Below are 105844 nucleotides of genomic sequence, written 5' to 3'. Positions count from 1 at the left end.
TACGGTTTCATTTTATTTTGAAATATAGGCGAAAAAGAAACGAATTATATGAGACATTAGGAATGTAAATTGGTATACTACCATAAAGTAGTTGACATTAAAACTAGAAACAAAATCGTTTGAAAAAGTTTCATAAAAGCAAAAAGCGCAAATACTGATATTTGCGCTTTTGAATTAGTATTACAGGCTTTTTTGATTATTGATTCCCTAGAATAATAGGTAATCCACCACCTTCTCCACCACCTACTACGATGACTTTAGAATTAGGAGATTCTGCTAGTTTCAATGTGGCCTCTATTCCTTTTTCTTGAAGAATTTTATCAGTTAAAGAGGCACTTAGAATCTTGTTAGCGACAGCTTTACCTTCTGCATCAATTTTTTGTCTCTGTGCTTCTTTAGTAGCTCTCGCTAAACGAAATTCATATTCCAGAGCTTCTTGCTCTTGTTCTAATTTACGTTCAATAGCCGACTTAATTTTAGTTGGTAAAGTCACATCTTCTACGAGTACTCTATTTACTTGAATATACTGTGTAGATAACTCCTTTTGAACCTCTTCTAAAATTTCATTTTGAATCACATCTCTTTTACTTGAATACAGCTGTTCTGGAGTATATCGTCCCACTACACTACGTGCAGCGGCACTAATGGCTGGACCAAGAATATTTGCCTCATAATCACGACCTTTTTCTTGGTGTAAAAATGGTAGTTTATCATATTCTGGCTGGTACCACACGGTTCCATCTACCGTTACTTCTAGTCCATTTACAGACAGTACACGCATCTTATCAGATACTGATAGCTGTCTAATGGGATAAATAATCATATCGTTCCAAGGAGCGATGATATGAAAACCTTCTCCATAAGTACTTTCTGTATCTACACCATTATTAAGAGTTTTAAATAAAACTCCTGCTTGTCCAGCTCCTATCACTACAGAGCTTTTAAGTATTACTATAATTAAAAGGACTACTGCTATAATTGCTACGAGTCCAGCTTTGGGTAATCTTTCCATGTCTTTTTATTATTTTAATTTAAAGTTCGAATTTACAACAGTAGCGTTCAAAATTTGAGAAACATTAGTTAAAAGTAAACTTATATCAGTCCAGAATATTTCCTTAAGAACCACTCTAAACCTAAAAGAAACAGTATCAGTGCCAATAAGTATTCCCAATCTATAAGACTAGCATAGCTCACGCTCGCTCTTTCTATAGGTTTTAACAATGGGTTTTCAAGTAATTGACCTACTACTTGCTCTACTTCACCTTGATAATAAACACCTTCTTTTCCTACCAGTTGCTGCATGCCTTTATCTTGTGCGCTTATAAATTGTTGCTCTACATCAAATTCTAAAATACTCAAAGAACCATTTTTAACCAGTTGATCGTTTTCTACTTTTACCGTAAAACTATAATCTCCTGCATCCAGACCGCCTAGATCCACGCTATAACTATTAGTATTTAAAATAAAAGGACGCACTACACGCTGTTTATTTCCTTTATGAATTAAGGTGATATTAATAATTCCATTATCTTCAAACTGGTAATTTTTATCTAAATACTGCGCATTCATTATGATTTTACGATTCTGATAATAGAATGTATCATAATCTAGTTCCAGTCGATTGCGTTTTTTATGAGACGCAAGAAACTGTACCTGACTACCTACTAGATCATCCCAGTTTCTAAAATCTTTACTAGTTAAAAAGCTCTGCGCACGCCATCTCCAGAAACCTTCGGCGAGGAGTACGGCATGTCTAGAATCATATTGTTCATAGGTAAACCATAATGGTTGTTCTGTATCTACATCACCTATTAATTTAGACATGATCACATCACTAGAAACGTTCATTGTAACAGCACCAAAGGGAACCTGAACTGGTGGGTAGTCGTCATAATTATACTCATCCAGATTAAAAGTGGTGTATGAGTCATTCAGTATAGGCTGTACTTCATCATAATCTTCATCATCTTCTATTTGGTAAGCTTGTATTTGACTATTTAGGAACCTATAATCTGTACTAGGACCAGTTATAGTCCAGGTATTCTTGTTGAGGAGTTTTGATTGGTTAAACGCTTTCGCGAAAGCGTACCCAGGACTGTAAAAAACAACTAAATTATACTCATTAAGATCAGGATTATCACTCGTGCTTTTAATATCTACATCACGCTGCTGGTTAGAAGTTATCGCTTTCTTAAGTGCGGCTAGGTCAGGATGCATAACATCACTCAAAATCAAGACTTTAGTCTGTTGATCAATGACCTCTATTGCAAAATTGCGATAGTTATTTGATGTGTTTTTTTCATCCTCTAATGGGCTTATAACTGCTCTCATGGATTGTGTTCCTACCTTATTACTAGTAAGGTTTACGGTAACGACTTGGGATGGATTTTCTTTTGAAAAACGCAAGTTTTCTTGATGCAAGGTTTTATTACCGCTCAAGATCTTAAACGTGCGTACTATATTTTCGCTACCTCTGTAGCTCGTAAAAATTTCTACTGGAAATTCATTATTCAAATAAGAATAACGATTCACATTAAGCTGAGTAATTTTTAAGTCAGGATACTGGGTCGTGTCACCATATATGATAGGATAAAAAGCCGTTTTTGCATCTATTTGTGCATATGGGTAGCTATTCCCACTGGTCTGATTACCATCTGTGAGCAGTACTATGGCTTTATTGCGATCTTTAAATAGTTTTTGAGGTGAAGCGATTCCTTGATAAATATCAGTATCACTACCATTATGATGAATACTATCCAGCGGTTTGAACTCGCTCGTTAAACTATAAGATTGAATTTCAAAATTGCTCTTTAATCCTGGATGATTTACAAAGGACTTATAATCAATTTTTAAATCATCTTGAGCATTTAAATAACTTATAGATGATGTATTATCTACCTCAAGGATAAGGAGCGGCTTTATAGTTTGATAGGTAGTTTTCTCAAATTTAAGATCAAGAAAGAGTATTAAAATAGTAAAAACCGTGAGAAACCTTAAAAAGGCAAACCACGGTTTTCTTTTACTATTTTTTTTATTATTAAAGATGTAACCATACTGGAATAAGGCTAAGAACACCGCTACGGTAGCGGCTAGAATGATCCACAATACAGTCATAAATTTGTTTAAGCTTTACCTAGGTAAGCATTCCTCCATCCACATTAAGTGTCTGGCCAGTTACATAAGTTGATAAGTCGCTTCCTAAAAATACACAGGCATTTGCGACATCTTCAGGAGTTCCACCGCGTTTCAATGGAATTCCATCGCGCCATCCTTGAACCACTTCTTCATTGAGCTTACCAGTCATCTCTGTTTCTATAAATCCTGGAGCTATGGAATTACATCTTATATTCCTAGACCCTAGTTCAAGTGCTACAGATTTAGAAAAACCTATGATTCCAGCTTTACTCGCTGCATAGTTAGTCTGACCAGCATTTCCTTTAACACCTACTACACTACTCATATTAATAATACTACCGGAGCGCTGTTTCAACATGGTACGTTGAACGGCTTTGGTCATGTTAAAAACCGACTTCAAGTTTACCTCTATTACTTGATCAAAATCTTCCTCGCTTATGCGCATTAAAAGGTTATCCTTAGTAATACCGGCATTATTAATTAAAATATCTACCGTTCCAAAATCTTTTACTACTTCTGCAACAAGATCTTGAGATTCTTGAAAACTAGCTGCATTAGACTTATAGGCTTTGGCTTGAATACCTAGCGCAGTTAAATCTTTTTCTAATTCTAAAGCTGGTGCTTCAGAACTGCTATAAGTAAAAGCTACATTTGCGCCATGCTGAGCATATACTTGTGCTATTCCTTTACCTATTCCTCGACTAGCTCCAGTAATTAGAGCCGTTTTACCTTCAAGTAATTTCATGTTTATATTTTATTTTTAAATTCTGGTAAGAGCTTACCTTCTCTTTCAAACCAGTTCTGTAATCCTAAGTATTTTGTGCGAGATCCTTTTTTTGCATAAGAATCTATAGGGCTGTTATTCTTTTTCATATAGAATACTGCTCCTACTATTTTCTTGCGCACATTATCAAATGCTGTATGTTCTAATTTGAATTTAACAATGGCATAATTGGCTAGATCATCATAAGAAAGAGGTTTTTGCTTTGCCTTTAATTGTCTAATGATAAAATCTCCCCATTTAGACTTGCGACCTCTATTACTTTTAGATTTTTTAACCTTAGCCTTAGTGGATTTAAAACCAACGGTTGATTGATTTTTAACTAGCGATTTTTTAGAACTTAAAATAGAAGTTGCAGCACCATCTTGCGGTGCTACAACTTCTATCTCAACATCTTTAAGTTCATAGAGCACTTTTTTTAAAGCAGCTAAATGCTGCAATGTTTTTTCATACTCAGATGTGTAATGAGATTTTATTTGCTGTAGTACTTCATCACTCAGTTTTATATTTCCCATAACGATGTTATATAAGTTCTTTAAATATCAGTAGCTAATTATCCTATAACTTCTGCTACTTTTTTACCTATTTCTGCTGGAGAATCCACAACGTGAATTCCACAATCTCTCATGATTGCTTTTTTAGCCTGTGCAGTATCTTCAGATCCACCTACGATCGCACCTGCGTGCCCCATAGTACGTCCTGCTGGAGCAGTTTCACCAGCGATAAAACCTATGACCGGTTTTTTATTTCCAGTAGATTTAATCCACTGAGCGGCATCTGCTTCTAGCTGTCCACCTATCTCTCCTATCATTACGATCGCTTCAGTCTCAGGATCATTCATAAACAGTTCAACAGCTTCTTTAGTGGTAGTTCCTATGATAGGATCTCCACCTATTCCTATAGCGGTAGAAATACCATAACCTTGTTTCACCACTTGATCAGAGGCTTCATAGGTAAGCGTTCCTGATTTAGAAACGATTCCTACTTTACCTTTTTTGAATACAAAACCTGGCATGATTCCCACTTTTGCTTCACCTGGTGTAATAACACCTGGACAGTTAGGTCCCACAAGACGGCAGTTTTTATTTTTAATATAATCTGCGGCTTTTACCATATCTGCAACTGGAATACCTTCTGTAATTGTGATAATTACTTCTATTCCTGCATCTGCAGCTTCCATAATAGCATCGGCAGCAAATGCTGGTGGCACAAAAATAATGGTTACGTTTGCACCTACTTTTTCTACAGCCTCAGAAACTGTGTTAAAAACAGGTTTATCTAGATGAGTCTGTCCTCCTTTACCTGGAGTTACTCCACCTACTACATTTGTACCATATTCAATCATCTGGCTAGCGTGGAATGTTCCCTCACTACCTGTGAAACCTTGTACTATAATATTAGAATCTTTGTTTACTAAAACGCTCATTTATATATATTTAAGTTGAGTTTTTACAATTTATCCTTCACTTGGGTGACTGGTTTGATGCACCTCTATAATTTTATTTTCTGAAACCTTAAAGATAGAAATAAAATATCCTACAGGAACTTCTTCTCGAGGATTTTCTACCGTTCTTACAAACACTGTGAAACGAGCAGCTACTTCATCTTTATCGCTTATCATGTGAGTAATCTCACTACGCATACTCTCATAAGCAACAGATATGGCTTGAGTAAATCGTTCATAATCTTCATAGTTAAATTCTCTATAGCCTGAACTCGCATGCCAGTGCATTTTAAAATCTTTATGAAAATGTGAGCTAAAATCTTCTGGGTCTACAAACACATCTGAATCTAGAAAATTTCTTACTACTTTTTTTGCCGCTGCTGACATTTATTTATTTTTTATAAAGTTAGGTAACATTCTTATAGCTGCAAGCTCTCTAAACTTTTCTTTAGCATTTGAAGCCGGTGAACCGAAGAGTACATCTCCTGGTTTTACATCTTTTGAGACACCACTTTGTGCCATAATTTCACATCCTTTACCTAGTCGTACATCACTACGTATTCCTACCTGTCCCCATATTTTCACTTCGTCTTCTATAACGACACAGCCAGAAATTCCTGTTTGACTAGCAATAAGAACATGTTTTCCTAAAGTGGTATCATGTCCTATATGGACTTGATTATCGAGTTTACTTCCATGACCTATAGTTGTATCACCACTCACGCCACGATCTATGGTACATAAACTACCTATCTCTACATGATCTTCAATAACAACGCGACCATTACTTAATAACTTATCGTAACCTTCAGGTCTACGTTTGTAATAAAAAGCATCGGCTCCTAGAACGGTTCCAGAATGTATAATGACGTTATCACCTAAAATGCACCTATCATTAATGGACACATTACTATGGATCACACAATTTGATCCTACCACAACATCATTCCCTAAAAATACATTAGGTTGCACAACGGTTCCTTCACCTACTTGTGGTGGTGTTGTATTCGCTTCCGCGAAAGCGTGAAAAGGAGCAAAATGCTGGGTTAATTTATTAAAGTCCCTAAAAGGATCATCTGATATGAGTAGTGCTTTCCCTGCCGGTGCTTCTACTTTTTTATTAATAAGTACAACGGTAGCATCACTATGTAATGCTTTATCATAATACTTAGGATGATCTACAAACACTATATCTCCAGGTGTTACCACATGGATTTCATTCATACCGGTCACTGGAAACAGATCATCGCCTACATACTCACAATTAATGAGCGCAGCAATATCTTTTAAACGATGTGTTTGAGAGAATTTCATTTACTCTTTCATGCGCTCGTGATAAGCACCTTTTTCTGTATCGATTCGTATTTTATCGCCTTCATTAATAAATAAAGGCACATTAACCTGTGCGCCTGTTTCTACAGTTGCAGGTTTAGTCGCGTTAGTAGCTGTATTTCCTTTAAGTCCTGGCTCTGTGGCAGTAACTTCTAGTACTACATATTGTGGCATGTCTACAGATAATGGTGAGTCGTCCTCAGTATTGATCTGTATTTTAACAATTTCACCTTCTTTTAAAAGTCCTGGAGCATCAAGAACAGTTTCTTGCAAAAGGATTTGCTCGTAGGTCTCTGTATTCATAAAATGATAACCTTCTGGATCTTGATAAAGGAACTGGAATGATTGTGTTTCTACACGTATATCCTCGATCTTATGTCCTGCAGAGAAGGTATTATCTATCACCTTACCGTTTGTGACACTTTTTAGTTTAGTTCTTACAAATGCTGGACCTTTACCAGGTTTAACGTGTAAGAATTCAACAATTTTATAAATGTCATGATTGTATCTTATACACAATCCTTTTCTAATGTCGCTTGTACTTGCCATAATATTTTAGTTACTACCGACGTATCCTCTCATGATACCTCGTTTTGAGTTTTTTATAAATTCTATAATTTCATCCCTTTCATTAGTCGCACTCATTTCTGCTTCAATAATTTGAACGGCTTGAGATACGTTATAATTTTTTTGATAAAGTATTCTGTAAATATCTTGAATTTCTCTTATTTTCTCTAATTCAAAACCTCTTCTTCTTAATCCTACAGAATTGATCCCTACATAGCTTAACGGTTCACGTCCTGCTTTTACAAAAGGTGGAACATCTTTTCTAACCAGTGATCCTCCTGTTACAAAGGAGTGACTACCTATTTGACAAAACTGTTGTACCGCAGCCATTCCTGCTAGTACTACATGATCACCTACTGTAATGTGACCTGCAAGTGTGCTGTTATTTGAAAAAATACAATTATCACCTACTATACAGTCATGTGCGATATGGCAGTAAGCCATGATCCAACAGTTCTTACCTATAACAGTTTTCATGCGATCAGAGGTACCTCTATTAATAGTTACACATTCCCTAATAGTTGTGTTATCACCTATTACGGTAGTTGTATCCTCATCTTCAAATTTTTTATCTTGTGGAATTGCACTTATTACTGCACCGGGAAAGATACTCACGTTCTTCCCTATGCGTGCACCTTCCATAATCGTGACATTAGAACCTATCCAGGTTCCTTCACCTATGATTACATCATTATGGATGGTTGTAAACGGTTCTATAACGACATTCTTAGCGATTTTTGCTCCTGGATGTACGTATGCTAGTGGTTGATTCATTATTTAACTTTTGAGATTTGAGCCATTAACTCAGCTTCGGCGCAAAGTACACCATTTGCATAAGCATAAGCCTGCATGTGACAAATTCCTCTTCTTATAGGACTTATTAAATCACATTTAAAAATAAGCGTATCTCCTGGAGAGACTTTGCGTTTAAATTTAACATTGTCCATTTTCATGAAAAATGTAAGATAGTTTTCTGGATCTGGAACAGTACTTAATACTAGAATACCACCAGTTTGCGCCATTGCTTCTACTATGAGAACGCCAGGCATTACTGGTGCGCCCGGAAAGTGACCATTAAAGAACTCCTCATTCATAGTCACGTTTTTTAACCCTATAACATGACTGGATGATAGTTCAAAAATTTTATCAACGAGTAAAAATGGAGGTCTATGAGGTAATACTTCCATGATCTTAACCGTATCCATTAATGGCTCTTGATTAATATCTATTTTAGGAACATTGTTACGTGCTTCTAGTTTAATGAGCTTAGAGAGCTTTTTTGCAAACTGAGTGTTTACAAAGTGACCTGGCTTGTTTGCTATTATTTTACCTCTTATTCTAGTTCCTACTAGTGCAAGGTCACCTATGACGTCTAGCAATTTATGTCTAGCAGCTTCGTTAGGGTAATGCAAGTTTAGGTTATCTAGAATACCATTAGGTTTAACAGATACTAAATCTTTATTAAAGGCTTTTTTAAGGTTTTCCATTGTTTTAGGAGATAGTTCTTTATCTACATAAACAATAGCGTTATTTAAATCGCCTCCTTTAATTAATCCATGTTCAAGTAACATTTCAATCTCGTGTAAAAAACTGAATGTCCTACAGTTCGAGATTTCATCTTTAAAGTCAGCTAGATTTTCTAAAGTAGCATTTTGAGTTCCTAATACCTTAGTGCCAAAATCAACCATCGTCGTTACTTGATAAGAGTCTGCAGGCATAAGAATAATTTCACTACCCGTTTCTTCATCACGATATGAGATGACATCTTTAACGACATACTCTTTACGATCTACGTCTAAAGTTTTAATTCCCGCTTTCTCTAAGGCTTCTATAAAATATTTTGAGGAACCATCCATAATAGGTGGTTCACTACTGTCCATTTCTATTAAACAGTTATCTATCTCTAGACCTACAAGAGCAGCAAGTACGTGTTCACAGGTATTAATATGAACACCGTTTTTATCAAGGGTAGTTCCACGTTGGGTATCAGTTACGTAATTAGCATCTGCCTCGATGATGGGCTGTCCTTCTAAATCCACGCGCTGGAATTTATAGCCATGGTTTGCTGGTGCTGGCTTAAATACGATGGTCACCTCATTACCTGTATGAAGCCCTACGCCTGATAGTGAACTGTCTTGAGCAATAGTGGTTTGCTTAAAATCTGTAATTGTCATTTATAGTTTCTTTTTTTCTAAGTCAGCAACTCTGCTGTTTAATTTTTTTAAATTTTTAAAATACACATAAGAACGACTCCAGTCTGCATAATTAAATGCTGGCGAGCCTTGAATGGTCTCGCCATTTTTTATATCCCTAGCTACACCACTTTGCGCTTGAATACCTACATTATCACCTATAGTAATATGTCCTGCCACACCTACTTGTCCACCTATTCTACAATTCTTTCCTATTTTGGCAGATCCTGCTATTCCTGTTTGAGCTGCTATAACGGTATTTTCACCTACCTCAGCATTATGCCCTATTTGAATCTGGTTATCTAATTTAGCACCTTTTTTAATAATGGTTGCTCCTAAAGTTGCTCTATCTATAGTAGTTAAGGCTCCTATATCTACATGATCTTCTATAATAACAATTCCTGTTTGTGGTATTTTACTATAGCTGCCATCAGCATTAGGTGCAAAACCAAACCCGTCTGCTCCTACTATGGCTCCTGCGTGTATGGTTACATTATTTCCTATGATAGAATCTGACATTATTTTTGCACCTGAGTGTATCACACAATTATCACCTATGGTAACATTATCTGCAATGTGAACTTGGGAAAAAATCTTTACGTTCTCACCTATTTTCACATTTTGTGAAATATATCCAAATGCAGCTAGATAGAAACCATTTCCTATTATAGCTGAATCGTGGATAAAACTAGGTTGTTCTATTCCATTCTTATTAAGTTTTACCATCTGGTAATACTCAAGTAGTTTAGTAAATGCACTATAAGAGTCTTCTACTTTAATTAATGTAGTGGTAACCTCTTGCTCTGGAATAAAGTCAGCATTTACGATAACCGCACTTGCTTTAGTAGAATAGACATAAGGAGTGTACTTCACATTAGATAAGAAACTAACACTTCCTGTCTCGCCTTCTTCAATTTTAGATAATTTAGATACTTCAATAGTAGAGTCTCCTTCAATGGTTCCTTCTAAAATATCAGCAATTTGTTGGATCGTAAATTTCATTCTCGCAAAAATAGTAATTTTAGTTAATCCTGAATCTTTGGATAGCAATAGTAATATTTTGTCACCTTTTTGGTCAGTGCCTTAAAACTTGCTTCCTCGCCAGCCTTTATGAGTTCTACAAGTTTACCATTTTTTAATAATATTTTTATAGGTTTCGCTTTCGCGTAAGCGAGATTATGAACAGCTCCAGAGAACACAAAATATTGCGCTTCATGATCAGATAAACTCCTCGCTTTTATTAATTGATGCTTTTTTTTCTGAAGTTTTTTATCACTGATAGGCTCTTTTGAAAATTTGATTTTAAGTAATTGCCTATTTAAAATCATATTACATAGTTCCTGTAACACAAAGTCCTCATGCTGTGATCCTAATTTAAGCGTGGTGATTAAGTCAGTGTCATCTAACCTAGCAAATCTGTTTAAGTTTTCTTGAGTAAAATGAGCTAAAGTAATACCATGTGTTAAAAAATATTTTAAGTCTGATGGTAAATCCACTTCTATCCCTTTACCTATAAGCTCCTTAATGCGTACAAAAACAGATTGTAGTAAATGCTCAGCACCTATACCTGTTTTGTGCAAATAGACTTGCCAATACATGAGCCTGCGGCTGCTTAGAAAATGCTCTACAGAGTAAATCCCTTTTTCCTCGATAACGAGTTCATCATTTTTAACATTAAGCATAGCGATTAATCGCTGGCTATTAATGTTCCCTTCTGCAACACCTGTATAAAAACTATCTCGTTTCAAGTAATCTAATCGATCCATATCCAGCTGGCTTGAGATCAATTGCATCATAAAAGGTCGGTGATATGCTCCTTTGAAAATTTGAATTGCAAGCGTTAAACTACCGTTAAACTCCTTATTCAAAGATTCCATAAAAAGGATAGAAATATCCTCGTGACTTACATTATTAATGATACTATGCTCCATAGCATGAGAAAAAGGTCCATGACCTATATCATGTAATAGAATAGCTTTATAAAGAGCATCTTCTTCTTCATAAGAGATGTCAACATTCTTAGAACGAAGTACTTGTACTGCTTTTTGCATTAAATGCAAACAACCTAGTGCGTGGTGAAATCTGGTATGATGTGCTCCAGGATATACTAGATAACTCAAGCCCATTTGTGTAACACGCCGCAACCTCTGAAAGTATGGATGTTCTATAATTGTAAATAAGTCCTCATTAGGAATGGTAATAAAACCATAAATGGGATCGTTTAATATTTTATGTTTGTTCTGTAGATTCAAAAGGAACAATTTAATTACAAAGATACTGATATGACCGACATAAAAATCCTTTGGGTAGATGATGAAGTAGATTTATTAAAACCTCACATTATTTTTCTGGAGAATAAAGGATATAAAGTGGACACAAGAATAAGTGGTACTGAGGCACTTGAAGCGATTGAAGAGGTTCATTATGATATCGTTTTTCTGGATGAGAACATGCCTGGCCTTACAGGACTCGAAACTCTTAATGAAATTAAGGAAAAACAGGCACAACTACCTGTAATAATGATTACTAAGAGCGAGGAAGAGTACATTATGGAAGAAGCAATAGGCTCTAAGATTGCTGATTACCTTATTAAACCCGTTAACCCTAATCAAATTCTTTTATCACTTAAAAAAAACTTAGACCACTCCAGATTAATTTCTAATAAAACAACCTCTGACTACCAGCGAGAGTTTAGAAAAATTTCTATGGACCTTTCTATGGTCAACTCTTATGAAGAATGGGTTCAATTATATCAAAAACTCATTTACTGGGAACTAGAGCTAGAAAACATAGACGATAGTGGAATGCTAGAAATTCTAACTACTCAAAAAAATGAGGCTAATAATCAATTCTGTAAATTCATAGATCGCAACTATCCAGAGTGGTTTAAGAATCCAGATGATGCGCCTATCATGTCTCATAATCTTTTTAAAATGCGCATAGCTCCTCATTTAAAAAAAGATCAACCGGTGCTTCTAGTAGTTGTAGATAATTTGCGCTACGATCAATTTAAAGTATTTGAAAACATAATTAATCTTCACTTTAAAAAGGAAGTTGAAGAAACCTACTGTTCCATCTTACCTACCGCTACTCAGTATGCACGTAATTCATTATTCTCAGGATTAATGCCTGATGATATGGAAAAAAGACATCCTGATTTGTGGCTTAATGATACTGATGAAGGTGGAAAAAATATGCATGAAGACGCTTTCCTAACCGCTCAACTTAAAAGACTAGGATTAGGACTTACCCATCAATATCATAAAATAACTAGCGAACAACAAGGTAGAAAACTGGCAGAGAATTTTAAATCCCAAAAAGATAACGACTTAACTGTCGTAGTCTACAATTTTGTAGATATGTTATCACATTCTAAAACTGAAATGAAGGTTATTAAGGATCTAGCAAGTAATGATAAGTCTTATCGATCGCTAACTTTAAGCTGGTTTAAAAACTCACCTTTACTAGAAATGATTCATCGTGCGCAGGACTTAGGTATGAAATTAATTCTAACTACTGATCATGGGACTATTAATGTCACTAATCCTAGTAAGGTAATAGGCGATCGCGATACTAGTCTTAATTTAAGATATAAAACAGGTAGAAGTTTATCTTATGAAGATAAAGACGTTCTAGCTGCAAAAGATCCTAGCACCATCAAGCTGCCCAAAATAAATATGAGCAGCAGCTTTATTTTTGCTAAAGGAGACTTATTCTTTGCATATCCTAACAATTATAATCATTATGTAAGTTATTATAGAAACACTTATCAACATGGTGGAGTTTCACTAGAAGAAATGTTAATTCCTTTTGCTGTTTTTAATCCTAGATAAATGAATATTACCTATCATATAGATGACATAGAGAAAGTAGCAAAACAAATTCTAGCCTATACTCAGTCAAATATTTTTATACTTGATGCTCCTATGGGAGCTGGTAAAACGACTTTAATTACCGCTATCTGCAAAGAGTTAGGTGTTCAAGAATCTATTTCCTCTCCTACCTTTTCAATCGTTAATGAATATAAAGCTAATCATAAAACTGTATTACACTTTGATTTATACAGAATAGAACAAGAGGAAGAATTATTTAACATAGGGATAGAAGATTACTTGAGCCGTAATGCCATATTTTTTATAGAATGGCCTGACCTAGTAATGCCATATCTAGAAAATTTTACCAGATTAAAAATTAGTATTATCGATCACTCTACAAGAACTATAGAATTGATCTAAAAGCTACTAACCCTTTAAAACCTAACATCTAGCATAGTGTACATTTTAAAAAATTCTCTAAAGAATACAATTGCTAAGAATAGGCAATTTTAAAATAGGGCTAGGAATAAGAAAACTAATGATCATTACTTAAAATAAAATGTTTAATTTTAGAGTAATTAATGTTTTTTCATGAGCCAGCAACTATCTCCTTTTACTAAAGAACAATTACTACCACAGGAAGAGCGTTTAGAAATTCAACGTTCAAAACAGGAGTTACTTATAGGGATTCCTAAGGAAAATCAACAGCAAGAAAAACGTATCGTTCTTACACCTGATGCTGTTGCTGCAATTACAGCACATGGTCACCGCATAATCATGGAAAAAGGTGCTGGTAATGGCTCTAACTTTACAGATTCTCAATATAATGATGCCGGTGCAGAGTTAACAGCCGATAAAAACAAAGTATACTCCTGTCCTACCATTTTAAAAATTGCGCCACCATCTAAAGAAGAAATTGAACTTCTCAAACCACAAACGGTTTTAATATCTGCTCTACAAATAAAAACACGTGATAAAGAATATTTTGAAAAACTTACCGCCAAAAAAATCACAGCTCTAGCCTATGAGTTTATACAAGATGATTCTAGAAACTATCCTGTAGTAAGCGCACTAAGTGAAATCTCTGGAGTTGCTTCAGTGTTAATTGCGAGTGAGTTATTAAGCAGTGGTGCTAATAGAACAGGTCAGTTATTTGGGAATATAACAGGTGTTCCTCCAGTAGATGTAGTAATTATGGGTGCTGGTGTGGTAGGTGAATTTGCTGCCAGAACCGCACTAGGATTAGGGGCAAACGTTAAAGTATTTGATAACTCTATAACTAAATTACGTAACCTTCAAGATAAAGTAGGACAGCAAGTGTACACCTCTACCCTACAACCTAAATATTTATTAAAAGCTCTAAGAAGATGTGACGTTGTAGTAGGAGCTCTAGCAGGTAATAATCGCACACCAGTTGTGGTTACTCAAACCATGGTGGAGAATATGAAACAAGGATCTGTAGTTATGGATGTAAGTATAGACATGGGCGGCTGTTTTGAAACAAGTGAAGTAACTACTCACGATAAACCTACTTTTGTTAAATATGGTGTCACTCACTATTGCGTTCCTAATATTCCATCACGATATTCAAAAACGGCATCCATATCATTAAGTAATATTTTTACACCTTACTTACTTAATATAGCCGATGATGGCGGCATAGAACATGCTATACGTATGGATAAAGGGTTAAAATGTGGTATCTACATGTATCATGGTATTATTACAAATAAATCTGTAGGATCATGGTATGACTTACCTAGTAGCGATGTAAATTTGCTCATCTTTTAAAGGTCTCACATGAAGTTTATTCAACGATTAAGTTTTTATCTAGGCGGTGTTTCTATAGGACTTATATTTCTAGTATTTTTCTTAACAGGTAAGCGCACGCAATGTACCTGGTTTCCAGAATCTAGAGTTCTTGCAGATATAGGAAAAAAATCTATTAGACTATCTCCTGAAATACGTGAAAATCTAGAATCTAAAGAAATAGACACCTTAAGTATTCAACTTATATTAAAATATGGTGATGTAAACTTTTCTAAATCACTTACAGACTCAAACCCATGTAGGTTTTACCATATTTCAGGACGTGAGGAATTAGCAAATACGACCCTTTGGGTAAAGAATTGTGAGCGCTATGCCGTGGTAGAAAAAGTTATCTATAATGATAACGATTAAAATTTCCTACGTTTCAATTCTTGTTTAATAAGTAGCAGTTCTCTACCCATTTGACCTGCGACAGAGGTGTTTTCCTGTGCTCTACGTATCAAGTATGGCATCACATCTTTTATAGGTCCGAAGGGTAATATCTTAAACGTATTATAATTCAACTCCGCTAAGTTGAAAGTTAGATTATCACTCATACCATAAAGTTGCCCGAACCATACATCTTTATGATTTGTAGCAATTCCCTTTTCACTGAGTATCTCCATTGCTAGTAATGTGCTATACTCGTTATGAGTACCTACACATAATTTAATTACATCTAGACGATCAAGTATAAACCGCATAACACTGTTAAACATATCATCAGTTGCCGTTTTAGAATTACAAATAGGAGAAGGATAACCATATTTTACAGCTCGATCACGTTCTTTTTCCATATACGCACCACGCACAATTTTTGCACCTACTATAAAACCATTTTCTCGAGCATCTTTATAGAGTTCTTGAATATAATCTAAGCGATCATTTCTATAACATTGTATGGTATTATAAATAACGGCCTTTTCCTTATTAAACTGAGCCATCATATCTCTTACTAGCTCATCTGCGGCATCCTGCATCCAGGTTTCTTCTCCATCAAATAGTAGCGCCACATCATAATCATAAGCCGTTTGCGATAATAACACTACACGATCCTTTATGCGCTGCCATTCCTCTTGCTCAGCAATAGAAAGCTCTTGCTTTTCTGTAACCTTTTGCCAGATGTAAAATCTTCCTATACCAGTAGGTTTTACCACTTCAAATGGTAAAGCATCTATAGTGTTAGCGTGTTTAATGAGCTTTATTTTCTTACTTACCACCGCGTTAAAATCAGCCTCATCTTCTTTACCTTCTACAGAGTAATCCAGTATGCTGCTCACACCTTTATCATACATTTTTTGAACCACTGGCTGGCACTCTTCTGACGTTGTACCACCACAAAAATGTTCAAAAACAGTATTTTTAATAATTCCCTTTACGGGCAGTCCCCATGTTAAGGACTTCATCATCACCTTAGAACCGAAGTTCACAAAAAAAGGATAGCCCATCATCTTAAAAAGAAAATGTGCTTTACGCAACTCACGATTGCTTTTAAGTGAAAAAGCGACCTCAGTATTATTAAAAGGATTTTCCATATTCATGTTACAAATATAGTAGCAAAGCTATTATTAATAGCGGTATAGATTGTACTTTTAACGCTTTCGCGAAAGCTTACTACACATGGAACCTATTACTATAAACAACTTTACTATTTACTTTGAAAATCAAGGATTTAAAACCCTGAATAAATGGATCAAGGAACACCAGCCAGGAACCATATTTATTCTAGTCGATGATAAGACGATGGAAAACTGCTATCCTTACTTGATGCCTAAAATAGAAACAACCGCAAGAATTGAAGTCATAGAAATAGATCATGGTGAAGAATTTAAAAATATAGACACCTGTGGTGGTGTTTGGAGTGCGATGGTAGAACTGGGCTGTGATCGTAATAGCTTAATGATTAATTTAGGTGGTGGCGTGATTACAGATTTGGGTGGTTTTATAGCATCTACTATTAAAAGAGGCATTCCTTTTATGCACATCCCTACCAGTTTACTAGGTATGGTAGACGCTGCAATAGGTGGAAAAAACGGAGTAGATCTAGGGAACCTCAAAAACCAGATAGGTGTTATAAATGGGCCGGTAATGACCATTATAGATCCAGAATTTTTAAAAACTTTACCACAGCAGCACCTAGTAAATGGTAGCATAGAAATGTTTAAACACGGATTAATAAGTGATCGTGTTTACTGGAACGACATGAAGGCATCACATAATTTTCATTCAGACCATTTTAACTCTTTAATTTATCAAAGCGCCCTTATTAAAAGTGATATAGTCACTATGGATCCATTTGAAAAAGGTGCTCGCAAGGCTTTAAACTATGGACACACTGCTGGTCATGCCATAGAGTCCTATTTAATGGAACATCCAGATCGAGCTGCTGTACTACATGGAGAAGCTATTGCTGCAGGAATAGTTGTAGAGTCCTATTTAAGTGTTCAGTATGCTGATCTTGCTCTAGATTCTTATAAAGAGATTAAAGAATGGTACAATACACTACAATTAAATCTTTCCTTTACAGATAAAGAAGTACTAGAAATGATCGAGTTAATGAAATATGATAAGAAAAACACTAACGGTGCTATAAAATTTGTCCTGCTTGAAACCATAGGCTCATTTGTTACTAATCAAGAAGTTAGTAATGAAATGATTATGGAAGCTTTTCAAGAATTAATAAATTAAAGCATAGTTTATCTCAAGGTATTTGCTACATTAAGTTTTTTATATACTTTAGTTTTACCCTAAATGAGGTTTATGAAAAATGTAATTGTAGATTATAAAAAGCTAACACCTGATGTGTTATCCATGCTCGTAGAGCGCTATCCAGATGGTTATGGTGATGATGATATCATCTCGTTTAGAAATCATAAAAATGAACTTATTGAAGCTGTAGAGGTAACCACTGAAGACACAAAGTATCTAGTAAAGATATCTAAACGTCTTTCCATGCAAATGGAAGCCTTTGATGAAGATGATTATGATGCAGGAGAAATGAATGATCCAGATGCACTTCCAGAGATGGATCCTAATCTACCACAAGACATGGATGATTCTAAAAACAAAGATTAATTATAGCAATTAATACTAAAGCACTACAAATAAAAAGTCCTTGAACTTTAGCTAGTGTACTTGTACTATAAACACATTACAGACTAAAACGCTCTAGAGATTTTTCTAGAGCGTTAATTTTTTGTTCCATTTTATTAAAAAATATGGAGCGTTCTTTTAAAGAGCAATCTTTTATAGATGTGGCTTGCCTTATTTGATACTTGAAAAAATCATCCATTCGGTTTAAAATATTACTACCACTAAATCTTATATAACCTAGCAAAGTCATGGTTACAAAACCAGCAATAGCCTTTCCATTTTTTTTAACGATAGCGTTATTACTCATTAATAAGAGCTCGTGGTAATAAATATTATATGAGGTTGTAAGCAAATCTGCAGCGGTTTTTTTAAGAAGACTCCTTAAATCCTCACATAAAATAACAGCCATATCTTGATCTATATAACCAGCCTCATGATAAAAATGAATTTGCTGTAAACTACTAGAGATAGTCGTATCATTCCAGATCTCCACCCTATTATACTGTTCAAAAAGTGCCTTATTCTTTTTAATTTGTTCTTTCATGGACAGCGGCAAGTGAAAATCTGAAAAACGTTTTCCTTCCATAGAATCATCCAGTAATTGCATCCAGACATAAATCTTAAAACGAGCTAAATGCGTATCATTAAAATGATGAAAAACAGGAATATCCTTAGCGCTATAAATCCACTCTACTCCTTTCTTGCCAGCAGCTTTAAGGTTATTTTCCATTTCCTTAAAATAGAACTCAAGTGATTCCATAGAATGAATCTTCTTAGTGGCAGTACCTAGCGCCGTTAGGTCTTGATGCGCAGTCATAATATGATCTAGAGAAAACTCACCTAATCTAGCAAGCTTCATGGCTTCATGTATTTCTAGTTTAGCTTTTCCTTGAATCCTACGATAAGCGGCATCGTAACTCAGATCTAGAACATCTGCAAAGTACTGGATGAAGGAGTTCGTGTGAGAAACGCTTTCGCGAAAGCGTGCAATAATTAATTCTTGTACTTCCATATAGTTTGTGATTTTCACAAAATAAAGATACTACTTTATTAAAATACACAGATACATATGTGATAATCATTATAATTTTGGATAAAAGATCACACTATGAAAAAGAAGAAGTTTAAAAACACCGAAATGGAGACTTACATAAAGGGAACCTTGAAACAATTAAAATATTTAAGATCCCGATGGTTGAATCATAGACAAGTGAAAAAGATAAAAAACTGGCTCTAAAAATTTAATACCAAATTGAATTTATAAAGTCTTAATAAATTGGTCATTTTTGCAACATGCATAGACATTTTCTTATTTATAAACCTTACCGCATGTTAAGTCAGTTTATGACTAATGATAGACACCAAAAAAACAAAAGATTTCTAGGTGAGCTTTATGATTTTCCAGAAAATGCAATGGCAGTAGGTAGATTAGATGAACTATCAGAAGGTCTATTATTAATTACAACAGACGGTACGTTGAGTCACCACATTAACAAATCTGGTAAAGTAGATAAAGAATATGCGGCACTAGTGGATGGAATCATGACCAGTCAAGTGGTTCATAAACTACAAGATGGTATAAGAATAAGTATTAATGGCTCTTATTACCAGACTAAGCCTTGTAAAGTGAAGTTGCTAGAGCATCAACCCGACTTGCCAGAAACTACTCAAAGGATAAGAGATGACCGTCACGGCCCGACTTCTTGGGTAAGCGTTACTTTAAACGAAGGTAAGTTTAGACAAGTACGCAAAATGACCAGCGCTGTAGGTTTTCCTACTTTGCGACTGGCTCGTATCAGAATAGGTCCATACTCTATAGCGACTATGCAAAATAAAACGGTAATTGAGATCATGGATCAAGACATTAGAGCGCTACTCCTTAATGACAATAAGGAGTGACTTCACGCCTGCATTAATCATACATATTTTTTGTTCCATAACGGCTCCTTCATCATCTCTTATAACTATTCCAGAAGTATTAGGTGCAGAGTATCCCTGATTTAAAGCCTCAATCTCTATTTTATTAAAACCTTGTTGCAGAGCAAGTGGAAATCCTTGCGCAGCATTTAAAAGGGTCATGTCTGTAATTAGTATCTCATCATTAAGCCATATACGCACACGATCTCCATCTTCTAATCTAGGATCCCATAAAGTCATTTTTAAAATATCCTTTCCTGTCCTGTACTCGCCTAGGTAGGTGTCATTTACAAAATCGATTGCAGGAGTGTCACTTTTAAACTTTTGCCCTTGAAAACGTATTCCTGGATCAAGTAAATCTGTTTTTTGAGTGAGATCTATGGTAGGTTTTTCACTAGGTCTTACATACTTTTTAGTCTCGTTAGTTCTAGGGAATAATACAGAACCTTTTATATTATTACCAGATGACACTGGTTCTAAAGTACGATTACTGCTTCTAGGGATATCCTGAGCAGTAGCAATACCATATAATAATGATAAAGTAAGAGTTAATAAAATCTTGTTCATAGTTTAAAACTAGCAAAAGTCTTGCCTAAATCAATGGTTTTTAGACTTAATTAAGACTTTATTCATAAAAAAAGGTTTAATTATGCTTATGCGAAAGCGTAATTAAACCAGTTTTAACAGACCAACAAATTTAAGCCAGTCGCTCGATCTTTGCCCCTATTTTTTTTAATCGTGTGTCTATATTTTGGTAACCACGATCGATCTGTTCTATATTGTGTATTGTGCTAGTTCCTTTGGCACTTAAAGCAGCGATTAATAATGAGATCCCAGCACGTATGTCTGGAGAAGTCATGGTAGTAGCTTTTAAAATAGACTGGAAATCGTGACCTATGACACTTGCTCTATGAGGATCACAAAGTATAATTTTTGCTCCCATATCGATAAGTTTATCTACAAAGAAAAGGCGGCTTTCAAACATTTTTTGATGAATAAGCACACTACCTCTAGCTTGAGTAGCTACTACTAGAATAATACTTAATAAATCAGGAGTGAATCCAGGCCATGGCGCATCGGCAATGGTGAGTATGGAACCGTCTATATAGTTTTGAATCTCGTACCCATCTTTATGGGCAGGAATGAAAATATCATCTCCTTTACGTTCTATGGAAATTCCTAATTTTCTAAAAGTATCTGGTATAACTCCTAGCTCATCATAAGCTACATTTTTAATAGTCACCTCACTTTTAGTCATGGCAGCAAGACCTATCCAGCTACCTATCTCAATCATATCTGGTAAGATGGTATGAGTTGTTCCACCTAATTTTTTTACTCCATTAATGGTTAACATATTAGAACCTATTCCTTTAATGTCAGCTCCCATGCGCACGAGCATTTTACATAATTGCTGTAAATAAGGTTCACAGGCGGCATTATAAATGGTGGTTTCTCCAGTAGCCATGACCGCAGCCATAACTATGTTTGCCGTTCCAGTAACAGATGCCTCATCCAGTAACATGTAAGTTCCATGGAGTTCATCTGCTTCAACACCATAGAAATACTCTTCTTTGTTATATCTAAAATTTGCTCCTAGTTTAATAAATCCTTCAAAGTGTGTATCTAATCTTCTACGACCTATTTTATCTCCACCAGGACGTGGGATATAACCTTTACCAAACCGGGCTAATAATGGTCCTACTAACATAATAGATCCTCTTAAACCACGACCTTGTACTTTATAATCTTCGGATTGAAGAAAATCAAGATCTACTTGGTCTGCCTGAAAAGTATAGGACTCTGGACCATTTTTTGTGACCTTTACACCTAGATTGTTTAATAAAGCTATAAGTTTATTAACGTCTATAATGTCTGGAACGTTATTAATGGTAACAGGTTCCTCTGTTAATAATACGGCACACAATATTTGTAATGCCTCATTCTTAGCTCCTTGTGGTTGAATTTCACCTTTTAATTGATGTCCACCTTCTATAATAAATGTTCCCATTTCTAAATAATAATTACAACTCTAAAAGTAAGAGTTAAGAACGCAGCCATTATAATATTATCTAAATATCTATTCATAATTAATTAACAAAAACTGTTAACTAAAAAAAGCAGCCTGAAAGACTGCTTTTTTTCTTAGTAAAGTAATCACTACCTAGAGCGTTTATGGTTGCGATTATTAGATTTATAATGGCGCTTATTATTATTATTACGTCTAGGGTTTGTACTATGATCTCGACGACCTATTGTTCTATGGATTAATGATTTTGAATCTAGTAAGTCCTCATCTTTTGCAGCGAGATTAATCTCTCCACCACTCATCTCAAACAGGTGCTTAAAAATCACATTATCATCTACTGAATCTTTGTTCCAATTGAGGAAGGATTTTTTCATGTGATTTGCTATGATAAAAGTAAGAGCTTCTCGTTTCTCGCCTTTTTCCCAGCTCAATGCCACATTAATCATATTTTGAATATTATTTCCATAAAAACGGTATTTAGGTCGTTTTTGTGGGTAAGGCATGCGTTCTGGCGCTGCTGCAAGTAGTTCCTTATCTGGCATAGGATAAGGAGAATCTACATCTAGGTCAAAATCTGCAATGATAAACAACTGATCCCATAGCTTGTGCTGGAAATCTGCCACATCACGTAAGTGTGGATTAAGGTTTCCCATAACTCCTACTATAGCAGTGGCCATGCGATTACGTTCTTCTTTAGTTTTGAGTTCTTTACAGTGCTCTACTAATTTTTGAATATGCCTTCCATATTCAGGAATGTTGAGATGATTACGCTCTGTGTTATATTCTAATGATGGTACCAATATGATTTTTTAATTACTTGTGAAGAGCTGCAAATTAAACAATTTACAGCAAACAATCTATTTTAAATTTTACTTGTATAAGTGTTATTTCTTTGCACCTATTTTTTCCTTATAATAATCGAGAGTTTATCGACGCTTTAATGTGACATCTCGTTAAAAGAGCAGTATTTATACTAACTCACTGACATCTTTTTTCATATAGAATCATTAATTTTAGTAAGCCCATCTAGGTAACGTTTATAGCGAGATCACTCCTTCTATAGTACCTACCTCTTTATACTTTTCAATAACGGCATCTGGTGATTTCATAATTACCGTTATAGAAACACTAGTATATGTACCTTTACTTGATTCCTTAGTAACAATAACAGCACCTAAACCATTAAATATAGTCTCTATTTGTGCTATTTTTTGTGGCTGTGATGGTACTATAAATTTATATAAATACTTACTAGGCCACGTACTAGTTTCCTCCAGCTGTGATTTAAGCTTTTTATAAAAGTCCTGAGATTTTTTTGGATCCATAAAATAAAAGAATACAAATATAAGTCATGAATTAAGCTTGAACTACATTTGATTTTAGTTATTTTGTAACTGTTATGAAAGGTATAAAAAGAATTTTATTAATAGGTGGACCTGGATCAGGTAAAACTACCCTTATCAAATATATAGAATCACAAGGATTACTAGTTCATCATGAAATCTCAAGAGAGGTTATTAAAGAGGCTCAAGAAAAAGGAATCGATCAACTATTCCTTACAGACCCTATGGCGTTTAGCAATAATTTACTTGCTGGAAGAATAGCACAGTTTAAAAATGCCATTAACGGCTTGAATTTTTATGATCGTGGTATTCCAGATGTACCGGCATATCACTTATTTACGGGTGACCCTATCCCTGCTGAATATATCACTGCTTGCCAGGAACATGAATATGATATGGTATTTTATTTACCACCATGGAAGGAAATATATGAATCTGATAATGAACGGTATGAAACTTTTGAGCAGGCTGTTCAAATAAGTGATATTCTTATTAACTACTATCGTAAATTTAATTACAACCCTATTGAAATACCAGTAGGCGCCATAGAAGAGCGATTTACTTTTTTAAATAATCAAATAAAAGATTGAATCCAGGAGCAAAACATATATTACAAAACACCTTTGGCTATAACGCGTTTAGACCGCAGCAAGAAGCCATTATAGATGCTGTTATAGAAGGTAATGATGTTCTTGCTCTATTACCTACAGGTGGTGGTAAATCCTTGTGTTATCAAATTCCAGGTTTAGTACGAGAAGGAATTTGCGTTGTTGTTTCTCCACTAGTTGCGCTTATAAAAGATCAAGTAAACACTTTAAAATCTAAAGGAATAAAAGCAACAGGCATCACTGGTGGTATCACTTATCAAGAACTCGATGATATACTGGATAATTGTATTTATGGTCAGTATCAATTCTTATACCTAAGTCCAGAACGACTACAACAAAGTCTTGTTCAAGAACGTATCGCTAGAATGAAGGTGTCCTTAATAGCTGTAGATGAGGCACACTGTGTGAGCCAGTGGGGACATGATTTCAGACCGGCATACAGAGATATTAAAGTACTACGCAAAATTCATAAAGCTACACCTATAATTGCAGTTACTGCTACTGCAACACTTGATGTTCAAAAAGATATGATAGAAAATCTGGAGCTGGTAAATCATCAAGTTTTTAAAAACAGTTATTTGAGACCTAATATAAGCTATTACATCACAGATACAGAAGATAAAAACAGCAGTTATACAGAGTTCTATAAAAAACATACAGGCAGTTCAATCACGTATGTAAGAAGTCGTAAGAATGCTGTTAACTATTCAAGGTTACTAACGGTAAATGGTATTTCCTCTAACTTTTACCATGGAGGCTTACCTCACAAGACTAAAGTAAAAGCCGCTCAATCATGGATGGAAAATGATACTCAGGTGATGGTAGCTACAAACGCATTTGGTATGGGAATAGATAAACCTGATGTGCGCACAGTTACTCATTTACAACTGCCCGACAGTATAGAGAGTTATTATCAAGAAACAGGCCGTGCTGGTAGAGATGGTAAAGAAAGTATTGCTCAGTTTTTCTATAACATAAACGATATTATACATGCTCAAAATCAGTTTATTAAATCTCTTGCCACTACTGAGCAAGTTAAATATGTGTACCGTAAATTGAATAATTATTTACGCATAGCAATGGGTGAAGGAGAAAACACAAGCCATCAGTTGAGTTTTGCCAGTTTTGCCAGCACCTACTCTATTAATGGTGTTCTTTGTTATAATGTGCTACTCACGCTAGACCGATTTAGTATCATAAGCTTATCGCAAAATTACCACAGGAAATCAAGTATACGCTTTCGCGAAAGCGGAAAAAAAATTCTCGAGTTCATACACAATCGTCCTGCTATGAACTCCATCATACAATCTATACTGCGCACCTATGGCAGTAGTACATACCAAAACTTAGAGATTAATAGTTCTATCATCGCTTTGCGCAGTAATACCACAGAAAACGAAGTACTGGAGACTCTTAAATTCCTTGAAGAAAAGGAACTTATAGACGCACAGATCGTTAATGCTGATACTCAAATTACTTTTCTCGAACCGCGTGATGATGATCGAACAATCAACCGTTTTGCTAAAACATTAAAACAACAAAATCAAGTAAAAAAAGAGAAGCTCAAGTTGATATGCGATCTTATCTCTCAAAAAGAAGAGTGTATTAACGTGCTGATTTTAAAATACTTTGGAGAGGAATCTAATCCTTGCGGGAAATGTACACATTGCAATAAAACAACAAAGAGAGGAAACTTAAGTTTAATAATAAAAAATGCACTACAGGATTCAGACTTAAGCGTTAAGGAAATTGCATCTTTACATCCTGAAAAGGAACAATCACAAGTCATTAATACTCTTAAAGATTTACTAGACCGTGGACTAGTGAGATTAATGCCTAATCAAAAATATACATGGAATGAATAGAATATTAAAAATCATATTCTTTGGCACACCTGAGTTTGCAACAGGTGTATTAGAAAAATTACATCATTCTCAACATGAGGTAGTAGCTGTAGTTACAGCAGTTGATAAACCAGCTGGACGTGGTAGAAAAATTAATGAAAGTCACGTAAAGAAATATGCGCTAGCACAAAATATTCCTGTTTTACAACCACCTAATTTAAAAGCTCCAGAGTTTCTTGAAGAATTAAAAAGCTATGGAGCAGACTTACAGGTAATCGTGGCATTCAGAATGTTACCTAAAGTAGTATGGAACATGCCTGAACTAGGAACGTTTAATTTACATGCAAGCTTACTGCCAGAATATAGAGGTGCAGCTCCTATTAATTGGGCTATTATTAATAGAGAAACACAAACAGGAGTAACTACTTTTTTTATAGATGATAAAATTGACACAGGCGCAATTATAGACCAACTGAATTGTCCTATAGACAAGGATGAAAACGTGGGTAGTTTATATGGTAAGCTCATGTTACTAGGTAGCGAGTTATCATTAAAAACGGTAAATGACATTGCCGCAGGGATAATAAGTACAAAAAAACAACCCCATAGCTCTACATTAAAAGAAGCTCCTAAACTAAATAGTTCTAATACGACCATTAAGTGGAACAATAAAGTAGAACATATAGACGCACTAGTAAGAGGCTTATATCCTTATCCCGTGGCAAAAGCGGTACTGATTCAAGAGCAACCTGAAACTATTAAAATCTATAAAACTGCCATAGAGATAAAAAAACACACTATGCAACCTGGTTCCATTATTATAGAAGATGATACTATAAAAGTAGCCGGCCTTAACGGTTTTATACAAATTATAGAATTACAGTTACCCAATAAAAAACGTATGGAGGCAAAAAGTCTTTTGAACGGTTTTAAATTCCATGACAACGCCAGATTTGACAAAGGATAAGGCAAAAATGAATCGAAACAGATCAAGTTATTAACAATCCTGTATTGTTATAAACAAATTTCTTCATTTATGGCTCTAATCCTTGCGTGGTAGCATATTCCTTATAAATTTGTTCAACGTTTTAGTTTAACCAACATTAATTTAATTTCAATTATGAACAAAACAGATTTAATCGAAGGAATGGCAGAGCATGCTGGTATTTCAAAAGCAGCAGCAAAAAAAGCGCTAGAATCTTTCTTAGGTAACGTAGAAGGTAGTCTTAAAAAAGGAGATAGAATTTCTCTTGTAGGATTTGGATCTTTCTCAGTATCTAAAAGAGCTGCTCGTGAAGGTAGAAACCCACAGACTGGTAAAACTATCAAAATCGCTGCTAAAAATGTAGTGAAATTTAAAGCAGGTAGTGATTTACAAAAAGCTGTAAACTAATTACTGTATTTAAGTAAAGTATTGAACCCGATTCTTTAAAGAATCGGGTTTTTTATTACTCCTATTTTAGGAATACTAATATTTTGTAGGTTTATTTCAACAAATTCAGTAATTAATAAATTAAATTTTATAAGTTTAATGAGTTAATTAAATACATGAAATCTCTTGATATACATAAAGGAGACTTATTAATCTCAGAACCTAATATTATAGGAGATCAATCGTTCTCTAGATCTGTTGTATTACTCACAGAATATAATGAAGATGGTGTTGTAGGGTTTATTTTAAACAAACCTTTAGAATACACACTTAAAGACCTCATTCCAGAAATAGAACTAGAAATACCTATTTATCAAGGTGGTCCTGTAGATATGGATAACCTTTACTTCCTGCACTCCATTCCTGATTTAATTCCAGACTCTCATTTAATTGTAAATGATATTTATTGGGGCGGTGATTTTTATACAGTTCATGAATTGATACAAAAGGAAATCATCACTGGTAAAGGCATAAAATTCTTTTTAGGGTATTCTGGATGGCACAAAAATCAGCTAAGTCAGGAAATTAAAGAAAATTCATGGGTAATTAAGAAGAGCCCAAGTCCTGAATTTGTGTTAACTGAAAAAATTAAAGACTTGTGGAAAAATGAAATGATAAAACTAGGCGGAAATTATAAACTATGGTCTAACGCTCCCGAAAACCCATCTGATAATTAGTTGAAAAATTTATCATTAAATATTTCTAGTAATTCAGTAGCTAGTTCTTTTGTAAATTCCTTTTTTCTATATTTAGAAATACTTTGAATTCCTTTAATTACGTTAGTGGTAAAGATTTCATCAGCACGCTGTAATTCAAAAGGAGTAACGGTCTCTTCTACAATTTCATAATTAAGCATACGTTTTAATTGCTGGATAACTTGTTCCCTCATGATACCATTAAGACACCCATCAAGTACAGGTGGCGTTTTTACTTTATCTCCAGTTCTTATAAAAAGGTTGCCAGAAATACCTTCGGCTATCATTTTATTTTCATTTATCAAAAACATTTCTTGGTAGCCATTATCTAGCGCAAACCTACCGGCAAGAACATTAACGATTTTATTATTAGACTTAATAATACTTAATAAACCAGATAAAACATAATGATCTTTGAATAATTCTGCTTCTCTTATGTTTTCATTTATGAAATGGTCCTCCACCTTAGTAGCCTGAATACTATAATGAACATTATTATCTAATGGTGAATAAAAACCACCAGAACTGCGCCATACCGTAAATCTTATTCTAGCATGGTGGTGATCTAAATTATTTTGAGCGAGTAAATCTATCATAGATTGCTCTATGAACTCAGGAGTAAAAGAATCAGGAATATTCATTCTTAAAATGCGCATTCCTGCCATGAGTCTGAAGTAATGCGCTTCAAATAGCAGCGGTTTTCCATTAAAACATCTCAATGTTTCAAAAATACCATCTCCATAAAAAGTTCCTCTGTTATCATAAGCGATAACAGCATGATCACTTTTTTTTAAAACTCCATCAATATTTACCATAAAAAAAGCCCTGTTTAGTTCAGGGCTCAAAATTAGGTATAGAAATTAGGTTTAACTAGAACCTAGTACTTTTTTTAACTCACTAATTTGGTTTTCCCAAAACATTTTTTGATCCTCTACTTCATCATCATCATCACCAAAATCTGTAATGATTAAAGAAACATCTTTAGTAATTTCATCTACCTGGATATTCATTTCAAAAAACTTTTTAGTGTCCTCATCATAATCCCATTGAAAACGCGCACGCTCGCCACTAACTCGCTTCACTATTTTTGCTTTTTCTTCTGAACCATCCCAGATAAATCTAAAGTATTCACCTCTACTATTTACGTTTTCTGCAAACCACTCAGACATTCCAGAAGGAGTTGCTATGTATTGATACAGTAAAGCTGGTGATACGTGAATAGGAAACTCCAGGTTAAATTTAATAGGTTCTTGCATGGTAAATTAACTTTGATGGCAATATAGTAGATTAATTGTTAAAAGGAAAAATGAAAAAGATAAAAATATTAAGAGAAATTCATTTGGTTTAAATCTAGAAATAAGTATATATTTGCAGCCGCTTAAGTATATGTGCTTAAAAACGGCGTGGTAGCTCAGCTGGTTAGAGCGCAGCATTCATAATGCTGAGGTCGGCGGATCGTGCCCGCCCCACGCTACTAAAAGTCTCTTAGTTTTCTAGGAGACTTTTTTATTTTCTAGTAGTTCCTCGCTCCACGAGTGATGTTTTTAAAGTGTGTACTCGTGTTACCTGAACTTCATCTTTATTTTTTAAAAGATTCAGTATTCTAGTAAATGTTTTTTTACCTAGATCACGTGAGTGCTGATCTACTATAGTTAATTGAGGGAAAGAGTATTTTGCAAGAGTACTATTAGAATATGATATAATTTGTAGCTCTTTAGGAACTTGAATCCCTAACTCATGTGCTTTGTTTAAAGTCATAATTCCAGCACGCTGATCTAATGCTATGACAGATTGTATGGTTTTCTTTTTTAAAACCTCTTCTATATTCTTTGAGAAATCAGCATCTTCCTCTTGAGAAACAATAGTTGATTGTAATTCTTCAAACTTTTTTATGCGCTCATTTATCCCTTGCGCTCTTAATTTACCTACACTTAATTTATCTATGGTAGTTGCTATACATATATGTCGATCGCCTCTATATTTTAAAAAATCTACAAGTCGAGCACCTGAAGCGGCATCATCTACTATAATTTTATCACAATCTACAGATTCTATAACTCTGTCAAACATTACTAGCTTTAAGCCAGAATTTAAAATATCATTATAATGATCTGATTCTCCTAGTTCTTGAGTCTCCATAGCAGCGGCGATAATAAAACCATCTACCGCACCATTTGAAAACATTTCCATGTATTCCCTTTCTTTTTTATAGGACTCATTTGAAATACAAATCACAATTTTATAATTGTGTAAAGAAGCCTCTTCTTCTATCCCCATTAAAACCTGGCCAAAGAAGTCATTTACAATCTCTGGTAACACTACAGCTATAGTTCTAGTTTCTCTATTTCTAAGAGACGCAGCGGCAATATTAGGCCTATAACCCATTAACTTTGCCAGCTCCTTCACTCTAGTTTTAGTGTCTTCACTTATTTCAGAACTATCCTTAAGTGCTTTGGAAACGGTAGAAGTAGACAGTTGAAGTTTTTCGGCGAGTTGTTTTAAAGTAGGCTTTGGATTCATCTTTTATCTTTCTATGAGGTAAATATAGCTTTTAGTTAAGGATTATTAAATATTTCGCTTGCACAAAAACCTGTCAAACTATAACATTCACTAGACGTATTAAAATAATTCTAAAAAAAATATACAATGATGTATCGCACTAATATGCAAATTCATAAAACTTCTAAAAGAAGTGAACGTCCAAAAATATTAAAAATGGAAATCAGTGAAATTGCTACTCTATAAATAGAATCTACTTATTTTAATCGTGTAATTACTTCTTCTGGTTTAAGCAGTTCTTGTTCACCACTCACCATATTTTTAAGTAAAATAGACCCGAGTTTCATTTCATCCTCACCTATTAAAATAACATAAGGTATTTCATTTCGGTCTGCATATTTCATTTGCTTTTGAGTCTTTACCTGTTCTGGGTAGAGTTCAGATTTTATTCCGCTTTCGCGAAAGCGAAATACCAAATCCATCGCATATTCACTCTCTTTATCACCAAAATTAACAAACAGCACATCTACTCCTGCTCTTACAGAATCTGGAAACAAACCTAATTCTTCAATGACAAGATAAATGCGATCAAGTCCAAAACTGATTCCTACTCCACTTACAGCTTTTAAACCAAACATGCTGGTCAGGTCATCATAACGACCACCGCCACCTATACTTCCCATCTTTACTCCTGCTGGTGCTGCAACCTCAAAAATACATCCTGTGTAATAATTTAAGCCACGAGCAAGTGTGATATCTAAGTCTAATAAAGCGCTCTTTAAGCCTAGTTTCTTGATAGCATTATTAATAAAGGTTAACTCCTGGATTCCCTTCTGCCCTATTTCAGAATCAGAAAGTAAGTCTTTCATAACCTCTAGTTTTTCAGTAAAGTCGCCTTGAAGACTAAAAACAGGATTGAGTTTTTCTATAGCAATAGGACTGATTCCTTTTAGGATCATTTCTTCCTTTACCTTATCGACTCCTATTTTATCCAGTTTATCAAGTGCTACCGTAAAGTCTATAAGCTGATCTTGTGCTCCTATCATTTGAGCTATACCAGCAAGAATCTTTCTATTATTAATTTTTATAGTACAATTTTCTAATTTTAAATCTGTAAAAACAGCATCATATAACTTTACCAGCTCTACTTCTTGTAATAGGGAATCACTTCCCACCACATCTGCATCGCACTGATAGAATTCTTGAAAACGTCCATGCTGCGGTCGGTCTGCTCTCCATACCGGCTGAATCTGATAACGCTTAAAAGGGAAAGTAATATCATTCTGGTGTTGTACTACATAACGAGCAAATGGTACTGTTAAGTCATAACGCAAGGCTCTTTTACTGATTTGAGGAGATACTTTAGACTCATTTTTAGCACCTAAGTCTGTCTCATTTACTTTTTTTAAGTACTGACCATTATTCAATATCTTAAAAATTAATCGGTCGCCTTCTTCTCCATATTTTCCTAATAAGGTATCGCTGTTTTCAAAGCTAGGTGTTTCTATAGGCATGAAACCATAGTGCTCAAAATGATGCTTGATAGTATTCATTATAAACTGACGTCGCTGTACTTCAACAGGACTGAAATCTCTAGTTCCTTTAGGTATAGAAGGTTTTTGTGCCATAACTTTGTTTATTACTGCAAATATAATGACATCATTAAGGCTATGCTTCATAATTAAAAATTAAAGTAACTGGAAAAACTTACTAGAACTTGTAACATTGTAATCTATTTTTAGTCTTATACTACATGGCAGGTTTACTAAGTCAAAACATTAATATCGCTCAACAGAGCATTAAAGGTCAGTTCTTAAGAACCGCTCTCACCGTAGTGATTATCGCAATAGGAATCACTGCTCTAGTAGGTATTTTAAGTTCTGTAAAAGCACTTGAAGGCACCATAGGTGGTGGGCTTTCTGGAATAGGCGCAAATACCTTTAACATACAGCGTTATGCTTTTACCATGAAACGCCGTGGTGGTGGCGAGCGTAATAAAGTTAATCCTGTAATAAGTTATCGCGAGGTGAAGGAGTTTGAAGAGCAATGGGATTTTCCTTTCACGCAAGTAGGTGTTTCATTTCAAGCTACGTCACAGGCAGAAGTTAAAAGTGAAGATCGCAAGACTAAACCTAAGGTTATCATAGCAGGTGTAAATGCAAATTATACAGAAAATGCAGGTTTAAACATAGGTGAAGGTAGAGGTTTTTCTAGTTTTGATATTAAGAATAATGCTCGTGTATGTATCATAGGTAGTGATATGGAAGATGAGTTATTTCAAGGCCTCAACCCTATAGGTCAAACGTTAAGCATAAGAGGCAGTAAATTTACGGTGATAGGTTTACTAGAAGAAAAAGGCTCAACCTTTGGTAATAACATAGATTTAAGAGTTCTTATCCCTATAGATGTTGCACGCAGTATTTACACAAGTCCTTATATCAATTATGATTTAAGCGTTAAGGTAAAAGATGAACAGTTTATGGACGGTGCAAAAGATCGAGCAACCGTATTATTTAGAAACATAAGAGGTCTAAGTCCTGTAGAAAGTGATAATTTTGGTCTTATTCAAAGTGATCAACTTTTAGGCACCGCAAATGAAATTAAAGGAATACTATATATAGCAGCTTTTATAATAAGTGGTATCACCATTTTTGGTAGCTCCATAGCACTTATGAATATCATGCTTGTTTCTGTTACAGAACGTACTCGCGAAATAGGCGTGCGAAAAGCACTAGGCGCAAAACGTTCCACCATATCATGGCAATTCTTTATAGAAACAGTACTCATCAGTCAGTATGGTAGTATTCTAGGTATTCTTTTAGGTCTTTTAATAGGCTATATAGTGTCAAATGTTCTTGAAGTAGAATTTAGCATGCCGTGGATGCCCGTTATTCTAGCCACCATCATTTCCATCATCATCGCCATATTCTCTGGTGTTATTCCCGCAATTAAGGCTGCAAAATTAGATCCTATCGAGGCACTGCGCTATGAGTAACATAGCCCTTTGTTATGAATAATATGGTTGTAAAAATCAATCATGTTTACTGGAATGCCGGTATCGCAATCAGTACAAATCACCATTAATCTTACACAGTTTATCCTAGCGTTACTAGGAGATCCGTATTATTAAATAGTTAGTTATATCACGATTTCGCGAAAGCTGAACAATGAAAAAAGAGTTTCGTGCAGTAATACCAAATTGACTTTAAGTCTTAATAAATAGTTTCTTTTCTACTTACCTTTCACTTAAAATTATTTCCTTGGCTACAGCTATGCAAAGAATAATTCAAATTATTTTAACGACATTATAAACCCAAATGGGTATAACAAGTAAAAATGAAATAAATTTCACATCTATAGCTCGTACAAAACATGGAGTTATTGCCTCAAATTATTATTTGATTCAACTCATTATACTGGCAGATTAGCAATAAAAAAAAGCTCCAACAAAATGAAGGAGCTTTACATAAAAATTAATATGAGCTATTTTAAAAACCGTTTTTCTCTTTTCCTAGCTCCATTAAGTCTTCAAAATAATTATACAGATTACCTTTTGTGATCACAGCACCTTGTTCTATAAGCTTAAATTTATCGCCGTTAGGGTCATCACTATATTTCTTAGTAGCTGTAAATAATTTTACAGTATCATCCATTAAATTCTTTTGTAACCAGGCATAACCTTCCTTAGTGGTTATATCGATTAGCTCATCACCTATCATTACCGATATAAGGTTCATTTGTTCCTCTTCGAGGTGAAAAAGGTTCATGGTTTGTGGAGAAATGTGCTCTAGATATGCTGCTTGAGTTAACACACCTTCCCATACTAAATCAGAGAAAACATCGAGTTCCTGCTCAGCAACTTCTGGCTTGCTAGCTTTTATATCTTCCCACTCTGCGGCAGTAATAGTTTGAGTAGCTAGAAAGTTGATGAATTCTGGATGTAATTCTTCTAGTTGTTCTTTTGTTAATCTTCTATACTTCATAATCTAATGTAAAAAAGCCGTTCCAGTAAAGGAACGGCTTAGTTAGTATTCTTATTTGAATTGCTTAGTTCTTTGCAGCAACTACGTCAAAGTTAAGTGCAGTTGTCACCTCTCTGTGGAAACGTAACGTTGCCTCATACTGACCTAAACGCTTAATGTTACCACCAGCAACAGAAATAAATTTCTTTTCTAGTTCAACACCTTGCTTAGCAAGAGCATCTGCAACATCTTGAGTAGTTATAGACCCAAAAAGTTTATCACCATCACCAGTTTTGGCAGCGATTTTAACTTCTAGACCATTTAACTTATCAGCTTGCTCTTGAGCAAGTTTAATGTTATTTGCCTCTTTGTGAGCACGTTGCTTAATCGTTTCTGCTAGATCTTTCTTAGCACCTGGAGTAGCCATTATAGCAGCACCATTAGGAATTAAGAAATTACGACCATATCCAGGCTTAACAGTTACTATGTCATCAGTAAAACCTAAGTGTTCTACGTCTTTCTTTAATATAAGTTCCATATCGTTAGTCTGGTTTTATTTTAATAAATCACCTACGTAAGGCATGATAGCGATGTGACGTCCTCTTTTTACAGCGACAGCCACTTTACGTTGATACTTTAATGATGTTCCTGTAAGACGACGTGGTAACAATTTACCTTGCTCGTTTACAAAGCCCATTAAAAAATCAGGATCTTTATAGTCTATATATTTAATACCACTACGTTTAAAACGGCAGTACTTTTTTCTTTGTTGAGTTTCAATTTTTAAAGGAGATAAGTAACGGATGTCACCATCTTTTTTTCCTTTAGCTTGTTGTTGTAAAGATGCCATGTGTTACGCTTTAGCTTTGTTAGACAATTTTTTTCTTCTCTTCTCTGCCCACTCGATAGCATATTTATCAAGCTTTACAGTAAGGTAACGCATTACACGTTCATCACGACGGAATTCTACTTCAAAGTCGTTAATTACCTCACCAGGAACTTCAAATTGAAAAAGGGTATAAAAACCACTTTTTTTGTTTTCGATTGTGTAGGCTAGTTTTTTCAAGCCCCAATCTTCTTTGGCTACCATTTTTGCACCACGGCCAGTAAGGAAATCTTCAAACTTCTTTACTGCTTCCTTTACCTGATCATCAGATAAAACGGGATTCAAAATGAAAACAGTTTCGTATTGATTCATAATATATTGTTTAAAACGTTTGCAAAAATAGTCCTTTTCTTTAGTTCCTGCAATACTTATATAGGCACTAAAAAAAATATTTACATAAATTAACCTTTAGTAATCATTCGACTAAAAACAATAAAATATCGTTTAAACAACAGATTTATTTGCATTACAACAGATAATAATCTAACATTGTCACGTAAAAATAACTCTTAAACGATGAATAAGACTGTTTTAAATTGCTACGTTGTAGATGACTCAAGTATTCAACGACTTGCTATTGTTAAGATGATCGAGAATCATCCTAACTTGAATCTATTAGGTGAGTTCAGCAATGCAATAGAAACTAAAGCAGCAATTAAGGATCAAGAAGTAGATTTAATCTTTCTAGATGTAGAAATGCCCATATTGACTGGTTTTGACCTTTTAGATGATATTTCAGCAGATCCAGGAGTTATATTTGTTGCTGCCCAAACTACATACGCTTTTAAAGCATTTGAGTACGGAGCAATTGATTACCTCCAAAAACCTATTAATAAGGAGCGCTTTTTGACTGCAATTAAACGTGCTTTACAGGCTCACAAACTACGTACAGAATTAACTGAAGATCGTGGTGAGTTCATTTTTGTAAAGAGTAATCTCAAAAAACGTAAAGTTTACTTAAAAGAATTAAAATATATTCAAGCCCTAGGTGATTATGTAAAACTTATCACTGAAGAAGATAGTTTTGTCGTACTTTCTACTATGAAGAGTTTTGAGCAAGAACTACCTAAGTCAGACTTTTTACGTATTCACAAATCTTATATCGTCAACTTACACAAAATAGAAAAATTCAATTCCAAAACTGTGGAGCTAAATTCAGAAGTACTTCCATTAAGTAGAAATAGAAAAACAGACTTAGTAGAGGCATTATCGCAATCCTAAATGCTAACACATAATATATATAGAAAAGCCACTAGAAATAGCGGCTTTTTTTATTCCATTGATAATCAACACCTTTAAATCCTTATACAAACCTTTTCACACTTTGGCACGCTGGTTGTTACTAATATTATGAGAATGACAATGAAGTCATCTCATTAAATTTAGTAATTATGAAAAAGCTACCTACCCTACTTTTAGTTTTCCTGATGGGAATCGGGATGAGCTATGCAAACGTTACTGAAGAGGACCGTTTTAGAGGAAACAATAATAATTTCATCTTCACAGAGGGCGGAATCGAGTTTGCGATCTTTCCAGACGGACAGTTTGACTTTAACTTTTTAAACGCTGGACCACAATTTAGTGCAGGATTCCATAATTCTAATGTAAATGTATCCTTTAATACAGGATTTAATTATGACCCTTTTGTTCAGTATGATTCTTATGGTGCTGTAATTCAAATAGAAAACACTCCTATATTTTATGACGGTTATGGTCGTATTATACAAGCTGGAAATATTTTCATAAACTACCGTAATGGATATGTAAACAGAATAGGAAACTTAAATGTTTTCTACAATAGACCTGGAGTAATATTCAGAACCACTGGATTTATTAATAGCTTTAATAGATATTATGTTTACCAGCCATGGCATAGATTCTATGGAGTTCCATTAGCAAACCACTGCATAGTATGGAACAATCCATATAGATTGAATTACAATCCATTCCGTTTTGGGTGGGATTACCACAGAGTTCACTGGAACAGACCTAACTATTATAATGGTAGATTCTTAAGAGCAAATGTGAGACGTAATTTCTATAGACCATCAGATCGAGTAAACTACCGCAGTTTTGAAAGAGGTCGTAGAGATAGCAATGGACGCGCTATCGCAACTAGAGCAGCAAGAAGAGACCGTAATGCCATCGCAACAGGTCATAGAACGTTATCTAGAAATGATAGTCGTGTAACGACTAGTAGACGTAGTGATAATAATGTAAATTCTCGTTCAACAAGGAGAAATACGGTCGCTACTCAAAGAACAACAAGAGCTCCTCGTGCGGTGAGTAACACTAGAACTTCTAGAAATAGAAATAACAGCGCTACGACATCTAGTAGTAACAGAAATATTACTCCAGCGATTTCAAACCGCGCAAACACGAGAAGGACTGCACCAGCAGTAAGTAATTCTAGAACAAGTAGAAGGTCAACTGCTACTACAGCACCTTCTAGAAGCCGTAGTAATAGTAGAGCCATAAGTACGAGCTCTAAGAGTCGTAATACTTCTGTAAGTATTAAGCGCTCCAAATCTTCAAGAAGTGCAAAAAGAAGGTAATTTAGATTACATTGAAATAGCCCTAAAAAGCCGATTCTTAACTGAGTCGGCTTTTTTATGGGAGATACTTTTTAAGCAAAGTGTTGATCTCTTTTGAGAGCCTTAGATTTCTTACCACATATAAATAAGTAAGCGAGAGAATCAAGCTTTTAAGCGCTATGTTAACTACTGGATGCCAGTTAAAATCCCAAAAATAAAACACCACTATAAAAATCAGAATTAAACCTACCGACAGTGTCGTTTGTGAAGTCCATGGATGGATTTTTAATTTATGATACACATAGTACGCTTTCGCGAAAGCGTACATCACATAAGCCACACAAGTAGAAATAGCCGCGCCCATTAAACCATATATAGGAATGAGCCACATATTAAGAAGGATCGCTACAACAGCGAGCAATAATCCTAACCAGAGTGTTACCCGATACAAGTCAGAATTATATAAAATAGCATTATTACTACCCAGAAGACTTTCTGAATATTTTACAACAGCTATGAGTATAACCACTGGAACACCTACTCGATATTCTGGACGCATGAGTTCATAAAACTCATTTACATTACAAACGATGATCAAGACTAAAAAACCAGCTATAATACTTAAATTGAGTGAGCTGCGTTTATACAGTCGCTCTACCTCTACCATTTCACCTCTATTAAAATGCCCTGCTGTTAAGGGATGCATGATTTGAGCCATTCCGCGTGCAGGAACAGCTATAACTGTGGCTATAAAAACACCTACATTATACCATGCTATATTATCTATGATCATAAGATCGTTAATCATAAATTTATCAAGATCTAGCAATGCTGTGCCTACTGATCCGGCAAGGATCATTAAAAAAGAATAATGAAGTAGGTCACCACTTGCCTTTATTTTTCCCAGTTGCCATCGCGGTGTATAAGTTTTAAGTGCTACTATTTTCATGATAAAAACACGCAGTGCATAAATAATAACTAGACTGTGTATAAACTGAACAGGTGTTATCACTTCTATCATGACCAGGAGCAACATAACTGTAGAACTTGCTCTGTAGAATACCTCTTTTAAAAAGTTTCCTCCTACGGTTTTCATGTGAACCTTAGTCCATGCATAAAAAATCTCAAAATAAGCTTGAAAAACAGCGATGATTGCTATGTGCCACACAAAGTCTCTCGTAATCTCATTCGTATTTGCTATGTACAATCTAATGGGGTCATAAAAAGCATAAATGATTAAAAAAGCCGGAATAATAATGATAAGTGGCCACAATAACATTTGTGTTAAAAAGGCATCACGTTCATTTTTATCATCATACTTAGAGTAAAACTTAACCAGCGTGTTATTAATCCCAAAACTCATTAAAGGAAAGAATAAAAACGCTGCCGAAAGCACATAGCCCATTAACCCAAAATAGTCATCGCCCAGGAAAGTAGGCCCTAGTAAAACCGTATTAACTGCACCAAATATGAAACCCAGTACAGTAACACCTATATTCCATCCCGATTGTTTGATCACTATTCCCATGTGTAGGCAATGGTTTTAGCAAGTGTTCCTGTTAATAATTCTCTCTTATAACTTGAGATACTCGGGTGACTGTTCCCTTCATTATTGCTATTTTTAAAAAGCTCATATTTTTCAAGAATGTGTTTTTTAAGAGCTATTTTTTCTTGATAATTAAAATAGTGACCAGAATGAGTATGCTTGATGAATTGCTCGATATCTGCCTGAGAAGGTCCTATGGCTATAATAGGTCTGCGGCTGGCGAGATATTCAAAAATCTTTCCTGGTATAATGGCCTGTGTATCTTTACTATCTACCTCTATGAGTAATAAGCATTGCGCCTTAAACATGAGCTCAACAGCTTGTTGATGATCTACATAACCTAGCAATTCTGACTTATTTTCTAATCCAGATTTTTTTATAGAGGCAATGACTTCATCACTTATGCTACCGGCCAGTTGTAATTTAAAATCTGTATTAAAATCTTCCCTTTCCTTACAAAGCTCAGATAGACATTCCCATAAAATAACCGGATCACGATCTGATAATAAGGTTCCTACATGAGCCAGTGTAAAAACACTATCTGGTTGACGGGTAGTTTGTGCCGCTTCAATATCATACCCATTTGTAATAACCTGAAGAGGTGTTGTAGTCTTGCTAGCAAACTCCTTTCCTGTATGTGGACTAGTAACGATTATTAAATCTGCATGATCTAAAACCTCTTGTTCTAAACGCTCGTGCTTTTTTTGAGCACTAGCTCCTATTTTCAAATGTTTATGATAACCTATAGTAGTCCACGGGTCTCTAAAATCTGCAAGCCACTTAAAACCCTTGTATTTTTTCTTTAATTCTAAGCCTATTAAATGAATAGAATGCGGTGGTCCTGTGGTTATTACAGTAGGATTTTTATGCTCTAGCAAATAGGGATGTATAGCTTTTAAAACTCGAGACTTCCATCCTACTCGTGCATCAGGAACAAATAAGTTACCGCGCATCCATATCATGGCGCGTTGTAACATACCTGCATTTTTAGGCAGTATTCCTTTTTGAAGATTTTTAGTTCGCTTTCGCGAAAGCGCACTAGACCATCTACTAGGTTCATTTATAGGCACCTTAATGATAGAAACATCTTCAGGAACTTGTTCTAGGAGTGATTCATCAATTACAGGATAATCTGGGTTTTCTGGAACTACAACGGTCACCTCAAAGCCGTGCTGCGGTAAATAAGTAGCAAATTTTAACCATCGTTGCACACCAGGTCCACCTGCTGGCGGCCAGTAATAAGCAATGATAAGAACTGGCTTCTTCATTTAAGACTTATTCTTAAACCTGTAAAACGCTCCACCTATAATGATTAAAAATAAAAGGATATTACTTCCTAGCATTATAGAACTACCTGTTTTTACTACTTGAGGTTCAAAACTCATGACTATTTCATGAGAACCTGCTGGAACCTTAATTCCTCTTAACGCATAGTTTACTCTAGCTATAGGAGTTTCCTGCCCATCAACAGTAGCTTTCCATCCATGCGGATAATACATTTCAGAGAAAACTGCTAGACCTTCTTGAATGTTATTACTTTTATAAACCAGTCTTTGAGTGTCATAATCTACTAGTTGAATGCTTGAAGTGGAATCTGCATGGGTAGTTTTGAGCTGGAGAAGATCTTTTTGATTCTTCTGGATAATGGCGCGTTGTGTTCCGTTAAGTTCAGCTAGACTCATTATCTCTTCATTATCATTTTCTACCACCTTAAGTTCGTTTACAAACCAGCCATTTCCTAAGGTCATAGGATTTTTTTGAGCTACATAACCGGTTTCTTCAACATCTATAATGTATCTCACATTAAACATGCTCAAGATTTCTATATTTTCTCTATTCACAGGAGCTATTCCGTTTTCATCATAAAGATAAAATTCTGATATCTCTTGAATACGTCTAGGCTTTGCACCATGATAACCACCTATAGATTTATGGAAGTAAGGCGCACGACCTGAATTAAATGGATTCACTAATTTATCATAAACTCTGTAATGATCGCCATTCTTAGCATCTTGCATAGCGATTTCATCTGCTTGAGTCTTAGTGTGTGCGTTATCATACTCACTGGCTTTTACATAATCATCGCTGTTTACATAGTTCAGGTTGAAACTTACTAAGTCAAATAAGATAACCACTCCAGCGACTAGTAAAACCAGGTTCTCTGAAACCTTCTTTTTGAGTAATAAAAATAATGCTGCCGAAATAATCCCAACTATTAACAGTGCTCTAAAAACATCTGCTCGCATGACTTCAAAACGATCATCTCTTAAAGCGTCCACAAAACCTACTCCTAATTGTTCACTTTCTAAGTAATACCGATCCATAGGACTGGCAAAATCAAATAATTGACCACCAAATGCTACCAGTATAACTAGCAAACCACCCAAAGTAATACCGGCATATTTGAGTGCTTTGGCTTTTGTTTCCTGTGTATTCTTTTCGTTAAAAAACTGCCATAACCCTATAACAGCAAGAATAGGAACACATAGCTCTATTAGTACCTGAATAGATGTCACTGCACGGAATTTATTGTACAACGGTACCACATCTATAAAGAAACTTGTGAGCCAGTCTGCATTTTTACCGTAGGACAGTAATAAAGCTAAAATAATAACAGCACTAGTCCACCAGCGCAGCCTTCCTTTTATTAAAAATAATGCAAGAATCGCCAGAAACACAACTCCTATTCCTAGGTATGGTGGTGCTTCTACAATAATTTGATCACCCCAATAAAGCGGTACACTTTCATTAATAAATCCTAAAACTTCTCTTTTAGGCAAACCTTGATCCGTAAGGAATTGTACAGCATTTGAATCTTCGTCAGGTCTGGCAGCACTTCCACCACCGGCAAATCTAGGAACTAACAAATTTAAACTTTCACTTAATCCATAAGAATACTGCGTGATGTAGTCATAGTCGAGACCTGTTTGAGGAACTATTTTTTCGCCTTGAGCGTTAATAGTTAGAGAAGATTTACCACGGGTACTTTCTTGAGAGTACTCACTAGTTGCTAGTAAATTACCGGCATTAGTTCCTAGTGCCAGTAATACTGCAGCGGTCATAATACCTATAGATTTAAAGTAGTGCGGTAAAACTTTTTTACGAGCAGCATCTACCAGATAAGCGACGCCTAAAATAATCACAGCCAGCAATAAATAATAAGTCATTTGAGGATGGTTAGCCTGCAGCTCTAGTGCCATGGCAACCGCTGTAACTATAAAACCTAGTAAATATCGTTTTTGAAACACTAATAATATGCCACTAAGTACAAGAGGAAAGTAAGCTATGGCATGAGCTTTGGCATTGTGCCCTACTCCTAGAATGATAATCAAATAGGTAGAAAACCCAAAAGCCAGTGCTCCTAGTAAACCTATTTTCCAGTTGACACGCATCACCAGCATGAGCATGTAAAAGGAAAAGAAATAAAGGAAAAGATAGTCTGCAGGACGTGGCAGGAATCTCAGCACTCTATCAAGTCCATCTATAAAATCATAAGGATAGCGCGCACCGAGTTGATATGTGGGCATACCTCCAAAAACAGAATCTGTCCAGTAGAGTTCTTCTCCTGTGGCAGCGCGGTGTTCTATTAACTGTCTCGCATTACCTTTATACTGAACAATATCATTTTGGTATAGTTTTTTACCGCTTAATACTGGATTAAAGTAAGCTAATGCAGCAATAATAAATACTGCAATAACTGCGAGATGCGGAAGGATTTTCTTAAAATTAAAAGTCATGAATTAAAGGCAATCTATTAAGGTTGAAAATTAATCAATTTCCTCAAAGTCCACGTACTCACCTACTACTTTCTTTTCGGTAGGTTTGTTAACTTTTTTATGGTTAGAAGTTCTATTAGTTTGAGAGTTTTTAATATCTGACATATTCATACCGCTGCGTTTTTCAAAACTACGAGCCATGCGCTGCATCGCCTTTTTTCCTAACCATGCCAAAATACTCTTTCCATAATACTTAAATATTAAACGTAAGGTTACATAAACCACGAGAACTATAAGTAAAGCTTGTAAAAATTTCAATAGATTATAATTTTAGGTAAAATTAAAAACTCATTTAATCATTACTCTTTAATATATCTTAAATTTGAAGCCTTATAGAATATCATTTTATGAAGGCTTGGACTCAAAAAATATTATTTGCTATAGTGTGTTTCATCAGCATGTCTACCGCTGCTCAGTATACAGAAACCGTTAATACTAACAATCCTGGGCTATCTCAAGGTGCCTTTGCTGTAGGGAAAGGTGTTGCTCAAGTTGAGGGAAATTTATTTTATCGCACAGAAGAGCATCATTTACAGCGCTATGAACGCGACTATACAGGATTAAGTATGCAACTGCGCTATGGAGCATTTATGGAACGTTTAGAATTCTCATACATAGGGACATTTGCTAGTGTGAAACAATCAGATAATCGTGGTTTCGGTAATGTGGACAGTAAATTTTCAAATTTTTCACGTAGTACGATCGGTGCTAAATATTTAGTATTTGATCCTTTGAAATTTTGGGGTGAGAAAAAGGTAAATCTGTTAAGCTGGAAAGCAAATAGAAGATTGAACTGGAAAGATTTAGTTCCTGCGGTTTCCATTTATGCTGGAGCAAACATAGATTTATCTGAGACTAATTCTCTCACGCCTCCTAATGACCCTTCATTTTCTCCTCGATTTGAATTAATCACGCAAAACAACTGGGGACAATGGGTTTTTGTGACTAACTTTATTGTAGACCGTATTTCTACAGATTACCCTTCTTATGAATGGATTCTTACCATGACACATAGTATTAATAGAAAATGGGCTGTTTTTGGCGAGTATCAAGGATTCAAATCAGACTTTTATAGTGATGATTTAGGTCGTGGTGGTATTGCATACTTAATTAGTAAAGACTGGCAGGTTGATGCTAGTGCTACTATAAACTTTAAAGATACACCTAGTGTTTTTCAAGCAAATGTAGGGATGTCTTACCGTTTTGATTTTCATAAAGATGATGAAGCCATCAGTCAGAAAAAAAACCTAAAAGGTACTGGCGATGATAAAGGAAAGAAAAACAAGAAAAAGAAAAAAATAGATTTCTAAGAATCTCCTATGATTGAAATCAAGCAAATAAGTTCTAAGGCTGATGTGAAGAAGTTTGTAGCCTTCCAGCAAGAACTATATAAAGATAATAAATACTACGTGCCACCCATCATAAAAGATGAGATGGCAAATTTTGATCCTGAGAAGAATCAAGTATTTAAAAATGCAGACTGCTGGATGTTTCTAGCTTATCGAGATAAAAAAATAGTAGGACGTATTGCTGCTATTATTAATTATATCGAGGTTAATGAACAAAAGAAACCTAAAATGCGTTTCGGATGGCTAGACATGATTGATGACATAGAGGTCACTAAAGCACTTCTTAAAGAAGTTCACCAAATAGGAAAAGACAAGAACCTAGAATATGTGGAAGGTCCTGTAGGGTTTTCAAACATGGATAAGGCAGGCTTACTCATAAAAGGTTTTGAAGAATTAAGTACCATGATTACATGGTATAACGCTCCATATTATAAACAACATTTAGAGCAATTAGGCTATGAAAAAGCCGCAGAATGGGTAGAATTCAAATTTGAACCACCTAATCCTATTCCTGAAAAGATCAACAAATTTGCAGATATAATAGGAAAAAGATACAAGCTTAAAACTCTCAAGTTCAAGTCTACCAAAGAAATACTGCCTTACGTAGATGATATGTTTGATCTTCTAAATAAGACATATAGCAACTTAGTAACCTTTGTTCCTATCCAGCAATACCAGATTGATCTTTACAAAGAAAAATATCTTCCTTTTATAAATCCAGATTTTTTAGAACTCGTGGTTGATGAGCATGAAAAACTAATAGGTTTTGCCATAACCATGCCTTCATTTTCTCGTGCCTTACAAAAAGCAAAAGGTAAATTATGGCCGCTTGGTTTTATGCATTTATTAAAAGCCAAAAAGAAAAACGATAGAGCAGCTTTCTACCTTATAGGAATAGATCCAGAATATCAGGGAAAAGGAGTTACCGCAATGATGTTTAGAAACGTCACGCAAAACTTTATGAATTACGGCGTTACACTGTGTGAAACTAATCCAGAACTTGAAGATAACTTAGCCGTTCAGGCCTCTTGGAAAAACTATGACCCTATACTTCACAAAAGAAGACGTACTTACAGAAAAGATATAAAATCTTAGTATGGTTGTAATTTAAACAAGCTCACCTAGACCTAAGCTTAAAACATTTTATGAAACTTACACTTCAACTTGCTGCAATATATAATTTGATTTGGGGCGCTTGGGTGGTGTTATTCCCTAATCATTTCTTTGAATTAGTAGGTATGGAACCCTTAAATCACCCTATGGTATGGCAAGGCATGGGAATGGTTATAGGCGTTTATGGTCTCGGTTATTGGTGGGCAAGTAATGATCCCATGCGCCACTGGCCTATCGTCGCAGTCGGCTTTTTGGGTAAGATTTTTGGACCATTAGGATTTATTTTTAATTATTTACAAGACGTTGTTCCATTGGAATTCATCTATACCTTAATCACAAACGACTTCATTTGGTGGATACCGTTTTTTTTAATTCTCAAGAAGGTTCATACAGATCATAATTGGAAACTCACATGAAACGCAACCTGCTACGCTACTCTTTTGTAGTTTTTTATACCGTTGCCGGCATCATGCACTTCATCCAGCCAGATGTTTATCTGGAAGTGATTCCTGACTGGATGTGTTATAAATCATTAATCAATTACACAGCAGGATTTGTAGAACTATTAGTAGCGGTAATGGCGTGTTTTAAACTCTCGCAACAGTTAACTAGTTATATAACCATAGCTATGCTACTAGCCTTTACCATTTCACATATCTATTTTATACAAATGGGCAGTTGTGCTGGAGATTTTTGTATCCCTGAATGGATAGCTTGGATACGATTAATAGTTATTCATCCATTATTAATTTGGTGGGCATGGAAAATTAGAAAAGCATAACAGATAGACCTTACTCCAACCTAGAAAATCAATTATATGAAAATAGAAATATTTAGACTCGCTATAGACTTTGGTCTTATGGTATTAATATGGATGGTACAATTGTTAATTTATCCAGGTTTTAAGTACTTTGGAAAAGATGGGTTGAGTAGATGGCACAAAATCTATACGAGAAACATTACATTTATCGTAGCACCGTTAATGTTTCTACAAATAGGGTTAGTAATTTATTTCTGGTTGTATTATCACTTAATGTTTGCGCCTAATCTTGTTTATGCTATTTTGGTAGCACTTACATGGATATCAACAGTATTTATATTTATTCCCATGCATGCCGCCATAGATAAAAACCCAACTGAACAAAATCTTCACAAACTGACACAATACAACTGGTTACGTGTCATATTATGGACCGCAATAGTAATTCTAGATTTTTTCTTAATTTTTTAACAAGACTTAAATGGTCCTCTTATTCAGGTTTTGTTCATTAGTTTAAAAATAAAATTAAAGATAAGGATTCAAATAAAGGCCTATTAACGTTATGGTTGTAAAGAATACGCTTTCGCGAAAGCGTAAAACCAAAACCATATCTGTAACAAAAAGCATCATCTTACGACTCATAAATAGTAGCACATCTCGCACTATTACTGGTCTGAATAAGTGTCATAAACAACTGTTTTGGTATGATTTTTGCTAATATAACAAAGCCTGACAAAAGCTGTCAGGTACTATAAACTTTTTAATCTTTATACATTAAATGAGACAACTCAAAATCACCAAGCAGGTTACCAACCGTGAGTCTAAATCGCTGGATAAGTACCTACAGGACATCTCTAAAATTGATCTAATCACGGCAGAGGAAGAAGTGGAACTGGCACAGCGTATTAAAAAGGGTGATCAGAGAGCTCTAGAGAAACTGACTACTGCAAACTTACGTTTTGTGGTTTCTGTTGCAAAACAGTATCAGAATCAAGGGCTTAAACTTCCAGATCTTATTAATGAAGGTAATGCAGGTCTTGTAAAGGCTGCCAAAAGATTTGATGAAACTCGTGGATTTAAATTCATCTCATACGCAGTATGGTGGATACGCCAGTCGATTCTTCAAGCACTAGCAGAGCAGTCCCGTATCGTGCGTTTACCTTTGAACAAAATCGGATCTATAAACAAGATTAATAAGGCATTTTCACACCTTGAGCAATTACACGAGCGCCCACCATCACCAGAAGAGCTAGCAAAAGAGCTAGACATGACGGTAAGCGACGTTAAGCAGTCTCTTAAAAACGCAGGTCGTCACGTATCGATGGACGCACCTCTTAAAGAAGGAGAAACCTCTAACCTCTATGACGTAGTGCGTAGTGGTGAGTCTCCTAATCCAGATAGAGAATTATTGCATGAGTCACTTACACTTGAGATCACTCGCGCACTTGAGACTTTATCACAAAAAGAGGCAGACGTTATTTCTCTTTACTTCGGTATAGGGAATCAACAACCTATGAGCTTAGAAGAGATCGGTGAAACCTTTGATTTAACTCGTGAGCGCGTGCGCCAGATTAAAGAAAAAGGAATCAAAAGATTGCGTCAAAACTCAAGAAGTAAAATCCTTAAGTCATATTTAGGGTAATCAGTCCCTACATTTTTTTATTCAAGCGCCCTTTTCAGGGCGCTTTTTCTTTACATAAATTACTAAAAAACAAGCTAAAATAACTTTATACCAAATTGCGTTTATAGCCCTGAGCTACAAGTCTAGTTAGCTCACTGGACTTCAAAAACTGTAAATAAAAAATACGTAGCCATTTTTAAGAATAAAGGGCACTTCTTTATGAAGCATGATCATGCTGGATTATGGTATTTTATCGTTTAAAATTACGCTTTCGCGAAAGCGAACTTAAAAGAGAAATCTAAAAGGATAATTAAACCTTAGGATACTTTAATTTACAATTCATTAAACATTATAATGTATCACAATGGATTCTATATTAAACCTTTTACAATCAGATTTAGGACAGACACTTATCAATGGTGCTGCTCAAAAGACAGGTCAACCAGCAGATAAAACAGCAAATGTATTATCACAGGCTATGCCTTTAATACTAGGAGCTATGCAACGTAATGCAGCTACACCAGAAGGTGCGAGTGCTTTAAACAGTGCCTTAAGCGATCAGCGTCACGGCGGTGGAGTACTGGATATGTTAGGCGGGCTTTTTGGCGATGGCGCAGGTAGCCCGGATGATTTAGTTAATGATGGTGCTGGTATTTTAGGTCATGTACTAGGAGCTAAACAACCGCAAGTAGAAAGTGCTCTTTCTCAATCTAGTGGTATGGATGCTAGTAACGTGAGTGAAATTATTAAAATGGCTGCTCCTATTCTTATGGGTATGCTAGGAAAACAAAAACAGGCTGAAAATGTAGACCAAAACGGAATAGGAGATCTTTTAGGATCTGTCCTAGGACAGTCTGGAGCAAAAGATCAATCATTTATCGAACAAATCCTCGATGCAGACGGTGATGGTAGCATCGTTGATAATGTAGCAGGAATGGTACTAGGTGGCGACAAGAAAAAAGGTGGTCTAGGAGGATTACTAGGTGGGCTTTTTGGAAAGTAAATAACTCAATGAAAACCGCCTTTTACTCGTTCATATATAGTATATACGAGTTATGGCGTGTAAGGTTGTTTTTGTGGCGTTATATTTACCCCATGAAAACAACCTTTTATTTTATAGCCCTTCTTGCCCTTATCGTGAGTTGTAATAGTTACAGGCCTAGTACTAGAAATGGTTCACTTGCTATACAGACTAAATCTGACACTTTGCGTATTGCTAATGATAGTTTAGAGTATGAACTCATCGTCATAGAACCTGGTTTTAATGCCTGGCTCGTTACTCAACCGCCCAGAGGTTATTATGCACAAAGCACTCTAGAGATGCGCAACAAACTCTACGTTAATGAATACAACTTGCGTGTAAATAATGCCTTAAGTTACGATCCTAGTTTGTATCAATGGCGCATAGATTATGAAAATGACGTAGATTATGGCTATGAAGTAAATTACTTGCTCTATAATTACTTTCTTTTCTTTGAAAAACGATATAATCAACGGCTGCGGTAGTGTATTTTTGCACCATGCAAAAAATCAAAAAAAACTGGGACATTTCTAGTAATTGGCAACTTATATTCATTGTATTAGGTGTATTAAGCTTACTTGCTTGTGGTTATTTTATAGCTTCACGAGTAATGCCTTCTCATTTTGAAGATGTAACTTATGAATATCTCTTTATTTATGGAGTGACAGTATTCCTAGCTTACATTTTCTATAGGTTTTGTATGTGGGTTTTTCCACGCTTGATCACTAAATGGAATATTAAACAGCGCTGGGAAATGATAGCCATATTTATAGTGTTTGCCATTACAGGATCTGCGGCTGCACGACTCTCTTCACCTCTACTGGAATTTTTAGGAATTGATCAGGATTCTATGTCGGCATGGACTTTCTGGCCACTACGCTTACTCATCATCTTCCCTATTTATCAAGTATTGCTAGTGGTAAATGGATGGATCTTTGGACAGTTTAAATTTTTCTGGTGGTTTGAAAAAAAGATGCTGGCACGATTTGGCTTAAAGCTGTAAAACTTAAAAGCGTTTCATCATAACTCATACCAAAAGGAATAATACCAAATTGAATTTATAAAGTCTTAATAAGCACAAATTGGTATAATGAAACAGTCTAAAGATTTTTAATTTAAATCTTAGAGAGGTGAAAGGCAAAAAAACCGGGCATATCAGGCAGCTACGAAGAGACTCGAGCAAAGCTAACAGATGAACACCATAGGAAATAAAAACGTCGTGTATATTTTTTAACGAAGCAACCTGGAATTAAAACAGAAATATCGGAACACTTAATTGTTGTTTTGGTAAAACTGTACCTAAAATAAAAAACCACTCTGTACAGAGTGGTTTTTTAAATTACTTGTGATCGCGACAGGATTCGAACCTGTGACCGTCTGCTTAGAAGGCAGATGCTCTATCCAGCTGAGCTACGCGACCTAATTTTTAAAGCGGTTGCAAATATACCATTATTTTGTTTTGAGAAAAACAATATTTAAAAATTTGAGAAGAAATAATTGTATTTAAGCATAGACATCTGTAAATCAGTAGATGTAAAAAAAGCAGTAGACAATAACTCCTATATATAATAAGGTCTAAGCGATATAATTAGTCCATTATTACAGGTAATAATAGCTGTGCATAAAAGATAAACGTAACTATTTAAAAACATCGGTTATAGGTATAAAGTGAGGAAATAAACTAGTGTTAAGCCCAGCCACACTCCTACTATTTTATATTTCCTTTTTACTTAAAGTTAGAAGCTACATTAATAATGTGAACACCTATCTTAAATTGTTTAACAAAATATTTATTTTATTAAACGTAATAAGTGTAATTTTACTAAAAAATTAGAATAATGTCTTATAGAGTTTTTGAAGAGTACCATATTGAAACTACTGAAGAAATAAAAGACCAATATAAAGGAGTCATAGAACAAATAGGTGAAGATGTTCAAAGAGAAGGGTTATTAAAAACTCCTGAACGTGCCGCCAAAGCAATGCAGTTCCTTACCTCTGGTTATGAGCAAGATCCTGCAGCCATACTCAAAGGAGCCATGTTTGCTGAGGATTATAATGATATGGTAATTATTAAAGATATTGAGCTTTATTCACTTTGTGAGCACCACATGTTACCTTTCTTTGGTAAAGCACACATAGCTTACATCCCTAATGGACATATCGTAGGACTTTCTAAAATACCTCGTATCGTAGACGTTTTTGCTCGCAGGTTACAAGTACAAGAGCGTTTAACACATGATATCCTAGAATGTATCGATGAAACACTTAAACCTAAAGGTGTCGCAGTAGTCATAGAAGCGTCTCACATGTGCATGATGATGCGTGGCGTACAAAAACAAAACAGTTCCACCACAACCAGTGGTTTCAGAGGACAGTTTGAAAAAGGTGAAACACGTGCCGAGTTCCTTAAACTGATATCGTCTAAATTGCACTAAAATCACTTATGGAACGTTTTTTGACTATATTTATTTAGTTAAAATTACAATTACATGTTTGAATCAAAACGCTCAAAACTATTTTTCGGGATCATCTTTGATCTAGTGGGAATTGCGTCTTATCTTATTCCAGGAATAGGTGAATTTACAGATATAGGATGGGCACCGGTTGCTGGTTATTTAATGACTAGACTATATCCTGGAAAAGCTGGTGTTGCCGCTGGTATTATTACCACAATTGAAGAATTAGTACCAGGATTAGATATCATCCCATCATTCACAATAATGTGGGTTTACACATACTTAATTAAAAAAGAAAACCCTACCCAGGTTATAGATGTAGAAGAGGTTTAATCACTGGTTTAAAAACATACTGGTAACTATTACATTTAGTAACTGTATTAAATTAACACCACTTTAAAGATTATAGAAAACATAGCTTTTAGTTTTGAAATTCTATTATAATCTATGAATCGTCTTGCTATTTTACTGATAATGTTATGTTGTTACGCTTTCGCGAAAGCGAATACCACGACAATACAACAAGATACAACTATCATTAAGAGGAAATCTTATGAGGCAACCCGTATTTCCACGCCGCCTCAAATAGATGGAAAACCATTTGAAAAAATCTGGGATCAAATTCCTACCGGTGGTGATTTTATTATGACTGAACCCATAAATGGTCAGGCTGAAAGAAAAACACACCCTACAGAGTTTAAAATCGCTTATGATGATAATGCAATATACGTTGCTGCATATTTATATGACAATGAACCCGAAAAAGTCTTAAGACAGTTCTCTCAAAGAGATGACATAGATGCACAAGCAGACCTTTTTGGCCTTTATATTAATACCTATAATAACCAGATCAATCAGACTCGTTTTTTTGCAACTGCTGGTAATTCCTTAGGAGACGCTGTTGTGGAAGGAAATCGTCAGGACTTTTCCTTTAATGTCGTTTTTCTTTCTGAAGTAAGTTTTGATCAGAAAGGATGGTATGTGGAAATGCGCATTCCGTATAGAACATTAAGATTTCCTGAAAAGAAGGTTCAAGACTGGTCCTTTCAAGTGTTCCGTAGAATACGTCACTTAAATGAAGAATATAGTTATAACTACATAGATATTACAAAAGGTGTAAACACGCAGTATGACGCTTTACTTACTGGTATTGAAGATATAAACCCGCCATTAAGATTAAACTTATATCCTTATCTCACTACCATACATGATAGACTTGATGGAAACAACTCCACAAACTTTGCAGCAGGACTAGATATTAAATATGGTTTAAGTGATGCCTTTACACTAGATGCTACCTTGATTCCTGATTTTGGTCAGGTAGCTTTTGATCAGGTAGTTTTAAATTTAGGCCCATTTGAACAATTGTTTGCAGAGAATCGAGCCTTTTTTACTGAAGGTGTAGACCTATTTAATAAAGGTAATATTTTTTTCTCTAGAAGAATAGGTCAAACGCCTACTGGCGCTAGTGATATAGATACACTAGAAAGCGAGGAAATTCTAGAGAACCCTTCTAGTGCTCAATTACTAAATGCTGTAAAAATTACAGGCCGTACAAATAGTGGCCTAGGAATAGGATTTCTTAATTCTATTACTGAGAAAACAGAAGCCGTGATAAGAGATAATAATACAGGAACTAAAAGAAATCTAATTACTGAACCTCTTACAAATTATAATGTTCTCGTACTTGATCAACAATATGGCAATAACAGCTCTATAGCACTGGTAAATACAAATGTCCTGCGCAATGGAGCGTTCACAGATGCAAATGTTAGTGCTATGGCCTTAAATCACAATAATAAACGGGCAACACAGAACTTAAGAGCTCAGGCAAAAATGTCTAACCGTTTTACAATTACAGGAACTGAAACAGGTTATGCGACAGAGCTGGACTGGCGTGTTACCGCAGGTAAATGGAGACCACGCTTGGGTCACTTTTTTGTAGATCGTGGTTACAACCCTAATGATTTAGGTCGCAATTTTAGAACTAACCGTCACACCTTTGTCGCTGACCTAGATTATGTACAATTAACACAACAAGGAATTTTTAATCGTTATGAGCTCCGGTTAAATGTAAGACATAGGAGAGCTGCTACTCCTGCTTTTCACACGGGTACAGAAGTAAGTTTTAATCCGTTTTTTATAACAAAAGAGCGTTTCGCATTTGGTTTAGATATTAATTATAATACTGAATTTAAAGATCAATTTGAATCTCGTATTGAAGATGCTATTGTGCGATATGGTGCAGGCTTTTTTACAGGTGGCTTTATCTCAAGTGACTATCGTAAAAGATTTGCTATTGACGCTAGAGCTGGAAGATATAAGAGATTTAATGAAAAGGAACATAATTATAATTATCGCATAAGTCCGCGTTATAGGTTTAGTGATCAGTTCTTGTTGATCCACAGTATCAATTGGAGAAAAAGCAATGATAGAATGAGTTATGTAACTCTATCTAATAATGACACTACCTCTATCCTTAGTGAAAGAGATACTCACAGTGTAGAAAACAGAGTTACTGGAACTTATAACTTTAATAATCGCAATGCTTTAAGCATCAGTTTTAGGAATTTCTGGTCTAGAGCTACCTTTAGTAAGGATTTTAAAGAACTACAAAGAGACGGAACTGTAGCTGATAGTGATTACACATTAGAAGATGATTTTAATCCTGATGCAAATTTTAATATATGGAATCTAGATCTCTCTTATCGCTGGCGTTTTGCTCCTGGCAGTGAAATGACACTACTCTATCGCAATAGTATGAACAACTTTGATAATCAAGGTACGATAAGATTTGAAGAAAGTTTAGGAACTCTTTTTGAACAACCAGTAAGGCACAATTTCTCAATCCGCATTAATTATTTTATAGACTTTAATGAAGGACCGCAATGGTTTAAGACTTAATTGAAAATTCATAAAGTCACCTAGATAAAATTTCTACATTTGTAGCTATGATACAAGCGCAACATATTTATAAAAGCTTCGGCGATTTACAGGTACTTAAAGGTGTAGATTTAAGCATACAGGCTGGTGAGATCGTGAGTGTAGTGGGAAGTTCTGGTGCCGGAAAAACCACTCTTTTACATATTCTAGGAACTTTAGAACAACCAGATTTAAAATCAGAAACCTCTCTACTCATAGATGGGACTGATGTTACTCAATTAAACGCTAAAGCTTTAAGTAAATTTAGAAATGAATCCTTAGGCTTTATTTTTCAGTTTCACCAGTTGTTACCAGAGTTTAGTGCTCTTGAAAATGTATGCCTACCTGCTTTTATTAAAAACACACCTAAAGAAGTAGCTATAAAAAGGGCAAAGGAATTACTTGATTACTTAAAATTATCAGATCGTTTTAATCACAAACCTGGAGCACTGAGCGGTGGTGAGCAACAAAGAGTAGCAGTAGCTCGAGCACTTATTAATAACCCAAAAGTGATCTATGCAGACGAGCCTACAGGGAATCTAGACAGTGCGACTGCACAAGACTTACATGAACTAATTTTTAAATTACGAGAAGAGTTTAACCAGACTTTTGTTATCGTTACCCATAATGAAGAACTTGCAAATCTTGCAGACCGCAAACTAGTAATGCAAGATGGTAGATTTTTAAGTAATGACTAGGGCACAGCTCAAAGAATTTCTTGATGCAAAAGTGGAACAATACAACGTTCCAGACTTTATACCTCATGACCCTATTCAGATTCCGCACCTTTTTACAAATAAAAAAGATATAGAAATCGCGGGCTTTCTAGTAGCTACTATAGCATGGGGAAACCGTAAATCCATTATTAATAATTCCCATAAACTTATGGAATTAATGGAACATGCACCTGCAGATTTTATAAGGAATCATACAGCGTCTGACCTGGATCGATTTGACGGTTTTGTGCATCGTACCTTTAATAATGAGGATTGCAAGACCTTTATGCGTTCTTTAAAACATATAGAACTGCGTTATGGTGGTTTAGAACACGCTTTTGCAAAAGCGTATCAAGAAACATCTCATCTTCAACATGCTATCTCTATGTTTAAACAACTCTTTTTTGAGATAGAACACATGCCACGTACCCAAAAGCATGTCAGTGACCCTATGAAAAACAGTAGTGCCAAAAGAATCAACATGTACTTAAGATGGATGGTACGCAATGATAAGGCTGGTGTAGATTTTGGAATCTGGAATACCATTCCTATGAGCGCCTTATCTCTTCCACTTGACGTACATACTGGAACTATAGCTCGCAAGTTAAAAATGATCAAGCGCAAACAGAATGATGCAAAAACAGTTACTGAGCTAGACACTATTTTGCGTAAACTAGATCCCATCGATCCAGTGAAATATGATTTTGCGTTATTTGGTTTAGGAGCTTTTAAAGAATTAGGGTAAATTAAATATCATAGTTTTAACTTTACCTTTGTAAGTGATGAAAAAGGCGACGTTGCACATTAATGAACAAAAAAGACTGGACTTACTTAAATCATTTAAAACAGATGATCGCAGGCGCAAGGATTTAGAGGAACTTACAGAGTTAGCATGTAAACTAACTAATGTTCCTAATAGCTTCATATCCATAGTAGATGTAAATACTGTATGGTTTAAATCTCAAAATGGGATAGAATTAAATGATACTCCACGAGAGTTGTCATTTTGCGCACACGCCATTAATCATGATAAGGGTTTCTATAGTATTAATGATACGCTAGAGCATCCTGATTTTGAAAATCACCCTTATGTGATTGATGAAAAACCTATTCGTTCCTATGCTGGAGTGCCGCTTAAAGATAAAAACAACTTACCACTAGGAACCATTTGTGTACTGGATTATAAACCTCATCAATTTACTAAAGATGATCAGCAAGCCCTTGAACTTATTGCAGATCTCGTAATGAGACATTTAACGCTTTACAAAGTAAATGAAGAGCTTAAAGAGTCTCAAGAACGATTAAAAGAAAATAACGAGTTGCTCAAGGAGTTTGCCCGTACGGTTTCACATGACATGAAAATGCCACTGGCAAACATGGTCCTTACTACAGATTTAGTCGCAAAGAAATATGGAGATACTATAGATCAATCTGGTAAAGACTATCTCAAATATATTAAAGACGCCGCCTTTGGTCTTTCTGATTATGTGACCCAAATCCTTTCTCATTATGAAAGTGATTCTTATATGATTGAAGAAAAAGAAGTATTTGATATATATACTCTTTTAGAACACATTCAAGAAATGCTTGCCTTACCCGATGAAGTTAATTTCATATTACCAGAGGATAATATGGAATTAAATATTAATAAAAGTGCAATGGAGCAAATTCTAATCAATCTTATAGGTAATGCTCAAAAGTATAATGATAAAGAAAAAATTAAGATCAGTATTAGTGCTGGTGAGAGTTTAGATTCATATAAAATAAGTGTAAGGGATAACGGTATGGGAATTCCCGAAGACAAAAAAGAAGAAATTTTTAAAATGTTCAGCACACTAAATATTTCTGATCGTTTAGGTAAAAAAGGAAACGGAATAGGCCTTAATACTGTTTTAAAACTAGTAGAAAAACTAAATGGATCTATAGATGTCAAGTCTGAATTAGGTAAAGGAACAGAATTCATCGTGACTCTATCAAAATAAAGTAGGTCAATCTGATATAAGATATTATCTTTGACTAATCTAAGGAATTAATGATATTTAAAAACCCATTACTACTTTACGGACTCCTATTTCTTATAGTCCCTATTATTGTTCATTTATTCCAGTTAAGACGTTTTACTAAAGTTTCTTTTACAAACGTAGCTTTTCTCAAACCACTTATTACACAAACTCGTAAAAGCCGCCAGCTTAAAAAGTGGCTCACCTTAATCGCTAGAATGGCCGCAATAGCATGTATAGTGCTAGCATTTACCCAACCTTTTGTTCCGGGAAGTGACATTGCGATCCGTGAAAAAGAGACCGCTATTTACCTAGATAACTCTTATTCTATGCAAAGCACAGGTTCTCAAGGAGAACTCTATAAAATGGCAATAACAGACCTGCTAGAGCGCTTGCCTAATGAACAAAATATTAATCTTTTTACAAACGATAATACTTATAAAAACGTCACTAAAAAAGAGATCGCAAATGATCTTCTTAACTCGGGTTATAGTGCTCAATCTCTGAGTTATGAGCAAGTACAGCTTAAAGCAAACTCCTTATTAACTCATAAAAATAAAAGAAAAGAGCTCATTATAATATCAGATTTTCAAAAGTCTACTTCTGAATTTCCTGACACCATTAATGGTTTAAAAAGAAAGCTTGTTAATCTTCAACCTCAAACAAACATTAATATATCCATAGACACTGCGTTTATTAAATCACGGGATACAAACTCTATAGAAATAAACGTTGATATATCTAGTAATGAAAGTATTACTAATCCGGTAACATTAAGTTTAGAAAATAACGGGATTTTAGTATCTAAGACTAGTGTAGACCTAAGTTCTAGCAGCGGTAGTGCTATATTTAATTATAATAGTGAAGAGACTCTTAATGGACGTATCTACCTAGATGACAGCGGCCTTTCTTTTGATAACGAACTTTTTATTACAAATAATAACCAGCACAAAATTAAAGTTCTAGCCATTAATGATGTTGAAGGTGATTTTCTCCATCGTATATATAAAAATAATGAATTTGATTTCACCGCAGTTAGAGCGAGAGATCTCAACTTTAACCTTCTAAAGAATCAGAATTTTATAATCCTAAATGAAGTACAAAACATATCTACTAATCTGGCTCAAGAGCTGAACGATTATTTAAAAAATGGCGGCTCACTGTTAGTAATCCCGTCGTTAGGACAATCTGGATACGAATTCATTAACAATGTTCAAGGCGCACAAGAAATTAGTGAAAACAAAAAGCGTATCACTGAAATTAACTTTAATCACCCCATATTAAAAGGAGTTTTTAACGAGCGAGTTTCTAACTTTCAGTATCCTAAAGTTAACGCTCGTACAAATACTATTACAGCTTTAAATCCCATACTTAAATATGAAGATGGCTCCAGTTTTTTATTTCAAAAAGATAAGGTATTCCAATTTACAGCTCCATTAAATGATGAAAATTCAAATTTTAAGAACTCACCTTTAATAGTTCCCGTACTTTATAACATGGCTAGAAATAGTTTACCTATTTCACAATTATACTATTACACTGGTGTAAGTAACAAGGTTAGTGTTCCGGTTGCTATTAAAAGTGATGAAATTCTACAACTTAAACACACATCACAATCATTAATACCGCAACAGCGTGCTTTTAACTCCTACGTACTTCTCGAAGTAAATGATGAGTTAAAACACACTGGTAATTATCAAGTTATTAAAAAAGAAGAAGTTATTACTAACCTTAGTTTTAATGCAAACCGTATAGAAAATAAGCTAGAATATTTCACTACGGCAGAGTTAGGAGATAAAAACATTTATAACTCCATCGAGGACTTAGTATATAAATTAAGTGAAGAAGAAGGAATATTAAGTCTCTGGAAATACTTTGTTCTAGGTGCTTTGTTCTTTTTATTTTGCGAATTATTGATTTTAAAGTTTTTGAAATGATATTATTAAAGAACGTTACAATCGTAAATGAAGGCTCGAGTTTACACCTTAAAAAAAGAGATCTTCTAATAAAAAACGGTAAGATTCATCAAATTGCCTCAAACCTTACAAATGAAGATGCGCAAGTAATCTCTAAAGAAAATCTTCACGTTTCAATAGGCTGGATGGATAGTAGTGTGTGTTTTGGTGAGCCAGGATTTGAAGAAAGACAAACTTTAAAAAATGGAATAGATACTGCAGCAAAAAGTGGTTTTACGACTATTATGCTCAACCCTAATAATCAACCTAATCCTCAAGACGCCTCTGGCATCAATTACTTAAAGGGAAAAGCAAGTAATGAGGCTGTCACAGTCCTGCCTGTAGGGAACTTCACAATTAATCAAGAAGGTGAACATCTAGCAGAATTATATGACATGCAAAAAGCTGGTGCCATTTCTTTTTATGATTTTAAAAAATCCATCAACAATACAAACCTTTTAAAAGTAGGATTGCAATATGTAAAGTCATTTGGAGGAATCATCCAGTCCTATCCACAAGATAATCATCTAGCTGGAAAAGGAATGGTTAATGAAGATGATACAACCATACACTTAGGCCTCAAAACCTCACCAGCTATAGCAGAGGAAGTCCAAATAGCGCGAGATATTCAAGTCGCAGCATACACAGGAGCGAGATTACACATTCCTACCATAACAACAGCCGCGAGCGTTTTACTTATTAAAGAGGCTAAAAAGAAGTACTCAAACATAACTTGTAGTGTTTCTACAAATCATTTATTTCTAAACACCTCTTCCCTAACTGATTTTAATACACATTCTAAAATACAGCCGCCTTTGCGAGATGAGAAAAATAGAAACGCTCTTCTTAGCGGCCTTAAAAATGGTGTTATAGACACTGTAACATCAGATCACATACCACTTAATGTAGAGCACAAAGCTGTGGAGTTTGATCAGGCCAGTTACGGTAGCATAGGACTAGAAAGCACCTATGGAGTTTTACAAAATTTACTACATACAGAGAAAACGATACAAGCATTAACTTCTAGTTATGAAGTTTTTGGGAAAGAAAAACCACAAATAAAAGTAGGCGAAATTGCTAATTTAAGCCTCTTTGTACCTGATGAAAAATATACTTTTGAAAAAGAACATATCATATCCAGTTCTAAAAATAGTGCGGTATTAGGTAAAAAGTTAGTAGGTAGAGCTTATGGTATTATCAATAACAAAAAATTAGTGTGGAATGGATAAGCAACCAGCAGGAAAAAACTTAGCGCTCATAGGATATGCTAGTGCTCTCTTTCTATTTTTTCATTTAGTTGTGTGTATTGCTATTTTTGGAATGGCACTCATATTAAATAATGGTAAGAACCAACCCTTTGCGGCATTTCATTTGCGACAAATGTTTGGTATCCTTCTCGCAGCAATCGTAGTCAGTGTTTTTGCAGATAATTTACCTACCGGAATCATCCCTCTTTTAATGACCTGTTTTTTTGTAGTACTTGCGGCACTAGGACTGGTGAGTACTTTAAAAAATCAAACAGATGCACTTCCATTAGTAGGTCCACTTTTCCAGAAATGGTTCAATTTTATTAAATAATGAAAGCTCGTTCAGATCTATCCCTTAAGCATGTTATAAGACCTGCACTTAAAGAAAACGCTCCATTACTCCTATTACTTCATGGTTATGGCAGTAATGAGGAGGATTTATTCTCTTTTACACCAGAATTATCACAAGAATTCTTTATCGTTTCTGCACGTGCTCCATATGATTTACCTCCTTATGGAGCAGCATGGTATGCGATTAACTTTGACGCTACTGGCGGTAAATTCAGTGATGTGAATCAAGCAAAACAGAGCATGACATTACTTCTCAAATTTATAGAAGAACTTAAAAACAGTTACTCTATTTCTCAAGAGCAAATTAATATTCTAGGCTTTAGTCAAGGAGCTATCTTATCATATGGATTAAGTCTATCCTATCCACAATTATTTGATAAAGTAGTGTGTATGAGTGGTTATTTAAATGAAGAAATGATTTATAATCGGGAGGAGTTAGAAGCACGCTTTCGCGAAAGCGTAACAAAACCATCCTATTTCATTTCACACGGGACCGTAGATCAAGTAGTACCCTATGCATGGGCTAAACTTGCTCCAGACATCTTAAAAAACCTAGAACTCGATTATGTTTTTAAAGATTATCCTATAGGTCACGGCGTGGCTAGGGATAATTTTTATGATATGAAAGCCTGGCTGGAAAAAAACTCTAACTAATTATACAGTAATGACTTTAGAGTCTCCATAGATAATTCATTATTTTCATTAAAATTATATTGAATTAGCACTTCTCCCCAGTTTTCTCCATCGGCAAAATTTGCGATTAACCACTTATGATTAAGTACCTGCATATCATTAATTTGATAACCTCTACCTTCTCCTATATATTCCACTAAAGGATTTCCACCTTTAACAAGGTTTTTTTCTAGAAGATAATCCATAAGCAAAGCCTCAACACGATCTCTATCTAGACCACTAGCTGCAAAATAGTCATAAGCCTCTTCGTTATTTTTTAAAGTAAATAAACTGGTAGAACTACCTAACGTGTTAGTTTCTTGTAATTTTTCTTCGGCTGCTTTAAGTTTATCTTCCAGTTGAATGTAAGCAGCATCTTGTGACTCCTGGATCTTTCTTGCATTTACATACAGGATTAAGGCTATTAACGAAGCAAAAATGAATAAATATAAATAAAGGTTACGTTTCATATTAAATATGGATTTTTAAGTTATCATAAGCCAGAAAAACTCCTTCTGGTAATTTTTTTTCAACATCTTCATGGAAACCTAAATGATGACTTATGTGTGTGAAGTAAGTACGTTTAGGATTCAGTTCCCTTACTAATTCTAGCGCTTCATCTAGGTTTAAATGTGTTTTATGCTCTTCTTCTCTTAACATATTAAGAACAAGCACCTCTAAATTTTTAAGCTTTAATTGTTCCCTTACTGCAATTGTCTTAACATCAGTCATGTATGCAAAATCACCTATTCTGAATCCATGTACCGGAATAAAACCATGATCTGCAAGCACAGGAATCACTTCTATTCCAGCCGCCATGAAATTATCAGTATTAAATTCATGCACCGTTAAGTCTGCCACACCAGGATACTTATTTTCTGTGGCAAACATATAACTAAAACGCTCTTGTAAAGCAAGGTGAACTCTTGAGGTCATGTGGCAATTAATCTCACCTTGTCTAAAGAAAAAAGGTCTCAAATCGTCTAAACCTGCAGTATGGTCTGCGTGCTCATGAGTAAAAAGTACACCGTCGATTTTTTTCACATCATGCTTTAACATTTGCTGTCTAAAGTCTGGTCCACAATCTATAACGAGGCGTTTCCCATCAACCTCTATCATAGCACTAACTCTCAGTCTTTTATCACGAGAATCATCGCTTAAACATACAGGATGTTCACTACCTATAACGGGAATTCCTTGAGAGGTACCAGTACCTAAAATGGTGATTTTCACTTTGTAGAATTTAGGTTAAAAATACTTAATATTTTTTGTTCTACGCTGTGGTTTGCTACCTTTGTGTAAACCTTTTAATAGCCATACCATAATGGGAGTTACCTTACCTGGAGATAAAGATTTTGAATCTGTCCCGTCGATTAAAAATAAGTCTTTAAGAATCAACTTGAACCGTAATATCTACGGTACGTTTGCAGAGATAGGCGCTGGACAAGAAACGGTACGTCATTTCTTTAGAGCAGGTGGAGCATCTGGTACTATAGCAAAGGCTATGAGTGCCTATGATAAAGATTTTTCAGACGCTGTTTATGGTATTCAAGATGATGGACGTTATGTGACCGAGGCTCGCTTGCGCCGCATGTTAAAATATGAGTCTGATCTTATAGAAGAACGTATTGCTAGAGATAAACATCCTGAAAAGATGTTCTTTACTTATGCAAACACAGTTGCTACTATTGATTTTGCAAAAAAATATAAAGGCCACGGTTGGGTAGGTATTAAATTCCAAGCTGCACCACTAGAAGAATATTCAGAAATAGTCTTACATGTAAGATTCAAAGAAACTGATGCTCGTTTACAGCAAATCACCCTAGGAATTTTAGGTGTGAATTTAATTTATGGTGCTTTTTACAAACATGACCAGCCTAAAAAACTACTCAAATACCTTTATGATCATATCGATAAGGATAAAATTGAGATAGACATGATCAACTTTGACGGTCCGCGATTTAAACAAGTTGATAATCGCCTCATGTCTCTACAGTTGTTACGCAATGAAATGACTGAAGCTGTTATGTTCGGTCCTGATGGAAAAAATATTTTAAGCGCGCGTATCCTTTACAAGAAAAATGTACTAGCCTTAAGAGGTAGTTTCAGGCCAGTGACTAAGGTTAACATGGACATGTATGAAAAGGCAAAAACCATGTTCATTAAGTCTGGTAAAGTTCAAGAAGATAAACTAGAGACTATTTTTGAAATTACACTTTCTAACTTAAAGGCTCAAGGAGAAATAGACGAAGAAGATTTTATGCACCGCGCAGAGCTTTTATGCTCTCTAGGTCAAACAGTTATGATTTCTAATTTCAAAGAATACTATAGACTTGTAGAGTATTTTAACAACTATACTAAGGAGCGTATAGGATTAGTTATGGGTGTGAATAACCTGGTAGATATATTTGATACTAAGTATTATACTCATTTAAGTGGTGGGATTCTAGAAGCCTTCGGAAAACTATTCTTTAAAGACTTAAGAGTCTATCTCTACCCTATGTTTGATAAAGAAACAGGTGAATTAATCACAAGTGAAAACATTAAAGTTCATCCTCGTATGAAAGAACTTTATAAGTTCTTTAAGTACAATGGTCGTGTGATAGATATAGAAGAATATGATGAAGAAATCATGCATATTTTTTCTAGAGAAGTTTTGCGCATGATTGCTGCAGGTGAAGAAGGATGGCGCGAGATGTTGCCAGCTGGAATTGCTGATTTGATTGATGAGCAAAATCTATTTGGCTGTAATACTAATGGTTTGATCGAGACATCTTAATTTAATAAGCTCATCAAGCATAAAAAAAAGACCGCAATAATAGCGGTCTTTTTTAATCTCATAAATTGCTCTTTTATAGAATTTGAGCAGTATGATCTTTGGTTTTTACCTTAGTAATCACATCAGTAATAACACCATTTTCATCGATCACAAAAGTAGTTCTATGAATACCATCATACTCTTTACCCATAAACTTCTTAGGACCCCAAACTTTATAAGCATTTAATAACCTGTGATCTTCATCAGCGAGCAGGTCATAAGGTAATTCATACTTGTTTTTAAAATTCAATTGTCTTTTAGGACTATCTGCACTAGCACCTAGAATCTCGTATCCGCTTTCGCGAAAGCGATCTACATTATCTCTCAGGTTACAAGCCTCGGCCGTGCAGCCAGGAGTACTTGCTTTAGGATAGAAAAATAAAACTAACTTTTTGCCTTTAAAATCGGCTAGAGACACGGCATTTCCATCTTGATTCACTACTGAAAAATCTGGTGCTTGATCTCCTGCTTTTAATGTGGTCATAATTGTATTTTTGTTGAAAGCATAAATTTATAACATGAATAAAGAGGAAAGAGTAAATTTTATCATAAATAAACTGGAAGAACTCTATCCAGAAATACCGATACCTCTAGATCATAAAGATCCATACACTTTATTAATAGCCGTATTAATGAGTGCTCAAAGTACTGATGTAAGAGTGAATCAAATCACACCTCTACTCTTTAAACGTGCTGATAACCCTTATGATATGGTGCGCATGTCTGTAGATGAGATACGTGAAATTATTAAACCAGTAGGACTATCACCTATGAAAGCTAAAGGAATTCACGGTCTATCACAAATGATTCTAGACTTACATGATGGAAAGGTACCACAAACCTATGCAGAACTAGAGGCTATGCCTGCTGTAGGTCATAAAACGGCTGCGGTGGTAATGTCACAAGCTTTTGGCATTCCAGCATTTCCTGTAGACACTCATATTCACAGATTAATGTACCGCTGGAACCTTACTACCGGTAAAAACGTAGTTCAAACAGAAAAAGATGCTAAACGCTTGTTTCCAGAAGAAAAGTGGAACGATTTACATTTACAAATCATCTGGTACGGTCGTGAATACAGTCCGGCACGTGGCTGGGATCTAGAAAAAGATATCATTACTAAGACTGTAGGAAGAAAAAAAGTGCTGGATGAATATTATAAAAAGTTAAAGAAGTAATACCGAATTTCAAATTCCTAGTCGGGTATATAAATAAAACAAACAATATAACGTTAAACGTAATATCATACTTTTAACTATCACTTTAATCTTTTTTTTCTATTAGCTTCATAGTCTGTAAAAATCATTTCGCCTAGACCTTGCAGACCGGTGAAGAAAGCTTTTCCCTGATTAGCCTCTGTAAATTCATCTACAAATCGTTGTAAATAAGGGTCATTTGCAATCATAAAGGTAGTAATGGGAATATGTAACCTGCGTGCTTGTGCTGCCATAGTGTAGCATTTATCAACAATGTACTCGTCTAAACCGTTACTATTTTTATAATAACGACCATCCTTTAATCGCAAACAGCTAGGTTTACCGTCAGTAATCATAAAAATTTGCTTATTAGTATTGCGCTTGCGACGCAGTATATCCATAGCAAGCTGTAAACCAGCTACAGTATTAGTATGATATGGACCTACTTTTAAATATGGCAAATCAGCAATTTTAATGGGCCAGGAATCATTACCGAAGACGATAATGTCTAAGGTATCTTTAGGATAACGAGTCGTGATCAACTCTGCTAGTGCCATAGCTACCTTTTTAGCAGGTGTGATACGATCTTCTCCATAGAGAATCATGGAGTGTGAGATATCAATCATTAGTACGGTAGACATTTGAGCCTTAAACTGCGTGTCTTCTACCACCAGATCATCTTCAGTAAGATTAAAGTTTCCCATACCATGATTAATCTGTGCGTTACGCAAGCTCTCTGTCATAGAAATACGGTCTAGCCCATCTCCAAAACGATAAGATCTATAATCACCGCTATGTTCATCTCCAGTTCCTAATTTACCTGTTTTGTGATTACCGCTATTCCCTTTACGCATGTTACCAAAGATTTGTTCTAGGGCATGCTGCCGCAGGAGTTGCTCAGTTTTGGCAGTAATTGAGAAAGCTCCTGAACCTGCTTCATCACCAGTTCCATCGCCACCAGTAGTAGGATCTATTTCCTGCTTAATATAACCACGTTCTAGTAAATCATTTATAAAATCATCAATAGTGTATTCTGGAGTTGTGAGTTTATATTCTTTATCCAGCTCGCGTAACCAGTCTATAGCCTCGTCAAAATCTCCTGATGTATGCGTAATTAATTCTTTAAATATCCCAAATAACTTATCAAATGGATCAACATCTTTAGGATTAAAGAATTCAAATTTATAACCAGCTCTTTCTTGCATCATAGGTTAAAGATAGTCGTGATAAATGATAATTCCTTCCTTGAACCATCAATTTAACATGGCTTTAAAACATAAAAGTTGCTTTAAGGTTCTTTATAAACGGTTTAAGTATGTTTATCATGGAGATTATTGTGAATTCGCTTTCGCGAAAGCGTAAACCATACTATTTTTGCAATCCTTAAAAAACAAGGAATTATGAGACAACATCCATGGCATGATGTAAGTTATGGCGACAATGCGCCAGAGAAAGTAACGGGCATTATAGAGATCCCAAAGAACACAAGAGCAAAATATGAGCTGGATAAAGATTCTGGAATGTTGATTCTAGATCGTGTTATTTACTCCTCTATGTACTACCCTACTAACTATGGTTTTATACCGCAGACTTATTGTGATGATCAGGATCCACTAGATATTCTTGTGCTTTCTCAAATCGAGATCGTACCTATGTGCCTAGTGGACTGTAAAGTTATAGGTGTGATGCAAATGCTGGATGGTGGTGAGATGGATGATAAAATCATAGCCGTAGCTGCCAATGATATGTCAGTAGCGCACTTTAATGATGTGAGCGAGTTACCAGAATACTGGAAAAAAGAAATGCGCAATTTCTTCCAAGATTATAAAAAACTAGAAAACAAAACCGTAGAAGTTGAAGAGTTCCAAGGTCGTGAAAAAGCTATGGAAATCGTTAAACAGTCTATTGTAGATTATAGGAAGAAGTTTCCAAAGAATTAGTTATCAGTTAACTGTTATTAGTTATCAGTTCATGTAAATATAAAAATCAGCTCTTTTTAAAGAGCTGATTTTTTTTTGCCAAATAAAATATCACTCTGAAAAATCCAACTCGGTGAGCTGGATTTTTTGCTTCCTATTGATTCATATCCATAGATGCGGACTTAAGTCCGCATCTATGGATAGTTACAACTACCTGACACCTACTATTTCCCACTTCCTTTAAACTGCTGGTCCTTACTGGCAAAAAGCACATTAAAAGTTGTAAGACTTCCATAAATCCTGGTGATGTATTGCTGTAAATCTACCTTTGATTGATCATCTAAATCAGAGCTGTTGATTTTTTGTTCCATAACGCGCAGTCTATCACGCAACATCACTATTTTATGCCAGAATGTATTAATAGGTATTTCTTTTACAGAGAGATTAGGGTCTGCGGGTTTGAGCACTAAAGTTCCATTTTTATACTTATCGGCTATCGGCACGATTTGAGAAACATCAGAAAAGCGTTGCAGGATTTCTCTCAGGCTTTTTTCTACTTCATAAAAACTCACGGTATCGACATCATCTTCGCAGGCTTCAATCACTTCAAATTCTTCATCTACATCTATGGTTTCTAGGCCATCTTTTTGAAAGGTTACCCAGTAATGTTTTGCAGTAACATTGGTCACTACTCCAAAACCATAAGTGGCATGATTAATTCTAGAGCCTATTCCTAATATTTTCATGTATTCTTTTTTTGCTTGATTATCTTTGAGCATAATTTCTATAAATACATTGAGCTTTGAAAAAAATATTTAAATTTTTATTAAAAATCGTTCTAGGACTTCTTGCCTTTCTTTTGATCGGTTTTATAGTTTTAAAGTTAGTTTTTAATGAAGATATACCGCAAGGAGAAAAAGGCGCCAAAGCTGATGAACTAGGCTATGCCATTCTAGAAGCAATCAACCATAAAGAGTTTACTGAGGTAAAAGAAATTCACTGGACCTTTAGAGGAGTAAATCGTTATGTATGGAAGTTGCAACAAAATGCCGTAGATGTTTTTTGGGATGATTATAAAGTGGCATATGTGACTACGTATCCTCAAATTAGTTTTGCCTGGAAGGATGGAAAAAAGTTAAAAGGTGAAGAATTACAAAAGGCGATAGAGTATGCTGGTAAAAATTTTAACAATGATAGTTTCTGGGTAGTAGCACCTCATAAAATAATGGATATAGGAACTGAACGAGAGCTCATTGAAGAAGAAGGGAAAAATAAATTACTCGTGAGATACACCACTGGAGGAACCACTCCAGGAGATGTCTATTTATGGGAAGTTGATGAAAATAATAAACCCATTGCATTTAAAATGTGGGTGAGCATCATCCCTTTTGATGGGATTAAAGCAGAATGGAACGACTGGAAAATGACCGATGGTGGTTTTCCACTTCCTTATTCTAAAAGTATGTATGGAATTGAAATTCCTGTAAGCGATTTAAAGGTAGTGAAGTAAGGATTAGTTGTTCTTCTCCTAAAGGCAGACTTAAGTCTATATTTATGAGAAGAACATAATTTTAATAAAATAATCAGTCATCACTTTCATCTAACTCAAAAATCTCTTCTACCGAAACCTTAAAAAGCCTAGCAATTTTAAGTGCTAACACTGTAGAAGGCACATACCTGTTTTTTTCTATAGAATTAATAGTTTGTCTAGAAACACCTATCGCCTGAGATAAATCTGCTTGCGTCATTTTATGAATCGCTCGTTGCACGTGGACAGAGTTTTTCATTATAACTGTCTTTTAAAGATTTGGAAATACATTAGATAATAGAAAAGATAAGATGAAATAATAAAAAAGAAGCTTTGGTCTCTTCCCCATTCTATTACACTTTCATTTAGCAAAACATCTTTAATCAGTATAGCAAACGGCATTAATAAAAAGGTAAAAGTTCCTAATACAAAGGCAAAAGCAAATGCTCTATAGCGTAATTTTTTGATGCGTTCATCTTCGTTTTTATCTTTTACTAATGTGATCATAAACAAACCTATAAGGATCAAATGCATGAAAAAATCTTTATAAAACCCAGGATTTTTAACAGATTGAGTTGCTGTAAATATCATAGCTACAATAGAAATAACACAGATACTTAACCCTATCCACAAAAAAAAGGAAGGTAATAAGGGAAAAACTCCACCTTTTTTTTCAAATTCACAAAATTTCTTAAATACTGTACTCTTCATAATAGTAAAATTTATTTATTATAATGACAAATATACTTTACATTTAGATAAGTTTACTTGTTTTTTGTAAAATTTATTTCTAATCAAACATGCCAAGAAGAATACTTGGCATGTTGGTAATAATTTAGAATTATTTTTAACAAAAACACCCATCTCCTATCTTCCCTCAAGGGAAGACGGTACTATAGGAATTGCATCAACTTCTTTCTGCAGTTCATTATTCAATAAATAATTTTGACAGTTTATTGAATTTAAAATGCTTTGTCCTGTATCACAAGATTTTCCGAAGGAAAAGCGCGTCTGATTAATTCCTGACTCTTGCGTCTACAACCAGCAGACTCACAAACTCAAAGACTCACAACTCAAAGACTCACCAACTAAAAGACCCCAAAATTTTAAGCTCACTTTAATTCTAAATTCCGCACGCATGAATTAACTTCGCCAGATTGCAAAAAACTATGTCGAGACCCGAAGAATTTATAGAAGTAAAAGGCGCTAGAGTTCATAACCTTAAGAATATTGACATCGATATTCCTCGTGAGAAACTGGTGGTAATTACTGGACTTTCTGGATCAGGAAAATCCTCACTTGCCTTTGACACCATCTATGCCGAAGGTCAGCGCCGTTACATAGAAACCTTTAGTGCCTACGCAAGACAATTTCTCGGTGGACTAGAACGACCAGATGTAGATAAGATTGATGGACTTTCACCAGTGATCGCTATTGAGCAAAAGACTACTAGTAAAAGTCCGCGTAGTACGGTTGGGACGATTACTGAGATTTATGATTTCTTAAGACTTCTTTTTGCACGTGCCAGTGATGCTTATTCATATAACACAGGCAAGAAAATGGTAAGTTATAGTGATGAGCAAATCCGTGATCTCATCATAGAAGAGTATAAAGGCGACCGTATTAATATTCTAGCTCCAGTTATTAATTCTAGAAAAGGTCATTATAGAGAGTTATTTGAGTCTATTGCAAAGCAAGGTTTTGTAAAAGTGCGTGTGGATGGTGTCATTCTGGACATTCAGAAAGGAATGAAACTAGATCGTTATAAAACACACGATATAGAAATAGTCATAGATCGTATTATTCCCGGTGATAGTGAAGAAGATATTAAAAGACTCGATGCTTCCATAAATACAGCCATGTATCATGGCAATGATATTCTCATGCTAGTAAAGGCTGGTGATAAAGAAGGACGTTACTTCTCGCGCACCTTAATGTGTCCAGAGACCGGTATTTCTTATCCAGAACCTGAGCCTAATAATTTTTCATTCAACTCACCTAAAGGTGCTTGCCCTAAGTGCAACGGAATCGGGAAAATGTATCAGGTAAATCCTGATAAAATAATTCCTAATCGCAGTCTTTCTATTTCTAAAGGTGGACTTGCTCCCTACCCAACCATGAAAAAGGATTGGATTTTCAAGCAACTGGAATTAATTGCCGCAAAATTCAATTTCAAGCTTACAGATTCCATAGAAAAAATCCCTAATGAGGCTATAGAAATGATTCTCTATGGTGGTAATGAAGCACTAGAGGTGGATTCTAAAAACCTAGGTGTAAAACGCAAGTATAAAATTGATTTTGAAGGAATTGCAAACTTTATAGATCAGACTTTTCATAATAATGACAGTACGAGCCTGCAACGCTGGGCAAAGGAATTCATGGACCACATCAACTGCCCATCTTGTGAAGGCGCTCGACTGCGCAAAGAATCGCTCTACTTTAAGGTAAACGAGATGAACATTGCGCAACTGGCTCATATGGACATCGCAGAGCTGGTAGCATGGTTTGATGGTTTAGGGAACACGCTTTCGCGAAAGCAAGAACAAATAGCCACAGAACTCTTAAAAGAAATACGAGTGCGATTACAGTTTTTGCTCGATGTAGGGCTGGATTATCTATCGCTGAATCGTAGTGCAAAATCACTTTCTGGTGGAGAAGCACAGCGCATAAGACTAGCCACACAAATAGGTTCACAACTGGTAGGTGTTTTATATATTCTCGATGAGCCTAGTATAGGACTGCACCAACGCGATAATGAGAAGTTAATTAACTCTTTAGAATCTCTACGTGATACTGGAAATAGTGTCATAGTCGTAGAGCATGATAAAGATATGATCGAGCGAGCAGATCATGTAATAGACATAGGTCCACGAGCAGGAAAATATGGTGGTTCTATTATATCTCAAGGAACACCACAAGAGATATTAACACATGACACGCTCACGGCGCAGTATATGAGCGGTACCATGGAAATAGAAGTTCCTAAAAAACGCCGCAAAGGAAATGGTAAAAAAATATCTTTAAAAGGTTGTACTGGTAATAACTTAAAAAACGTTTCTATAGATCTTCCTTTAGGTCAAATGATTGTGGTATCCGGAGTTTCTGGTAGTGGAAAATCTACTATGATTAATGAGACGCTCTATCCTATAATGAACGCTCATTTCTTTAATGGCGTTAAAAAACCGATGCCTTATAAAAGCATCAAAGGATTAGATCACTGCGATAAAGTTATCGATATCAATCAAAGTCCTATAGGGAGAACACCACGATCTAATCCTGCGACTTATACCAAGACTTTTGACGAAATAAGATCGCTTTTTGCCAAAACACCTGAAGCGTTAATACGTGGTTATAAACCAGGACGTTTTAGTTTTAATGTCACTGGTGGTCGTTGTGAAACTTGCAAAGGTGGTGGTTTAAGAGTTATAGAAATGAATTTCTTACCAGACGTTTATGTCACTTGTGAGACCTGCCAGGGAAAACGTTTTAACCGTGAAACGCTAGAAATACGTTACAAAGGAAAGTCTATAAGTGATGTTTTGAATATGACTATTAATGAGGCGACAGATTTCTTTGAACCTATACCTAAAATTTACCGTAAGTTAAAAACTATAAAAGATGTAGGTTTAGGCTACATTACACTAGGACAGCAATCCACGACTCTATCTGGTGGAGAAGCACAGCGCATTAAACTAGCCAGTGAGTTATCTAAACGTGACACTGGTAACACTTTTTATATTCTAGATGAACCTACAACAGGATTGCACTTTGAAGATATTAGAGTATTATTGCTAGTTCTTAATAAGCTGGTAGATAAAGGAAATACGGTAGTTATTATAGAACACAATATGGACGTGATTAAAATCGCAGATCATATTATAGACGTAGGGCCAGAAGGTGGACGCGGCGGCGGCGAGATTCTAGCTACTGGAACACCAGAAAAGGTTGCTAAACATAAAACGAGTCACACAGCTAGGTTTTTAAGAAAGGAATTGAAATAGTGGTTTAATCAGTCGTTTGCGGTTAAGGTCGGTAATCTGTTATCAGTTGTTAGTTGTCTGTTGTCAGTAAGTCGGCTATTAGTATATCAGTGAATTGTGAATTTCAAAACTCCATTAGTAACCACAAAGAAAAAAGCCGACTTTAGTCAGCTCAATAAAGAGAATGCCGCAAGGCGATAAATTAAATTCACAGCGGCAAACTTCGGTCTGCTGGTGATAATCATAATTAAAAAGGTGTTATGGAACACAGGATGAAAAAAGTTTAGATTTTCAATACAAACAGATTCCGCATCAAGTGCATAATGACATAGCAATTAAAAAATTAAAACTACAATGAGAAAAGAAGTAAGAGAAAAAGGATGGAATGCCATTAAGACTAACGACAGTTGGGCTACATTTAAAATCCTATCAGAATTTGTAATGGGATTTGAGCGCATGAGTCGCATTGGACCATGTGTATCTATTTTTGGAAGTGCGCGATTAAAGCCAGATCATAAATACTACAAACTAGCCACTGAAATGGCCGAAAAAATCGTAGAAAACGGTTATGGTGTGATCACTGGTGGTGGACCAGGTATTATGGAAGCGGGAAATAAAGGAGCTCACCTAGGTGGTGGAACATCAGTAGGATTAAATATCGCCTTACCATTTGAACAGCATGATAATCCTTATATAGATCATGATAAGAGTCTGGATTTTGACTACTTTTTTGCTCGCAAAGTCATGTTTGTAAAGTATTCACAAGGATTTGTGGTCATGCCTGGTGGTTTTGGAACACTGGATGAGTTATTTGAAGCGATTACCTTAATTCAGACCAATAAAATCGGGAAGTTTCCGATTATCTTATTTGGTAGTGAATTCTGGAGTGGTTTACTCGATTGGGTAAAAGGAACACTTGATACAGAATTTGCAACCATAAGCCCAGAAGATATCAATTTGCTTCACGTGGTAGATTCTACAGATGAGGCTATTAAGATCATTAACGATTTCTATTCTAAATATAGCTTAACTCCTAATTTTTAGAAATTTAAAACTGGTCATAAATTTACTCGGCATATATTTTAAAACCCTTAACCTAACTAAGCAAAACCATAACGATTTGAAGAAACTGGCGTTTATTTTGCTTTTAGTTTTGAGCAGTGTTGTGACCGCACAACATGCTCATCATATAATCGCTCATTTAGAACCAGAATCTGATATTATTCATGTTAAGGATTCTATGATCGTAGTAAACGATAGTGATCATAGTTGGGATAAAATAGTGATGCTGGACTGGGCTCACGCTTTTAGTTCTAAAGACACTCCACTAGCAAACCGCTTTGCAGAGGATTTTAAAAATAAATTCCAGTTTGCACCAGAAGATCATCGAGGTAAAACTGTCTTTAAAAGTGATACTCAAAAACTAGATTTTAGTTTAAAACGAAAATCAAAGCAACAAGACATCATTGAATTAACGCTAGAAAACCCTTTGCAGCCTGGAGATTCTAAAACTATAGTATGGGAATATGACGTTATCATTCCTGAAGATGATTTTACAGGCTATGGTAAAAGCAGTACAGGAAACTATGCTCTAAGGTACTGGTATATAACACCGGCAGTTTATGAAAACGGTGCATGGCAGTACTTCTCTCATAAAGGTATGGATGACTATTACCCAGCACTTGCAGATTATTCTATTTCACTACATGCCCCATCATCTCATAAAGCAGTCACAAATGCTCCTATTATTACAGCCGCATTAACAGATAGTAAAAACAGCTATTTGATAAAAGGGAAACAACTAGGTGGAATTGAACTCTATCTGGAACAAAATTTAGAAGGTTACAGAAACTTTGGCGTTCCACAACTCGATGTTACTACAGATATAGAAGATGTAAACATCCCTCCAGAGATGAAAGCCCTTTTTATAGATCGAATTTCTGGATTTCTAAATGAAAAGCTAGGTCCTTATGCATATCCTAACATGCTTATTACAGAGCGATATTACAAAGAAGATCCAGTATATGGACTAAGCTCTTTACCTAGTTTTATAAATCCGTTTCCCGCAGGTTTTACTTATGAAATCAAAGTCGTAAAAGCCATGACTAGAAAATGGCTAGAAAGCGGTGCGCGCTTACATCCACGAGATGAGAACTGGTTGCAGGATGGGATGATGGTTTATCTCTTGCAACTATATCACGAGCGCTACTATCCAGATTTAAAAATAGCGGGAAAATTAAGTGAGGTATGGGGAATTAAAGGTTTTAAAGTCACGCAATTAGGGTTTAATGACCAGTATGCCTTTCTTTATCTCAATAGCGCTAGACTCAACATAGATCAAAGCATTACCACCAGAGCAGATTCACTAGTTAAATACAACCAGCAACTTGGAACTATAAATAAAGCTGCAATAGGATTAAAATACCTGCAGGACTACACAGGTGGTGACGCTGTAGATAAAACCATAAAAAACCTATACTTACAAAACACTCTTAAGACAGCACACCTATCAGATTTTAAAACACTACTTGAAGAACAAACTTCTAAGAATACAGATTGGTTCTTTAACGATTACATCTCAAAATACACTCGCATGGACTGGAAGATCAAGCGTGTTAAAAAGATAGGAGATTCTGTAAAAGTTTACCTTAAAAATAAGTCTGATCGCGATTTACCAGTGGCAATATACAGCCTTAAAAATGACAGTATCGTTGAGAAATTATGGATAGATCATGTCATTAATGATACGATAATTACGCTTTCGCGAAAGCGTGCTAACCGCATATCTCTCAACTATGAACAACTCATACCAGAGTTCTCCATGCGAGATAATTTTAAAACTCTAAAGCCATTTACATTTAATAGACCTATAGAATTGAGGTTATTTAAGGACATAGAAGATCCTGAAAGAGCTCAGGTTTATGTAATGCCAGATGCCGGTTTTAATGTTTATGACGGTTTTACCATAGGTGCTCGATTCAACAACGGTACACTCTTAACTAAGCCTTTTAGATATAATATTAAGCCCATTTATGGTATGCTTTCTAAAAAACTAATAGGTTCTTTAGGTTTTTCCTATACACATAATCTAGAGAAACACGATGAGAAACTATTTTTAGTGAGATACGGCCTGTCTGCAAATCGATTTTCTTATGCACCTGATTTATTATATAATCGCGCTAGCAGTTGGCTTCATTTAGGATTCAGACCAAAAGACTTGAGAAGTAATAAAAGAGAATTTTTAAGTTTTAGAAATGTAATCGTAAACCGTGATAGAGACCCATTAAATCCCGTAAATGAACCAGATTATAGCGTGTTTGCTATTAATTATAGTCATCAAGATCCTAATTTCAGAAGGTTTTTTAGTTACAACATAGGAACCGAGATTTCTGGTAGATTCGGTAAAGCTACGTTTAAAACGCAATGGCGCAAATTATTTAAGGATAACAGGCAGTTAAATATCAGGTTTTTTACAGGTGCCTTTCTTTATAATGACACTTTTAAAGAAGGTAATTTCTTCTCGTTTGCACTGGACAGACCTACTGATTATCTATTTGACTATGAATATTATGGTCGTTCTGACGAGAGTGGTTTTTTCTCCCAGCAACTTGTTATCGCTGAAGGTGGTTTTAAATCACAGCTAGAAACACCTTATGCAAACCAGTTTATATCTACAGTAAATACCTCATACAGTATTTGGAAATATGTATTTGCTTATGCAGATGTAGGTCTTGTAAAAAATAGAAATACTCGCCTTACCGGAGTTTATGATTCTGGATTGCGATTAAACTTGCTGCAAGATTATTTTGAAATTTATTTACCTATTTACAGTAGTAATGGTTGGGAAATAGGTCAGGGCGATTATGACCAGCGTTTGAGATTTATTATCACCCTAGACTTAAATACACTAACCGGACTGTTCACGCGCAGGTGGTATTAAATAAAAATTGCTTCTGAACTAATATTTTTTAAATGGTAAATTATATAGAGATTGATTAACTTATCTCAAAATATGTCATCATGCAGTGTTTTATTTACTGATTAAAAAGACATTATAGGTAATGCTCTTTTCAAACGCAAAAGAAAAACCCCATTAAAATCATAGATTTTAATGGGGTTTTAAAGCTAAAAACAAAAAATTTAATTGTTAAGTGTCTCAAAAGTCATGTTCTTTATTTTCATGACACTTAATGCTTTTGAAAAGTTGAGCAGGAATTTAACCGTGTCATCTTTAGGTCCTAGTGGAGTCACTCGTTCAGGTATTGATTCATTGTAAAGTTTTGCCATGTTTTATGTTTATTTTCAATAAAAACGTAACATTTCTAACTTTATTATAATATCCAGGCTTTAATTTGTTAATATGATATTATGCTTATCAATAACTTTACGTAAGTTGATCAGAGCATAACGCATTCTACCTAAGGCAGTGTTGATACTCACATCTGTACATTCTGCAATTTCTTTAAAAGACATGTCCTTATACATGCGCATGATGAGTACTTCTTTTTGATCCTCTGGAAGTTCTTGAATAATACGTTTGATATCATCACGCACTTGGTCAGAAATCATTTGGTTCTCTGTACTTTCCTGTCCGCTACTGATCACATCAAAAATATCAAAGTCGCTATTGCTAGAAGTGAACTTAGGCATACGTTTATTTCTACGGAAGTGGTCGATGACTAAGTTATGAGCGATACGCATCACCCAAGGAAGAAATTTACCTTCTTCATTATACTTACCACGCTTTAAGGTACGTATTACCTTAATGAAAGTGTCTTGAAAGATATCTTCAGTAATATCTCTATCCAGTACTTTTGAATAGATAAAACTATAAATTCTTTGTTTGTGACGTGTGATAAGTACTTCGAGGCTGCTTTCTTTTCCCTGCAGGTACTGGCTTACCAGAACCGCATCTGTGGTAGTATTTTCTAACTTCATAACTATAATTAACTTAAAGACCTTCTATAAGGTTTCAGGTCTTGATTTAAAGTAATAGTATAGCTATACGCAGATTTTTTTAAAAATTAACTTGGGATAAATATAACAACATTTATTCCACACCAAAAAATTGTAGCACAATATTTAACATTTTATATGTCTTACAGTGTTTTTTATAGACTGTTCAGCAGTTTATCTTTGTCGTTATGGCGCACGATACCCTATTTGCAAACATTGATACTTTAAGTCCCAAAGAGAACATACTCATTAAAGGAGCTGGACTTCATAACTTAAAAGACCTTAATGCTGTTATACCTCGCAACAGGCTGGTGGTTATAACAGGTTTATCAGGTAGCGGTAAATCTTCCCTAGCCTTTGATACGCTCTATGCCGAAGGGCAACGTCGCTATGTAGAAAGCCTTTCTTCTTATGCCAGACAGTTTTTAGGAAGATTAAATAAACCCAAAGTTGAATACATAAAAGGAATAGCGCCAGCCATAGCCATTGAGCAAAAGGTGAATTCTACAAATCCACGTAGTACAGTAGGAACTACCACTGAGATTTATGATTATTTAAAACTGTTTTTTGCACGTGTAGGTCGCACCTACTCTCCTATTTCTGGAAACGAAGTGAAAAAAGATACAGTTACAGATGTGGTAAATTATGTAAAAGCTCAAGAAGATGGTACTAAACTGCTATTACTTACAAGGCTCATCGTTAAAGGAAAACGTGAAATTCAAGACCAGCTAGACGTATTACTGCAGCAAGGTTACACACGTATTAAGATTAACGATTCTGTAGAACGTATAGAAGGACTGGATTACTCCTTTAAAAAATCTGATCAAGTATCCATCGTTATAGACAGGATCATTAAACGAGATAATGAGGATTTCTACAATCGCCTTGCCGATGCTATAGACACTGCCTTTTTTGAAGGGAAAGGAATTTGCTCTATTGAACACATGGATGGCAGCAGTACTCGAGAATTCAGCAATAAGTTTGAACTGGATGGGATGGAGTTTTTAGAACCTAATCCTCATTTGTTTAGTTTTAATAATCCTTATGGCGCCTGTCCTAGTTGTGAAGGTTATGGAGACGTCATAGGAATTGATGAAGAATTAGTGATTCCTAACACGGCTTTGTCTATTTATGAAAGTGCCATTTTTCCATGGCGTGGTGATAATATGAGCTGGTATAAAGATCAACTTATAAAAAATGCTAGCAAATTTGACTTTCCTATACATAGACCATGGTTTGAATTAACTGATGAACAGAAGGATCTCGTCTGGACTGGAAATAAACACTTTGAAGGTATCAATGATTTTTTTGCTGAACTTGAAGCTAAGGCTTACAAGATTCAAAATCGGGTAATGCTTTCCCGTTATCGAGGAAAAACTAAATGTAGCGCATGTCTAGGCAAGCGATTAAGAAAAGAGGCTGGTTATGTAAAAGTAGCTGGAGTTTCTATTTCAGATCTAGTGAACCAGCCCATAAAAGATTTAAAAGCTTTTTTTGACAGCATAGAGCTATCTCAAAATGAGATCGATATCGCAAAAAGATTACTTGCAGAAATTCAAAGTAGATTGAACTTTCTATCAGACGTAGGGTTAAATTATTTAACACTAAACAGGAAATCAAACTCACTTTCTGGTGGAGAATCGCAGCGCATTAACCTCGCTACATCACTGGGCAGCAGTCTGGTAGGTAGCATGTATATACTCGATGAGCCCAGTATAGGACTGCATCCACGTGACACTGCACGATTAATAAAAGTACTTAAAAACTTGCGTGATTTAGGAAACACCGTCATAGTGGTGGAACACGATGAAGAGATCATGCAAGCCGCAGACATGATCATAGATATAGGACCTGAGGCTGGCACACACGGTGGTGAAGTTGTTGCCGCAGGAACATTAAAAGAGATCTTAAAATCATCCAGTCTCACAGCTCGTTATTTAAGTGGTAGTTTAGAGATACCGCTTCCGCGAAAGCGTAGAACATACAAGCATTACGTAGATATTATAGGAGCAAGACAAAACAATCTTAAAAACATAGATGTGCGTTTTCCACTAGGTGTATTAACTATGGTGACAGGTGTTTCTGGTAGCGGAAAAAGTACGCTCGTAAAGCAAATTCTCTATCCAGCAATTCTTAAAAAACTAGGTGGTTATGGTAAAAAAGCTGGGCAATTCACAGATATAGAAGGAAAGTTTGAAAATATTAAAACCGTAGAGTTTGTAGATCAAAACCCGATAGGACGTAGCTCACGTTCTAATCCAGTGACTTATATAAAAGCTTATGACGACATAAGAAACTTATATGCTACTCAAAAAGTAGCCAAAATAAGAAACTACAAGCCTAAACACTTCTCCTTTAACGTAGAAGGTGGACGCTGTGAAACCTGTAAAGGAGATGGAGAGGTAACCATAGAAATGCAATTCATGGCAGATGTTACTCTTACTTGCGAGACTTGTAATGGAAAACGCTTCAAAAAAGATGTGCTGGAAATAGAGTTCAATGGTAAAAACATTGATGATTTACTCAACATGACCATTGATGATGCGATTGACTTCTTTAACAAAGCAGAAATTTCCAAAATCACCCGAAAACTACAGCCTTTACAAGATGTAGGACTAGGTTATGTGACCTTAGGTCAGAGTTCTTCTACCCTATCTGGTGGTGAGGCACAACGTATTAAACTAGCTAGTTTTTTAGTAAAAGGCACCACGGCAGATAATACACTATTCATATTTGATGAACCTACCACTGGGCTACATTTCCACGATGTCAATAAATTACTCGATAGTTTTAACGCATTAATAGAAAAAGGCCATTCAGTTATTGTTATTGAACATAACATGGATCTAATAAAATGTGCAGATTATGTCATAGACCTAGGACCTGATGGTGGAATAGATGGTGGCTATCTCACAGCAGCTGGAACACCAGAAGAGGTCATTAAAATAAAAGATAGCATTACAGCTCCTTATATAGCTCAAAAACTATAATGATAATTTATATCAAAAAATATCATCTAATCAAAATCCACATCAGTAGTATCGATACCTTTTGCAGACATAATTTCCTTTACGGTTTTCTCGTCTATTTTCCCATCTTTACCTAAATCTATCCCCATATCTTTAAGAAGGTCCATAGCCATAGATTGATCCATATTAACGTTTTTAATGTCTTCTAGCATTTTCATAATCGCACCTAGATTCATGTCATCTCCTAGTACTCTGGCCACGCCCATTCCCATTTTTGGAGAGGAACCATAGATGATCATTTCATCTATACTATCGTCTGTACCGTCATATAAAAAACGCATTTGTACACCATCAGATTTATGAGTCATTAAAGTTTTAAAATCTCCATTCTTTAAAATGGTGTTTACTTGGGCATTTTCCTTTTCAAAAGCAGCGGTGTTTTGTTGATCTATAGGGTAATACAATACATTTAACTTATCTATAGAGTTATAAGCTTTTTGAGAAGTTGCACTCATATTAGAAACATCCAGTCCTAGAATACCTTTAGGAATAGTTGTGGTAATAAATCCTTCTTTTTCCTGACTGTCTACAAAATATTGTTGCAAACTAGGTTTAGAATTACATGAGGTAAAAAATAAAACCATCATAATTCCTATTGCTGCTAAACGTGCTAAAATCATATTCATAATGTTAAGTTTTTGGGTGTTAAAAAATTTAGATCAAGTGATAAGTAGGCACTCGCCTTTTTTGACTCCTAGTTAGTAGCGTTTTCTATTTGCTTCTGGCCAGGAACATTCATCATTTTAGTAAGCTTAGAGATTTGGTTTAAGTCTATATCTCCAGAAATGATTAAAAACACCGTATCCTTTTCATTACCATCGCCATTAATTAACATCACTAGGTTACTTACTTTTTTATCGTTACTACCTTTGCGCATGTGAAACGAGAACATCTGTCCATCTTCTTTAACATGCATTAATTTCACTAATTTATTAGTAGAAATGTATTTATTTGCAAACGAGTTGAGCCTTGCAGCACTAGTAAGGTTATCTGTTGCATATATACGTAGTTCTTTAAGGTTATCTATAATATCTTTAATTTCATTAAATTCCTTATCATCACTATCTATATCCACATTTGCAATTAGAGCAAACATCTCATCAGTTACCACTGTTTCTGAGGTGTTTTTAAGGTTATCCAGTGCACTGAAGTTTTGTGCCATGGCCATTCCAGTGGTCATTAAAAAGGCTGCTATGTAAATTATCTTTTTCATTTGTTTATTTTAAGAGATTCTAGTTTATTATTTTTCGTTAAGGGTTGTGACTTTTTCAGTTGGTTTTATATTTTGTTTTGTAGTTCTAAATACTTTATCCTTCTTATTGTTAATTTCTTCAAGTGGTCTTAAGTTCTCACGTCCATTATTAAGCTTAGTAGACACTAGCTGTAGTGCTTGCACTGTGGCATAATAAGCTTCTTTAGGATCATCATAAGTATCTACCGCTGGTGCTGCAGTAGTAGTCCCTAAATAGTTAGAACCTACAGCAAGTAATGCAGCAAAACCTGCGGCAATCGCTATTCCTTTGAGAACAGTTACTTTAGAGCGATCTGCTGGTGATTCTTCTGGAGAGAGCTTTGCAAAAGCATCAAAATCTGTATTCATTTCCATAGAATTTTCAGCCTTAAGGGTGATGAAAATACTGCGGTACATCTCATGTTCAGGGGCAACAGATCCATTATTAAAATAGTCTCTGAGCGCTCGTTCTTCTTCCAGACTGGTCTTTCCTTCCCAATATTTATTTAATAATTCATTCATGCCATATCTATTTGATACTGTTCTTCTATTTTTTCTTTAAGCATTTTACGTGCTCTGCTTAATGTTACTCTTACTGCGGTAGCTTTCATATCTAGAATACGTTCTATGGCTTCAAAGTCATAATGTTGTATATCTCGCAGTTCTAGCACCATTTTATATTGTTCTGGTAAACTATGGATCATATTCTGTACCATATTTACACTGGCCTCACGCTCCATCTCTTCTTGTGCGTTGCGATGATCATATTCATAATTACTATGCACTATTCTTAAGTGCCCAGCCTGTTTGCTTTTTAAACGATCCAGAGAAAAATTCTTTACCATTTGCATGGCATAAGCCTCTTTATTCCTCACCTCTTCTAGTGTGTCTCGTTTCTCCCATAACTTTGCCATAACCTCTTGCACAGCATCGGCAGCCTCTTCATGTGAGGTGAGCAATCGTTTTGCTAGGAAATACATCTTTTGCTGTACTTCTTTAAAAACAGTTATGAATTGTTTTTGGTTCATTTAGTGGGTTATACTTCTATGACGAGTTCCTTTTTTTATTGTTACAAGATGTTCTTATTTTTTTTAATATGCTCATTTTTATAGAGTAATTGATAATTTAATACTGCTTTCGCGAAAGCGTGTCCTCAAAATCAAAACTAATAAGAGTAATATCGCTTGATATGAATATGAGAACTGCTGCTTATATTTGAAAGATACTCTAAGAAACAAAATCAATGAAAAACGGGATGATATTATTTTTATTCTTAAGCTGTGGTCTGGCAATGCAGGCACAATATCAGAAGGCTACTATTCTTTTTAAAAATAACAGCGTAAAAGAAGGTTATATAAAAGTAAGAGCTAATGAAGGTGTAAAGTTTAAAGAAACTGAAGAAGATCAACCTGTGGTTTATACTCATAAACATATTGTAGGATATGATGTAGATGGGTTAAAATATCGCTATGTACGATCTAACGGTTATGGTGATCCCTCATTATTTATAGAAATGGAAAAAGGTAAAATAATCCTTTACGGAACCTACTGGCAAGGTGGTAGCACAATGAGTTTTGGTCCTGGAACACAATCTAGACATGTAGATGGAGAGCCTTACTACACTTATCATATGTTAATAAACGGGAATTTTATACGCATAGGAACTAAATTAAAAAAGAGACATAGAAAAATGTTTAAAGACTGCCCAGCGCTGGTGAAACGTTTAGAAAATGGCAGGATAAGTAGTAAAAGCATTCCTCAAGCCATAGAGTTCTATAATGAAAACTGCGGATCTTGATATAATTGTGTTTCTCACTATAAATTCTATTACTTTTATACCAAATAATCAATTCTAATGATGAAGTCCTTTAAAACGATCCTTATTCTAGCGCTAGCTGTTCTTGCAACGACGAGCTGTTCTAAAGATAATGATGATAATTTTGCATCTTCCACCTCTATAAAGAATTTTATTTATCGAGGTATGAACGCTTTTTATCTCTATAAGCCAGACGTAGCAGATTTAGCTGATGATCGTTTCAATACTATAGATGAAATTGAAGAATTCCACAGTAATTATAACACTCCAGAAGAGTTTTTTGAATCACTCGTTTATGACCGACCATTTACAGACCGGTTTAGTGCGATAGTGAGTGACTATATCGCCTTAGAGGAACTTTTTGAAGGAAGAACATTAAATAACGGAATGGAATTCGGTTTAGTAGGTGAAAATGGAAGCGCTACAAATGTTTGGGGTTATGTGCGCTATGTATTACCTAATTCTAGTGCAAGCTCACAAGGTGTAGAACGCGGCATGATTTTTAACCAAATAGATGGAATACAACTCACTAGAGATAATTTTAGTGTTTTACTAGCTCCAGATTCTTATACCATAGGGCTAGCTGATCTTACTGCTGGTGTAGCTACTAATAATGGCATGACCATTACATTAGACAAAGCTACACTTACAGAAAACCCCGTTTTTAGAACTTCAATTATCGATCAAGGATCTCAAAAAATAGGCTATTTAATGTACAATAGTTTTACAGCAAACTTTGACGAAGAATTAAATGATGCCTTTGGAACCTTGCAGGCTGCTGGAGTTACTCATTTAGTGCTGGATTTAAGGTATAATGGTGGTGGCTCTGTAAATAGTTCCATTATTTTAGGAAGTTTGATCTCAGGACAGCCATCCACAGACATTTTTTCTACTGAAGAATGGAATCCAGATGTTCAAGAATTTTTTGTAAACAATCAACCAGATCGTTTAACTAATTTCTTTAAAACAACTACAAACGCTGGAACTCCTTTAAATAGTTTAGGATTATCCAAAGTACACGTGATCACTACTGGCAGCAGCGCCAGTGCTAGCGAACTTGTAATAGCCGCTCTAGAACCTTATGTAAATGTGATCCAAGTAGGTGATGATACCGCAGGGAAATTCCAGGCCAGTATAACCTTATATGACAGTTATGATTTTGGTCGTTCTGGAGCAAATCCCGCACATAGGTATGCCTTACAGCCACTGGTTCTTAAAAGTATTAACAGCGCTGGTTTTACAGATTATTTTAATGGACTGGTTCCAGATATCGCACTACAAGAAGATTTTGAAAACTTAGGAACCTTAGGCGATGTGAATGAGCCATTACTCGCTGCCTGTCTACAAGATATTATGACTAACGGTAGACCTAGCCCTTTAGGGAAATCTAGCTTAAGGTTTGAGGAAGTAAGTGGTAGTATGGAGTTAAGACCATTTAGCAAAGAAATGTATATAGATCCCATAGACTAAAATTAAAAATAGTTGAAATAGAAAATGTTTTATAACTTTTTATTTCAACTATTTATGATGTATTCCTCTTGAGTATGCGAGTAGTTTTTACGGAATATGTAATTATACTTAATACCAAATGGAATTTATAAAGTCTTAATAAAGTATTTCGTCTTTTGTCTTAGTCAGACACGACTAATAAATAATTATGGTTATTAGTTGGACACATTTGTCCCTCAAATAACATTTACCCTATTCAGAAACAACAAATGATTAATCTTTAATAATAAGCAATGGAATTTTTAATTCTCTATAAAATAAATCTTCTGTTACACTACCTATAGTTAGGTTTGAAAATGTGTTAGAACCTTTATCTGCTACTATAAGTAAGTCTGCGTCATTTTTATAAGCCTCCTTCTTTAGTGTACTAGCTATATTAGCTTCTCTTCCCAGTAATTTGAAACGTTGTGTTTTACCAGTATAATCTACTTTTTTCAAGAAATTATCAAACTTCTTATCCATAAAAGCATCCATTTTTGGTTCTATTTTTGAATTGTTCAAGTATGGCGAGAAGTGGAAAGGCAGACTGTAAACATGGACAGCTTCAACTTTAATATCTTTTTTAGTTTCTAAAAAGGAGGAAAATGAAAAACATTTTTTAGAAGCGTTAGAAAAGTCTGTACCTACCCATATTTTTTCCATTTTAATGTCAAAGTTTTCAGGAATCCATAAGAATTGACATCTAATAGTTCTAAGTAATTTAAAGGCTAGTATACCCGATCCACTTTGATTGTTTTTATTTCCTAAAAGTAGAAGATTAATACTATACTTGTTTACAATATAACTAATTAAGGACTCTGTGTATGGATCATCAGAGATTAATACTTCCCACTCTACATCAGCTGTAAAATGTTGTTTTATATTTTCTTGTATTTCATCTGATATTATTTCTTCTAAATCTATATCCTCTATTTCCTTTTCAAGAATTTCAGAAATCTCGTAGCGTTTTATATTATGTACAAAGTACACTTTCTCAACGCCTACCATTCCAGAAAAAAAAGAACTATACTGGATAAGTTGTTTATCAATGGAAGAGAGGTCTAGTCCTACTAAAATATTTTTTATAGGTTTCATATCTTTATTTTTTACTTCTTTTCTTAATAATATTACTTATGGTTTTTTCATAATCCTCTTTCTGTTCAGCCTCTTTTCTTATATCTCGTTTTGCAATCTCATCGCTTAGACCTTTGTAAAGAGAATAACACATAACTATGAGGATTAACGCAAAGGGCAAACCAGTAGCGATAGATGCCGTTTGAAGAGCACCTAAACCACCGCCCAGCAATAACACAGCAGCTACAACACCTTCAGTAACTGCCCAAAATATACGTTGCCCTACTGGTGCCTCAATTTTACCACCAGATGTTAAGCTATCTATTACTAATGATCCAGAATCTGAAGAAGTGACAAAGAAACCTATGATGAGTATAATTGATACAATATTAAGAAAGCCTGAAAATGGGAAGTCTTGTAAAAAAACAAAAAGAGCCGTTGCTACGTCATCATTAACAGCATTCACGATGGTATCATTACCTTGTATAATAGTATCAAGAGCAACACTTCCAAAAGTAGATATCCAGAAGAACGTTATTAAACTAGGAACAACTAGTACTCCTAAAATAAACTCTTTTACCGTTCTTCCTTTAGAAACACGGGCTATAAATGTACCTACAAAAGGAGACCATGCAATCCACCAACCCCAGTAGAATAGTGTATTACCATTTTGCCATGCACCGTCAGTATAGCTTTCATTCCACAAGGCAATTTCTGTAAGGCTACCAAAATAGTTCCCTAAGTTCTCTAAGTAACTTTCAAACACAAAAATTGTAGGTCCTAAAACTAATACTAATAGTAGTAAAAATACTGCGATCCTAACGTTCCATTCACTTAAGAACTTTACACCTTTATCTACTCCCAAAACAACCGATACCGTTGCTACTAAAGTTATACCAGCTATGAGCAATACCTGAGTAGTAACACCGCCATCCATGCCAAATACATGAGAAAGACCAGCTGCTACTTGCTGCACACCCATACCTAAAGAGGTAGCTAGACCAAAAAGAGTCGCCAGTACGGCAAAAATATCAATTATATCTCCTACGACACCATAAATTTTATCTCCAAGAAACGGATAAAAAACACTTCTAATGGTTAAAGGTAATCCACGTGAATATGTAAAAAAGGCCAGAGATAAGCCAACTAAAGCATAGATACCCCATGCATGAAAACCCCAATGTAAAAAAGTGAAATTCATCGCTTCTTTTGCCATTTCGGCATCTGTACCTGTACTTCCCGTTGGAGAAGAACCGAAGTGATTTACAGGCTCTGCAATACTCCAGAACAAAAGACCAATACCCATTCCAGCACTAAAGAGCATAGAAAACCAGGAAACAGTAGTAAACTCAGGCTCTGCATTTTTACCTCCTAAACGGATTTCGCCAAATTTGCTGAAAGCAAGGTAAAGCACAAATATTAAAAACACATTAACACTTAATACAAATAGCCAGCCTCCATATTCCGTAATTTGATGTTGAATATCATCAAAGACCTGTTTTGCAGATTCTCCAAAGAAAAGCGTTAATGCGATGCTTAGGACAATTAAAATAGTTGATGTAAAAAATACTGGACCGTTTATTTCCAGGCCAAAAATTGATTTTTTTTCGTCGCTTCTAGTGACTTTTTGAGACATAAAATTATGTTATTTAATATATTAAAAATTATCTAGACTTAATATCTGTCATGAAATAGTATCCAAAGTTTATATTGAATCTACTTTCCCATCCTAAACTCTTATTACCTGTACCGAACTCGTTAGTAAAATTCCCGCCAAACCAAGAGTGATTGTAACCTAAAGCATAATCCATATAAACATAGAGGTTACCTGCTGTTACCAGCACACCTGTCACATTCATAGCAGAGTTTTTAAAGTCATTTGCTTTTTTATCCATGTAACCAAAGTCGTTATAGAACTGTAAGTTACTTATAGGACCTATTTTTACTGGTAAATCATAAGAAACACCTGCTGTGTACATTTCATAATCTGAAGCCACATCATAAGGGAATCCATATGCTCCCATTTCTATAACATCTCTGCTTTCTCCAGGTGCATTAATAGGATTGTGGCGTGTGCTAATTATAGCTGTTTTTAAGTTCCATCGTTTATAAAAAGCCTCATAATGCAATGATAACGAGTGATGATCACCGACTTCTTTAGTGTCTATATTATAAAGTCCTCCATATTGTGCAGATACTCCAAATCTATTTTTAAAAACCTCACCTGATTTATATACAAACTTTCCATTAAATTGATTAACCTCTTTATTTCTTCCTACAACATCATATGCGTAGCGTTCTGAGTTAACCTCTCTAGAACCACCTAAACTATTAAGTTCAGAGCCTTTAAAAAAGGCAAGTTGGTATTCAAACTTATCGCCCATATTCATGTATTTCAAACCTAAATCGTGATCATCTTCTAAACCTACGTAGTATGTTAGATTAAAGAACCAGTTGTGTGAATTATAGGTTTGGATACCAAATGGCACTTGGGTAAGACCAAAATGAATATCTTCTTTATCATTAATCTTGTAACCTATCCAACCTTGCTTCATAAAACCGCCACCAAAACCTTCGGCATAGTGTCTATACTCTGCATTTAAGTATACACCTTTGTATTTAGCCTCAAAGTTCATTCTTATAAAATCATAGACTAAATCTCCTCCTATTTGTTTCTGATCATCATCCCAAGAGCTAACAAGGTAGTTGTAACGCAACGCACCTCCTATATTAACTTCAGGTTTCTCCTGACTGAAAGTAAGGAAAGGTAATAGTGCTACTATAAGTAGTAATTTTTTGTTCATTTGAATGTTTTTGGGTTTATTTTTTTTTTAAGGTGGGCGAAACTAAGGAACTAATAAAGTTCCACCCAAATGATTCCGTATAAATTTAAAAATCCCTTTATAGATAGCATCTCGTCTAACTTTTTAACAGATCATAGATAAAATAAAGATTTGAATACATTATTTTTACTTTTATATGACAGACACAATTAATACTATAACAGTTAAAGATCTAAACGGTAGATTAGTAGATCTCTTGAAATTATTTCCTAAAAAGATACAACTACTTATCATTTATAATAATGATTGTTTAGGCTGCACTGGTCGAGCTTTACCTCTTGCTTATGAGTTCCAGCAGCAGTTTCCTAGCATACAAGTTGCAGGCATTCACACTAACTTTACAAATCGCGAAGGAACTCCAGAGAATATAAAAAGTGTGTTTACCAGTGGTGAGCTGCCTTTTCCTATATTTATAGATGAACATCATACCGTTTATGACCAGTTTAAGGCTGAGGGAACACCACAATGGCTACTTATAACTGAAGAAGGTGTTCTTTTCCGCTCTATTTTCGGATCACAGAATAATGCAAAAAACCGGTTGTATTATGCACTAGAAAGTATAACCTAAGAAAAGATAAAAGAGTAACAGTCTCACTAATGATTATATAAAAGTGATCATAAACAGCAGCTCTATCTCTTGTAGCTATTACTATAAAACTCCCGTCAACCATTGTGAATATCTAACTAGAAAAAGGTCAAAATCACAACAAAATTCCCTTTACATTTGCCGTCCTAAAAAATTAAAAAGATGAGCGCAACCTGGTATGAGTGTAAAGTTAAATATAGAAAATTTGATGAAGCAAGCGGTACTCATAAAATTAAAACAGAACCTTTTCTAGTAGATGCAATATCTTATACTGAGGCCGAAAGTAGAATTACTCAAGAGATGGCAGCCTACTTGCCAGCAGATGAAGAAATTAAAATAACCAATATTAAAGTAGCTAATTTTGCTGAGATTCATCCTTTTGAAAACACAGATCGTTGGTTTAAATCTCGCGTGTCTTTAATCGCATTTGATGAGGAAAGTGGTAAGGAGCGTAAAACTAATTTATATATGCTCATACAAGCAAATGATGTTAAAGAGGCATATGACAACACGGTAAGCACCATGAAAGATACCATGGGAACATATACTATTCCTGCCATCTCAGAGTCTCCTATAGTTGACATTTTTCCTTACTTTACAGGAGAAGAAGATGACCTCGAGCGATTGAAGTCTTTTGTAGCCCTAAAAGATTCTGTTACTACCGGTAACGATATGAATGACGACCTAGAAATTAAAGATATTCTTGAACATTCTCAAGAAGAAGAATAGCTCATGTTGAAAAAGTTGAACTACACAGAAAAATAGCGTGTTATTCCTATAAATACTAAAAAACATTAGTAATGGCAGCATGGTTATAAATTATGTAAATTCTAACTAGATGTTTTCATATTTTATAAGAGCATGCGCGATATGTTATTACGCTTTCGCGAAAGCGAGATCCTTACATAAGTCTTTTTAAGAAACATGAGATCTATGTAACATTTCCCTCTCTGGATAGTTACTTTTGTGAATACAAAATTGCACTTAAAGAAATAGTTCTATAGACTTAGACTTTTAATAGAATTATGAGCCTGTTGAATGAATCCATTAAGTGCAAGAATATTTAAAAATTAATTATCTATGAAAATGGAACATATATTCTATGATTATTTAATTGAAACAGGAATCTCAAGTTCTACCGCTGGATACCTGAATGCCGCTACCCTACTCATGGGACTCATACTGCTGGCTTTATTACTAGACCTTATTATTAAAAAAATAATTATAGTAGTTTTTACACAATTTGCGGAGAAAACAAGAACCAACTTTGACGATTTACTGATTCAAAATAAAGTACCTCGTAATGTGGCTCATATCATTCCTTTAATACTTGTTTTGGAATTTATACCGCAAGTTTTAGTCGATTTCCCATATGTCGAAAATCTGGTGGAAAAAGGGTTACAAGTTTTTGGTATCATATTGTCTTTATGGATTGCTCGTAGTGTTTTAAATGCTTTAAAAGATTATTTTAAAACCTTATCGCGTTTTAAGGATAAACCTATAGATAGCTACATTCAAGTGTTTATGATTTTTGCTTGGATCTTAGGAACTTTATCAGCTTTTGCGATTATAACAGGTATCGAGTTCATAAAGTTTGTTACAACTATTGGAACAGCATCTGCCATTATAATTCTTGTTTTTAGAGATACTATTTTAGGGTTTGTAGCAAGTATACAAGTTTCAGTAAACGATATGGTGCGCATAGGTGATTGGGTCACTTTTGAGAAGTATGGCGCTGATGGCGATGTTACAGAAATTAATTTATCTACGGTAAAGGTTCAAAATTTTGACCTAACAATCACCACCATTCCTACCTATGCCCTAATCTCAGACTCGTTTAAAAACTGGCGAGGTATGCAAAACTCTGGTGGAAGACGTATTAAAAGATCCTTAAATATTAAATTAGACAGTGTAGCTTATTTAACACCATCTCAGGTAGATAAATTAAAAGAAATACAGCTCATCACCAGCTATTTAGATTCACGTCAAGAAGACATAAATACGTTTAACGAGAATAACAAAATCAATAAAGCAGCACTTATTAATGGTAGAAATTTAACTAATATAGGAGTGTTTAGAAAATACATGCAAACTTATGTAGAGCATCATTCTGGTATTAATAAAGATATGATGATTATGGTACGACAGCTGCCTGCAGGATCGCATGGAGTTCCTATAGAAATGTATGCTTTTAGTAGCGATAAGCGATGGAAAAACTACGAGTACATCATGGCAGATATTTTTGATCACCTGATCGCAGCAGTTTCCTTTTTCAATCTAGAACTATATGAAATGCCTAGTAATTCAAGCTTTAAAGGAATAGTAGCTCAAGGAAATTCATAAATCAAATGATCTTTTTTATTTCATAATCTCCTTAACAATAAAAAGCAACTAAGACTGTGATATTTTTTTAGCATGAACTAGGTAGAACTTCTTATTTAGGCTGCATTAGAAACACAACTTATTATCAAACCCTCACATAAGTTTATTCCATAAAAAAAGCCCATCTCTAAGATGGGCTTTCTTTTTAAACTTGAAGTATATGTCTTATAGAACTTTTACGTTCACTGCATTTAATCCTTTGTTACCTTCTTTAAGGTCAAATTCTACTTCGTCACCTTCACGGATTTCATCGATTAATCCTGAAATGTGTACAAAGTGATCTTTGTCTACTCCTTCTTCAGTGATAAAACCAAAACCTTTAGTCTCGTTGAAGAATTTTACTGTTCCTTTACTCATTTTAATGTAATTAAATTATATAATATAAGTTGCAAAGATGGAGCCATTTAATGGATATTAACCATTAATATCCATTTATCTTTGTTTATTGAGCATTAACAGCTAGTTCAAGACGGGTAAAAAAGGCCGCCAAAGCCAAAAAAAGTTGTTTTTCAATCATTTAGCGATTTTAGATCTCATAGATTCGCACCTTTTTCTTTTTTAACCTGGTATTATTAGTGCTAGAAATAACCTCATGAACTTTTTTCTTAGAAACCGCTACAAAAGCACAATCCTGTTTTAACTCTATAACTCCTAGTTCATTTTTTTCTAATCTACCTTGTTTGAAGAATAAGCCTGCGATATCTCCTTTAGATATCTTATCCTTACGACCACCAGAAATAAAAAGAGTTGTCCAGTCCGTTTCCAGGCTTGTAGTTTTAGGGTCCAGAACTAATAGGTCATCTGTAGTGATAAAATCTGGCACGATTTCTTTATTCCATTGCAACACATAAGCTGTTCCAGCAGCATTCATTCGGGCAGTTCTACCATTTCTATGTGTAAACTCTTCTGCTTTTAGTGGTAACTGGTAGTGAATAATATATTTCAACTCAGGAATATCGAGACCACGAGCTGCTAGATCAGTAGCAATAATAATTTGATAAGTTCCATTTCTGAATTTTATAAGAGCTCGTTCACGTTCTTGTTGTTCTAAGCCGCCATGAAATATTCCATGCTCTATATGATGTGTTGCTAAATGCTCACTTAAATAGTTGATAGAATCTTTATAATTACAAAATATAATACCAGGTTCATTACCTATATGAGATAACAATTCAACAAGGGTTTTCAATTTATCTTTATGTGTTGCTAGTACTCTTTTTACCGCAAGCTCTTTCACACCACTTGCTGTATAATCGATCACCTTAGGGTGATGCAGTTTTACAAAATCTGGAATTTTCATATTTTGAGTAGCACTAGTAAGTACACGTCTTTTTACATGCGCAAGATCATGCATGATATGAGCCATCTCATTTTCAAAACCTACCTCGAGAGATTTATCAAACTCATCCAGCACTACTGTTCTTATATATTCTAAATTAAAACTCTTGCGATCTAGATGGTCCAGCACTCTACCTGGCGTTCCTATAAGTATTGCTGGAGTATGTGAGAGCTCTATCTTATCTTTAGAAATAGGTCTACCGCCATAAACGGCATTTGCTTTAAATCCAGTTCCCATATCACGTATCACTTGTTCTATTTGAATGGCTAGTTCCCGTGACGGCACTAAAATAATCAATTGTACTTGTTGTAATTCTATTTTTAACTCGTTAAGAACTGGTAATAAAAAGGCTAGTGTTTTTCCAGTTCCTGTAGGTGATAATAAAATGGTGTTAGGATATGCAGGAATGGTTAACAGCGCTTGTTCTTGCATAGGATTAAGCGTTGTAATTCCTAGTTTAGCAAGGATTTGCTGTTGATTTTTAAAGGTTTCAGACATGCTGTAAAAGTAAAGGTTTTAATGTGGTATTAAATACGGTAAGTTTCAACTAAGATTTTTATCAAAAAATCTAGTAAATTGAAAAGCATTAACACCATAAAAGTGCCCTAACTGTTTTCAAAAGGTTTTAAATAAAAACTAGAACCAGCGCTAGAATAACACCACCAGCAACAAACCACATTCCTTTTTTAAAAATGGTAGTTCCAGGCATAAACATCCAGAAACTAGAGATGACAAAAAACAATAACCCTAAACCAAAAGTTATATTCAAGAAAAACAACGGCTGACTCGATTTTGCTTTATGCAAGTGCGTCATCTTATCCAGTATATATGGCAGCTCCATTTTCTTATATTCCACAGCTCCGGTAGCTAGATTATAAGTTCCATTTTTAAAAGTGACCACATTGTTAGATTCACTTTCTATTTTCAACCTTTTAATGCCTATAGCCTGGCCTAGCTCTTTTTCACTAAGTTGTGTTTCTATTACTTTAGAATAAGCCACTTCTCGCTTCATTACATCTCCATCACGGAAAATTAAAACAATACCGCTCACGGCATAAACTGCCATAATTCCTGCTAAGAAAAAGCCTAAATAGCGGTGAAAAACTCTCATTTTAAGCGATGTATTACTTGGTTTAGCCATAATTGATTTTAATTTAGAACTCCATCTACAGCTTTAATGATTTGGTCATAAGTTAAGTCTCCTGTAAAAAGAGAAAAACTATTACCATTAAATGGTTCATAAACATGTCTGTTAGTTTTAGAAAACAATCCCACTACTGGTGCGCCAGAGGCACTAGCTAGATGCATGATGCCGCAATCTGCGCCTATCCATACCTCTGTATGGGAAATAAATGCAGCAATCTCTCTGATATCTTTACTATAGTATGATGGCGCTGCAAAATCTATTTGAGAAACGTTTTCATAAGGTAAAACCTCTACGATATGATAGTCTGGATATTCTAAAAGTAATCTTTTGTAAAAAGGAATCCACCAGTCTGGTTTGTAACACTTTTTTCCTGTGGCAAAGGTAAATAAGGCTATAGTTTTCTTGCTATCATCTACTATTTCTCTAAGTTTAGCTAGGCCTTGTTGAGACTCTGCTGGAGTGAGATTTAAATTTAGATTCTTAACAGGTGCATGGTGGTCCTTGAAACCTAATTTTTCCATATAAGCTCTAAAGGCATATACCTGTTCCTTTGCAATATGCTGACCATCTTTATAATTTGCGCTAAAATCTTGTTCTTCTAGACCAAACACTTTAAACCTAGAACGTGCCATTTGTGTATAAAGACGTCCTGAAGAAGAAGATCTCACGGCGTTAATAGAGAAATCATACTTTCTTTTTCTTAAAGATAAAACTCCTTTAATATATCCTTTAAGGTTTTTAAAAGGTTTTTTAGGTAAACTGGTGATGTGTACCACCGGTTCATAGTTTTCAAAAATAATAGGACCTAGAAATCCTTGAACTATCAGATCTATCTTTGCATTAGGAAAGGTTTTAATAACTTCCTGAACTAGTGGTGTGATTAATAATAAATTACCTAGCCTGTGATTAGTACGCACGATAAGTACTCGTTTCACAGTATTCAAGTCTGTTAAGTCACCTGGTTTAGGTTCATGTCCATTACCGATCCCTTTGGTTAGGGATTTCATAATCTTTCTTCTGTAATTATTAATTTTAGGAAGTTTAGACATAACACTTATTATCAAGTTGCTAAAATAAGCAAGCTCAATTAATCTAAGGAATGATTAAGCATATTTAGTAGCTCAGGAACAGTTAAATAGACTATAATTTATCTTTAGTGTAATTAATCATTCCTTTTGCAATAATAATTTTGGTGATTGAGATATCGCTTTCGCGAAAGCGTAATTAAAAACCGTGTTCTGCACTCCATCAATCATTATAGTTCAACAGTCTTATCTTTCTATTCTCACTATAAGATTCATAGGGTTACAAGGACTTTAATGAATGCTGGTTTCTTTTTCATTACCAGCTTATAGGCCTATAATCTTTGAGGAACTTACCGCACCAGTGTTTACCAGTGTTAATTCCGTCAAATAATGGATCTAAAACTCGTGCTGCGCCATCTACAATGTCAAGCGGTGGCTGGAAATCGTGTAGTTCTTGTTTACGCTTAGAAAGTTCGGCAGGATCTTCATCTGTTACCCAACCAGTATCTACAGCATTCATAAAAATACCGTCCTTTGCCAGAGTTCCTGCGGCTGTATGTGTAAGCATATTTAAGGCAGCCTTAGCCATATTAGTATGTGGATGGCGGTCTTCTTTAAAAAAAGTATGAAACTTTCCTTCCATGGCACTCACATTGATGATGTGCTTTTTACCTGTATGCTCTTTCTTCATCATTTCAGAAAGTCTATTGCAGAGCACAAAAGGCGCTACTGAATTTACAAGCTGCACTTCTATCATTTCAGTAGTTTCTACTTCACCTAGTTTGAGACGCCAGCTATTAGTCTTTCTTAAATCTACTTGTTGTAGGTCTGCATCCAGTTGCCCTTCTGGGAATACTTCTGGTGCGCTAAGTGCTTTATCAAAACTATATGGGATTTGAGAGAGCTGTGCGCTAGCTCTCAAGCCTATTCCTGGTTCTGGTCCGTGCCATGTTACAGGCATATTTTTATTTGAAGAAGCTGCTGGAGAGAGTGCTTTAATTTCGGCTAGGCACTCTTGATGATCTTTAAGTAATTCTTGTGCAAAAGGAGGCAACTTACTGTATTCCAGATTTTCATTAGGCATTAAGTGTGCATAAAACCCTGATGGTCTACGCACCGTTTGTGCTGCATTATTAATAAGAATATCCAGCTTTTCATACCGTTGCTCAATAAAGTTACAGAAGATTTCTACACTAGGAATATGTCTTAAATCGAGTCCGTGAATCTTTAGGTTATGAGCCCAGTCGTTATAGTCTGGTTCTTTTGAGAAACGTATCGCACTATCTGCTGGAAAACGTGTGGTTGCAATCACGGTAGCGCCACCGCGTAATAACATCAAAGAGATATGATATCCTATTTTTAAACGTGAACCTGTAATTAATGCTACTTGTCCTTTAACATCGGCAGTTTGAAATCGTTTTGCATAATTAAAATCACCACAGTCTGTACACATCTGGTCATAAAAATGATGCAGTTTTGTGTACATGGTTTTACATACATAACAGTTTCTAGGTGTGCTTAGCTCGCCTGGATCTTTTTGCTCGAGTTCTTGCTGTAATAAAACTTGTGGAGCTACAAAAACGCTTGCTTCACGAGCGCTGCGTATTCCAGTTTCTTTGCGAGCGTGTTTATCTCTAGTGGCTTTTTTTCTTTTGGCCGCTTTTACGGCATCTTTTTTACGTCGTTTATATTCATCACGACTAGGCCTAGAAAGCAGTCCAGCTTGTTTTATAAGTTCTATACGTCGCTCTTTAGGAATTTCAAAAATTTCATCAGTATCTGTATTCAACCTGTTAAGAATATCGATGCATTTCTCGATTTCTTCTTGAGTTAACGGACTTTGAGATGAATTTGGATCTTTCATGATGCGATAGAAATACTAAAACGACTTAGACCTGTTCTACGTCTTTCTTAGATTTACGGTATAAGTAATTATTAAATATATTACGTTTTGCAAAACGATAACGGTTGTCTGCATTAATTAATTTCTTAAATATTTTTACATCTACGCCAAAATATTCATAAGTCGTCCCGTCAGTAAAAGTTATTTCCAGAACGCGTCCTTTGTGATCAAAGTCTTCAATTCCAGTATTAGTAATTGTTTCTTTGTAAGCTGGTAGGTTTGTTTCTTTAGTCTCTGGCGCAATACTTACCAGGAAATGATATCCATCAATTATCTCACGGCTCATTACCTCTGCCTCATCCTTCTTATCATCACCATCCTGAAATTTATCAGGATGCCATTCTTTTACAAGATTGCGGTAACTCTTTTTAAGTTCCTTAAGGTCAATGTCTTTCTCTACATTGAACATTTTCTTGTATTTATTGATTCGTTTCATGTTCTACTTTTTTATAGCGCGCAAAAGTAGTCTATTCTTTTGATGTGGTGATTTTTATTTTTTGGGCTGAACTCAGCTATTAAAGATTTAAATTGTTATACCAATTTATGGTTCTAATACCGTATTCTTAATTTGAATTATTTTTTGACTAGATGATAAAGAAAATTAAAGCATAAACTACGGTTTCATTTTATTTTGAAATATAAGCGAAAAAGAAACGAATTATATGCGTCGTTAGGAATGTAAATTGGTATTAGTTTGAAAATCTCGTTAGTAAACAAATCGTTGTTTTGTAATGAATACTAAAATCCTACTTCGCCAGTTTGCGCAGTGCTACCCATTGTTTGAGCATTTCACGAGATTCTACTGCTGGATACCCTAGAACGGTCTGGCCAGCTTTTACATGATTCATTACACCACTACCAGCACCTACTGTTGCTCCAGATTCTATAACCGTGTGATCTTTAATAGAAGCACTACCACCTATAACAACTCCATCTCCTAGCGTTACTGAACCTGCTAGACCACTATGACCAGCCATTATACAGCTCCTTCCCATCACGCAATTGTGTGCAATTTGAACGAGATTATCAATCTTACAACCATCTCCTATAATGGTAGAGTTAAACTTAGCGCGATCCACACAAGAGTTAGCTCCTATTTCCACACCATTCCCTATCACTACATTACCTATATGTGGTATCTTAACCAGGCCGCGACCATCATCTGCTGGTCTGTACCCAAAACCGTCAGCACCTATACTCACATTATTATGAAAAATACATTGAGCACCTATTTGCGAGCGCTCTCTGATTACTGTTCCTGACCAGGCTACCGTTTGCGGTCCAATCGTAGAATCATCAAAAACACTTACATTATGGTATAAAACGACTCCATCGCCTAATGTTACATTTTTACCTACATAACAATGTGCTCCTATCTGAACTCCATCACCTATGATAGCCGTTTCATGAACAACTGCCGTTGGGTGAATATCAGTTTCAAAAACAGGAGTCGGTGGTAAAAAAGCTTCTAGCATATTTGCCATAGCTAAATCTGCATTTTTCACTTGAATCAACACACGATTATCTCCAGGTTCTAGATCAATATTATCATTTACAATAGCAATTGAAGCCTTAGAATTTGCCCAAAGTTTTGCGTATTTGCGATTCCCTATAAATGTTAAATCATTAGGTTTAGCTTTGGTAATTTCTTCTATTCCCGTAATCTCTTGACTGGTTGAACCGAGCATGGTTCCGTTTAAGGCGTCACAAATTTGTTGTGCTGTAAATGAATTCATTATGGTCAATGGTTTAGACTGGTAAAACTAAACTATAGCCATTGATAATAAAAATGGATTCTAATTAAACCTTATGATCCCTATTTTTATTAGGTGTCATATTAATAAATTGGCATTACTTCTCACTTAGACAACTATTCTCCAGAAGTTTTCTTGATGTATTGAGTTAATAAAACCACTTGTGTAGGACCTACTCTACCTTCTATTTGGTTTGCATTATCATGCACTAGGGAAATATTGCGCACTGCTGTTCCTCGTTTTGCGGTAAAACCAGCACCTTTTACGTCCAGATCTTTAATAATAACTATGCTATCACCTCTTTTTAAAATATTACCATTTACATCTCTATGAATGATTTGAGGACCACGCTGTATTCCGTCTTCTGCCCATGCCCTAGTTTCATCTTCTAGATACATCATATCCAGTAAATCTTGCGGCCAGCCTTCTGCTTTTAGTTGATCTAACATCCTGTAGACGACCACTTGCACTGCTGGAACCGTACTCCACATAGAGTCATTAAGTGCACGCCAGTGGTTAGGATCCACTTTATCTGAGTCTGCAAGTTGTTCTTGACAGGTTGCACAAGCTAGTATTTCCGTCTCTTTTACATTTTTAGGAGAATCGGGAACTTCATAAACGGCCAAACCTACTTTTTGTTCTAAAGTATCTGTTGCGCCGCAAAGTTCACATAAATTCCCTGATCGATTCTCTAATTGTTTTTGTAAATCTGACATGTTTAAATATTTAAGGAGGCAAATGTAAATAACCTCAACAAGTTCTAAAGAACTAAATGATAAAAATTAGGGTCTATCACCTAGGTTAGGGCTCCAAGATTTAGGAGATGGATGATTTGAAAACATAGGGAACTGAATCAACTCAGAGAATGAGTTAAAATCAATAATACTCCAATCCTTATCTAGTTGTATAATTACTGGACCAACACCTATACTCAAATTCTCTAATAATTGGTTTGCCTTTTTGTGACTTGTGCTTAAATGTGAACCAGCCACTTGATTTTCTAAAAAATAATTTTTAAAAAGACTTTTAAACTGATCGGTTCCTAACCCTATAGTCATAAAACGAGCGTTTTCATTTTTGCGATCCAAAAAGAATTGATTCCATAGTAAGAAGTTAGCCTCTAAATTTTTATCATTCACTGGATATAATAAAACATAGGCAGCCTTACCTCTAGCTTTTTGTAGATCGATCTTTTTATCATAGAAGTCAGAAACACTTAATTCTGGAAAAGGATCACCTACTGATAATCTATTTCTACTATTATAGATAATTTTAACCTCTCGGTCATGAAAAGGAGAATATGAAAAACGTTTGATCAACTTGAAGAAATCATCGCTTTTCTCGTGACGTTTAAGAACAGCATATTTAAGCACTGTTACTAATTTCCATCTTAACACTTTAGAGTCTATAGCTTTCACAACATCTCTCATTTCCTTATAATCAGAAATAGATAATAATTTATGAAAATAGAAGGCTATACTAAGGTTAAGATATGTTCTATAATTAACATGATCTTCTTCAAAATCATAATCAAGTTGAGGAAAATCATCAAGAGATAAGGAGTTTATCCCTAGGTTGTAATTACGTAATACTTCATGAAATACATCTTGATAAGCTTCATAGTATTTCCAGTACTTTTTTTCATCCTTTAAAAATGTTTCAGTCAGGCTTAACGACTTTGCCATAGATAATAAACTATCCTTTCTCATCGCAATAAGTTTTAAAGACTTTAATCTATCAGCGTTTATAAACATCGTGTCCTGTTCAAGGTCTAATAACGCGCGATATCGATCCAGAACGTAATTATTCTTTACAGCAGCCTTATCACCGGTGTAATAGTAATTATACGAATCAAACTTTTCACCCAATACTACAGTAAAAAAATCATTTTCCTCTAAGTGAACAGGAGCTTTATAGTCGTACCAGCTTATGTATTGAAAACCACGATCAGGCCTATAACCTTCTTGCATCGCCTCTAATGTAGTTGTGCGATCTAAATCTGGATGTCCTATCCATATTTTTTCGAAATAAGTCAACTCATCATTATATTCAAATACTAGATCCACAGGAATCCTTTTTTGAGCTACTGCAAAAAAGGAACAGGAAAAAGACAGAACTAGAATAAAATAACGCATTTATTTGAGTTTCTTTTATGACAAGAGATCACCTAGCACATACAGTATCTAAGATATTAAGATAACTAAATAGTCCAACAACACAGTAAGTACTTCAATACATTATCTATTAAGAGCTAACCTCATCAAGGTTATCATCCCAATTTTCTACATGAGGTTGACCAAATTTGCCCAAAGACTTAGCAACTACAGAGGCTACGGTGGCATCACCAGTAACATTTACAGTAGTACGTAACATATCCAGCGGTCTGTCCACTGCAAAAATGAGAGCAAGAGCAACTGGAAGCAATTCACTAGGAAAATCGATGGACTCTAATACGATCACAAGCATAACCATTCCTGCTCCAGGAACAGCAGCACTTCCTATAGAAGCCAGTAATGCTGTAAGAACTATAGTTAATTGAGCACTTAAATCTAAAGGTATTCCTAGCGCTTGACAAACAAACACAGCTGCAACAGCCTGATACAAACTAGTTCCATCCATATTAATAGTAGCTCCTACTGGTAGTACAAAACTGGAAACTTCTTTTTCCACGCCCATGTGTTCTTCAACACGTTCCATAGTTACTGGTAAAGTCGCAGCGCTTGAGCTTGTAGAAAAAGCAAGTAATTGCGCCGGTGCAATTTTTTGTAAAAACCAGAACGGTGATTTTTTTACATATAAAGCAAAAATCAAACAATAAATCACGATCATAATTAACAATCCTGCTACTACCGTTAAGGCATAGAATAGTAATGCTAGTAATACTTCGGGATCATCGGCACTGACTACTACGTTTGCCAGTAATGCAAAAACAGCATAAGGTGCAAACAGCATAATCAAGTCTACCATCTTAAGAACTACATCATTCAAGCTATCAAAGAAATTCTTTAATGGCTCAGCCTTTTTCTCTCCTATTAATAACATAGATATTCCTAAGAAAATAGCAAAGAAAATCACTTGTAACATCAAGCTATTATTAGACATTGCAGCAACGGCATTACTAGGCACCATATCCACTAGCGCTTGTAAAGGTCCTGCATCTTTGGTTTGTGCAGCAGTAGCAAGTTTACCAGCAATATTTGAATTTCCCTCATAGGTAGAACTCAACTTAGTAATAGTTTCTTTAGAAATTCCGTCACCTGGTGCAAAAAGATTTACTAACCCTAATCCTACAGTAATAGCTATCACTGTAGTACATATATATATTATGATGGTGCGCAATCCCATGTTACGGAACTTAGCAATGTCCTTTAAATCTGAGATTCCTTTAATTAAGGAAGCGAGTATTAAAGGTACGGCAATAAGCTTTAGCAGGTTGACAAATATGGTTCCGAAAGGATTAATCCAATCTGCTACAAAATCTTTTCCCCATTGCATTTGAGTCATCACAAACCCAAAACCGATTCCGAGAATCATTCCTATTAATATTTGCCAGTGTAATGCTAGTTTTTTCATGTATTGATTTTAATAAGTATGCCAATATAATATTTTATAATCTTGTGGTGCGTGCTCTCAAGAAATGGTCTGCAAGAACCAGTGCTGCCATAGCCTCTACAATAGGAACTGCTCTGGGCACTACACATGGATCGTGTCTTCCTTTACCTTGCATGGTCACTTTTTCTCCAGCACTATTAATCGTTTCTTGATCTTGAATTAAGGTAGCCACAGGCTTAAAAGCTACTTTAAAGTAAATATCCATACCATTTGAAATGCCACCTTGAATCCCACCACTATGGTTAGTTTGTGTGGTTCCATCTTCATGGTAGAGATCGTTATGTTCACTACCTTTCATGCGTGCACCTTCAAAACCGCTGCCATACTCAAATCCTTTAACCGCGTTTATCGATAGCATTGCCTTAGCCAGATCTGCATGGAGTTTATCAAATACAGGTTCACCTAGTCCACTCGGTACATTTTGAATGACACAAGAGATCGTGCCACCTATGGTATCTCCTGCTTTTCTAATTTGTAGAATTTTTTCTTCACACGCTTTCGCGAAAGCGGAATCTGGACATCTTACTACATTATTTTCAATCTCATTGAAATCTAATTTTTGGTAAGGTTTATCTAAGGCTAAATCTCCAACACTACTTGTAAATGCCGTTATTTTTAAGTCTGAAAGGAGCTGTTTTGCAATCGCACCAGCTACTACTCTACACGCTGTTTCTCTCGCACTGCTGCGGCCACCGCCTCGATAATCACGTACTCCATATTTATCATCATAAACCTTATCTGCGTGACTAGGTCTATAAGTGTCTTTTATGTGCGAGTAATCTTTTGATTTTTGATTCTCATTAATGATTTGAAAGCCTATGGGAGTTCCTGTGGTAACTCCTTTAAAAATACCTGAAAGAAACTGAACCGTATCTGACTCTTTGCGCTGGGTAACGATCTTGCTTTGTCCTGGTTTACGTCTATCTAAATCTGCTTGAATAGCATCTAGATCAACTTTTAATCCCGCTGGACAGCCATCTATAATTCCACCGATCGCAATTCCATGCGACTCTCCATAAGTGGTGAGCTTAAATAAAGTACCTAATGTATTTCCTGCCATATCCACAAATATAGTTAGACAAATTCATAACTTTGACTTCAAATGGTAACAATGAAAAAAACATTACTTGTTATAGTTGTAACAACTATTATCGTGGCCTGCGGTTCACAAAAAACAGCACCTTCAAACAGTTCTAAAAAAATTAAAAAATCTGTTTATCAAAAGAAAGCAGATCTCTTTCAAAACGTTAAATATCTCATAGGAAGAGAACAATACAACAGTGCTATTTTAAATATAGACCGCATAGAAGAACTAGAACTTAGGGATAATGACTACGAGCCTTACCGTTATAAAGCGATGATTCTACAAGTAACTGGTAAAAAAGAAGAAGCAAATCAAGTTTATGAAACCATCATAAATGCACTTAACGCTAGTGCTGGTGAAAAGAAAAAGTCACGCCAGCTTATGGCTATTAATAACAACCCACCTATAGCAATGAGTCATAAAACAGCAACTAAAAAAGATTCCATATCTTCTAAAGAAGCCTTTAAAGTTATAGAAATGCCTCCTGTTTATCCTGGATGTGAGAACCTACCACGAGAGTCACAAACTAAATGCATGTCACAAAAAGTTGCAAAACATATAGTCAAAACTATAGATGTAAATATAGCTCAGGTAACAGATCATACAGGTTTTATAAGGTCATATGTTAATTATGAGATAGATACTACTGGTACTATCTCTAAAATCAGAACCTCTGGTAAAAATAAATTCCTAAATCTAGAGGCGCATCGCGTCATGGCACAATTACCGAAAGTGATACCAGGTATGCAACTCGGTAAAAAAGTTGCTGTGCCTTATACCATTCCCATTAGATTTGCGACTAATTAATACCACTTTATCGTTATTTTTAAAGCGTTTAACTTAAAAAGGGATAGACGGTTTATATGAACCTCACATTTATTTTCATTAATACTATATTTACCTATTAAAATTTAATCATGAAAAAAGCTTTTATAATTCTTACAGCAGCAATAAGTATAGTCGCATGTACTTCAAGTGATGATAACGGTTCTGGAAACAATACTAATTTTAGTTACTTACCTCTTACCATTAATAATTCATGGGATTATGATGTTGCTACTGGTCAGAATGTCCTTAATGATAATCTAGAAGTAACCGCAGTTACTGGAAATGATTACACTCTTACTGCAACTCCTGTTGCACCTGCAGGAATTATGACCGGTGTACTTTCCAGTGGTGAATTAACCGCATCAAACGGTCAACTTATAGGAAATGGTACCATAGGGTTTGATTTTCAAGGAGTAGGTGACTTTTCTATAGACATCACAAACGGTGTTTTATATGATCAAAACGCAAGTAATGGTTCTGAATTATTTACTACCAGCGGTGTTTTTACAGAAACGATCAATAACTATGATCTCGACATAAATTATAAAGCAACTACTAAGCAACTCGCAAATGAGCCTAGTATAACCGTAGCTGCTGGAACATTTACAGATGTATTGCATTCTCAATTAATCATAGAAGTGAGTATAAGTTCAGAAATAAGTATAGGACCTATTACCCAAACCATAACTCTTTTACAAGCTCAAGATGTGATCGTAGTAGATAATTACTGGGCACAAGATATCGGGTTAATTAAGTCAGATAATCAACTGGATTATGAACTAGAAGATTTTTCTGCCTTAGGTGTGAACCTTCCTGTACCTCAAAGTGCTAGTGTGCTTACTACACAAGATTTAACGGCTTATAACGTGAATTAAAAAAGAGTATTT

The 105844-nt window shown here is 35.2% G+C and carries 106 protein-coding genes and 2 tRNA genes; 50 read left to right on the top strand and 58 right to left on the bottom strand.

All coding sequences use genetic code 11. The features are described from left to right. Positions 1-196: 196 nt before the first annotated feature. The 12 genes from ACTF48_RS01940 to ACTF48_RS01885 form a co-directional block, all read right to left on the bottom strand. Complete coding sequence (locus ACTF48_RS01940; RefSeq protein ID WP_438961451.1) at positions 197-1012, bottom strand: prohibitin family protein; 816 nt, start codon at positions 1010-1012, stop codon at positions 197-199. An 80-nt stretch (positions 1013-1092) separates the two neighbouring features. After that, the gene (locus ACTF48_RS01935) at positions 1093-3114 is read right to left on the bottom strand and encodes a hypothetical protein (protein ID WP_438961450.1); all 2022 of its coding nucleotides are present in this window, start codon (positions 3112-3114) and stop codon (positions 1093-1095) included. A gap of 19 nt (positions 3115-3133) precedes the next feature. Further along, positions 3134-3880: a 3-oxoacyl-[acyl-carrier-protein] reductase gene (fabG, locus tag ACTF48_RS01930; protein ID WP_438961449.1), complete on the bottom strand. Its 747-nt coding sequence runs from the start codon at positions 3878-3880 to the stop codon at positions 3134-3136. Between the two features lie 2 nt (positions 3881-3882). Further along, entirely contained in the window at positions 3883-4431 is a 549-nt protein-coding gene (locus tag ACTF48_RS01925; protein ID WP_438961448.1) for a hypothetical protein, read from the bottom strand. A 38-nt stretch (positions 4432-4469) separates the two neighbouring features. After that, positions 4470-5342 (bottom strand): succinate--CoA ligase subunit alpha, encoded by an 873-nt coding sequence (gene sucD, locus ACTF48_RS01920; protein ID WP_438961447.1) that lies wholly within the window; start codon positions 5340-5342, stop codon positions 4470-4472. A 30-nt stretch (positions 5343-5372) separates the two neighbouring features. Continuing rightward, positions 5373-5747, bottom strand: a complete 375-nt coding sequence (locus ACTF48_RS01915) for a nuclear transport factor 2 family protein (protein WP_438961446.1) — start codon at positions 5745-5747, stop codon at positions 5373-5375. Next, positions 5748-6674: a UDP-3-O-(3-hydroxymyristoyl)glucosamine N-acyltransferase gene (locus tag ACTF48_RS01910; RefSeq protein ID WP_438961445.1), complete on the bottom strand. Its 927-nt coding sequence runs from the start codon at positions 6672-6674 to the stop codon at positions 5748-5750. Continuing rightward, complete coding sequence (efp, locus tag ACTF48_RS01905) at positions 6675-7241, bottom strand: elongation factor P (RefSeq protein WP_438961444.1); 567 nt, start codon at positions 7239-7241, stop codon at positions 6675-6677. It abuts the gene before it with no gap. A gap of 6 nt (positions 7242-7247) precedes the next feature. Continuing rightward, positions 7248-8033, bottom strand: coding sequence for an acyl-ACP--UDP-N-acetylglucosamine O-acyltransferase (gene lpxA, locus ACTF48_RS01900; protein WP_438961443.1), 786 nt, complete (start codon positions 8031-8033; stop codon positions 7248-7250). Beyond that, positions 8033-9433: a bifunctional UDP-3-O-[3-hydroxymyristoyl] N-acetylglucosamine deacetylase/3-hydroxyacyl-ACP dehydratase gene (locus tag ACTF48_RS01895; protein ID WP_438961442.1), complete on the bottom strand. Its 1401-nt coding sequence runs from the start codon at positions 9431-9433 to the stop codon at positions 8033-8035. The genes lpxA and ACTF48_RS01895 overlap by 1 nt, the downstream gene beginning before the upstream one ends. Next, positions 9434-10453: a UDP-3-O-(3-hydroxymyristoyl)glucosamine N-acyltransferase gene (gene lpxD, locus ACTF48_RS01890; protein ID WP_438961441.1), complete on the bottom strand. Its 1020-nt coding sequence runs from the start codon at positions 10451-10453 to the stop codon at positions 9434-9436. A gap of 23 nt (positions 10454-10476) precedes the next feature. Continuing rightward, positions 10477-11703: an HD domain-containing protein gene (locus ACTF48_RS01885; protein ID WP_438961440.1), complete on the bottom strand. Its 1227-nt coding sequence runs from the start codon at positions 11701-11703 to the stop codon at positions 10477-10479. 30 nt (positions 11704-11733) lie between these two features. Here ACTF48_RS01885 and ACTF48_RS01880 point away from each other — a divergent pair, with 30 nt between their 5' ends. The 4 genes from ACTF48_RS01880 (at position 11734) to ACTF48_RS01865 (ending at position 15447) form a co-directional block, all read left to right on the top strand. Then, complete coding sequence (locus tag ACTF48_RS01880; protein WP_438961439.1) at positions 11734-13284, top strand: response regulator; 1551 nt, start codon at positions 11734-11736, stop codon at positions 13282-13284. After that, positions 13285-13686, top strand: a complete 402-nt coding sequence (gene tsaE, locus ACTF48_RS01875; RefSeq protein WP_438961438.1) for a tRNA (adenosine(37)-N6)-threonylcarbamoyltransferase complex ATPase subunit type 1 TsaE — start codon at positions 13285-13287, stop codon at positions 13684-13686. A 171-nt stretch (positions 13687-13857) separates the two neighbouring features. Then, positions 13858-15057, top strand: coding sequence for an alanine dehydrogenase (locus ACTF48_RS01870; protein WP_438961437.1), 1200 nt, complete (start codon positions 13858-13860; stop codon positions 15055-15057). A 9-nt stretch (positions 15058-15066) separates the two neighbouring features. Continuing rightward, on the top strand, positions 15067-15447 hold the full coding sequence (locus tag ACTF48_RS01865; RefSeq protein ID WP_438961436.1) for a DUF4258 domain-containing protein: 381 nt from the start codon (positions 15067-15069) through the stop codon (positions 15445-15447). On the opposite strand, the gene ACTF48_RS01860 is transcribed toward ACTF48_RS01865, so the two are convergent. Then, the gene (locus ACTF48_RS01860) at positions 15444-16616 is read right to left on the bottom strand and encodes a proline dehydrogenase family protein (RefSeq protein WP_438961435.1); all 1173 of its coding nucleotides are present in this window, start codon (positions 16614-16616) and stop codon (positions 15444-15446) included. The two genes, ACTF48_RS01865 and ACTF48_RS01860, sit on opposite strands and share 4 nt — an antisense overlap. 79 nt (positions 16617-16695) lie before the next feature. Between ACTF48_RS01860 and aroB the strand changes: the two genes are divergently transcribed. Further along, positions 16696-17763, top strand: a complete 1068-nt coding sequence (gene aroB / locus ACTF48_RS01855) for a 3-dehydroquinate synthase (protein WP_438961434.1) — start codon at positions 16696-16698, stop codon at positions 17761-17763. Positions 17764-17835: 72 nt separating this feature from the next. Next, on the top strand, positions 17836-18150 hold the full coding sequence (locus ACTF48_RS01850; RefSeq protein WP_438961433.1) for a hypothetical protein: 315 nt from the start codon (positions 17836-17838) through the stop codon (positions 18148-18150). Positions 18151-18226: 76 nt separating this feature from the next. Here ACTF48_RS01850 and ACTF48_RS01845 read toward each other — a convergent pair whose 3' ends face one another. Next, the gene (locus ACTF48_RS01845; protein ID WP_438961432.1) at positions 18227-19180 is read right to left on the bottom strand and encodes a hypothetical protein; all 954 of its coding nucleotides are present in this window, start codon (positions 19178-19180) and stop codon (positions 18227-18229) included. Between the two features lie 281 nt (positions 19181-19461). Here ACTF48_RS01845 and ACTF48_RS01840 point away from each other — a divergent pair, with 281 nt between their 5' ends. Next, positions 19462-20067 carry a pseudouridine synthase gene (locus tag ACTF48_RS01840; protein ID WP_438961431.1) on the top strand — a complete coding sequence of 202 codons (606 nt, stop codon included), beginning with the start codon at positions 19462-19464 and terminating at the stop codon, positions 20065-20067. On the opposite strand, the gene ACTF48_RS01835 is transcribed toward ACTF48_RS01840, so the two are convergent. The 4 genes from ACTF48_RS01835 to ACTF48_RS01820 all read right to left on the bottom strand — a co-directional run bounded on the left by ACTF48_RS01835 (position 20041) and on the right by ACTF48_RS01820 (position 23436). Continuing rightward, complete coding sequence (locus ACTF48_RS01835) at positions 20041-20652, bottom strand: hypothetical protein (protein WP_438961430.1); 612 nt, start codon at positions 20650-20652, stop codon at positions 20041-20043. The two genes, ACTF48_RS01840 and ACTF48_RS01835, sit on opposite strands and share 27 nt — an antisense overlap. 130 nt (positions 20653-20782) lie before the next feature. Next, on the bottom strand, positions 20783-22093 hold the full coding sequence (gene murA, locus ACTF48_RS01830; RefSeq protein WP_438961429.1) for a UDP-N-acetylglucosamine 1-carboxyvinyltransferase: 1311 nt from the start codon (positions 22091-22093) through the stop codon (positions 20783-20785). 149 nt (positions 22094-22242) lie between these two features. Then, positions 22243-22911, bottom strand: coding sequence for a DUF4290 domain-containing protein (locus ACTF48_RS01825; RefSeq protein WP_438961428.1), 669 nt, complete (start codon positions 22909-22911; stop codon positions 22243-22245). Positions 22912-23148: 237 nt separating this feature from the next. Next, positions 23149-23436 (bottom strand): DUF493 family protein, encoded by a 288-nt coding sequence (locus ACTF48_RS01820; RefSeq protein ID WP_438961427.1) that lies wholly within the window; start codon positions 23434-23436, stop codon positions 23149-23151. 74 nt (positions 23437-23510) lie between these two features. Between ACTF48_RS01820 and ACTF48_RS01815 the strand changes: the two genes are divergently transcribed. The 5 genes from ACTF48_RS01815 to ACTF48_RS01795 all read left to right on the top strand — a co-directional run bounded on the left by ACTF48_RS01815 (position 23511) and on the right by ACTF48_RS01795 (position 28015). After that, positions 23511-24044, top strand: coding sequence for an AAA family ATPase (locus tag ACTF48_RS01815; protein WP_438961426.1), 534 nt, complete (start codon positions 23511-23513; stop codon positions 24042-24044). Next, positions 24041-25927, top strand: a complete 1887-nt coding sequence (locus tag ACTF48_RS01810; protein ID WP_438961425.1) for a RecQ family ATP-dependent DNA helicase — start codon at positions 24041-24043, stop codon at positions 25925-25927. The genes ACTF48_RS01815 and ACTF48_RS01810 overlap by 4 nt, the downstream gene beginning before the upstream one ends. After that, entirely contained in the window at positions 25920-26873 is a 954-nt protein-coding gene (gene fmt / locus ACTF48_RS01805; protein ID WP_438961424.1) for a methionyl-tRNA formyltransferase, read from the top strand. Before ACTF48_RS01810 ends, fmt begins: the two co-directional genes overlap by 8 nt. A 153-nt stretch (positions 26874-27026) precedes the next feature. Beyond that, positions 27027-27299, top strand: a complete 273-nt coding sequence (locus tag ACTF48_RS01800) for an HU family DNA-binding protein (protein WP_438961423.1) — start codon at positions 27027-27029, stop codon at positions 27297-27299. Between the two features lie 155 nt (positions 27300-27454). After that, positions 27455-28015: a YqgE/AlgH family protein gene (locus tag ACTF48_RS01795; RefSeq protein WP_438961422.1), complete on the top strand. Its 561-nt coding sequence runs from the start codon at positions 27455-27457 to the stop codon at positions 28013-28015. On the opposite strand, the gene ACTF48_RS01790 is transcribed toward ACTF48_RS01795, so the two are convergent. Both ACTF48_RS01790 and ACTF48_RS01785 read right to left on the bottom strand, forming a co-directional pair. Further along, positions 28012-28848 (bottom strand): aminotransferase class IV, encoded by an 837-nt coding sequence (locus ACTF48_RS01790; protein ID WP_438961421.1) that lies wholly within the window; start codon positions 28846-28848, stop codon positions 28012-28014. The two genes, ACTF48_RS01795 and ACTF48_RS01790, sit on opposite strands and share 4 nt — an antisense overlap. Before the next feature lie 51 nt (positions 28849-28899). Beyond that, positions 28900-29289: an START-like domain-containing protein gene (locus ACTF48_RS01785; RefSeq protein ID WP_438961420.1), complete on the bottom strand. Its 390-nt coding sequence runs from the start codon at positions 29287-29289 to the stop codon at positions 28900-28902. A 144-nt stretch (positions 29290-29433) separates the two neighbouring features. Here ACTF48_RS01785 and ACTF48_RS01780 point away from each other — a divergent pair. Beyond that, a tRNA-Met gene (locus tag ACTF48_RS01780) sits at positions 29434-29507 on the top strand. A gap of 32 nt (positions 29508-29539) precedes the next feature. On the opposite strand, the gene ACTF48_RS01775 is transcribed toward ACTF48_RS01780, so the two are convergent. Continuing rightward, positions 29540-30553: a LacI family DNA-binding transcriptional regulator gene (locus ACTF48_RS01775; protein WP_438961419.1), complete on the bottom strand. Its 1014-nt coding sequence runs from the start codon at positions 30551-30553 to the stop codon at positions 29540-29542. A 236-nt stretch (positions 30554-30789) separates the two neighbouring features. After that, positions 30790-32160 carry a histidine--tRNA ligase gene (gene hisS, locus ACTF48_RS01770; protein WP_438961452.1) on the bottom strand — a complete coding sequence of 457 codons (1371 nt, stop codon included), beginning with the start codon at positions 32158-32160 and terminating at the stop codon, positions 30790-30792. Positions 32161-32285: 125 nt separating this feature from the next. Between hisS and ACTF48_RS01765 the strand changes: the two genes are divergently transcribed. After that, positions 32286-33527 (top strand): ABC transporter permease, encoded by a 1242-nt coding sequence (locus ACTF48_RS01765; RefSeq protein ID WP_438961418.1) that lies wholly within the window; start codon positions 32286-32288, stop codon positions 33525-33527. A gap of 493 nt (positions 33528-34020) precedes the next feature. Here ACTF48_RS01765 and ACTF48_RS01760 read toward each other — a convergent pair whose 3' ends face one another. The 4 genes from ACTF48_RS01760 to rpsF form a co-directional block, all read right to left on the bottom strand. Beyond that, the gene (locus ACTF48_RS01760; protein ID WP_438961417.1) at positions 34021-34515 is read right to left on the bottom strand and encodes a DUF6495 family protein; all 495 of its coding nucleotides are present in this window, start codon (positions 34513-34515) and stop codon (positions 34021-34023) included. 64 nt (positions 34516-34579) lie between these two features. Further along, complete coding sequence (gene rplI, locus ACTF48_RS01755; RefSeq protein WP_438961416.1) at positions 34580-35032, bottom strand: 50S ribosomal protein L9; 453 nt, start codon at positions 35030-35032, stop codon at positions 34580-34582. Positions 35033-35047: 15 nt separating this feature from the next. Continuing rightward, positions 35048-35344 (bottom strand): 30S ribosomal protein S18, encoded by a 297-nt coding sequence (rpsR, locus tag ACTF48_RS01750; RefSeq protein ID WP_438961415.1) that lies wholly within the window; start codon positions 35342-35344, stop codon positions 35048-35050. Positions 35345-35347: 3 nt separating this feature from the next. After that, entirely contained in the window at positions 35348-35692 is a 345-nt protein-coding gene (rpsF, locus tag ACTF48_RS01745) for a 30S ribosomal protein S6 (RefSeq protein ID WP_438961414.1), read from the bottom strand. Positions 35693-35896: 204 nt separating this feature from the next. On the opposite strand from rpsF, the gene ACTF48_RS01740 reads away from it, so the two are divergent. Beyond that, positions 35897-36601, top strand: coding sequence for a LytR/AlgR family response regulator transcription factor (locus tag ACTF48_RS01740; protein WP_438961413.1), 705 nt, complete (start codon positions 35897-35899; stop codon positions 36599-36601). Between the two features lie 170 nt (positions 36602-36771). Continuing rightward, a complete protein-coding gene (locus ACTF48_RS01735) occupies positions 36772-37935 on the top strand; it encodes a hypothetical protein (protein WP_438961412.1) in 1164 nt (387 codons plus the stop codon). 55 nt (positions 37936-37990) lie between these two features. Here the strand turns inward: ACTF48_RS01735 and ACTF48_RS01730 are convergent, their stop codons facing one another. The 4 genes from ACTF48_RS01730 to ACTF48_RS01715 are packed head-to-tail and all read right to left on the bottom strand — an operon-like array spanning position 37991 to position 43494. Next, entirely contained in the window at positions 37991-39442 is a 1452-nt protein-coding gene (locus tag ACTF48_RS01730) for an oligosaccharide flippase family protein (RefSeq protein ID WP_438961411.1), read from the bottom strand. Beyond that, on the bottom strand, positions 39433-40728 hold the full coding sequence (locus ACTF48_RS01725) for a glycosyl transferase family 1 (protein WP_438961410.1): 1296 nt from the start codon (positions 40726-40728) through the stop codon (positions 39433-39435). Before ACTF48_RS01725 ends, ACTF48_RS01730 begins: the two co-directional genes overlap by 10 nt. Then, positions 40729-43197, bottom strand: a complete 2469-nt coding sequence (locus ACTF48_RS01720) for a YfhO family protein (protein WP_438961409.1) — start codon at positions 43195-43197, stop codon at positions 40729-40731. 30 nt (positions 43198-43227) lie between these two features. After that, positions 43228-43494, bottom strand: coding sequence for a DUF4834 family protein (locus ACTF48_RS01715; RefSeq protein WP_438961408.1), 267 nt, complete (start codon positions 43492-43494; stop codon positions 43228-43230). 89 nt (positions 43495-43583) lie between these two features. On the opposite strand from ACTF48_RS01715, the gene ACTF48_RS01710 reads away from it, so the two are divergent. The 9 genes from ACTF48_RS01710 (at position 43584) to ACTF48_RS01670 (ending at position 50103) form a co-directional block, all read left to right on the top strand. Next, on the top strand, positions 43584-44546 hold the full coding sequence (locus ACTF48_RS01710; protein WP_438961407.1) for a transporter: 963 nt from the start codon (positions 43584-43586) through the stop codon (positions 44544-44546). A gap of 9 nt (positions 44547-44555) precedes the next feature. Beyond that, complete coding sequence (locus ACTF48_RS01705; protein ID WP_438961406.1) at positions 44556-45680, top strand: GNAT family N-acetyltransferase; 1125 nt, start codon at positions 44556-44558, stop codon at positions 45678-45680. Between the two features lie 50 nt (positions 45681-45730). Then, the gene (locus ACTF48_RS01700; protein ID WP_438961405.1) at positions 45731-46114 is read left to right on the top strand and encodes an alkyl hydroperoxide reductase; all 384 of its coding nucleotides are present in this window, start codon (positions 45731-45733) and stop codon (positions 46112-46114) included. Further along, the gene (locus tag ACTF48_RS01695; protein WP_438961404.1) at positions 46111-46479 is read left to right on the top strand and encodes a DoxX family protein; all 369 of its coding nucleotides are present in this window, start codon (positions 46111-46113) and stop codon (positions 46477-46479) included. Before ACTF48_RS01700 ends, ACTF48_RS01695 begins: the two co-directional genes overlap by 4 nt. Positions 46480-46515: 36 nt before the next feature. Continuing rightward, positions 46516-46929 carry a hypothetical protein gene (locus ACTF48_RS01690; protein WP_438961403.1) on the top strand — a complete coding sequence of 138 codons (414 nt, stop codon included), beginning with the start codon at positions 46516-46518 and terminating at the stop codon, positions 46927-46929. Between the two features lie 307 nt (positions 46930-47236). Further along, positions 47237-48100 carry a sigma-70 family RNA polymerase sigma factor gene (locus ACTF48_RS01685; protein WP_015363810.1) on the top strand — a complete coding sequence of 288 codons (864 nt, stop codon included), beginning with the start codon at positions 47237-47239 and terminating at the stop codon, positions 48098-48100. Positions 48101-48443: 343 nt separating this feature from the next. Further along, positions 48444-49082, top strand: coding sequence for a DUF937 domain-containing protein (locus ACTF48_RS01680; RefSeq protein ID WP_438961402.1), 639 nt, complete (start codon positions 48444-48446; stop codon positions 49080-49082). 92 nt (positions 49083-49174) lie between these two features. Then, positions 49175-49585, top strand: coding sequence for a DUF6146 family protein (locus ACTF48_RS01675; protein ID WP_438961401.1), 411 nt, complete (start codon positions 49175-49177; stop codon positions 49583-49585). Positions 49586-49599: 14 nt separating this feature from the next. Continuing rightward, positions 49600-50103, top strand: a complete 504-nt coding sequence (locus ACTF48_RS01670; protein WP_438961400.1) for a DUF6787 family protein — start codon at positions 49600-49602, stop codon at positions 50101-50103. 343 nt (positions 50104-50446) lie between these two features. Here ACTF48_RS01670 and ACTF48_RS01665 read toward each other — a convergent pair. Continuing rightward, a tRNA-Arg gene (locus tag ACTF48_RS01665) sits at positions 50447-50520 on the bottom strand. 418 nt (positions 50521-50938) lie between these two features. On the opposite strand from ACTF48_RS01665, the gene folE reads away from it, so the two are divergent. The 10 genes from folE to ACTF48_RS01615 all read left to right on the top strand — a co-directional run bounded on the left by folE (position 50939) and on the right by ACTF48_RS01615 (position 61401). Further along, positions 50939-51535 carry a GTP cyclohydrolase I FolE gene (folE, locus tag ACTF48_RS01660; RefSeq protein WP_438961399.1) on the top strand — a complete coding sequence of 199 codons (597 nt, stop codon included), beginning with the start codon at positions 50939-50941 and terminating at the stop codon, positions 51533-51535. A gap of 54 nt (positions 51536-51589) precedes the next feature. Next, complete coding sequence (locus ACTF48_RS01655; RefSeq protein WP_438961398.1) at positions 51590-51889, top strand: hypothetical protein; 300 nt, start codon at positions 51590-51592, stop codon at positions 51887-51889. A 114-nt stretch (positions 51890-52003) separates the two neighbouring features. Beyond that, positions 52004-54460: a DUF5916 domain-containing protein gene (locus ACTF48_RS01650; protein ID WP_438961397.1), complete on the top strand. Its 2457-nt coding sequence runs from the start codon at positions 52004-52006 to the stop codon at positions 54458-54460. A gap of 47 nt (positions 54461-54507) precedes the next feature. Continuing rightward, positions 54508-55176: an ABC transporter ATP-binding protein gene (locus ACTF48_RS01645; protein ID WP_438961396.1), complete on the top strand. Its 669-nt coding sequence runs from the start codon at positions 54508-54510 to the stop codon at positions 55174-55176. Further along, positions 55169-55939 (top strand): TIGR02757 family protein, encoded by a 771-nt coding sequence (locus ACTF48_RS01640; protein ID WP_438961395.1) that lies wholly within the window; start codon positions 55169-55171, stop codon positions 55937-55939. Before ACTF48_RS01645 ends, ACTF48_RS01640 begins: the two co-directional genes overlap by 8 nt. A gap of 37 nt (positions 55940-55976) precedes the next feature. Continuing rightward, the gene (locus ACTF48_RS01635; protein ID WP_438961394.1) at positions 55977-57176 is read left to right on the top strand and encodes a sensor histidine kinase; all 1200 of its coding nucleotides are present in this window, start codon (positions 55977-55979) and stop codon (positions 57174-57176) included. Positions 57177-57226: 50 nt separating this feature from the next. Further along, positions 57227-59131: a BatA domain-containing protein gene (locus tag ACTF48_RS01630; protein ID WP_438961393.1), complete on the top strand. Its 1905-nt coding sequence runs from the start codon at positions 57227-57229 to the stop codon at positions 59129-59131. Beyond that, positions 59128-60378, top strand: coding sequence for a dihydroorotase (locus tag ACTF48_RS01625; protein WP_438961392.1), 1251 nt, complete (start codon positions 59128-59130; stop codon positions 60376-60378). The genes ACTF48_RS01630 and ACTF48_RS01625 overlap by 4 nt, the downstream gene beginning before the upstream one ends. Then, positions 60371-60727 carry a hypothetical protein gene (locus ACTF48_RS01620; RefSeq protein ID WP_438961391.1) on the top strand — a complete coding sequence of 119 codons (357 nt, stop codon included), beginning with the start codon at positions 60371-60373 and terminating at the stop codon, positions 60725-60727. The genes ACTF48_RS01625 and ACTF48_RS01620 overlap by 8 nt, the downstream gene beginning before the upstream one ends. Beyond that, positions 60727-61401: an alpha/beta hydrolase gene (locus tag ACTF48_RS01615; RefSeq protein ID WP_438961390.1), complete on the top strand. Its 675-nt coding sequence runs from the start codon at positions 60727-60729 to the stop codon at positions 61399-61401. The genes ACTF48_RS01620 and ACTF48_RS01615 overlap by 1 nt, the downstream gene beginning before the upstream one ends. Here the strand turns inward: ACTF48_RS01615 and ACTF48_RS01610 are convergent. Together ACTF48_RS01610 and ACTF48_RS01605 are read right to left on the bottom strand one after the other, a co-directional pair. Beyond that, positions 61398-61889, bottom strand: coding sequence for a hypothetical protein (locus tag ACTF48_RS01610; protein ID WP_438961389.1), 492 nt, complete (start codon positions 61887-61889; stop codon positions 61398-61400). The genes ACTF48_RS01615 and ACTF48_RS01610 overlap by 4 nt on opposite strands. Before the next feature lies 1 nt (position 61890). After that, entirely contained in the window at positions 61891-62652 is a 762-nt protein-coding gene (locus ACTF48_RS01605) for an MBL fold metallo-hydrolase (RefSeq protein ID WP_438961388.1), read from the bottom strand. Between the two features lie 91 nt (positions 62653-62743). Here ACTF48_RS01605 and ACTF48_RS01600 point away from each other — a divergent pair, with 91 nt between their 5' ends. Further along, on the top strand, positions 62744-64198 hold the full coding sequence (locus ACTF48_RS01600) for a TonB-dependent receptor (protein ID WP_438961387.1): 1455 nt from the start codon (positions 62744-62746) through the stop codon (positions 64196-64198). A gap of 73 nt (positions 64199-64271) precedes the next feature. Here the strand turns inward: ACTF48_RS01600 and bcp are convergent, their stop codons facing one another. Further along, positions 64272-64721, bottom strand: a complete 450-nt coding sequence (gene bcp / locus ACTF48_RS01595; RefSeq protein WP_438961386.1) for a thioredoxin-dependent thiol peroxidase — start codon at positions 64719-64721, stop codon at positions 64272-64274. A 34-nt stretch (positions 64722-64755) separates the two neighbouring features. Between bcp and ACTF48_RS01590 the strand changes: the two genes are divergently transcribed. After that, complete coding sequence (locus tag ACTF48_RS01590; RefSeq protein ID WP_438961385.1) at positions 64756-65415, top strand: endonuclease III domain-containing protein; 660 nt, start codon at positions 64756-64758, stop codon at positions 65413-65415. A gap of 80 nt (positions 65416-65495) precedes the next feature. Here the strand turns inward: ACTF48_RS01590 and ACTF48_RS01585 are convergent, their stop codons facing one another. Next, positions 65496-66641: a vWA domain-containing protein gene (locus tag ACTF48_RS01585; protein WP_438961384.1), complete on the bottom strand. Its 1146-nt coding sequence runs from the start codon at positions 66639-66641 to the stop codon at positions 65496-65498. 192 nt (positions 66642-66833) lie between these two features. Between ACTF48_RS01585 and ACTF48_RS01580 the strand changes: the two genes are divergently transcribed. Further along, entirely contained in the window at positions 66834-67373 is a 540-nt protein-coding gene (locus ACTF48_RS01580) for an inorganic diphosphatase (RefSeq protein WP_438961383.1), read from the top strand. Between the two features lie 203 nt (positions 67374-67576). Here ACTF48_RS01580 and ACTF48_RS01575 read toward each other — a convergent pair whose 3' ends face one another. Further along, positions 67577-68098, bottom strand: a complete 522-nt coding sequence (locus tag ACTF48_RS01575) for a hypothetical protein (RefSeq protein ID WP_438961382.1) — start codon at positions 68096-68098, stop codon at positions 67577-67579. A 56-nt stretch (positions 68099-68154) separates the two neighbouring features. Here ACTF48_RS01575 and ACTF48_RS01570 point away from each other — a divergent pair, with 56 nt between their 5' ends. Beyond that, positions 68155-68862: a hypothetical protein gene (locus tag ACTF48_RS01570; protein WP_438961381.1), complete on the top strand. Its 708-nt coding sequence runs from the start codon at positions 68155-68157 to the stop codon at positions 68860-68862. A 73-nt stretch (positions 68863-68935) separates the two neighbouring features. Here ACTF48_RS01570 and ACTF48_RS01565 read toward each other — a convergent pair whose 3' ends face one another. Both ACTF48_RS01565 and ACTF48_RS01560 read right to left on the bottom strand, forming a co-directional pair. Then, positions 68936-69139 carry a helix-turn-helix transcriptional regulator gene (locus tag ACTF48_RS01565; RefSeq protein WP_438961380.1) on the bottom strand — a complete coding sequence of 68 codons (204 nt, stop codon included), beginning with the start codon at positions 69137-69139 and terminating at the stop codon, positions 68936-68938. Beyond that, positions 69139-69591, bottom strand: coding sequence for a hypothetical protein (locus ACTF48_RS01560; protein ID WP_438961379.1), 453 nt, complete (start codon positions 69589-69591; stop codon positions 69139-69141). Before ACTF48_RS01560 ends, ACTF48_RS01565 begins: the two co-directional genes overlap by 1 nt. Positions 69592-70049: 458 nt before the next feature. On the opposite strand from ACTF48_RS01560, the gene uvrA (ACTF48_RS01555) reads away from it, so the two are divergent. The 3 genes from uvrA (ACTF48_RS01555) to ACTF48_RS01545 all read left to right on the top strand — a co-directional run bounded on the left by uvrA (ACTF48_RS01555) (position 70050) and on the right by ACTF48_RS01545 (position 76800). Further along, positions 70050-72881 (top strand): excinuclease ABC subunit UvrA, encoded by a 2832-nt coding sequence (uvrA, locus tag ACTF48_RS01555; protein ID WP_438961378.1) that lies wholly within the window; start codon positions 70050-70052, stop codon positions 72879-72881. A 333-nt stretch (positions 72882-73214) separates the two neighbouring features. Then, positions 73215-73904 (top strand): TIGR00730 family Rossman fold protein, encoded by a 690-nt coding sequence (locus ACTF48_RS01550; protein ID WP_438961377.1) that lies wholly within the window; start codon positions 73215-73217, stop codon positions 73902-73904. 121 nt (positions 73905-74025) lie between these two features. Further along, positions 74026-76800, top strand: coding sequence for an aminopeptidase (locus ACTF48_RS01545; RefSeq protein WP_438961376.1), 2775 nt, complete (start codon positions 74026-74028; stop codon positions 76798-76800). Between the two features lie 200 nt (positions 76801-77000). On the opposite strand, the gene ACTF48_RS01540 is transcribed toward ACTF48_RS01545, so the two are convergent. Both ACTF48_RS01540 and ACTF48_RS01535 read right to left on the bottom strand, forming a co-directional pair. Continuing rightward, positions 77001-77147, bottom strand: coding sequence for a hypothetical protein (locus ACTF48_RS01540; protein ID WP_170062963.1), 147 nt, complete (start codon positions 77145-77147; stop codon positions 77001-77003). 60 nt (positions 77148-77207) lie between these two features. Next, the gene (locus tag ACTF48_RS01535; RefSeq protein ID WP_438961375.1) at positions 77208-77798 is read right to left on the bottom strand and encodes an RNA polymerase sigma factor; all 591 of its coding nucleotides are present in this window, start codon (positions 77796-77798) and stop codon (positions 77208-77210) included. Between the two features lie 206 nt (positions 77799-78004). On the opposite strand from ACTF48_RS01535, the gene uvrA (ACTF48_RS01530) reads away from it, so the two are divergent. Further along, positions 78005-80806, top strand: coding sequence for an excinuclease ABC subunit UvrA (gene uvrA / locus ACTF48_RS01530; protein ID WP_438961374.1), 2802 nt, complete (start codon positions 78005-78007; stop codon positions 80804-80806). Between the two features lie 26 nt (positions 80807-80832). Here the strand turns inward: uvrA (ACTF48_RS01530) and ACTF48_RS01525 are convergent, their stop codons facing one another. From ACTF48_RS01525 to ACTF48_RS01510, 4 genes are all read right to left on the bottom strand, one after another. After that, entirely contained in the window at positions 80833-81471 is a 639-nt protein-coding gene (locus tag ACTF48_RS01525; RefSeq protein WP_438961373.1) for a DUF4252 domain-containing protein, read from the bottom strand. A gap of 68 nt (positions 81472-81539) precedes the next feature. After that, the gene (locus ACTF48_RS01520; RefSeq protein ID WP_438961372.1) at positions 81540-82058 is read right to left on the bottom strand and encodes a DUF4252 domain-containing protein; all 519 of its coding nucleotides are present in this window, start codon (positions 82056-82058) and stop codon (positions 81540-81542) included. Between the two features lie 27 nt (positions 82059-82085). Further along, positions 82086-82598 (bottom strand): hypothetical protein, encoded by a 513-nt coding sequence (locus tag ACTF48_RS01515; protein ID WP_438961371.1) that lies wholly within the window; start codon positions 82596-82598, stop codon positions 82086-82088. After that, on the bottom strand, positions 82595-83104 hold the full coding sequence (locus tag ACTF48_RS01510) for an RNA polymerase sigma factor (RefSeq protein ID WP_438961370.1): 510 nt from the start codon (positions 83102-83104) through the stop codon (positions 82595-82597). Before ACTF48_RS01510 ends, ACTF48_RS01515 begins: the two co-directional genes overlap by 4 nt. Before the next feature lie 215 nt (positions 83105-83319). Here ACTF48_RS01510 and ACTF48_RS01505 point away from each other — a divergent pair, with 215 nt between their 5' ends. Next, positions 83320-83874, top strand: a complete 555-nt coding sequence (locus ACTF48_RS01505) for a hypothetical protein (RefSeq protein ID WP_438961369.1) — start codon at positions 83320-83322, stop codon at positions 83872-83874. A 57-nt stretch (positions 83875-83931) separates the two neighbouring features. Beyond that, a complete protein-coding gene (locus tag ACTF48_RS01500) occupies positions 83932-85362 on the top strand; it encodes a S41 family peptidase (RefSeq protein ID WP_438961368.1) in 1431 nt (476 codons plus the stop codon). A gap of 252 nt (positions 85363-85614) precedes the next feature. Here ACTF48_RS01500 and ACTF48_RS01495 read toward each other — a convergent pair whose 3' ends face one another. Genes ACTF48_RS01495 through ACTF48_RS01485 form a run of 3 tightly spaced genes read right to left on the bottom strand, consistent with a single transcriptional unit; the run spans position 85615 to position 89258 of the window. After that, the gene (locus ACTF48_RS01495) at positions 85615-86475 is read right to left on the bottom strand and encodes a universal stress protein (protein WP_438961367.1); all 861 of its coding nucleotides are present in this window, start codon (positions 86473-86475) and stop codon (positions 85615-85617) included. A 4-nt stretch (positions 86476-86479) separates the two neighbouring features. Continuing rightward, positions 86480-88090, bottom strand: a complete 1611-nt coding sequence (locus ACTF48_RS01490; RefSeq protein WP_438961366.1) for a BCCT family transporter — start codon at positions 88088-88090, stop codon at positions 86480-86482. 28 nt (positions 88091-88118) lie between these two features. Beyond that, complete coding sequence (locus tag ACTF48_RS01485) at positions 88119-89258, bottom strand: hypothetical protein (protein ID WP_438961365.1); 1140 nt, start codon at positions 89256-89258, stop codon at positions 88119-88121. A gap of 175 nt (positions 89259-89433) precedes the next feature. Here ACTF48_RS01485 and ACTF48_RS01480 point away from each other — a divergent pair, with 175 nt between their 5' ends. The 3 genes from ACTF48_RS01480 to ACTF48_RS01470 all read left to right on the top strand — a co-directional run bounded on the left by ACTF48_RS01480 (position 89434) and on the right by ACTF48_RS01470 (position 92226). Continuing rightward, a complete protein-coding gene (locus tag ACTF48_RS01480) occupies positions 89434-89865 on the top strand; it encodes a TlpA family protein disulfide reductase (RefSeq protein ID WP_438961364.1) in 432 nt (143 codons plus the stop codon). Between the two features lie 180 nt (positions 89866-90045). Then, positions 90046-90612: a DUF4494 domain-containing protein gene (locus tag ACTF48_RS01475; protein ID WP_438961363.1), complete on the top strand. Its 567-nt coding sequence runs from the start codon at positions 90046-90048 to the stop codon at positions 90610-90612. Between the two features lie 351 nt (positions 90613-90963). After that, positions 90964-92226, top strand: coding sequence for a mechanosensitive ion channel family protein (locus ACTF48_RS01470; protein WP_438961362.1), 1263 nt, complete (start codon positions 90964-90966; stop codon positions 92224-92226). A gap of 204 nt (positions 92227-92430) precedes the next feature. Here ACTF48_RS01470 and ACTF48_RS01465 read toward each other — a convergent pair whose 3' ends face one another. The 11 genes from ACTF48_RS01465 to aroC form a co-directional block, all read right to left on the bottom strand. Then, positions 92431-92622, bottom strand: a complete 192-nt coding sequence (locus ACTF48_RS01465; RefSeq protein ID WP_036579162.1) for a cold-shock protein — start codon at positions 92620-92622, stop codon at positions 92431-92433. 169 nt (positions 92623-92791) lie between these two features. Further along, positions 92792-94102, bottom strand: a complete 1311-nt coding sequence (locus ACTF48_RS01460) for a DEAD/DEAH box helicase (protein WP_438961361.1) — start codon at positions 94100-94102, stop codon at positions 92792-92794. Between the two features lie 127 nt (positions 94103-94229). Then, positions 94230-94745: a hypothetical protein gene (locus tag ACTF48_RS01455; protein WP_438961360.1), complete on the bottom strand. Its 516-nt coding sequence runs from the start codon at positions 94743-94745 to the stop codon at positions 94230-94232. A gap of 8 nt (positions 94746-94753) precedes the next feature. Then, positions 94754-95758, bottom strand: coding sequence for a glycosyltransferase family 9 protein (locus ACTF48_RS01450; RefSeq protein ID WP_438961359.1), 1005 nt, complete (start codon positions 95756-95758; stop codon positions 94754-94756). A 334-nt stretch (positions 95759-96092) separates the two neighbouring features. Next, positions 96093-97640 (bottom strand): SDR family NAD(P)-dependent oxidoreductase, encoded by a 1548-nt coding sequence (locus tag ACTF48_RS01445; RefSeq protein ID WP_438961358.1) that lies wholly within the window; start codon positions 97638-97640, stop codon positions 96093-96095. 25 nt (positions 97641-97665) lie between these two features. Beyond that, positions 97666-98115, bottom strand: coding sequence for a KTSC domain-containing protein (locus tag ACTF48_RS01440; protein ID WP_438961357.1), 450 nt, complete (start codon positions 98113-98115; stop codon positions 97666-97668). Positions 98116-98425: 310 nt separating this feature from the next. Beyond that, entirely contained in the window at positions 98426-99415 is a 990-nt protein-coding gene (lpxD, locus tag ACTF48_RS01435; protein ID WP_438961356.1) for a UDP-3-O-(3-hydroxymyristoyl)glucosamine N-acyltransferase, read from the bottom strand. 134 nt (positions 99416-99549) lie between these two features. Next, the gene (locus ACTF48_RS01430) at positions 99550-100149 is read right to left on the bottom strand and encodes a PhnA domain-containing protein (RefSeq protein ID WP_438961355.1); all 600 of its coding nucleotides are present in this window, start codon (positions 100147-100149) and stop codon (positions 99550-99552) included. Positions 100150-100215: 66 nt separating this feature from the next. Further along, positions 100216-101568, bottom strand: a complete 1353-nt coding sequence (locus ACTF48_RS01425; RefSeq protein ID WP_438961354.1) for a hypothetical protein — start codon at positions 101566-101568, stop codon at positions 100216-100218. 109 nt (positions 101569-101677) lie between these two features. Continuing rightward, positions 101678-103006, bottom strand: coding sequence for a dicarboxylate/amino acid:cation symporter (locus ACTF48_RS01420; RefSeq protein ID WP_438961353.1), 1329 nt, complete (start codon positions 103004-103006; stop codon positions 101678-101680). A gap of 34 nt (positions 103007-103040) precedes the next feature. After that, entirely contained in the window at positions 103041-104105 is a 1065-nt protein-coding gene (gene aroC, locus ACTF48_RS01415) for a chorismate synthase (RefSeq protein WP_438961352.1), read from the bottom strand. Positions 104106-104156: 51 nt separating this feature from the next. On the opposite strand from aroC, the gene ACTF48_RS01410 reads away from it, so the two are divergent. Together ACTF48_RS01410 and ACTF48_RS01405 are read left to right on the top strand one after the other, a co-directional pair. Further along, positions 104157-104936, top strand: a complete 780-nt coding sequence (locus tag ACTF48_RS01410; protein WP_438961351.1) for a hypothetical protein — start codon at positions 104157-104159, stop codon at positions 104934-104936. A 110-nt stretch (positions 104937-105046) separates the two neighbouring features. Further along, a complete protein-coding gene (locus ACTF48_RS01405) occupies positions 105047-105832 on the top strand; it encodes a type IV pilin protein (RefSeq protein ID WP_438961350.1) in 786 nt (261 codons plus the stop codon). Positions 105833-105844: the final 12 nt, after the last annotated feature.

Origin of the sequence: Nonlabens sp. (genome assembly GCF_965660805.1) — a bacterium.
In the GTDB taxonomy this organism is placed as follows: domain Bacteria; phylum Bacteroidota; class Bacteroidia; order Flavobacteriales; family Flavobacteriaceae; genus Nonlabens.
This window is presented reverse-complemented; position numbering and strand designations above follow the sequence as displayed.

Coding starts and splice junctions, on each gene's coding strand:
- ACTF48_RS01800 (WP_438961423.1), top strand. CDS start 27,027: ATGAACAAAACAGATTTAATCGAAGGAATGGCAGAGCATGCTGGTATT.
- ACTF48_RS01860 (WP_438961435.1), bottom strand. CDS start 16,616: ATGAATATGGAAAATCCTTTTAATAATACTGAGGTCGCTTTTTCACTT.
- ACTF48_RS01640 (WP_438961395.1), top strand. CDS start 55,169: ATGACTAGGGCACAGCTCAAAGAATTTCTTGATGCAAAAGTGGAACAA.
- ACTF48_RS01925 (WP_438961448.1), bottom strand. CDS start 4,431: ATGGGAAATATAAAACTGAGTGATGAAGTACTACAGCAAATAAAATCT.
- ACTF48_RS01510 (WP_438961370.1), bottom strand. CDS start 83,104: ATGAACCAAAAACAATTCATAACTGTTTTTAAAGAAGTACAGCAAAAG.
- ACTF48_RS01650 (WP_438961397.1), top strand. CDS start 52,004: ATGAATCGTCTTGCTATTTTACTGATAATGTTATGTTGTTACGCTTTC.
- ACTF48_RS01560 (WP_438961379.1), bottom strand. CDS start 69,591: ATGAAGAGTACAGTATTTAAGAAATTTTGTGAATTTGAAAAAAAAGGT.
- ACTF48_RS01625 (WP_438961392.1), top strand. CDS start 59,128: ATGATATTATTAAAGAACGTTACAATCGTAAATGAAGGCTCGAGTTTA.
- murA (WP_438961429.1), bottom strand. CDS start 22,093: ATGGGAACATTTATTATAGAAGGTGGACATCAATTAAAAGGTGAAATT.
- hisS (WP_438961452.1), bottom strand. CDS start 32,160: ATGGCACAAAAACCTTCTATACCTAAAGGAACTAGAGATTTCAGTCCT.
- ACTF48_RS01730 (WP_438961411.1), bottom strand. CDS start 39,442: ATGGGAATAGTGATCAAACAATCGGGATGGAATATAGGTGTTACTGTA.
- ACTF48_RS01600 (WP_438961387.1), top strand. CDS start 62,744: ATGGGAGTTACCTTACCTGGAGATAAAGATTTTGAATCTGTCCCGTCG.
- ACTF48_RS01845 (WP_438961432.1), bottom strand. CDS start 19,180: ATGGAAGTACAAGAATTAATTATTGCACGCTTTCGCGAAAGCGTTTCT.
- ACTF48_RS01585 (WP_438961384.1), bottom strand. CDS start 66,641: ATGATGCAAGAAAGAGCTGGTTATAAATTTGAATTCTTTAATCCTAAA.
- ACTF48_RS01515 (WP_438961371.1), bottom strand. CDS start 82,598: ATGAATGAATTATTAAATAAATATTGGGAAGGAAAGACCAGTCTGGAA.
- ACTF48_RS01910 (WP_438961445.1), bottom strand. CDS start 6,674: ATGAAATTCTCTCAAACACATCGTTTAAAAGATATTGCTGCGCTCATT.
- ACTF48_RS01880 (WP_438961439.1), top strand. CDS start 11,734: ATGACCGACATAAAAATCCTTTGGGTAGATGATGAAGTAGATTTATTA.
- ACTF48_RS01425 (WP_438961354.1), bottom strand. CDS start 101,568: ATGCGTTATTTTATTCTAGTTCTGTCTTTTTCCTGTTCCTTTTTTGCA.
- ACTF48_RS01935 (WP_438961450.1), bottom strand. CDS start 3,114: ATGACTGTATTGTGGATCATTCTAGCCGCTACCGTAGCGGTGTTCTTA.
- ACTF48_RS01895 (WP_438961442.1), bottom strand. CDS start 9,433: ATGACAATTACAGATTTTAAGCAAACCACTATTGCTCAAGACAGTTCA.
- lpxD (WP_438961441.1), bottom strand. CDS start 10,453: ATGAAATTTACGATCCAACAAATTGCTGATATTTTAGAAGGAACCATT.
- ACTF48_RS01675 (WP_438961401.1), top strand. CDS start 49,175: ATGAAAACAACCTTTTATTTTATAGCCCTTCTTGCCCTTATCGTGAGT.
- folE (WP_438961399.1), top strand. CDS start 50,939: ATGTCTTATAGAGTTTTTGAAGAGTACCATATTGAAACTACTGAAGAA.
- ACTF48_RS01815 (WP_438961426.1), top strand. CDS start 23,511: ATGAAAGGTATAAAAAGAATTTTATTAATAGGTGGACCTGGATCAGGT.
- ACTF48_RS01565 (WP_438961380.1), bottom strand. CDS start 69,139: ATGAAAAACTCTGTCCACGTGCAACGAGCGATTCATAAAATGACGCAA.
- lpxA (WP_438961443.1), bottom strand. CDS start 8,033: ATGAATCAACCACTAGCATACGTACATCCAGGAGCAAAAATCGCTAAG.
- ACTF48_RS01540 (WP_170062963.1), bottom strand. CDS start 77,147: ATGGCAAAACTTTACAATGAATCAATACCTGAACGAGTGACTCCACTA.
- ACTF48_RS01460 (WP_438961361.1), bottom strand. CDS start 94,102: ATGTCTGAAACCTTTAAAAATCAACAGCAAATCCTTGCTAAACTAGGA.
- aroB (WP_438961434.1), top strand. CDS start 16,696: ATGGAACCTATTACTATAAACAACTTTACTATTTACTTTGAAAATCAA.
- ACTF48_RS01630 (WP_438961393.1), top strand. CDS start 57,227: ATGATATTTAAAAACCCATTACTACTTTACGGACTCCTATTTCTTATA.
- ACTF48_RS01820 (WP_438961427.1), bottom strand. CDS start 23,436: ATGGATCCAAAAAAATCTCAGGACTTTTATAAAAAGCTTAAATCACAG.
- tsaE (WP_438961438.1), top strand. CDS start 13,285: ATGAATATTACCTATCATATAGATGACATAGAGAAAGTAGCAAAACAA.
- ACTF48_RS01430 (WP_438961355.1), bottom strand. CDS start 100,149: ATGTCAGATTTACAAAAACAATTAGAGAATCGATCAGGGAATTTATGT.
- ACTF48_RS01710 (WP_438961407.1), top strand. CDS start 43,584: ATGAAGGCTTGGACTCAAAAAATATTATTTGCTATAGTGTGTTTCATC.
- ACTF48_RS01450 (WP_438961359.1), bottom strand. CDS start 95,758: ATGAAATCCCTAACCAAAGGGATCGGTAATGGACATGAACCTAAACCA.
- ACTF48_RS01465 (WP_036579162.1), bottom strand. CDS start 92,622: ATGAGTAAAGGAACAGTAAAATTCTTCAACGAGACTAAAGGTTTTGGT.
- ACTF48_RS01590 (WP_438961385.1), top strand. CDS start 64,756: ATGAATAAAGAGGAAAGAGTAAATTTTATCATAAATAAACTGGAAGAA.
- ACTF48_RS01485 (WP_438961365.1), bottom strand. CDS start 89,258: ATGAACAAAAAATTACTACTTATAGTAGCACTATTACCTTTCCTTACT.
- ACTF48_RS01795 (WP_438961422.1), top strand. CDS start 27,455: ATGAAATCTCTTGATATACATAAAGGAGACTTATTAATCTCAGAACCT.
- ACTF48_RS01740 (WP_438961413.1), top strand. CDS start 35,897: ATGAATAAGACTGTTTTAAATTGCTACGTTGTAGATGACTCAAGTATT.
- ACTF48_RS01850 (WP_438961433.1), top strand. CDS start 17,836: ATGAAAAATGTAATTGTAGATTATAAAAAGCTAACACCTGATGTGTTA.
- sucD (WP_438961447.1), bottom strand. CDS start 5,342: ATGAGCGTTTTAGTAAACAAAGATTCTAATATTATAGTACAAGGTTTC.
- ACTF48_RS01790 (WP_438961421.1), bottom strand. CDS start 28,848: ATGGTAAATATTGATGGAGTTTTAAAAAAAAGTGATCATGCTGTTATC.
- ACTF48_RS01915 (WP_438961446.1), bottom strand. CDS start 5,747: ATGTCAGCAGCGGCAAAAAAAGTAGTAAGAAATTTTCTAGATTCAGAT.
- ACTF48_RS01620 (WP_438961391.1), top strand. CDS start 60,371: ATGGATAAGCAACCAGCAGGAAAAAACTTAGCGCTCATAGGATATGCT.
- ACTF48_RS01870 (WP_438961437.1), top strand. CDS start 13,858: ATGAGCCAGCAACTATCTCCTTTTACTAAAGAACAATTACTACCACAG.
- lpxD (WP_438961356.1), bottom strand. CDS start 99,415: ATGAATTCATTTACAGCACAACAAATTTGTGACGCCTTAAACGGAACC.
- ACTF48_RS01455 (WP_438961360.1), bottom strand. CDS start 94,745: ATGGCTAAACCAAGTAATACATCGCTTAAAATGAGAGTTTTTCACCGC.
- ACTF48_RS01835 (WP_438961430.1), bottom strand. CDS start 20,652: ATGAACAAGATTTTATTAACTCTTACTTTATCATTATTATATGGTATT.
- ACTF48_RS01760 (WP_438961417.1), bottom strand. CDS start 34,515: ATGAAGTATAGAAGATTAACAAAAGAACAACTAGAAGAATTACATCCA.
- rpsF (WP_438961414.1), bottom strand. CDS start 35,692: ATGAATCAATACGAAACTGTTTTCATTTTGAATCCCGTTTTATCTGAT.
- ACTF48_RS01735 (WP_438961412.1), top strand. CDS start 36,772: ATGAAAAAGCTACCTACCCTACTTTTAGTTTTCCTGATGGGAATCGGG.
- rplI (WP_438961416.1), bottom strand. CDS start 35,032: ATGGAACTTATATTAAAGAAAGACGTAGAACACTTAGGTTTTACTGAT.
- ACTF48_RS01865 (WP_438961436.1), top strand. CDS start 15,067: ATGAAGTTTATTCAACGATTAAGTTTTTATCTAGGCGGTGTTTCTATA.
- ACTF48_RS01680 (WP_438961402.1), top strand. CDS start 48,444: ATGGATTCTATATTAAACCTTTTACAATCAGATTTAGGACAGACACTT.
- ACTF48_RS01785 (WP_438961420.1), bottom strand. CDS start 29,289: ATGCAAGAACCTATTAAATTTAACCTGGAGTTTCCTATTCACGTATCA.
- ACTF48_RS01480 (WP_438961364.1), top strand. CDS start 89,434: ATGACAGACACAATTAATACTATAACAGTTAAAGATCTAAACGGTAGA.
- ACTF48_RS01440 (WP_438961357.1), bottom strand. CDS start 98,115: ATGAAACGAATCAATAAATACAAGAAAATGTTCAATGTAGAGAAAGAC.
- uvrA (WP_438961374.1), top strand. CDS start 78,005: ATGGCGCACGATACCCTATTTGCAAACATTGATACTTTAAGTCCCAAA.
- aroC (WP_438961352.1), bottom strand. CDS start 104,105: ATGGCAGGAAATACATTAGGTACTTTATTTAAGCTCACCACTTATGGA.
- ACTF48_RS01700 (WP_438961405.1), top strand. CDS start 45,731: ATGAAACTTACACTTCAACTTGCTGCAATATATAATTTGATTTGGGGC.
- ACTF48_RS01500 (WP_438961368.1), top strand. CDS start 83,932: ATGATGAAGTCCTTTAAAACGATCCTTATTCTAGCGCTAGCTGTTCTT.
- ACTF48_RS01685 (WP_015363810.1), top strand. CDS start 47,237: ATGAGACAACTCAAAATCACCAAGCAGGTTACCAACCGTGAGTCTAAA.
- ACTF48_RS01695 (WP_438961404.1), top strand. CDS start 46,111: ATGAAACGCAACCTGCTACGCTACTCTTTTGTAGTTTTTTATACCGTT.
- ACTF48_RS01775 (WP_438961419.1), bottom strand. CDS start 30,553: ATGAATCCAAAGCCTACTTTAAAACAACTCGCCGAAAAACTTCAACTG.
- ACTF48_RS01505 (WP_438961369.1), top strand. CDS start 83,320: ATGAAAAACGGGATGATATTATTTTTATTCTTAAGCTGTGGTCTGGCA.
- ACTF48_RS01420 (WP_438961353.1), bottom strand. CDS start 103,006: ATGAAAAAACTAGCATTACACTGGCAAATATTAATAGGAATGATTCTC.
- ACTF48_RS01670 (WP_438961400.1), top strand. CDS start 49,600: ATGCAAAAAATCAAAAAAAACTGGGACATTTCTAGTAATTGGCAACTT.
- ACTF48_RS01520 (WP_438961372.1), bottom strand. CDS start 82,058: ATGAAAAAGATAATTTACATAGCAGCCTTTTTAATGACCACTGGAATG.
- efp (WP_438961444.1), bottom strand. CDS start 7,241: ATGGCAAGTACAAGCGACATTAGAAAAGGATTGTGTATAAGATACAAT.
- ACTF48_RS01490 (WP_438961366.1), bottom strand. CDS start 88,090: ATGTCTCAAAAAGTCACTAGAAGCGACGAAAAAAAATCAATTTTTGGC.
- ACTF48_RS01475 (WP_438961363.1), top strand. CDS start 90,046: ATGAGCGCAACCTGGTATGAGTGTAAAGTTAAATATAGAAAATTTGAT.
- ACTF48_RS01575 (WP_438961382.1), bottom strand. CDS start 68,098: ATGAAAATATTAGGAATAGGCTCTAGAATTAATCATGCCACTTATGGT.
- ACTF48_RS01445 (WP_438961358.1), bottom strand. CDS start 97,640: ATGAAAGATCCAAATTCATCTCAAAGTCCGTTAACTCAAGAAGAAATC.
- fabG (WP_438961449.1), bottom strand. CDS start 3,880: ATGAAATTACTTGAAGGTAAAACGGCTCTAATTACTGGAGCTAGTCGA.
- ACTF48_RS01705 (WP_438961406.1), top strand. CDS start 44,556: ATGATTGAAATCAAGCAAATAAGTTCTAAGGCTGATGTGAAGAAGTTT.
- ACTF48_RS01495 (WP_438961367.1), bottom strand. CDS start 86,475: ATGAAACCTATAAAAAATATTTTAGTAGGACTAGACCTCTCTTCCATT.
- ACTF48_RS01635 (WP_438961394.1), top strand. CDS start 55,977: ATGAAAAAGGCGACGTTGCACATTAATGAACAAAAAAGACTGGACTTA.
- ACTF48_RS01525 (WP_438961373.1), bottom strand. CDS start 81,471: ATGAATATGATTTTAGCACGTTTAGCAGCAATAGGAATTATGATGGTT.
- ACTF48_RS01720 (WP_438961409.1), bottom strand. CDS start 43,197: ATGACTTTTAATTTTAAGAAAATCCTTCCGCATCTCGCAGTTATTGCA.
- bcp (WP_438961386.1), bottom strand. CDS start 64,721: ATGACCACATTAAAAGCAGGAGATCAAGCACCAGATTTTTCAGTAGTG.
- ACTF48_RS01645 (WP_438961396.1), top strand. CDS start 54,508: ATGATACAAGCGCAACATATTTATAAAAGCTTCGGCGATTTACAGGTA.
- ACTF48_RS01550 (WP_438961377.1), top strand. CDS start 73,215: ATGAGAAAAGAAGTAAGAGAAAAAGGATGGAATGCCATTAAGACTAAC.
- ACTF48_RS01405 (WP_438961350.1), top strand. CDS start 105,047: ATGAAAAAAGCTTTTATAATTCTTACAGCAGCAATAAGTATAGTCGCA.
- ACTF48_RS01690 (WP_438961403.1), top strand. CDS start 46,516: ATGAAAATAGAAATATTTAGACTCGCTATAGACTTTGGTCTTATGGTA.
- ACTF48_RS01940 (WP_438961451.1), bottom strand. CDS start 1,012: ATGGAAAGATTACCCAAAGCTGGACTCGTAGCAATTATAGCAGTAGTC.
- ACTF48_RS01410 (WP_438961351.1), top strand. CDS start 104,157: ATGAAAAAAACATTACTTGTTATAGTTGTAACAACTATTATCGTGGCC.
- fmt (WP_438961424.1), top strand. CDS start 25,920: ATGAATAGAATATTAAAAATCATATTCTTTGGCACACCTGAGTTTGCA.
- ACTF48_RS01580 (WP_438961383.1), top strand. CDS start 66,834: ATGAGACAACATCCATGGCATGATGTAAGTTATGGCGACAATGCGCCA.
- ACTF48_RS01610 (WP_438961389.1), bottom strand. CDS start 61,889: ATGAAACGTAACCTTTATTTATATTTATTCATTTTTGCTTCGTTAATA.
- ACTF48_RS01535 (WP_438961375.1), bottom strand. CDS start 77,798: ATGAAGTTAGAAAATACTACCACAGATGCGGTTCTGGTAAGCCAGTAC.
- ACTF48_RS01615 (WP_438961390.1), top strand. CDS start 60,727: ATGAAAGCTCGTTCAGATCTATCCCTTAAGCATGTTATAAGACCTGCA.
- ACTF48_RS01840 (WP_438961431.1), top strand. CDS start 19,462: ATGCATAGACATTTTCTTATTTATAAACCTTACCGCATGTTAAGTCAG.
- ACTF48_RS01655 (WP_438961398.1), top strand. CDS start 51,590: ATGTTTGAATCAAAACGCTCAAAACTATTTTTCGGGATCATCTTTGAT.
- ACTF48_RS01470 (WP_438961362.1), top strand. CDS start 90,964: ATGAAAATGGAACATATATTCTATGATTATTTAATTGAAACAGGAATC.
- rpsR (WP_438961415.1), bottom strand. CDS start 35,344: ATGGCATCTTTACAACAACAAGCTAAAGGAAAAAAAGATGGTGACATC.
- ACTF48_RS01765 (WP_438961418.1), top strand. CDS start 32,286: ATGGCAGGTTTACTAAGTCAAAACATTAATATCGCTCAACAGAGCATT.
- uvrA (WP_438961378.1), top strand. CDS start 70,050: ATGTCGAGACCCGAAGAATTTATAGAAGTAAAAGGCGCTAGAGTTCAT.
- ACTF48_RS01725 (WP_438961410.1), bottom strand. CDS start 40,728: ATGAAGAAGCCAGTTCTTATCATTGCTTATTACTGGCCGCCAGCAGGT.